Annotated in this window: 109 protein-coding genes, 2 tRNA genes, 2 pseudogenes and 1 riboswitch (2 of these 114 cut by a window edge); of the genes and pseudogenes, 64 read left to right on the top strand and 49 right to left on the bottom strand. The window is 63.1% G+C overall.

Annotated features, from left to right (window positions below; all coding sequences use genetic code 11):
* On the bottom strand, positions 1-852 hold the 5' portion of the coding sequence (locus LJX93_RS03405) for a bifunctional diguanylate cyclase/phosphodiesterase (RefSeq protein ID WP_033701397.1). The gene continues 2,979 nt to the left of window position 1, outside the view; the window shows 852 of its 3,831 coding nt (coding positions 1-852); the start codon lies at positions 850-852; the stop codon falls past the left edge of the window.
* Between the two features lie 271 nt (positions 853-1,123).
* On the opposite strand from LJX93_RS03405, the gene LJX93_RS03410 reads away from it, so the two are divergent.
* From LJX93_RS03410 to gdhA, 3 genes are all read left to right on the top strand, one after another.
* Complete coding sequence (locus tag LJX93_RS03410; RefSeq protein WP_047582799.1) at positions 1,124-1,522, top strand: hypothetical protein; 399 nt, start codon at positions 1,124-1,126, stop codon at positions 1,520-1,522.
* A gap of 261 nt (positions 1,523-1,783) precedes the next feature.
* On the top strand, positions 1,784-3,451 hold the full coding sequence (gene ettA, locus LJX93_RS03415; protein ID WP_033701394.1) for an energy-dependent translational throttle protein EttA: 1,668 nt from the start codon (positions 1,784-1,786) through the stop codon (positions 3,449-3,451).
* 324 nt (positions 3,452-3,775) lie between these two features.
* A complete protein-coding gene (gdhA, locus tag LJX93_RS03420; RefSeq protein ID WP_033701391.1) occupies positions 3,776-5,116 on the top strand; it encodes an NADP-specific glutamate dehydrogenase in 1,341 nt (446 codons plus the stop codon).
* Between the two features lie 66 nt (positions 5,117-5,182).
* Here gdhA and LJX93_RS03425 read toward each other — a convergent pair whose 3' ends face one another.
* The 5 genes from LJX93_RS03425 to LJX93_RS03445 form a co-directional block, all read right to left on the bottom strand.
* Entirely contained in the window at positions 5,183-5,680 is a 498-nt protein-coding gene (locus LJX93_RS03425) for a GreA/GreB family elongation factor (protein WP_033701390.1), read from the bottom strand.
* 597 nt (positions 5,681-6,277) lie between these two features.
* Positions 6,278-6,865, bottom strand: coding sequence for a hypothetical protein (locus LJX93_RS03430; protein ID WP_143500719.1), 588 nt, complete (start codon positions 6,863-6,865; stop codon positions 6,278-6,280).
* Between the two features lie 431 nt (positions 6,866-7,296).
* Positions 7,297-7,653, bottom strand: coding sequence for a lipoprotein (locus LJX93_RS03435; protein ID WP_033701385.1), 357 nt, complete (start codon positions 7,651-7,653; stop codon positions 7,297-7,299).
* Between the two features lie 78 nt (positions 7,654-7,731).
* Positions 7,732-9,585, bottom strand: coding sequence for a DUF4105 domain-containing protein (locus LJX93_RS03440; protein WP_033701384.1), 1,854 nt, complete (start codon positions 9,583-9,585; stop codon positions 7,732-7,734).
* A 75-nt stretch (positions 9,586-9,660) separates the two neighbouring features.
* Positions 9,661-10,149: a DUF3015 domain-containing protein gene (locus tag LJX93_RS03445; RefSeq protein WP_033701382.1), complete on the bottom strand. Its 489-nt coding sequence runs from the start codon at positions 10,147-10,149 to the stop codon at positions 9,661-9,663.
* A 254-nt stretch (positions 10,150-10,403) separates the two neighbouring features.
* Here LJX93_RS03445 and LJX93_RS03450 point away from each other — a divergent pair, with 254 nt between their 5' ends.
* From LJX93_RS03450 to LJX93_RS03470, 5 genes are all read left to right on the top strand, one after another.
* A complete protein-coding gene (locus LJX93_RS03450) occupies positions 10,404-12,842 on the top strand; it encodes a Lon protease family protein (RefSeq protein WP_033701381.1) in 2,439 nt (812 codons plus the stop codon).
* 162 nt (positions 12,843-13,004) lie between these two features.
* On the top strand, positions 13,005-13,343 hold the full coding sequence (locus LJX93_RS03455; protein ID WP_016713353.1) for a hypothetical protein: 339 nt from the start codon (positions 13,005-13,007) through the stop codon (positions 13,341-13,343).
* Positions 13,344-13,520: 177 nt separating this feature from the next.
* Positions 13,521-14,009, top strand: coding sequence for a TIGR00645 family protein (locus tag LJX93_RS03460; RefSeq protein WP_016501546.1), 489 nt, complete (start codon positions 13,521-13,523; stop codon positions 14,007-14,009).
* Positions 14,010-14,118: 109 nt separating this feature from the next.
* Positions 14,119-14,424 carry a DUF6482 family protein gene (locus tag LJX93_RS03465; protein ID WP_033701379.1) on the top strand — a complete coding sequence of 102 codons (306 nt, stop codon included), beginning with the start codon at positions 14,119-14,121 and terminating at the stop codon, positions 14,422-14,424.
* Between the two features lie 85 nt (positions 14,425-14,509).
* The gene (locus tag LJX93_RS03470; protein ID WP_033701378.1) at positions 14,510-15,127 is read left to right on the top strand and encodes an FKBP-type peptidyl-prolyl cis-trans isomerase; all 618 of its coding nucleotides are present in this window, start codon (positions 14,510-14,512) and stop codon (positions 15,125-15,127) included.
* A gap of 26 nt (positions 15,128-15,153) precedes the next feature.
* On the opposite strand, the gene LJX93_RS03475 is transcribed toward LJX93_RS03470, so the two are convergent.
* The 3 genes from LJX93_RS03475 to LJX93_RS03485 form a co-directional block, all read right to left on the bottom strand.
* Positions 15,154-15,399: a hypothetical protein gene (locus LJX93_RS03475; RefSeq protein ID WP_003256316.1), complete on the bottom strand. Its 246-nt coding sequence runs from the start codon at positions 15,397-15,399 to the stop codon at positions 15,154-15,156.
* A gap of 151 nt (positions 15,400-15,550) precedes the next feature.
* Positions 15,551-15,892, bottom strand: a complete 342-nt coding sequence (locus LJX93_RS03480; protein WP_033701376.1) for a zinc ribbon domain-containing protein YjdM — start codon at positions 15,890-15,892, stop codon at positions 15,551-15,553.
* Positions 15,893-16,045: 153 nt separating this feature from the next.
* Positions 16,046-17,014 (bottom strand): polyprenyl synthetase family protein, encoded by a 969-nt coding sequence (locus LJX93_RS03485; protein WP_227696756.1) that lies wholly within the window; start codon positions 17,012-17,014, stop codon positions 16,046-16,048.
* Positions 17,015-17,259: 245 nt separating this feature from the next.
* On the opposite strand from LJX93_RS03485, the gene rplU reads away from it, so the two are divergent.
* The 5 genes from rplU (at position 17,260) to LJX93_RS03510 (ending at position 20,947) form a co-directional block, all read left to right on the top strand.
* The gene (gene rplU / locus LJX93_RS03490; RefSeq protein ID WP_003247466.1) at positions 17,260-17,574 is read left to right on the top strand and encodes a 50S ribosomal protein L21; all 315 of its coding nucleotides are present in this window, start codon (positions 17,260-17,262) and stop codon (positions 17,572-17,574) included.
* Between the two features lie 38 nt (positions 17,575-17,612).
* A complete protein-coding gene (rpmA, locus tag LJX93_RS03495; RefSeq protein WP_008092023.1) occupies positions 17,613-17,870 on the top strand; it encodes a 50S ribosomal protein L27 in 258 nt (85 codons plus the stop codon).
* Between the two features lie 188 nt (positions 17,871-18,058).
* Positions 18,059-19,285 carry an Obg family GTPase CgtA gene (cgtA, locus tag LJX93_RS03500; protein ID WP_033701372.1) on the top strand — a complete coding sequence of 409 codons (1,227 nt, stop codon included), beginning with the start codon at positions 18,059-18,061 and terminating at the stop codon, positions 19,283-19,285.
* Between the two features lie 85 nt (positions 19,286-19,370).
* A complete protein-coding gene (gene proB / locus LJX93_RS03505; RefSeq protein ID WP_033701371.1) occupies positions 19,371-20,489 on the top strand; it encodes a glutamate 5-kinase in 1,119 nt (372 codons plus the stop codon).
* Positions 20,486-20,947: a CreA family protein gene (locus LJX93_RS03510; RefSeq protein ID WP_047582786.1), complete on the top strand. Its 462-nt coding sequence runs from the start codon at positions 20,486-20,488 to the stop codon at positions 20,945-20,947. Before proB ends, LJX93_RS03510 begins: the two co-directional genes overlap by 4 nt.
* A gap of 91 nt (positions 20,948-21,038) precedes the next feature.
* Here LJX93_RS03510 and LJX93_RS03515 read toward each other — a convergent pair.
* From LJX93_RS03515 to mksB, 4 genes are all read right to left on the bottom strand, one after another.
* Positions 21,039-22,393 (bottom strand): IS3 family transposase gene (locus LJX93_RS03515; RefSeq protein ID WP_186666575.1). Its coding sequence is split into 2 segments (ribosomal slippage): positions 21,039-21,920 and positions 21,923-22,393, totalling 1,353 coding nucleotides; the frame shifts between segments, so codons are not numbered across the junction.
* A gap of 141 nt (positions 22,394-22,534) precedes the next feature.
* Positions 22,535-25,366, bottom strand: coding sequence for an Mks condensin complex protein MksF (gene mksF / locus LJX93_RS03520; protein WP_033701369.1), 2,832 nt, complete (start codon positions 25,364-25,366; stop codon positions 22,535-22,537).
* The gene (mksE, locus tag LJX93_RS03525; RefSeq protein ID WP_033701368.1) at positions 25,363-26,070 is read right to left on the bottom strand and encodes an Mks condensin complex protein MksE; all 708 of its coding nucleotides are present in this window, start codon (positions 26,068-26,070) and stop codon (positions 25,363-25,365) included. The genes mksF and mksE overlap by 4 nt, the downstream gene beginning before the upstream one ends.
* The gene (gene mksB, locus LJX93_RS03530; protein ID WP_033701367.1) at positions 26,060-27,349 is read right to left on the bottom strand and encodes an Mks condensin complex protein MksB; all 1,290 of its coding nucleotides are present in this window, start codon (positions 27,347-27,349) and stop codon (positions 26,060-26,062) included. The genes mksE and mksB overlap by 11 nt, the downstream gene beginning before the upstream one ends.
* A 236-nt stretch (positions 27,350-27,585) precedes the next feature.
* Here mksB and LJX93_RS03535 point away from each other — a divergent pair, with 236 nt between their 5' ends.
* The 4 genes from LJX93_RS03535 to LJX93_RS03550 all read left to right on the top strand — a co-directional run bounded on the left by LJX93_RS03535 (position 27,586) and on the right by LJX93_RS03550 (position 30,173).
* The gene (locus tag LJX93_RS03535) at positions 27,586-28,371 is read left to right on the top strand and encodes a hypothetical protein (protein WP_033701365.1); all 786 of its coding nucleotides are present in this window, start codon (positions 27,586-27,588) and stop codon (positions 28,369-28,371) included.
* A complete protein-coding gene (gene rimI, locus LJX93_RS03540) occupies positions 28,368-28,823 on the top strand; it encodes a ribosomal protein S18-alanine N-acetyltransferase (RefSeq protein ID WP_047582784.1) in 456 nt (151 codons plus the stop codon). Before LJX93_RS03535 ends, rimI begins: the two co-directional genes overlap by 4 nt.
* Positions 28,824-28,874: 51 nt before the next feature.
* Positions 28,875-29,513, top strand: a complete 639-nt coding sequence (can, locus tag LJX93_RS03545; RefSeq protein WP_033701363.1) for a carbonate dehydratase — start codon at positions 28,875-28,877, stop codon at positions 29,511-29,513.
* 75 nt (positions 29,514-29,588) lie between these two features.
* Entirely contained in the window at positions 29,589-30,173 is a 585-nt protein-coding gene (locus tag LJX93_RS03550) for a D-Ala-D-Ala carboxypeptidase family metallohydrolase (protein WP_077068631.1), read from the top strand.
* Here the strand turns inward: LJX93_RS03550 and LJX93_RS03555 are convergent.
* Positions 30,113-31,030 (bottom strand): LysR substrate-binding domain-containing protein, encoded by a 918-nt coding sequence (locus tag LJX93_RS03555; RefSeq protein WP_033701362.1) that lies wholly within the window; start codon positions 31,028-31,030, stop codon positions 30,113-30,115. The genes LJX93_RS03550 and LJX93_RS03555 overlap by 61 nt on opposite strands.
* Positions 31,031-31,150: 120 nt before the next feature.
* Here LJX93_RS03555 and LJX93_RS03560 point away from each other — a divergent pair, with 120 nt between their 5' ends.
* Positions 31,151-31,768, top strand: coding sequence for a LysE family translocator (locus LJX93_RS03560; RefSeq protein ID WP_033701361.1), 618 nt, complete (start codon positions 31,151-31,153; stop codon positions 31,766-31,768).
* 116 nt (positions 31,769-31,884) lie between these two features.
* Here LJX93_RS03560 and LJX93_RS03565 read toward each other — a convergent pair.
* Both LJX93_RS03565 and LJX93_RS03570 read right to left on the bottom strand, forming a co-directional pair.
* Positions 31,885-31,961, bottom strand: a tRNA-Met gene (locus tag LJX93_RS03565).
* A gap of 95 nt (positions 31,962-32,056) precedes the next feature.
* Entirely contained in the window at positions 32,057-32,980 is a 924-nt protein-coding gene (locus LJX93_RS03570; RefSeq protein ID WP_033701359.1) for a FecR family protein, read from the bottom strand.
* Between the two features lie 192 nt (positions 32,981-33,172).
* Here LJX93_RS03570 and LJX93_RS03575 point away from each other — a divergent pair, with 192 nt between their 5' ends.
* The 3 genes from LJX93_RS03575 to LJX93_RS03585 all read left to right on the top strand — a co-directional run bounded on the left by LJX93_RS03575 (position 33,173) and on the right by LJX93_RS03585 (position 35,905).
* A complete protein-coding gene (locus LJX93_RS03575; protein WP_033701358.1) occupies positions 33,173-34,387 on the top strand; it encodes an MFS transporter in 1,215 nt (404 codons plus the stop codon).
* 138 nt (positions 34,388-34,525) lie between these two features.
* Positions 34,526-34,669: a hypothetical protein gene (locus LJX93_RS03580; RefSeq protein ID WP_167334465.1), complete on the top strand. Its 144-nt coding sequence runs from the start codon at positions 34,526-34,528 to the stop codon at positions 34,667-34,669.
* A 78-nt stretch (positions 34,670-34,747) separates the two neighbouring features.
* Entirely contained in the window at positions 34,748-35,905 is a 1,158-nt protein-coding gene (locus LJX93_RS03585) for an MFS transporter (protein ID WP_033701357.1), read from the top strand.
* Between the two features lie 12 nt (positions 35,906-35,917).
* Here LJX93_RS03585 and LJX93_RS03590 read toward each other — a convergent pair whose 3' ends face one another.
* On the bottom strand, positions 35,918-36,874 hold the full coding sequence (locus LJX93_RS03590) for a FecR domain-containing protein (RefSeq protein WP_033701355.1): 957 nt from the start codon (positions 36,872-36,874) through the stop codon (positions 35,918-35,920).
* Positions 36,861-37,376: a sigma-70 family RNA polymerase sigma factor gene (locus LJX93_RS03595; RefSeq protein ID WP_227696757.1), complete on the bottom strand. Its 516-nt coding sequence runs from the start codon at positions 37,374-37,376 to the stop codon at positions 36,861-36,863. Before LJX93_RS03595 ends, LJX93_RS03590 begins: the two co-directional genes overlap by 14 nt.
* A 172-nt stretch (positions 37,377-37,548) precedes the next feature.
* Between LJX93_RS03595 and LJX93_RS03600 the strand changes: the two genes are divergently transcribed.
* The 3 genes from LJX93_RS03600 to LJX93_RS03610 are packed head-to-tail and all read left to right on the top strand — an operon-like array spanning position 37,549 to position 41,741.
* On the top strand, positions 37,549-38,175 hold the full coding sequence (locus LJX93_RS03600; RefSeq protein ID WP_156310551.1) for a DNA-3-methyladenine glycosylase family protein: 627 nt from the start codon (positions 37,549-37,551) through the stop codon (positions 38,173-38,175).
* A 48-nt stretch (positions 38,176-38,223) separates the two neighbouring features.
* Positions 38,224-39,282 carry a bifunctional DNA-binding transcriptional regulator/O6-methylguanine-DNA methyltransferase Ada gene (gene ada, locus LJX93_RS03605; protein ID WP_095064011.1) on the top strand — a complete coding sequence of 353 codons (1,059 nt, stop codon included), beginning with the start codon at positions 38,224-38,226 and terminating at the stop codon, positions 39,280-39,282.
* Positions 39,283-39,338: 56 nt separating this feature from the next.
* Entirely contained in the window at positions 39,339-41,741 is a 2,403-nt protein-coding gene (locus LJX93_RS03610) for a DUF3772 domain-containing protein (RefSeq protein WP_033701350.1), read from the top strand.
* 29 nt (positions 41,742-41,770) lie between these two features.
* Here LJX93_RS03610 and LJX93_RS03615 read toward each other — a convergent pair whose 3' ends face one another.
* The 4 genes from LJX93_RS03615 to LJX93_RS03630 form a co-directional block, all read right to left on the bottom strand.
* The gene (locus LJX93_RS03615) at positions 41,771-42,988 is read right to left on the bottom strand and encodes a DUF3422 domain-containing protein (protein ID WP_033701349.1); all 1,218 of its coding nucleotides are present in this window, start codon (positions 42,986-42,988) and stop codon (positions 41,771-41,773) included.
* A gap of 213 nt (positions 42,989-43,201) precedes the next feature.
* Complete coding sequence (locus tag LJX93_RS03620) at positions 43,202-44,632, bottom strand: aldehyde dehydrogenase family protein (protein WP_095064012.1); 1,431 nt, start codon at positions 44,630-44,632, stop codon at positions 43,202-43,204.
* A gap of 13 nt (positions 44,633-44,645) precedes the next feature.
* On the bottom strand, positions 44,646-46,145 hold the full coding sequence (locus LJX93_RS03625) for a purine-cytosine permease family protein (RefSeq protein ID WP_227696759.1): 1,500 nt from the start codon (positions 46,143-46,145) through the stop codon (positions 44,646-44,648).
* A gap of 92 nt (positions 46,146-46,237) precedes the next feature.
* The gene (locus tag LJX93_RS03630; RefSeq protein ID WP_033701345.1) at positions 46,238-46,627 is read right to left on the bottom strand and encodes a YybH family protein; all 390 of its coding nucleotides are present in this window, start codon (positions 46,625-46,627) and stop codon (positions 46,238-46,240) included.
* A 263-nt stretch (positions 46,628-46,890) separates the two neighbouring features.
* Here LJX93_RS03630 and ycaC point away from each other — a divergent pair, with 263 nt between their 5' ends.
* The 7 genes from ycaC (at position 46,891) to LJX93_RS03665 (ending at position 54,446) form a co-directional block, all read left to right on the top strand.
* The gene (gene ycaC, locus LJX93_RS03635) at positions 46,891-47,511 is read left to right on the top strand and encodes an isochorismate family cysteine hydrolase YcaC (RefSeq protein WP_033701343.1); all 621 of its coding nucleotides are present in this window, start codon (positions 46,891-46,893) and stop codon (positions 47,509-47,511) included.
* 112 nt (positions 47,512-47,623) lie between these two features.
* Positions 47,624-48,442 carry a polyphosphate kinase 2 gene (gene ppk2 / locus LJX93_RS03640; protein WP_033701341.1) on the top strand — a complete coding sequence of 273 codons (819 nt, stop codon included), beginning with the start codon at positions 47,624-47,626 and terminating at the stop codon, positions 48,440-48,442.
* A gap of 36 nt (positions 48,443-48,478) precedes the next feature.
* Entirely contained in the window at positions 48,479-49,675 is a 1,197-nt protein-coding gene (locus LJX93_RS03645) for a monovalent cation:proton antiporter-2 (CPA2) family protein (protein ID WP_033701340.1), read from the top strand.
* A 39-nt stretch (positions 49,676-49,714) separates the two neighbouring features.
* Positions 49,715-50,812, top strand: a complete 1,098-nt coding sequence (locus tag LJX93_RS03650) for an AI-2E family transporter (protein ID WP_033701339.1) — start codon at positions 49,715-49,717, stop codon at positions 50,810-50,812.
* Positions 50,813-50,825: 13 nt separating this feature from the next.
* Positions 50,826-52,346: an efflux transporter outer membrane subunit gene (locus tag LJX93_RS03655; protein ID WP_227696760.1), complete on the top strand. Its 1,521-nt coding sequence runs from the start codon at positions 50,826-50,828 to the stop codon at positions 52,344-52,346.
* The gene (locus LJX93_RS03660; RefSeq protein WP_033701336.1) at positions 52,343-53,440 is read left to right on the top strand and encodes an HlyD family secretion protein; all 1,098 of its coding nucleotides are present in this window, start codon (positions 52,343-52,345) and stop codon (positions 53,438-53,440) included. Before LJX93_RS03655 ends, LJX93_RS03660 begins: the two co-directional genes overlap by 4 nt.
* On the top strand, positions 53,430-54,446 hold the full coding sequence (locus LJX93_RS03665; RefSeq protein ID WP_047582777.1) for a DUF2955 domain-containing protein: 1,017 nt from the start codon (positions 53,430-53,432) through the stop codon (positions 54,444-54,446). Before LJX93_RS03660 ends, LJX93_RS03665 begins: the two co-directional genes overlap by 11 nt.
* Positions 54,447-54,525: 79 nt before the next feature.
* On the opposite strand, the gene ychF is transcribed toward LJX93_RS03665, so the two are convergent.
* From ychF to LJX93_RS03705, 8 genes are all read right to left on the bottom strand, one after another.
* Positions 54,526-55,626, bottom strand: a complete 1,101-nt coding sequence (ychF, locus tag LJX93_RS03670; RefSeq protein WP_033701333.1) for a redox-regulated ATPase YchF — start codon at positions 55,624-55,626, stop codon at positions 54,526-54,528.
* A 21-nt stretch (positions 55,627-55,647) separates the two neighbouring features.
* Positions 55,648-56,232 (bottom strand): aminoacyl-tRNA hydrolase, encoded by a 585-nt coding sequence (gene pth / locus LJX93_RS03675; protein ID WP_008099045.1) that lies wholly within the window; start codon positions 56,230-56,232, stop codon positions 55,648-55,650.
* A 79-nt stretch (positions 56,233-56,311) separates the two neighbouring features.
* Positions 56,312-56,905 carry a 50S ribosomal protein L25/general stress protein Ctc gene (locus LJX93_RS03680; protein ID WP_033701332.1) on the bottom strand — a complete coding sequence of 198 codons (594 nt, stop codon included), beginning with the start codon at positions 56,903-56,905 and terminating at the stop codon, positions 56,312-56,314.
* A 118-nt stretch (positions 56,906-57,023) separates the two neighbouring features.
* Positions 57,024-57,965, bottom strand: coding sequence for a ribose-phosphate pyrophosphokinase (locus tag LJX93_RS03685; protein WP_003247410.1), 942 nt, complete (start codon positions 57,963-57,965; stop codon positions 57,024-57,026).
* Between the two features lie 47 nt (positions 57,966-58,012).
* Positions 58,013-58,087, bottom strand: a tRNA-Gln gene (locus tag LJX93_RS03690).
* Positions 58,088-58,106: 19 nt separating this feature from the next.
* Positions 58,107-58,967 carry a 4-(cytidine 5'-diphospho)-2-C-methyl-D-erythritol kinase gene (gene ispE / locus LJX93_RS03695; protein ID WP_033701331.1) on the bottom strand — a complete coding sequence of 287 codons (861 nt, stop codon included), beginning with the start codon at positions 58,965-58,967 and terminating at the stop codon, positions 58,107-58,109.
* 3 nt (positions 58,968-58,970) lie between these two features.
* Entirely contained in the window at positions 58,971-59,588 is a 618-nt protein-coding gene (gene lolB, locus LJX93_RS03700; RefSeq protein ID WP_033701330.1) for a lipoprotein insertase outer membrane protein LolB, read from the bottom strand.
* Positions 59,589-59,592: 4 nt separating this feature from the next.
* Complete coding sequence (locus LJX93_RS03705) at positions 59,593-61,314, bottom strand: tetratricopeptide repeat protein (protein ID WP_156310538.1); 1,722 nt, start codon at positions 61,312-61,314, stop codon at positions 59,593-59,595.
* A 332-nt stretch (positions 61,315-61,646) separates the two neighbouring features.
* On the opposite strand from LJX93_RS03705, the gene hemA reads away from it, so the two are divergent.
* The 6 genes from hemA to LJX93_RS03735 all read left to right on the top strand — a co-directional run bounded on the left by hemA (position 61,647) and on the right by LJX93_RS03735 (position 66,997).
* Positions 61,647-62,924 carry a glutamyl-tRNA reductase gene (gene hemA, locus LJX93_RS03710; RefSeq protein WP_033701328.1) on the top strand — a complete coding sequence of 426 codons (1,278 nt, stop codon included), beginning with the start codon at positions 61,647-61,649 and terminating at the stop codon, positions 62,922-62,924.
* Complete coding sequence (gene prfA / locus LJX93_RS03715; protein WP_047582766.1) at positions 62,921-64,003, top strand: peptide chain release factor 1; 1,083 nt, start codon at positions 62,921-62,923, stop codon at positions 64,001-64,003. Before hemA ends, prfA begins: the two co-directional genes overlap by 4 nt.
* The gene (gene prmC, locus LJX93_RS03720; protein WP_227696761.1) at positions 64,003-64,833 is read left to right on the top strand and encodes a peptide chain release factor N(5)-glutamine methyltransferase; all 831 of its coding nucleotides are present in this window, start codon (positions 64,003-64,005) and stop codon (positions 64,831-64,833) included. The genes prfA and prmC overlap by 1 nt, the downstream gene beginning before the upstream one ends.
* On the top strand, positions 64,827-65,582 hold the full coding sequence (locus tag LJX93_RS03725) for a molybdopterin-synthase adenylyltransferase MoeB (RefSeq protein ID WP_033701323.1): 756 nt from the start codon (positions 64,827-64,829) through the stop codon (positions 65,580-65,582). Before prmC ends, LJX93_RS03725 begins: the two co-directional genes overlap by 7 nt.
* Positions 65,575-66,372, top strand: coding sequence for a glutamate racemase (gene murI, locus LJX93_RS03730; RefSeq protein WP_033701322.1), 798 nt, complete (start codon positions 65,575-65,577; stop codon positions 66,370-66,372). Before LJX93_RS03725 ends, murI begins: the two co-directional genes overlap by 8 nt.
* Before the next feature lie 106 nt (positions 66,373-66,478).
* Positions 66,479-66,997 carry an acyloxyacyl hydrolase gene (locus LJX93_RS03735; RefSeq protein ID WP_033701321.1) on the top strand — a complete coding sequence of 173 codons (519 nt, stop codon included), beginning with the start codon at positions 66,479-66,481 and terminating at the stop codon, positions 66,995-66,997.
* Positions 66,998-67,065: 68 nt separating this feature from the next.
* Here LJX93_RS03735 and LJX93_RS03740 read toward each other — a convergent pair whose 3' ends face one another.
* The 5 genes from LJX93_RS03740 to LJX93_RS03760 form a co-directional block, all read right to left on the bottom strand.
* Entirely contained in the window at positions 67,066-67,764 is a 699-nt protein-coding gene (locus tag LJX93_RS03740; RefSeq protein WP_227696762.1) for an SDR family oxidoreductase, read from the bottom strand.
* Positions 67,765-67,775: 11 nt separating this feature from the next.
* On the bottom strand, positions 67,776-69,203 hold the full coding sequence (gene phrB, locus LJX93_RS03745) for a deoxyribodipyrimidine photo-lyase (RefSeq protein WP_047582764.1): 1,428 nt from the start codon (positions 69,201-69,203) through the stop codon (positions 67,776-67,778).
* Positions 69,194-70,093: a MerR family transcriptional regulator gene (locus tag LJX93_RS03750; protein WP_047582761.1), complete on the bottom strand. Its 900-nt coding sequence runs from the start codon at positions 70,091-70,093 to the stop codon at positions 69,194-69,196. Before LJX93_RS03750 ends, phrB begins: the two co-directional genes overlap by 10 nt.
* On the bottom strand, positions 70,083-71,051 hold the full coding sequence (locus LJX93_RS03755; RefSeq protein ID WP_033701316.1) for a YbgA family protein: 969 nt from the start codon (positions 71,049-71,051) through the stop codon (positions 70,083-70,085). The genes LJX93_RS03750 and LJX93_RS03755 overlap by 11 nt, the downstream gene beginning before the upstream one ends.
* A 106-nt stretch (positions 71,052-71,157) precedes the next feature.
* Complete coding sequence (locus tag LJX93_RS03760; protein ID WP_033701314.1) at positions 71,158-72,144, bottom strand: NAD(P)/FAD-dependent oxidoreductase; 987 nt, start codon at positions 72,142-72,144, stop codon at positions 71,158-71,160.
* A gap of 186 nt (positions 72,145-72,330) precedes the next feature.
* Between LJX93_RS03760 and LJX93_RS03765 the strand changes: the two genes are divergently transcribed.
* Entirely contained in the window at positions 72,331-73,236 is a 906-nt protein-coding gene (locus LJX93_RS03765) for a TIGR01777 family oxidoreductase (protein ID WP_033701313.1), read from the top strand.
* A gap of 13 nt (positions 73,237-73,249) precedes the next feature.
* Positions 73,250-74,263 carry a ferrochelatase gene (hemH, locus tag LJX93_RS03770; RefSeq protein WP_047582759.1) on the top strand — a complete coding sequence of 338 codons (1,014 nt, stop codon included), beginning with the start codon at positions 73,250-73,252 and terminating at the stop codon, positions 74,261-74,263.
* Positions 74,264-74,314: 51 nt separating this feature from the next.
* On the opposite strand, the gene LJX93_RS03775 is transcribed toward hemH, so the two are convergent.
* A complete protein-coding gene (locus LJX93_RS03775) occupies positions 74,315-75,580 on the bottom strand; it encodes a uracil-xanthine permease family protein (protein WP_033701311.1) in 1,266 nt (421 codons plus the stop codon).
* A 2-nt stretch (positions 75,581-75,582) separates the two neighbouring features.
* Positions 75,583-76,221, bottom strand: coding sequence for a uracil phosphoribosyltransferase (gene upp, locus LJX93_RS03780; protein ID WP_033701309.1), 639 nt, complete (start codon positions 76,219-76,221; stop codon positions 75,583-75,585).
* A 159-nt stretch (positions 76,222-76,380) separates the two neighbouring features.
* On the opposite strand from upp, the gene LJX93_RS03785 reads away from it, so the two are divergent.
* From LJX93_RS03785 to LJX93_RS03800, 4 genes are all read left to right on the top strand, one after another.
* Complete coding sequence (locus LJX93_RS03785) at positions 76,381-76,938, top strand: hypoxanthine-guanine phosphoribosyltransferase (RefSeq protein ID WP_033701308.1); 558 nt, start codon at positions 76,381-76,383, stop codon at positions 76,936-76,938.
* Positions 76,939-76,940: 2 nt separating this feature from the next.
* Positions 76,941-77,414 carry a WbuC family cupin fold metalloprotein gene (locus LJX93_RS03790; protein ID WP_033701307.1) on the top strand — a complete coding sequence of 158 codons (474 nt, stop codon included), beginning with the start codon at positions 76,941-76,943 and terminating at the stop codon, positions 77,412-77,414.
* A gap of 65 nt (positions 77,415-77,479) precedes the next feature.
* Positions 77,480-77,950: a hypothetical protein gene (locus LJX93_RS03795; protein ID WP_156310532.1), complete on the top strand. Its 471-nt coding sequence runs from the start codon at positions 77,480-77,482 to the stop codon at positions 77,948-77,950.
* Between the two features lie 68 nt (positions 77,951-78,018).
* Positions 78,019-78,309: a PA4642 family protein gene (locus tag LJX93_RS03800; RefSeq protein ID WP_033701304.1), complete on the top strand. Its 291-nt coding sequence runs from the start codon at positions 78,019-78,021 to the stop codon at positions 78,307-78,309.
* Between the two features lie 63 nt (positions 78,310-78,372).
* Here LJX93_RS03800 and mqo read toward each other — a convergent pair whose 3' ends face one another.
* Both mqo and LJX93_RS03810 read right to left on the bottom strand, forming a co-directional pair.
* Positions 78,373-79,878 carry a malate dehydrogenase (quinone) gene (gene mqo, locus LJX93_RS03805; protein WP_033701303.1) on the bottom strand — a complete coding sequence of 502 codons (1,506 nt, stop codon included), beginning with the start codon at positions 79,876-79,878 and terminating at the stop codon, positions 78,373-78,375.
* A 602-nt stretch (positions 79,879-80,480) separates the two neighbouring features.
* Positions 80,481-80,714 carry a hypothetical protein gene (locus LJX93_RS03810; protein ID WP_047582752.1) on the bottom strand — a complete coding sequence of 78 codons (234 nt, stop codon included), beginning with the start codon at positions 80,712-80,714 and terminating at the stop codon, positions 80,481-80,483.
* A gap of 144 nt (positions 80,715-80,858) precedes the next feature.
* Between LJX93_RS03810 and LJX93_RS03815 the strand changes: the two genes are divergently transcribed.
* The gene (locus tag LJX93_RS03815) at positions 80,859-81,443 is read left to right on the top strand and encodes a YajG family lipoprotein (RefSeq protein WP_033701300.1); all 585 of its coding nucleotides are present in this window, start codon (positions 80,859-80,861) and stop codon (positions 81,441-81,443) included.
* Between the two features lie 67 nt (positions 81,444-81,510).
* Here the strand turns inward: LJX93_RS03815 and LJX93_RS03820 are convergent, their stop codons facing one another.
* Positions 81,511-81,717 (bottom strand): hypothetical protein, encoded by a 207-nt coding sequence (locus LJX93_RS03820; RefSeq protein WP_033701299.1) that lies wholly within the window; start codon positions 81,715-81,717, stop codon positions 81,511-81,513.
* A 160-nt stretch (positions 81,718-81,877) separates the two neighbouring features.
* On the opposite strand from LJX93_RS03820, the gene LJX93_RS03825 reads away from it, so the two are divergent.
* Positions 81,878-82,138: a hypothetical protein gene (locus LJX93_RS03825; RefSeq protein WP_033701298.1), complete on the top strand. Its 261-nt coding sequence runs from the start codon at positions 81,878-81,880 to the stop codon at positions 82,136-82,138.
* A gap of 33 nt (positions 82,139-82,171) precedes the next feature.
* On the opposite strand, the gene LJX93_RS03830 is transcribed toward LJX93_RS03825, so the two are convergent.
* A complete protein-coding gene (locus LJX93_RS03830) occupies positions 82,172-83,341 on the bottom strand; it encodes a 1-acyl-sn-glycerol-3-phosphate acyltransferase (protein ID WP_227696763.1) in 1,170 nt (389 codons plus the stop codon).
* Between the two features lie 122 nt (positions 83,342-83,463).
* Here LJX93_RS03830 and LJX93_RS03835 point away from each other — a divergent pair, with 122 nt between their 5' ends.
* The 4 genes from LJX93_RS03835 (at position 83,464) to LJX93_RS03850 (ending at position 85,458) form a co-directional block, all read left to right on the top strand.
* The gene (locus LJX93_RS03835) at positions 83,464-83,649 is read left to right on the top strand and encodes a CPXCG motif-containing cysteine-rich protein (RefSeq protein WP_033701296.1); all 186 of its coding nucleotides are present in this window, start codon (positions 83,464-83,466) and stop codon (positions 83,647-83,649) included.
* The gene (locus LJX93_RS03840; RefSeq protein WP_033701294.1) at positions 83,649-83,909 is read left to right on the top strand and encodes a putative signal transducing protein; all 261 of its coding nucleotides are present in this window, start codon (positions 83,649-83,651) and stop codon (positions 83,907-83,909) included. Before LJX93_RS03835 ends, LJX93_RS03840 begins: the two co-directional genes overlap by 1 nt.
* Before the next feature lie 15 nt (positions 83,910-83,924).
* Entirely contained in the window at positions 83,925-84,545 is a 621-nt protein-coding gene (locus tag LJX93_RS03845) for an SOS response-associated peptidase (RefSeq protein ID WP_033701293.1), read from the top strand.
* A 97-nt stretch (positions 84,546-84,642) separates the two neighbouring features.
* The gene (locus LJX93_RS03850) at positions 84,643-85,458 is read left to right on the top strand and encodes a M48 family metallopeptidase (protein WP_033701292.1); all 816 of its coding nucleotides are present in this window, start codon (positions 84,643-84,645) and stop codon (positions 85,456-85,458) included.
* Between the two features lie 60 nt (positions 85,459-85,518).
* On the opposite strand, the gene LJX93_RS03855 is transcribed toward LJX93_RS03850, so the two are convergent.
* From LJX93_RS03855 to LJX93_RS03865, 3 genes are all read right to left on the bottom strand, one after another.
* Complete coding sequence (locus tag LJX93_RS03855) at positions 85,519-86,100, bottom strand: TMEM165/GDT1 family protein (RefSeq protein ID WP_177326489.1); 582 nt, start codon at positions 86,098-86,100, stop codon at positions 85,519-85,521.
* 90 nt (positions 86,101-86,190) lie between these two features.
* Positions 86,191-86,332: riboswitch (yybP-ykoY riboswitch) on the bottom strand.
* A 39-nt stretch (positions 86,333-86,371) separates the two neighbouring features.
* Positions 86,372-87,370 (bottom strand): class I SAM-dependent methyltransferase, encoded by a 999-nt coding sequence (locus LJX93_RS03860; protein ID WP_186662876.1) that lies wholly within the window; start codon positions 87,368-87,370, stop codon positions 86,372-86,374.
* Positions 87,371-87,424: 54 nt separating this feature from the next.
* Entirely contained in the window at positions 87,425-88,390 is a 966-nt protein-coding gene (locus tag LJX93_RS03865; RefSeq protein WP_095064020.1) for a 2-hydroxyacid dehydrogenase, read from the bottom strand.
* 216 nt (positions 88,391-88,606) lie between these two features.
* Between LJX93_RS03865 and LJX93_RS03870 the strand changes: the two genes are divergently transcribed.
* From LJX93_RS03870 to LJX93_RS03915, 10 genes are all read left to right on the top strand, one after another.
* Entirely contained in the window at positions 88,607-90,289 is a 1,683-nt protein-coding gene (locus LJX93_RS03870; RefSeq protein WP_047582748.1) for a fatty acid--CoA ligase, read from the top strand.
* A 333-nt stretch (positions 90,290-90,622) separates the two neighbouring features.
* Positions 90,623-92,509 (top strand): DUF1302 domain-containing protein, encoded by a 1,887-nt coding sequence (locus LJX93_RS03875; RefSeq protein ID WP_033701285.1) that lies wholly within the window; start codon positions 90,623-90,625, stop codon positions 92,507-92,509.
* 25 nt (positions 92,510-92,534) lie between these two features.
* Positions 92,535-93,899, top strand: a complete 1,365-nt coding sequence (locus tag LJX93_RS03880) for a DUF1329 domain-containing protein (protein WP_227696764.1) — start codon at positions 92,535-92,537, stop codon at positions 93,897-93,899.
* A gap of 278 nt (positions 93,900-94,177) precedes the next feature.
* Positions 94,178-96,895, top strand: a complete 2,718-nt coding sequence (locus LJX93_RS03885; RefSeq protein ID WP_227696765.1) for a LuxR C-terminal-related transcriptional regulator — start codon at positions 94,178-94,180, stop codon at positions 96,893-96,895.
* A 172-nt stretch (positions 96,896-97,067) separates the two neighbouring features.
* Complete coding sequence (locus LJX93_RS03890; protein WP_033701281.1) at positions 97,068-98,675, top strand: tetratricopeptide repeat-containing response regulator; 1,608 nt, start codon at positions 97,068-97,070, stop codon at positions 98,673-98,675.
* The gene (locus LJX93_RS03895; RefSeq protein WP_033701279.1) at positions 98,672-99,364 is read left to right on the top strand and encodes a sensor histidine kinase; all 693 of its coding nucleotides are present in this window, start codon (positions 98,672-98,674) and stop codon (positions 99,362-99,364) included. The genes LJX93_RS03890 and LJX93_RS03895 overlap by 4 nt, the downstream gene beginning before the upstream one ends.
* Positions 99,365-99,547: 183 nt before the next feature.
* Positions 99,548-99,826 (top strand): AbrB/MazE/SpoVT family DNA-binding domain-containing protein, encoded by a 279-nt coding sequence (locus LJX93_RS03900; protein WP_081874754.1) that lies wholly within the window; start codon positions 99,548-99,550, stop codon positions 99,824-99,826.
* Positions 99,823-100,170 carry a type II toxin-antitoxin system ChpB family toxin gene (locus tag LJX93_RS03905; protein ID WP_033701277.1) on the top strand — a complete coding sequence of 116 codons (348 nt, stop codon included), beginning with the start codon at positions 99,823-99,825 and terminating at the stop codon, positions 100,168-100,170. Before LJX93_RS03900 ends, LJX93_RS03905 begins: the two co-directional genes overlap by 4 nt.
* An 8-nt stretch (positions 100,171-100,178) precedes the next feature.
* Positions 100,179-100,823: an MBL fold metallo-hydrolase gene (locus LJX93_RS03910; RefSeq protein WP_033701276.1), complete on the top strand. Its 645-nt coding sequence runs from the start codon at positions 100,179-100,181 to the stop codon at positions 100,821-100,823.
* A 109-nt stretch (positions 100,824-100,932) separates the two neighbouring features.
* Positions 100,933-101,652, top strand: coding sequence for an OmpA family protein (locus tag LJX93_RS03915; protein ID WP_047582740.1), 720 nt, complete (start codon positions 100,933-100,935; stop codon positions 101,650-101,652).
* 42 nt (positions 101,653-101,694) lie between these two features.
* Here LJX93_RS03915 and pta read toward each other — a convergent pair whose 3' ends face one another.
* Together pta and LJX93_RS03925 are read right to left on the bottom strand one after the other, a co-directional pair.
* Positions 101,695-103,782 carry a phosphate acetyltransferase gene (gene pta, locus LJX93_RS03920; protein ID WP_033701274.1) on the bottom strand — a complete coding sequence of 696 codons (2,088 nt, stop codon included), beginning with the start codon at positions 103,780-103,782 and terminating at the stop codon, positions 101,695-101,697.
* 32 nt (positions 103,783-103,814) lie between these two features.
* Positions 103,815-104,117: a DUF3565 domain-containing protein gene (locus tag LJX93_RS03925; RefSeq protein ID WP_095064021.1), complete on the bottom strand. Its 303-nt coding sequence runs from the start codon at positions 104,115-104,117 to the stop codon at positions 103,815-103,817.
* On the opposite strand from LJX93_RS03925, the gene LJX93_RS03930 reads away from it, so the two are divergent.
* On the top strand, positions 104,116-104,601 hold the full coding sequence (locus LJX93_RS03930) for an FKBP-type peptidyl-prolyl cis-trans isomerase (RefSeq protein ID WP_016501463.1): 486 nt from the start codon (positions 104,116-104,118) through the stop codon (positions 104,599-104,601). The genes LJX93_RS03925 and LJX93_RS03930 overlap by 2 nt on opposite strands.
* Positions 104,602-104,746: 145 nt before the next feature.
* Positions 104,747-105,229 carry a glutathione peroxidase gene (locus tag LJX93_RS03935; protein ID WP_033701272.1) on the top strand — a complete coding sequence of 161 codons (483 nt, stop codon included), beginning with the start codon at positions 104,747-104,749 and terminating at the stop codon, positions 105,227-105,229.
* Between the two features lie 9 nt (positions 105,230-105,238).
* Here the strand turns inward: LJX93_RS03935 and LJX93_RS03940 are convergent, their stop codons facing one another.
* Positions 105,239-106,456 (bottom strand): glycosyltransferase family 4 protein, encoded by a 1,218-nt coding sequence (locus tag LJX93_RS03940; protein ID WP_047582736.1) that lies wholly within the window; start codon positions 106,454-106,456, stop codon positions 105,239-105,241.
* Positions 106,457-106,763: 307 nt separating this feature from the next.
* On the opposite strand from LJX93_RS03940, the pseudogene LJX93_RS27425 reads away from it, so the two are divergent.
* Both LJX93_RS27425 and LJX93_RS27430 read left to right on the top strand, forming a co-directional pair.
* A pseudogene (locus tag LJX93_RS27425) lies at positions 106,764-107,363 on the top strand (PAS domain-containing protein); the annotation flags it as partial.
* A 168-nt stretch (positions 107,364-107,531) separates the two neighbouring features.
* Positions 107,532-107,951 (top strand): annotated as a pseudogene (locus LJX93_RS27430) (methyl-accepting chemotaxis protein); the annotation flags it as partial.
* 140 nt (positions 107,952-108,091) lie between these two features.
* Here the strand turns inward: LJX93_RS27430 and cysZ are convergent.
* Positions 108,092-108,820, bottom strand: a complete 729-nt coding sequence (cysZ, locus tag LJX93_RS03955; protein ID WP_033701268.1) for a sulfate transporter CysZ — start codon at positions 108,818-108,820, stop codon at positions 108,092-108,094.
* A gap of 329 nt (positions 108,821-109,149) precedes the next feature.
* On the opposite strand from cysZ, the gene trxB reads away from it, so the two are divergent.
* On the top strand, positions 109,150-110,112 hold the full coding sequence (trxB, locus tag LJX93_RS03960; RefSeq protein ID WP_033701267.1) for a thioredoxin-disulfide reductase: 963 nt from the start codon (positions 109,150-109,152) through the stop codon (positions 110,110-110,112).
* A gap of 63 nt (positions 110,113-110,175) precedes the next feature.
* On the opposite strand, the gene nadC is transcribed toward trxB, so the two are convergent.
* Positions 110,176-110,278, bottom strand: partial view of a carboxylating nicotinate-nucleotide diphosphorylase gene (gene nadC, locus LJX93_RS03965; RefSeq protein ID WP_033701266.1) — the final stretch only. 746 nt of this gene lie beyond the right edge of the window; only the last 103 of its 849 coding nucleotides appear in the window; its start codon lies beyond the right edge, outside the window — the gene reads right to left on this strand; its stop codon occupies positions 110,176-110,178.

The following is a 110,278-nucleotide window of genomic DNA, read 5'->3' on the forward strand; positions in this document are numbered from 1 at the left end:
CTGCAGCGCGCGTTGGCGGCGGCGCATGTTGATCAACGCCAGCACCGGTAGCAGGGCACAAAACAGCACCAGCATGCACTTGCCGATCAGTGCCGGTAGCAACTTCTGCTGGGCCAGCTCGGCGTCGAACAGGCCGCGCAGCTGCCAGGTGCTGTTGTCGATGAACGCCAGCATCACGCTCTGCAGCGGCGCGGTGCTGGTCCGCGCGGTGGCATGGCGCTCCAGCACCGCGCCGCTGCGGCTGTTTTCCAGCAGCCACAGCGGGTGGCCCGGGTTGTCCAGGTGCACGGTGAGGGTACGGTAATACGCCCCGGACAGGCGCAGCAGCCAATAGCCGCGGTCCTGTTCGGTGGACTGGCGCAGCAACAGGTAAAGGGTGCGGTTGTCTGCCGAGTTGGTGAAGAAGTAGGGGCGCCCCTGGTTCAACCTCAGCAGCTCGCCAATCAATGGGCGGTCTGGGCTGCCGGCCAGGCTGTCGGCGCGGATCTGCCCGCTGGTGTCCAGCCAGGCCAGGTCACGCAGGGCGGGCAGGCGTGCGCGCAGGGTGTCGAGCAGGCTGGGCAGGGCGGCGGGCGTCGGTGCATTGACGTAGGGCTGCACCACATTCACCGCCTGCTGGGCTTTGAGCGCCATGTTCAGGCTGAGGTGGTCGGCAAGCTCCGCAGTGGCCTCCAGGCTTTGCTTGCGCAGGTCGGCCTGGGTATGGCGGAACTGGGCGAACAGCTGCCACAGCAGCAGGGCCAGCAGAATCAGGGCCAACAGCGCCAGCGCACCCTTGATCGACCCGCGCAGGGAAGCAGCAGGGGCCAGTGAAGCGGGACGCAGCGACGACGGATGAGTGAGATTGGTCAAGCGTTGGTCCTGCGATTGGGCTGGCGATGGCAGGGATTGATCATGCACGGTCGGTGCCGGTGTCTGGTTGCCAGACCGCGGTGGCGCACTATAAGGCCGGACACCCTAAATCGGCTAGCATGCCTAGGATTATGGCAAAGTGCCAGCCCGGTTGTCCGCTGGCGCTCGGCCTGCCGACGGTCGTGGTCGCGCCCCCGTGGTTCGGCAAGCCCCTGCAACCTGTGCGAGAATGCCGCCCGCTTCAATGACAACGCTTCGGAGATGTTCGGTTTTGGTTACTCACTTTTCCTCCAATGGCCTCGATTCCGCCTGTGGGCGCAGCAGTCAGACCCTTGTCAGCACTGCCGTGACCGAGGACGTATCCTGCAAGTCGTGCCAGCGTTCGCTGGTCAAACCCGAGGCGGCAGCCGCCTCGAAAAGCAAGGCCCCGTCGCTGGCCGAACTGCGCAAGACCGCCAAGGCGGCAGCAGCACCGGTTGCGGCCGCGCCCGTGGTGAAACAGCCGGCTACCCAGGCCGTCAGCAAGCCTGCCGCCAAGCCGGCCAAGGCCGCCGAGCAGCCTGCCCGCAAGGGTGGCTTCAGCGTCAAGTCTGCCTGGGCCGCGCGCCTGGCCGAGCAGGGTGGCGGTTGCCGGTTGCCGCGGGGCAAGGCCAAACAGCGTCACGTCTGAGCCTCTTCGGGCAATTGTGTTTGCTGGCCCATTCGCGGGGCAAGCCCGCTCCCACAGCCGCAATCGACCTGTAGGAGCGGGCTTGTCCCGCGAATGGGCCGTATAGCGGCCCCCTGTTGATCCCCCCACCCGGCCCTCCTATGCAACGCCGCGCGTTGGCGTAGAATGGTCGACTTTGTTCAATGACACCCCGTAAACACATCCCCCTGGCCCATTGCCGGGGCGTTCGTCGATGTCTTTACCTATTTAGAGGGCTTGGTTTTGGCTCAATACGTCTACACCATGCATCGGCTGAGCAAGGTCGTGCCGCCGAAGCGCGAAATTCTCAAGAACATCTCCCTGTCGTTCTTCCCAGGCGCCAAGATCGGCGTGCTCGGCCTGAACGGCGCGGGCAAATCGACACTGCTGCGGATCATGGCGGGCGTCGACAAGGAATTCGACGGCGAAGCCCGTCCGATGCCCGACATCAACGTCGGCTACCTGCCGCAGGAACCGCAACTCGACCCGGCCAAGACCGTACGTGAAGTAGTCGAAGAAGCGGTCAGCGTAATCAAGGACGCCCAGGCTCGCCTGGACGAGGTCTACGCGGCTTACGCAGAACCCGACGCCGACTTCGACAAGCTGGCCGCCGAGCAGGCCAAGCTCGAGTCGATCCTGCAGGCTGCCGACGGCCACAACCTCGAGCGCCAGCTGGACGTTGCCGCCGACGCCCTGCGCCTGCCGGCCTGGGACGCGAAAATCGAACACCTGTCCGGTGGTGAAAAGCGCCGTGTGGCCCTGTGCCGTCTGCTGCTGTCGGCACCCGACATGCTGCTGCTCGACGAACCGACCAACCACCTGGACGCCGACTCGGTGGCCTGGCTGGAGCGCTTCCTGCACGACTTCCCCGGCACCGTGGTAGCGATTACCCACGACCGTTACTTCCTCGACAACGTCGCCGGCTGGATCCTCGAACTGGACCGCGGCGCCGGTATCCCGTACGAAGGCAACTACTCGGGCTGGCTGGAAGCCAAGTCGGACCGTCTGGCGCAGGAATCCAAGCAGCAGAGCGCCCACGAGAAGGCCATGAAAGAGGAACTGGAGTGGGTGCGCAAAGGCGCCAAGGCCCGCCAGTCCAAATCCAAGGCACGTCTGCAGCGCTTTGAAGAAATGCAGTCGCAGGAATTCCAGAAGCGCAGCGAAACCAACGAGATCTACATCCCGGCCGGCCCGCGCCTGGGTGACAAGGTCATCGAGTTCAAGAACGTTTCCAAAGGCTATGGCGATCGCGTGCTGATCGACAACCTGTCGTTCGCCATGCCCAAAGGCGCCATCGTCGGCGTGATCGGTGGTAACGGCGCCGGTAAGTCGACCCTGTTCCGCATGCTGATGGGCAAGGAGCAGCCGGACTCGGGCAGCATCGAGATCGGCGAAACCGTGCAACTGGCCTGTGTCGACCAGAGCCGCGAAGACCTGGACGGCAGCAAGACCGTGTTCCAGCAGATCTCCGACGGTTCCGACCAGATCCGCATCGGTAACTACGAGATCCCGTCGCGCACCTACGTTGGCCGCTTCAACTTCAAGGGCGGCGACCAGCAGAAGTTCGTCAAGGACCTGTCCGGTGGTGAGCGTGGCCGTCTGCACCTGGCCCTGACCCTGAAGGAGGGCGGTAACGTCCTGCTGCTCGACGAACCGTCCAACGACCTCGACGTCGAAACCCTGCGTTCGCTGGAAGAAGCCCTGCTGGACTTCCCGGGCGCCGCGATCGTGATTTCCCACGACCGTTGGTTCCTGGACCGTGTGGCCACGCACATCCTGGCGTACGAAGACGACTCGAACGTGATCTTCTTCGAAGGCAACTACACCGAGTACGAAGCTGACCGCAAGAAGCGCCTGGGCGATGCTGCTGCCCAGCCGCACCGTGTACGGCACAAGAAGCTGGCCCAGTAAGCCCGTTTTGGATGCACAAGAATGGGGCCCTCAGGGGCCCCATTTTTGTGCCTGGCATAAAGGGGTGCTACCCCCTTCGCGGGGCAAGCCCGCTCCCACAAAATTTCCAGAGATCTGGGGCCTTTCATAGATCCTGTGGGAGCGGGCTTGCCCCGCGAAGAAGCCCGACCTGCTAACAACAATCCATCAATTTTGTATACATTTATATAAAACGCACCAAATAATTTCAAAAAAACGACATCACGCCCTGTTCTCGTGCGATTGCTTCTTGGTACATTCGAAAAAAAACCAATAAGTCCAATCCCTCTTGGTGAGATGTCTACCATGGTCGAATCTGTCGATAATTTCCTCGCGCGCCTCAAGCAACGCGATCCTGCCCAGCCCGAGTTCCACCAGGCAGTGGAAGAAGTCTTGCGCACTCTGTGGCCGTTCCTCGAAGCCAACCCCCATTACCTGCAGGCCGGTATCCTCGAGCGCATGGTCGAACCCGAGCGCGCGGTGCTGTTCCGCGTTTCGTGGGTCGATGACCAGGGCAAGGTCCAGGTCAACCGCGGCTACCGCATCCAGATGAGCAGCGCCATCGGCCCGTACAAGGGCGGCCTGCGCTTCCACCCGTCGGTCAACCTGAGCGTGCTCAAGTTCCTGGCCTTCGAGCAGGTGTTCAAGAACTCCCTGACCTCGCTGCCCATGGGTGGCGGCAAAGGTGGCTCGGACTTCGACCCGAAGGGCAAGAGCGATGCAGAAGTGATGCGCTTCTGCCAGGCCTTCATGAGCGAGCTGTACCGCCACATCGGTGCCGACGTCGACGTGCCTGCCGGTGACATCGGCGTGGGCGCCCGCGAGATTGGCTTCATGTTCGGCCAGTACAAGCGCCTGGCCAACCAGTTCACCTCGGTACTGACCGGCAAAGGCATGACCTATGGCGGCAGCCTGATTCGCCCGGAAGCCACCGGCTACGGCTGCGTCTACTTCGCTGAAGAGATGCTCAAGCGCCGCGACCTGCGCATCGATGGCCGTCGCGTGGCGATTTCCGGCTCGGGCAACGTGGCCCAGTATGCCGCACGCAAGGTCATGGACCTGGGCGGCAAGGTCATCTCGCTGTCCGATTCCGAGGGCACCCTGTACGCCGAAGCGGGCCTGAGCGACGCCCAGTGGGACGCCGTGATGGAGCTGAAAAACGTCAAGCGTGGTCGCCTCAGCACCCTGGCGGGCGAGTTCGGCCTGGAGTTCCGCAAGGGCCAGACCCCGTGGAGCCTGCCGTGCGACATCGCCCTGCCGTGCGCCACGCAGAACGAGCTGGACACCGAAGACGCCCGCACCCTGCTGCGCAATGGCTGCTTCTGCGTGGCCGAAGGCGCCAACATGCCGACCACCCTCGAGGCTGTGGATATCTTCCTGGAGGCGGGCATCTTGTACGCTCCGGGCAAGGCGTCCAACGCTGGCGGTGTGGCCGTGTCGGGCCTGGAGATGTCGCAGAACGCCATGCGCCTGCTGTGGACGGCCGGTGAAGTGGACAGCAAGCTGCACAACATCATGCAGTCGATTCACCATGCCTGTGTTCACTACGGTGAAGAGGCTGACGGCAAGATCAACTACGTCAAGGGCGCGAACATCGCCGGCTTTGTGAAAGTAGCTGATGCCATGCTGGCGCAGGGCGTGGTCTGATCCAAAACCGATGGGGCCGCTTTGCGGCCCCATCAGCCCGCCGCTCCTACAGGTGTGGGGGCGGCCTCACGCCTCACCCTCGATGGCGACTACCTCGATCGTCTGATCCCCTACCGGCCGCCGCCAAACCACTTCATCCCCAGGCCCCGCGCCTAGCAAAGCCCGCCCCAGCGGCGACCCCCAATTGATCAACCCGCGCCCCGCATCGGCCTGATCTTCCCCAACCAGCTGCACCTCGTGCGCCTGGTCGTGTTCATCGACAAACCTCACCCGGCTACCAATCTGCACCTTGCTCCGCGAAGTGGCGGCTGGCACCACCTGGGCACTCTGCACCCGGGCGCTGAAGTAGCGCAGGTCACGCTCGGCATCGGCCAGGCGCTGCTTGTCGGCACGCTCGCCCTGCGCCTGCAGCTGGCTGCGCAATGTGTTGAGTTCGGCCACCCGTTGCTGCAGTTGCGCCAGGCCCAGGGCCGTGACGTAGTTGGGCTGCTCGCTGACCCGCCGCTCTACCGGCTGGTCGGCCTGGGCGGCGGCCTGGTCTTCGTTGACGAATGCTCGGCTCATGGTGGCCTCCTTGTGCTGAAGACCATGATGGCAGGCCGCCGGTTTCAAAGGATGTCCGATTGCGACCTAGGGGCTTGCCTGACAGTATCGAGTCGATCGTCGATCGCGGTCACCCTGCTCTGGAGTGTATCGATTGAGACTTTCTCTGCTGCCCGACTCACGGTGCGGGACTGCCTGAGCGTGACGTGCTGCTGGTCTGGATCATTCAAACTATCGGTATCCGGGTTGCTGAGCAGGCCCAGTTGGAGGTCGTCTACCTGCTCTATCCTCGCACTCTGTTGTACTTGTGGCCTGCGATCACGAAAAGGTGTCGTCCGCGTAATAAGTAGCTTAGGTTCTGTACGAAAAGTATGGTCATTCATCATTGTGGGAGCGGGCTTGCCCCGCGATCTGCCGCAACGCGGCAGCAAAGCCTGAATTCGCGGCGTCTTTGACACTATTTAATATCGGGTACAGGAGCGCTTCGCACTCCATCGCGGGACAGCCCGCTCCCACAAAACTTTTCGTACAGAGCCTAAGCATCCTCTGTGCCAGCCGGAAGGAAAAACCCAACCGATAGCACTTCGACTTGAAGTGCCATCGTTAATTCTAATTACTTTATTTTTTAAATTCGAGGACCCAACTCAATGTACATATCTTGTCTGAGCAGCTGTCTGGGTCACTCAGGAAGAAGTTATCCCAGTAAGGACTGGACTGGCCATCTTCCTCCCAATCACTCCCGCATTCGTTTTCTTTGGAGAAATAATTCGACCACCCGATACGAAATTGTATATCCCCTTTCATCTCCTCATTATGGCTGACAATCTGGAACTGGAGGAGTCCGTGGAAATCGGGTATGCCGTCGGGTTTGAGGTATTCATTGTCGAACACATATTTTCTTGTGTGGTTCGGAGCTATAACCGTATCGCGTCCTGTGGCTTCAATGAAAGTCCCTTCTGTGAAATCATAACCAAGAGGCTTCAAGCCAAATGGAGTTCGATTTTCCACTAGAATACGAAACTCCCGGCGTTGAAAGTGGTGAAGCGGCGCACCATGCGCCTGCGGCACGTCATCACCTCTTTTCGCTCGCTCCTCTTGGGATCTTTCAGCTGCGTTTGCAGCTATGAGGTCCTGAATCACACCTACAATTCCCGGATTTAACATTTCTATACCTAAAGAATGACTATTGGGAGATAAAATATGCATAAAGCGTTACGGGTACTTGGCACGCCACGAACGCACTATGCGTGCGCGTAGTGCTATTCCCGTAAAGCGCACTGTGGCTGTGCCAAGCGCAGGCTTTCATTTCAAGGTAGATTACCTGTTTCCTGTGTCAAATCACGCGGCGTCGATGTGTGGAGCAGAGCACATCCCTGCGTCAAGTGATAGGCCTAATGCATTAAACCCAAAGGAATAAGTCATAAAAATTAATGTGGCGATGAGCAAGAGGAAAAATTATAAGGGTTATGACGGGAAGGGGCTGCAAGCGTTGGATAAAGTGGGAGTAAAAGCTGATCCGGCACAGGTGTATCAATGCATATACTCATTATTTGACTGTCCATAGTTGATCAATCCGGGGCGTATTGGATCGATTCATCATTTGCCGCCTCATTCCCCAGGCAGGTACTGATGGCACACTAGGGGTGGCGGTAGGCCCGCGCAGCGCCGCGGTCTTTCTCCTGCTCCCAGTCACGGTCGCGTTGGTCCCAGTAGCGGTCGCGGTACTGACGCTGCTCTTCGCTGTTCTGCAGGGCGTGACACTGGCGAAAACCATCGTCCCAGCCGCTTTCGTACTGGCGGTTGTGCAGGTAGCGCGGCACGTCCTTGCGAAAGTCGCCGACCATCAGCCCGGCAGCCTGGCGGCCGCTGCTGCAGCCATCCTGGAAGCCATCGGCGTAGGCGGGCGGGTAACCGTGGTTGAGCATCTGTTCGTGGGTCGTTGCGCACCCAGACAGCAAAAAGGCAAAGCACAGGCCTAACCAGTACCGCGACATAGCCACCAGACCCTCCAGTTGATGCGGGAGAGTCTAGGTGGCGGTTTGTCGGTGGGCCGTCAAAACAGTGTCAAAGAGTCAGTAGTGGTACCACTTCAGCTCCAGCATCACCTCGTTCTGCGCCGTCGCCAGGTGGCTGAACTCACGCGATGCACTTAGCCGCAGGCCCAGGTTGCGGCTGATTTCCCATTGCTGGTTCAGGCTTACACTGCGCCGCACCTCGCCATTGGTGAAGAAATCGCCCTTGGCCTCCAGCGTCATGTTGCCCAGCCCGTTGCGCCACAGCAGCCCGCCGTTGAAACCCGCCGCCGGGGAAATGAACTCGGCGAAGTCGTTGTGGTGCTCCACGCGTACCGTGCCCAGGGCGAAGCCCAGCAGGCCATCGGCCAGTTGCCAGGTACCGCCGGCACCGCCGTTCACATGGCTTACCAGCACCTCGTCGTCATGCTTGCCCGGCACCCGCTCCAGGCCGCCGGTCACTTGCCATGACCACGGCTTGAGCAGCGCGTTGCGCGGCGTCAGGGAGCGAATGGTGGCGAGGTCCAGGCGCTGTACCTGCCAGTCGTTGCCTTCGTACTGGCGCACTTTGAGCTGCAAGATCTCGATCTGCGCGCCCAGCGGGAAGCCGTAGGCGTTGTCGTTGAGGTCGTGATAGGCCATGCGCAGGCCGTACTCGGCGTAGGCGCGGTCTTCCCGCGTGCCGACACCGAGCTGCCAGGTGCGTGAGTCATGGCCATCTTCGGGCAGCCCGGGGCGCTCGATATCCAGCGCTGGCGGCGGGTTGCGGTTGATCGCCCGCAGCAGCTCGAAGCTGCGCGTGGCCTGGCCCGGGTCGCGCTCCTGGCCGTTGGCGCGGTAACGCTCCAGGCGGTAGGCGGCGTCCTGCACCAGCGCCTGGCGCTCGCGCGGCAGGGCGGTGAAGGCCGGGCTTTGCAACTGCGCGGTATCGGCGCTGACCGCCAGTACCTGCTGCTTTTCGTGGGGGGCCAAAGGCTCGGCGCGGGCCAGCAGTTCGCGCTCGCGTGAAGGCCGGTAGTTGACGCTGGCCACCAGGCCAGACTGGCGCACCGCCTTGACCGTGTCGGTGGGGATGGCGGTCAGCGGAAACTGCGAGGTCAGGTCCAGGCTCGGCCGGGCTACTTGCAGCAGTTCCAGCAGGCGGTAGGAGCAGTTCTCGTCGAAGAAGAAGTAATCGAACTGGATCTGCTTGAGCTCCCACACATGCTCGACCATGCGCCCGGTCTCTTGCGGGGTGAGGTCCAGCTTGTACTCCCACAGGTCGCGGTTTTCCAGGCTGCGGTACTCGGACAGCTTCTCTTGGTACGGCATCAGCGCAAACAGGCCTGGATAGCCGCCCATCAGGCCCTTCCAGGCGTACAGGATGCTGTTGTCGCTGCCTTCGATGTAGGCGCCGAAGTTGATCGCGTAGCTCAGCAGCGTGGTGTCGTCGCTGTGGGTGGTGGACTGGTCGATGCGCAGCAGTGTATGGCCGAACATCGACGATGGGCTGTTCAGGTAGGCCGCCGGGAAGATCAGCGCGGCGCTGTGCGGGTCGATCGAGGTGTACCAGGTCTTGAATTCCTGGCAGTCGGGCTGCGGCAGGTCAGTCAGCCCCAGTTGTTCCTTGAGCCAACGGGTGCGTGCCGGAAAGACGCATTGGGCATGCTTGTCGCCCAGGCTGGCCGGCGCATACAGCGCCTGCACCGTGGCCCGCAGCTCCTGGTCGGGGTGGTGCGCGCCATCCTCGGCGAGAAAGAACCGGGTGTCGTCCACATAGCTTCGCCAGCCACCGAGCTTGGCAGTCTCGTAATGGCCCAGGGCGATCCAGTAGGGGGTACTGGCCAGTTGCTGAATACGGCCTTCATCCAGCGCAGGCGCAGCATGAACAGGGGCGCAGGCACACAGCGCCAGGTAAGCGAGGCGTTTGAGCATATCGGGCAACTACTTCTTCACGATGCCGAAAAAAAGGCGAAACCCGCCCCGGAGGTGGGGCGGGGCAAGCTGCACTTAAGCCTCGGTTGCGTACTTGGCCAGGCGTGGGTCGCTCTTCAACACCGCCAGGGTGTTGCTGTGCACGGTTTCGGCCGTGACGTCGGCGCTGCTGAAGATCTGGTTGAAGTGCTGGTGGGTGACCGACTCGAAGTAGGTGCGGTCTTCAGGCGCTACACCCAGTACCACGGCATAGGTGGTCAGAGCCTCGCCCTTGCCCATGGCCATGTCTTCGGACAGTTCGTTCATCATGCCGTTCATGGCAAACCAGGACTTGCCGCCATAGGTCAGCGAAGCCTTGGTGGAGCAGCCGTTGGTGCCAGAGGTCATGCCGAAGGTGGCATTACCGGAGGTACCGTTGGTGGTGGAAGCCAGGAAGTGGGCCGGCGTACCGCGCTGGCCTTCGAACAGCATGTTGCCCCAGCCGCAGTTCGGGCCGCCAGGCGCTTCGGCCATGGCATTGAGGGAGACCACGGTGAACAGAGTACCCAGAAGAATCCGTTTCATAGCATTTGTTCTCTATTTGTCTTAACCAAGGGTCAGGGTTTCTGGCAACTCGGTTGCCAGGCGGGAAAGCTTTTCACCCACCCGCGCAGCTTGGAGTTTAGGCACGATCTAAAGGTTGCGTTGTTGATTGCGAAAAATTTGCCTGAAGCGCTGTGTTATCGCGACTGCGACATAAAGTCCCGCCGAGCCTTGCAAGGCGCGCGCGGGCAGCGCCAGAATGCTGCGTATCCGCCCCGCCGAAGTAAGGAAACCCAATGCCCGATCCTGTCGCTGCGCGCCTGCGTCTTGCGCCTGAAGCCCTGACCCGGCGTTTTTCCCCCGAGCAGTTTGCTTTTACCCACACTGACGATCTGGAGCCGTTTCGAGGTGTCCTGGGCCAGGAGCGAGCAGTCGAGGCCCTGCAATTCGGCGTGGCCATGCCCCGCCCTGGCTACAACGTGTATGTGATGGGCGAGCCCGGCACCGGCCGCTTCTCGTTCGTCAAGCGCTACCTCAAGGCCGAGGGCAAGCGCCAACACACCCCTGCCGACTGGGTATACGTCAACCACTACGAAGACACCCGCGAGCCGCGTGCCCTGGAGCTGCCTTCGGGCACAGCCGGTGAATTCATCACCGACATGAACGGGCTGATCGACAACCTGTTGTCGACCTTCCCGGCGGTGTTCGAGCACCCGTCGTACCAGCAGAAGAAGGGCGCTATCGACCGTGCCTTCAACCAGCGTTATGACCGCGCCCTGGATGTGATCGAGCGCGCTTCGCTGGAAAAAGACGTGGCCCTGTACCGCGACGCCAGTAACGTCGCCTTCACCCCGATGGCCGAAGGCAAGGCGCTGGACGAGGCCGAGTTTGCGCAACTGCCGGAGGCGGTGCGTGAGCAGTTCCACGAAGACATCGCCCTGCTCGAGGAGCGCCTCAACGAAGAGCTGGCCAGCCTGCCGCAGTGGAAGCGTGAGTCGAACAACCAGCTGCGCCAGCTCAACGAAGAAACCATTACCCTGGCCCTGCAGCCGCTGCTGGCGCCGCTGTCGGAAAAGTACGCCGAGAACGCGGCGGTCTGCGCCTACCTGCAGTCGGTGCAGTTGAACCTGCTGCGCACCGTGGTCGAGCAACTGGTCGATGACAGCAAGACCGACGCCGTGGCGCGCAAGATGCTCGAAGAGCAATACGCGCCGAGCCTGGTGGTGGGGCATCACCACGACGGTGGCGCGCCGGTGGTGTTCGAGCCGCACCCGACCTACGACAACCTGTTTGGCCGGATCGAATACAGCACCGACCAGGGCGCGCTGTACACCTCCTACCGCCAGTTGCGCCCGGGGGCGTTGCACCGGGCCAATGGCGGCTTCCTGATTCTTGAAGCCGAGAAGATGCTCGGCGAGCCCTTCGTCTGGGATGCCCTCAAGCGGGCGCTGCAGTCGCGCAAGCTGAAGATGGAGTCGCCGCTGGGCGAGCTGGGCCGGGTGGCGAGCGTCAGCCTGACGCCGCAGATGATCCCGCTCAACGTCAAGCTGGTGATCATCGGCTCGCGTCAGCTCTACTACGCGCTGCAGGACCATGATCCGGACTTCCAGGAAATGTTCCGGGTGCTGGTGGACTTCGACGAAGACATGCCCATGGTCGACGAGAACCTGGAGCAATTTGCCCAGCTCTTGCGTACCCGCACCAACGAAGAAGGCATGGCGCCGCTGACCAGTGACGCCGTGGCGCGCCTGGCCACCTACAGCGCCCGGCTGGCGGAAAACCAGTCGCGGCTGTCGGCACGCATCGGTGACCTGTTCCAGCTAGTCAGTGAGGCCGATTTCATTCGCCAGCTGGCCAGCGACGAGATGACCGACGCCGGGCACATCGAGCGTGCGCTCAAGGCCAAGGCCACCCGCACCGGGCGTGTGTCGCAGCGGGTGCTGGACGACATGCTCGCCGGCATCATCCTGATCGACACCGAAGGCGCGGCCATCGGCAAGTGCAACGGCCTGACGGTGCTGGAGGTGGGTGATTCGGCATTCGGCATGCCGGCGCGTATCTCGGCCACGGTCTACCCCGGCGGCAGCGGCATCGTCGACATCGAGCGTGAGGTCAACCTGGGCCAGCCGATCCACTCCAAGGGCGTGATGATCCTCACCGGCTACCTGGGTAGCCGCTACGCCCAGGAGTTCCCGCTGGCCATTTCGGCGAGCATTGCCCTGGAGCAGTCCTACGGTTACGTCGACGGTGACAGTGCCTCGCTGGGTGAGGTGTGCACGCTGATCTCGGCGTTGTCGCGCACGCCGCTCAAGCAGTGCTTTGCCATCACCGGTTCGATCAACCAGTTCGGTGAAGTGCAGGCGGTGGGTGGGGTCAACGAGAAGATCGAGGGCTTCTTCCGGCTCTGCGAGGCGCGCGGCTTGACCGGCGATCAAGGCGTGATCATCCCGCGTGCCAACGTGGCCACGCTGATGCTCGACGAGCGGGTACTGCAGGCGGTCGAAGGCGGGCAGTTCCACGTGTATGCGGTCAGCCAGGCCGACGAGGCGTTGAGCCTGCTGGTGGGCGAGGAGGCCGGCACGGCGGATGAAAATGGCGAGTTCACCGAGGGCAGCGTCAACGCCCGCGTGGTGGAGCGCCTGCGCGAAATCGCCGAGATGATCAGTGAAGAGGACATCAAAGAGGCAGAAAAGGAACGCCTGGAAGAGGTGATTGCGCAGGCTAAGCCGGCTTAAGTCAATAAACCGGCGCTGGCGGCGATGTGCTACCGTTCAGCGCCGGTTTTCCAACTTTCTGTGCTGTTCCTCTATGCTGGAACTTAGGACGGTATCAGCGTTCAGGATGGAAACAGCCTGAGGGTTTCAGGCTGAACAGGGCTCATTGGAGGGGACGCGGCCATGCGCAACCTCAGCCTTACTCGCCAGTGCCTGGGCCTGGTGACCCGCATCGAATGCAGCATCCGCCCACTGGCCGGCGACAACGGCATGTGGACGCTGCTGTTCGCCGCCGGCATGGCCGGCGAGCAACCTTCGGCCATCAAGGCCCAGGGGCCGTTTCACGGGCCGCTGGTGGCCGAGTCGGTGCTCAATGCCATTGTCGACAGCCTGACGCTACACGGGTATCAGGTTGCCGAAGACCCGCAGATCTGGTGCCTGCACCTGCAGGCCCAGTTGCGTCGCATCAATGGCGAGCGCTGTCGTAACCTGGGGGATTATCAGTTCCATCCGGAAAGCTAGCCGATTGCTGGGGCCGCTGCGCGCCCCTTTCGCGACACAAGGCCGCTCCCACAGCGGTGGCCGGGTGCGGCCTTGTGTCGCGATTGCGCTGCGCAGCGGAGCCGGGCTTTTGCTGCAGCAGGTGGCTGGCTATACTCGCCGTCGCTTTTTTAGTCACCTGACGAGTCCCTACCCTCCATGGAACGTATTCTCGAAAATGCGATGTATGCCTCGCGCTGGCTGCTCGCCCCTATCTACTTCGGCTTGTCCCTCGGGCTGTTGGCCCTGGCCCTGAAGTTCTTCCAGGAAGTCGTTCACGTCCTGCCCAACGTATTTGCCCTGAGCGAAGCCGACCTGATCCTGGTGATCCTGTCGCTGATCGACATGTCGCTGGTGGGTGGCCTGCTGGTGATGGTGATGATTTCCGGCTACGAGAACTTCGTCTCGCAACTGGACATCGACGACAGCAAAGAGAAGCTCAACTGGCTCGGCAAGATGGACTCATCTTCGCTGAAGATGAAAGTTGCTGCCTCGATCGTCGCCATTTCGTCGATTCACCTGCTGCGCGTGTTCATGGACGCACAGAACATCTCCACCGACTATCTGATGTGGTACGTGATCATCCACATGACCTTCGTGGTGTCGGCCTTCTGCATGGGTTACCTGGACAAGCTCACCAAGCACTGAGCCCGCCTGATAGGGTAAAACTGACGAGTGGCGTCAGTTTTACCTTGTGTATTCCCTGGCCCTGTACAAAAAATGAGCACTCATGCGGTTCCCGCTGCGAGGTGCTCTCATGAACCTGCATCAGCTCAATACCGAGGCCAGGGTTGGCCATGTCGACGAACTCAACCTGATCGCCATCGAAGGTGGTGATTACCTGCTTGAGGCCCGGGTCAAGGGCCGTGCGCATCCGCTTTCCGACAGCCGCGGGCAACGCTTGCGCGTGCACTCCGTGGAAGAAGCGCGTGACCTGCTCAAAGCCCTTCCATTGCTGTCACTGAACCTGTTGCACTGGTCAGTGCAGGACGAAATGTGCGGCATGGGCACGCACCCCGAAGAAGACCTGAAAGTACCGATTTCCCAGCGTTCGGCCTGGTAGCTGCTCCAGGCGCCCCATTGTGCTAGGCTGCTCGCCCTTTTCATCAAGGGCGCGGCTTCACTGCGCCCTGCAGTGGAGCACGACAATGTCCGAACTCAACCTGTCTACCGACGAAACCCGCGTCAGCTACGGCATCGGCCGTCAGCTGGGTGGCCAACTGCGTGACAACCCGCCACCAGGCGTCAGCCTGGACGCCATCCTGGCCGGCCTGACCGACGCCTTCAACGGCGCCGACAGCCGCGTCAGCGAAGCCGACCTGTCGGCCAGCTTCAAGGTCATCCGCGACATCATGCAAGCCGAGGCAGCTGCCAAGGCTGAAGCAGCGGCTGGTGCCGGCAAGGAATTCCTGGCCGAAAACGCCAAGCGCGAAGGCATCACCACCCTGGCTTCGGGCCTGCAGTTCGAAGTGCTGACCGCAGGTGAAGGCGCCAAGCCGACCCGCGAAAGCAACGTGCGCACCCACTACCACGGCACCCTGATCGATGGCACCGTGTTCGACAGCTCCTACGAGCGTGGCCAGCCGGCTGAATTCCCGGTAGGCGGCGTGATCGCTGGCTGGACCGAAGCCCTGCAGCTGATGAACGCTGGCAGCAAATGGCGCCTGTACGTGCCGAGCGAGCTGGCCTACGGCGCCCAAGGCGTTGGCAGCATCCCGCCGCACAGCGTACTGGTGTTCGACGTCGAGCTGCTCGACGTTCTGTAATGCCTATGGGGCCGGCTTAGCCGGCCTCAGTTCCAATCCGTCCCCCCAGGGCGCAACGCCCGCGCATAGCAGAACAGAAACAAATTCCGCACCAGCTCCTTGAGCACCCCAGGCTCACTCGAATTCAGCCCGCTCATGTCCAGGTCGCCCTGGTCGCGCAGTTCATCAAGGGCTTCTTCTTCAAGCACCGCGCACACTTCGCCGGTCTCGCGATGCAAGATGCGCAGGTAAGGGTGAGGGCGGTCCAGCCAGGCGTCGATCAGATAGGTCATGGCTATTCTCCTTGGATAGCAGTTCCAATGAGAATAATTCTTATTATCAAAATAGCAAGGGTCTATTGGCGTATTTTTGCCGAATGGTGCAGTGACCCTGTTGCAGGATCTGTCAGGGCCACCAGAAAGGTAGCCCCGTCGCACCCGAGGGTCAGACCTTGCGCACGAACTCGGACTTCAGCTTCATGGCGCCGATGCCGTCGATCTTGCAATCGATGTCGTGGTCGCCGTCGCACAGGCGGATGTTCTTGACCTTGGTGCCGACCTTGACCACCAGGGACGAGCCCTTGACCTTGAGGTCCTTGATGACGGTGACCGTGTCGCCGTCCTGCAGCACATTGCCGACCGAATCCTTTTTCACCACGTCATCGCTGGCGGCATCGGCTTCGCCGTTGGCCGACCACTCGTGCGCGCACTCGGGGCAGATCAGCTGGGTGCCATCCTCGTAGGTGTATTCGGAATTGCATTTGGGGCAGGGCGGCAAAGTGCTCACTTCGGTTCCTTAAACAGACAGGCAGTTGAAAAGGCCTATATTGTATAAGGTTTTCTCTGTGAAGTGTTTTGTCCTTGCAAAAGCATCGCGGGCAAGCCCGCTCCTACATGGACCTGTAGGAGCGGGCTTGCCCGCGATGAAGGTGGCGCGATGTTAGTGCGTACGCGCTACCGCAAACTCGCTCAGCTCGATCAACGCATTGCGATATTCACTGGCCGGCAGCACTTCCAGGCACTCGATGGCCCGCTTCACGTAGTCACGGGCCATCTGCGCGGTGTAGTCAAGCGCGCCCGAGGCTTCGACCGCTGCACGGATCTGCTCGAGGTCTTCAAGGCCACCCTTCTGGATCGCCTGGCGCACCAGCGCAGCCTGTTCAGGCGTGCCTTCGCGCATGGTGTAGATCAGCGGCAGGGTCGGCTTGCCCTCGGCCAGGTCGTCACCGACGTTCTTGCCCAGGGTCTGCGAGTCACCCTTGTAGTCCAGCAGGTCGTCGACCAGCTGGAAGGCCACACCCAGGTGGTCGCCGAAGGTGCGCAGGGCTTCGCGCTGCGCGTCGCTGGCGCCGGCCAGCGCGGCGGCGCTGTGGGTCGAGGCCTCGAACAGCATGGCGGTCTTGCCGCGGATGACCTCCATGTACACTTCTTCCGTGGTGCTGGCATCGCGCACGCGCGACAGCTGCAGCACTTCACCCTCGGCGATGACGCGGGTGGCCTTGGAGAGGATCTGCATGACCGGCATCGAACCCAGTTCGACCATCATTTCGAACGAGCGCGAATAAAGGAAGTCGCCCACCAGCACGCTCGGTGCGTTGCCCCACAGTGCATTGGCGGTGGAACGGCCGCGGCGCATGCCGGACATGTCGACCACGTCGTCGTGCAGCAAGGTGGCGGTGTGCAGGAACTCGATGGTCGCTGCCAGCAGGCGCAGGTCGTCGCCTTCGCGGCCCAGGGCCTTGCCACACAGCAGGACCAGCAGGGGACGCAGGCGCTTGCCACCGGCCGACGTGATATAGTCGCCGATCTTCGATACCAGCGGCACGCGCGAGGTCAGCTGCTTCTTGATGATCTCGTCGACGGCGCTGAAATCATCAGCCACCGCGCGGTAGAAGGTTTGGGGTTGCATCGGCTGCTCCATTAACGTTGCGCGGCATGCTAGGTCGCGGGTCCCGGTGTGTCAAGGCGCGGTGCCAGCGCCACGGGGGCGGTACTTGCAAGCAAAACCGGGGTTGCGTACAATCGCGCACCCTAACTTCCTGGGCAGCACCTGCCTTACGCAATTGCACCGGGCCGTTCCAGCCCCATGCAGCCATGCCAGCCAATACTCATCATATAAAGCGCTGGGTGAGCAGGATTATCGGAGAAATACCCATGTCTTACGCAGTAATCGTTACCGGCGGCAAGCAGTACAAAGTCGCTGAAGGTGAATTCCTCAAGATCGAAAAACTGGAAGTCGCCACTGGCGAATCCGTGACTTTCGATCGCGTTCTGCTGGTTGCCAACGGTGAAGAAGTCACCATCGGCGCTCCAGTCGTCGCCGGCGCTAAAGTTGTTGCTGAAGTCGTTTCGCAAGGCCGTCACGATAAAGTCCGCATCATCAAGTTCCGTCGTCGTAAGCACCACATGAAGCGTATGGGCCACCGCCAGTGGTTCACCGAGATCAAAATCACCGGCATCCAGGCTTAATCCCCTAGATCCCCTGAATTTATTTGGAGAATTGAACCATGGCTCACAAGAAGGCTGGTGGTAGTACCCGTAACGGTCGCGACTCAGAATCGAAACGCCTTGGCGTGAAGATGTATGGCAGCCAGGTCGTCAAGGCCGGCAACATCATCGTCCGTCAGCGCGGCACCCAGTTCCACGCCGGCTACGGCGTTGGCATGGGCAAGGATCACACCCTGTTCGCCAAGATCGAAGGCGTGATCAAGTTCGAGAAGAAAGGCGAGTTCAACCGCCGTTACGTGAGCATCGTCGCAGCCTAATCGCGACGTCGCTCCAGAAGCCCCGTCATGCGACGGGGCTTTTTCGTTTGTGGTGAGCCTCTTGCAAAGCTGTTTGTATGGGCTGCCGGCGTGGGTTTCTACGGTCGTACGGGGCCGCCGCGCTCATTTTTGCAAGAGCCTCAGGTTTTTTAAGTATTCAGCTCGTCGGAAGACGAGGGGCGGTTTTAATGAAGTTTGTTGACGAAGTATCGATTCGAGTCAAAGCCGGTGACGGCGGTAACGGTTGCATGAGCTTCCGTCGCGAAAAATTCATCGAAAACGGTGGGCCTAACGGCGGCGACGGTGGTGACGGCGGTTCGGTGTACATGGTTGCCGACGAAAACCTCAACACCCTGGTCGACTACCGCTACACCCGTCACCATGAGGCCCAGCGGGGCGCCAATGGTGGCAGCACCGACTGCACCGGCAAGAAGGGTGAAGACCTGTTCCTGCGGGTGCCGGTCGGCACCACGGTGATCGACGCCACCACCCAGGAAGTGATCGGTGACCTGATCACCCCTGGCCAGAAGCTGATGGTCGCCCAAGGCGGCTGGCACGGCCTGGGCAACACCCGCTTCAAGTCGAGCACCAACCGTGCGCCGCGTCAGACCACCCCGGGCAAGCCAGGTGATCAGCGCGACCTGAAAATGGAAATGAAGGTCCTGGCCGACGTCGGCCTGCTCGGCCTGCCAAACGCTGGCAAGAGCACCTTCATCCGTTCGGTGTCGGCTGCCAAGCCGAAAGTCGCCGACTACCCGTTCACCACTCTGGTGCCGAACCTGGGCGTGGTCAGCGTCGACCGCTGGAAGAGCTTCGTCATTGCCGACATCCCCGGCCTGATCGAAGGCGCATCCGACGGTGCCGGCCTGGGTATCCGCTTCCTCAAGCACCTGGCGCGTACCCGCGTGCTGCTGCACCTGGTCGACATGGCGCCGCTGGACGAAAGCAGCCCGGCCGATGCCGCAGAAGTGATCGTCAACGAGCTGACCCGCTTCAGCCCGTCGCTGGCCGAGCGTGAGCGCTGGCTGGTGCTGAACAAGTCTGACATGGTCATGGACGACGAGCGCGACGAGCGGGTCAAGGAAGTGGTCGAGCGCTTGCAGTGGGAAGGCCCGGTCTACGTGATCTCGGCCATCTCCAAGCAGGGCACCGACAAGCTCAGCCACGACCTGATGCGCTACCTCGAAGACCGCGCCGACCGCCTGGCCAACGACCCGGTCTTCGCCGCCGAGCTGGCCGACCTCGACCAGCGCATCGAAGACGAAGCCCGCGCCCAGCTGCAGGCTCTGGACGACGCCCGTACCCTGCGTCGCACAGGCGTCAAGAGCGTCCACGACATCGGCGACGATGACGGTTGGGACGATGATTTCGAGGACGACGAAGACGGCCCGGAAATCATTTACGTGCGCGACTGACCGGTTGCAGTACACTAAACGCCGCTCTCTGGAGCGGCGTTTTTGTATCCACTGTATCTACAGATTCGACATAGGTTGGAAGAAGATGCGAAGCAAGGTGACGGGCGCCAAGCGCTGGGTCGTGAAGATTGGCAGTGCGCTGCTGACCGCCGATGGCAAAGGCCTGGATCGCGGCGCAATGGCCGTTTGGGTCGAGCAGATGGTCGCGCTGCGTGAGGCAGGCGTGGAGTTGGTGCTGGTCTCTTCGGGGGCAGTGGCAGCGGGCATGAGCCAGCTGGGCTGGACCTCGCGACCGAGCGCGATGAACGAGCTGCAGGCCGCCGCTTCGATCGGCCAGATGCGCCTGGTGCAGGCCTGGGAGTCGAGCTTCGGCGAGCACGGCAAGCACACCGCGCAGATCCTCCTGACCCATGACGACCTGTCCGACCGCAAACGTTACCTGAACGCGCGCAGCACCCTGCGCACGTTGGTCGACCTCGGCGTGGTGCCGGTGATCAACGAAAACGACACCGTGGTCACCGACGAGATCCGCTTCGGCGACAACGACACTTTGGCCGCGCTGGTGGCCAACCTGGTGGAAGCCGACCTGCTGGTGATTCTCACCGACCGCGACGGCATGTTCGACGCCGACCCGCGCAACAACCCCGAAGCCCAACTGATCTATGAAGCCCGTGCCGACGACCCGGCGCTCGACGCCGTGGCCGGTGGCACCGGTGGCGCGCTGGGCCGTGGCGGTATGCAGACCAAGCTGCGCGCCGCACGCCTGGCGGCACGTTCCGGTGCGCATACCATCATCATCGGTGGCCGCATCGAGCGCGTGCTTGATCGCCTCAAGGGTGGTGAGCGCCTGGGCACCTTGCTGTCGCCTGAACGCGGCATGCTCGCTGCGCGCAAGCAGTGGCTGGCCGGGCACCTGCAAACCCGTGGCACGCTGGTGCTCGACGCCGGCGCCGTGCAGGCACTGCGCCAGGCCAACAAGAGCCTGTTGCCGGTTGGCGTGAAGACCGTGCAGGGCAGTTTCCGCCGTGGCGAGATGGTGGTTTGCGTCGGCCCGGACGGCCTTGAAGTGGCCCGCGGCCTGGCCAACTACAGCGCCCTCGAAGCGCAGAAAATCATCGGCCAGTCGTCCGATGCCATCGAGGCCCTGCTCGGTTACAGCGCCGAGCCGGAGCTGGTGCACCGCGACAACCTGGTGCTGGTATGAATAGGTTCAAGCGGGTGATTGCCGTGGCGGCATTGGCACTGCCGATGCTGGCCGCAGCGGAAGAGGTTGGCCAGGTGTCGACCGTGTTCAAGTTCCTCGGGCCGAACGACCGCATTGTGGTCGAGGCTTTTGATGACCCCAAGGTCGAGGGTGTGACGTGCTACCTGTCGCGCGCCAAGACGGGCGGTATGAAGGGCGGCCTGGGCCTGGCTGAGGACCGTGCCGAGGCGTCGATTGCCTGCCGTCAGGTGGGGCCGATCAACTTCAAGGGTGAGCTCAAAGACGGCGAAGAAGTGTTCAAGGAACGCACCTCGCTGGTGTTCAAGACCATGCAGGTGGTGCGCTTCCTCGACAAGAAGCGCAATACCTTGGTGTACCTGGTGTATAGCGACCGCATGATCGAAGGCAGCCCGCAGAATGCGGTGACGGCGATTCCGATCTTGCCTTGGGCTCATTGATAGGCCGGTGAAAGTTGGGAGGCCTTTGGCCTCCTTTCGCGGGGCAAGCCCGCTCCCACAAAATGGACTGCCCCCAAAAAGTTGGACAGTTCTATGCTGCCGCCTGGGTCCTGTACTCGACAGGGCTCAGGCCATTGAGCCTCAGCTTGATGCGGTCATGGTTGTAGTAGTGGATGTACTCATCCAAGCCCGCTTTCAATTCATCAACATTCTCAAACCGCTTGAGGTAGAAAAATTCTGACTTGAGCGTGCCGAAGAAGCTTTCCATAGCTGCATTATCTAGGCAATTGCCTTTACGAGACATGCTCTGCTTCACTCCACAACTGCGCAGTTTCTGGCGATACTGAGCCTGCTGGTACTGCCACCCCTGATCGGTGTGGAGCACGAGTTTCGGCTTCTCCCCCAGGGTCTTGAGTGCCTTGTCGAGCATGTTCCCAACCAGGCTGTACTGTGGGCGACTGGCCGTCTCGTAGGCGATGATTTCCCCGTTATACAAATCCATCACAGGCGAAAGATAGAGCTTCTGTTGCGCCACCTTGAACTCGGTTACGTCACTCACCCATTTCTGGTTGGGGCGCTGGGCGACGAAATTACGCTCCAGCAGATTCATCGCTATCTTGCCGACAGTACCTCGGTACGACCGATATTTCTTGGGTCGCACCAGTGACTTCAGACCCAGCCCAGTCATCAGTTTCTCAACGACCTTCTTGTTGACTAGCGGCCCCTCTTTTCTGATTGCTAGTGCAACGCGCCGATACCCGTAACGCCCCTTCTCTTTGTGATAGACCTGCCGAATTCTCTCTTTAAGCTCCGCGTATTTATCCGGCTTCTGTTGGCTCTGTACCTGGTAGTAAAAAGTGCTGCGAGCCAGTCCGATCAGCCGCAGCAGGTCAGGCAAAGGGAATCTACGTTTGAGTTTGGAAACGATCAGGACTTTTTCGCCGGTATTCGTTCCTTTTCCTCGCGCAGAGCCTTGAGCTCCTTTAGGACAGCGTTCTCCATGCGCAGATACTCAAGCTCAGCCATCAGCTGGTCTCTGGGCTTTTGCGAATCGTCGGTATCTGTGGGCTTTGCTGGTTTAATCTTCTTCGGCACTTTAATCGGCTTTTTCTGGCGGATGACAGGGGCTACAGGGCTACCACTGTAGTACTGCCGCTGCCAGTTGCCTATCTGCGAGGACTGGCCGAGGCCAAAATGCGCAGCGGTTTGGCGAAGAGAGAGACGATGCTCGTGCATGTGGCTCAGCACTTGGCGCTTGAAGTCGTCGTCATAGCGCTGCCCGTGCGAGCGCGGACTAAGGCTGGACTTGCTCTGATAGCTGGAGACCCACCGGCGCAGCAGACTGACGTCGATACCGAAACGCTGGGCTACTTTTCGGAAGCCATCGCTACCATCTAGGTAGGCTGAGATGGCTGTGAGTTTGAACTGCTCTGTGTATTTGCCCATCGGTCCCCCCAAGGGTTGGATTTTTTGTCCAACTTCTTGGGGGCAGTCCAAATTCAGCACAGTCATCACAGGCGGCGGGGTAGTTGTGGGAGCGGGCTTGCCCCGCGATTGGGCCGCAAAGCGGCCCCTATCGAAGAGTAATCAGGCCAGTTCTTCGGCCTGATCCTCACGCACGTCGGCCTTCACCTCATCCAGCCGGCTGATGAACTTCCAGTCCGCCTCATCGATGTAGATACCATTCGGCCCGCTACCGCCTTCCAGGTCGATCGCCACCTTGGCCGACACCTGTGGCTTCACACTCGCCAGAATCGGCACAAAGCCCAGTTGCAGGCTGGTTTCCAGCAAGGCCGCCTGGTTGCGTTCGTCGATGTCTGCCGCCTCGTCGAGGTAGTACGGCAGGCGAATGCGCCCGGCCAGGTCACGGTCCATCAGGTGCAGCAACAAGTACATGTTGGTCAGCGCCTTGATGGTCATGGTGGTGCCGTTGGACGCGGCGCCGTCGATGTCGGCGTGGATCACCGGCTGGCCATTGACCTTGGTGATCTCGAAGGCCAGTTCGAACAGGTCCTTGAGGCCCAGCTGGTTGTGGTTGGCCGCCACCAGCCGTGCCAGGTACTCCTTGGCCTCTTCGTTCTTGTGGTCCTGGTCGGAGTTCTGCGTCAGGTCGAACACCGACAGGGTTTCGCCTTCCTCGTACTGGCCGGCGCTGTGGATGATCTGGTCGATGTGCTTGAGCGCTTCCTTGTTCGGTGCCAGCACCACGCGGAAGCTCTGCAGGTTGGACACCTGGCGTTTGTTGATCTCGCGGTTGAACAGCGCCAGTTGGTGCTCGAGGCTGTCGTAGTCGCTACGGATGTTGCGCAGGGTCCGGGCGATGTCGGTGACTGCGGCGCGGCGCGCCTTGGCCAGGGTCAGGGCCTCATCGGTGCGGTGCGCGTAGGCGTTGACCAGCAGTTGCAGGCGGCGCTCCATGTCGTCTTCGCTGTCGAACTTGGCCACGCCCTTTAGGCGCACCTGGGCGTACAGCGCCTCGATCTGGTTGTCCACCCGCTGCAAGCCCTGCCAGCTGTCCTGGTAGTCGTTGAGCATCGGCAGCAGGTTGTCCATCGAGTCGTCGACCGCTTCCATGAACGGCGTGCCGTAAGGCAGGTCGGCCGGCAGCAGCTGGCGGCGGCGCAGGGCGTCTTCAAGGGTGCGCTGCTTGGACTCCAGGTCGCCGAGCTGGCGGCCGACCAGTTGCAGCTTGGCCGACAGTTGCTGGACGCGCTCGGTGAAGGCATCGCTGGAGCGTTTGAGCTCGTCCTGGGCCGCTTCCAGTTGTGACAAGTGCTCCAGTTTCTCGGGTTCTTCGGCCGCCAGCGTTTCGCTGCGACGGAAGTCTTCCAGCGCCTTCTGCGCATCCAGTACGGCCTGGTACAGGGTTTCCGTCTGCGCCTTGGAGGCGGAGCGGTCGGCGGCCACGGCCTGCTGGGTCTTGAGCTGCTTGAGCTCGCGCTCCAGGCGGTCCTTCTGGTCGCGCAGGGCGGCGCGGTCGGCCAGCGCCTGCAGGGCTGGTGGGTCGATGTGCGAGATATCGATGGAAAGGCCCGGAGCCTCGAAGCGCTCGCCTTTGAAGCCATCGAGCACCGCTTCCAGCGACTTCACCCACAGGTCGCTGTCGTCCAGTTCGATGCCGCGCTCGCCCAGCGGCAGGCTGAACAGCGCGCCGTTGAACAGGCGCATCAGGCGGTCGACGTCCTGCTGCGAGAACTCTTCGCGCAGGCGGGCATAGCTGTTGTTGTCGGCGTGGTCGAGCTGCTGCTTGACCTGCTTGACGCGTTTTTCCAGGTCGCGTACGCGCTCGTCCAGGTCTTCGGCAGAGAACTGCCGCGACTGGGCCAGGGCGCCGGCCAGTTCGTCGTGGGCATCCTTGGCGGCCAGCAACTGCTGCTCCAGGACCTTGACGTCATCGACCAGGGCGAAGCGGCGCTTGAGCACCGACAGCTCGCCGAGCCAGCGCTGGATGCCGGTGATCTCACGCTCCAGCCGCATCAGTTCTTGGGTGCCTCCGCGTTGGTCGTTCTGCAGCCGGTCCTGTTCGCCACGGTAGTGCTCGGACTGGATGACCAGCTCTTCCTTGCGCGCCATGGCGTATTCCTGCCAGGTGCCCAGCAGGTTGTCGAGCAGGGGCGAGAGGCGGTGCAGCTTGCCGCGCAGAATGTCGCGCTGGGCAACGCCACCGGCGAGGGCCTCGACCAGCGGGCCGGCGGCGACCAGGGCGTTGTAGTCCTGCTCCATGCGGCGCACGTCGCGGAAGGCTTCTTCACAGGCCGCGATGTAGTCGACGCTGCCCGAGCGCAGGCTGTGCTCGAAGGCGTCGAGGAACAGCTGCTTGAGCTTGGCTGCGGTGATCTCGCGCATGTGCAGCAGGTTGATGAACAACGCGCGGAAGGTTTTCAGGCTTTGCTCGCTGGTCGAGCGCAGCGGGATCATGGTCAGGTCCAGCGGCACCGAGGTGTGGCCGCCGACCAGCAGCCGACGCAGCTCGTCGGGCTTGAGCTCGTAGGCCTTCAGGCCCAGGCGCTCGAGGTTGGTGAACAGCTCTTTCTGACGCAGGCAGGTGTCGTTCTTCTGGTAGTGGGCCAGGTCCAGTTCGCCTTTGTAGGCGAAGAACTGGTGGCCGAAACCGCCGCCCGGGCCGCGGCCGACCACGCCGATCACGTGCGGGCCGTGGGGCAGGTTCAGTTCGCAGAGGATGTACGAGGTGTCGCTGGCGAAGTAGAAGCGACGCGACTGCTCCAGGCTGTACTTGCCGAAGCTCATGTCGGACATGCGCGCCAGGATCGGGAACTGCAGGGCGTTGATCGAGGCCGATTTACCCAGGTTGTTGGCGCCGTACACCGACAGCGGGTGCTCCAGCGGGAACAGGCCAAGGCTGTAGCCGGCGGTGTTGAGCAAAGCAAAGCGGCGGATGCCGTAGCGTTCCTGGCTCATGCGTCAATCTCCTGTTGCTCTTCGCGGATGGCCCGGGCCAGGGCGTCCTCTTCGCTCTCGTCGCCTTCGAATGGCGACAGGTCGAGCGGGTCGTCGGTGCGGTTGAGTTGCTCCGGGCTTTCTTCCTCGGCCAGTACCGGGGTCGGCAAAGGCAGGTCGCTGTGCAGGGTGGCGGCCAGGTCGCGGTCCTGCTGCACCGACAGGCAGACGTCGAGGAAGCGATGCATCGGCGGCAGGAAGCGGTAGATACCGCCTTCCTCGAAGGCGAAGCCGAGCTGGGTCATGCGCCGCAGGATTTTTTCTTCCAGTTCTTCGACGGTTTGCACTTCGGCCTGCAGGAACAGGTCGCGGTACTTTTCCAGCAGCGATGGCAGTTCGTCGCGGCCAATGCTGCCGCCGTCGAGCACGGCCATTGGGTCGCGGCCCTGGTCGGCCAGGTGCTCGACCAGGATGAAGGTGAACAGCGACAGGCGCTGGGCGGTCTTGTTGACCTGCGCGGCGGCAAGCTCGGGCACGAAGTAATAGAAACCACGGGTGTCGCACACCAATTCGAAGCCCAGGGCCTTGAACAGGGTGCGGTACTGGTCCTGGAAGTTCGACAGCTGAGCGTACAGCTCGGGGTCACGGCGGCTGACGTGGAAACCTTTGAACAGCTCGCGGAAGATCGGTGCGAGCTGGGACAGTTCGGAAAGATCAAGATGCATTGGCTGGGCTCGCGTTGGATTCGGCAGTCGTTCTGGCGACGTCTTCACGGCTGGACGTCAGGGCGAACGAGCGCAGGCTGACCAGGTGTTCGTGGGTGGTGTAGTCGCGGCGTTCGAGGCGCTCGCGCTGGAAGCGCTTCTCGCGCGACAGGCGCGAGAACCAGTACAGCAGTTCGTCGGTGGCGCCGTCGGGCTCCTGCTCCAGTAGCCAGACCATCAGGTCGGGCAGCGGCAGGGCCTGCTCGCAGCGTTCGAGCATTTCCTTGACCGTGCGTGGCGCGCGCGGCAACGGGTCTTTGTCGGTCTTGTGCGCCTTGGGGAAGCGCGCAGGCTTGGGCTCGAAGCGGGCCAAAGCGTAGACATAGGCCTCGACCTGGCTGGCGCTGCCGAGGAAGGTGCTCTGCGGCCGGGTGAACATCGGCATGGCCGCTTGCGGCACGGCATCGATGCCCTTGCGGCGGATCACCGACAGCGCCAGGGCGGCGCCACGGGTCACGGCGTTGTGCCGGCGCGCTTCTTCGCGCAGTGGCAGCAGCAGTTCACGGGCGTGGCGCAGGGTCAGCTGGGCGCTGGTCTGCATTTCCAGGATGCGCGCGTGGGTACGCAGCAGCATGTCGTCGTCGACCAGGTGGCCCAGGCGCGCCTGCTCGCCCAGCAGGCGCAGCAGCACGGTTTCGACCTTGCGCACGCCCTGTTCGAAGGCGCCGTCGGCGTTGACCAGCTGGATCATCGGCTCGACGTACTCGTCCCAGGTTGCGAGGACTTCAGCGTAGCGCTGGCGCAGCGGGATCTGGCGGTTGCTGGTCTTGGCCCGCTCGGCCACGGCCACCAGCGCCTGCTCGTCGTTGTCGAGCTTCTTCAGCACATCGCGCACGCGCATGTCGAGCAGGCGCAACTGGCGCGCCAGGTCGTCGCTGTCGCGGTTGTCGAAGGCATCCTGGATGTGCCCGGCAAGGCGTTCCAGGTGGCGCAGGTAGGCTTCGATCTCCAGGCACAGGCCCAAGCGGTGTTCGCGGCGTAGGTAGGCGAGGAAGTCGTGGATCTGGGCGTTGAGCTCGAAGCGGTTCGGGCTCTTGGCCACCGGCACCAGGATATCCAGGCGGATCCACACGTCGAGCAGCTGGGTGATGTCCTGCGGGGTACTCTCGACCTGCTGGCGGGCCACATGCTGACGCAGTTCGACCAGGCTCAGGGTGCCCTGGTCGAAACGTTCGCACAGCGGCTCGATCAGGGCCCAGTGTTCGGCTAGGGCGCGCAGGACGCGCTTGGGTTCGATCATGGCTTCGACTCGTTGCCAAGAAAAAGGGGGCGATTGTACTGCATACGGGGGGGAGGATTTCACCCCTTGGTCTGTAATGAGAAATGGCCTTTGTTTATTTGTGTGTATGGCGGGAGGGCTTTGGCGCCTGGAAGACCGAGCGCCGCCCGGGCGGCGCTCGGTCTTCCAGGCGCTGCAAAAACCCCGCCGTACGCGTTACAATGCCCGATTGATATAACCCCCCGGATACCCGCCTCGTGCTGACCGAACCCCGTCGCCGCGCCTACCTTTCCGCCATGCAAGTGGTGCACTGGCTGCCGCGCGCCGAACTGCCGTTCGCTGCACCGTCGCGCCCCGAACTGTTGTTGCCGGTGGCCCCGGTCGAAGACCTCGACTTCGACGTCAAACCAGCGCCCGCCGCCAACGAAGCCCCTGCCGCCCCCCAGGCGCGCAGCGGCGAACGCCCGAAAATCGAGATTCCGCGCCCAGGCAGCACCCCCAAGCCTGCCGCCAAGCCCATCGAAGCCGAAGAACCAGCCCCCGCACCGCGCCCGGTGCCGGTGCCGCCACCGCGCTTCTCGTTGCAACTGCTGCGCGCCGGCAACTGCCTGCTGCTGGTGGAGCTGGCCACCGGCCAGCCGTTCCAGAGCCGCGACCCGTCCTACTTGTTGCTCAAGGACATGCTGCGCGCCGCCGGCCTGCCCGACGCCCCACAGATCATCGGTGAGCCGGTGCGCTGGCCGCTGCTGGTGCGCGGCAACATGGACCAAGGCCCGGACGCTGCACGCGATTTCGTCCAGGGGTTCATCCAGGCCCGCCTGGAAGAGGCACCCTGCACCTGCTTGTGGTTGATCGGCCTGCCCGCGCTGCGCTTTGCCGGCAATACCGACGCGCACACCTACTACCAAACACTGAAGCTTGAGGGCCTGGGCGATGCCTGGGCCTTGCCGGGCCTTGAACTGTTGATGGACGAGCCGCAACGCAAGGCGGACGTCTGGCAAGCCATGCGCCAGCTGATGGCGCGCTGGAAGAGCGTTGAATGAGTGACTCGATCAGTTTCCGCCCGATGACCGAGGCGGATCTGGATGCCGTGCTTAAGATCGAATATGCCGCGTTCAGCCATCCCTGGACCCGCGGAATCTTTCTGGATGCGCTCAAGTCCTACGAAGTGTGGCTGATGTTCGACGGCCAGCAGCAGGTCGGCCATGGCGTGATCAATGTGATCATCGACGAGGCGCACCTGCTCAACATTACCGTCAAACCCGAGAACCAAGGTTTCGGCCTGGGCCTGCGTCTGCTTGAGCACCTGATGGCGCGGGCCTACCAGCTCAATGGCCGCGAGTGCTTCCTGGAAGTGCGCGCCAGCAACCAGTCGGCCTATCGGTTGTACGAGCGCTACGGGTTCAACGAAATCGGCCGCCGCCGTGACTACTACCCGATGGCCGGCGGCCGTGAAGATGCCCTGGTGATGGCCTGCACCCTGTTCGAGGAGTGACCCCTCGAGTGCAGGCCTTGTCACACAGGTACAACCTGATGAGGCAAGACCATGCACGACCTGCAGGAACTGATCGACAACAATGCACGCTGGGCCGATGCCATCACCCAGCGTGACCCCGATTTCTTCGCCAAACTGGCCCGTCAGCAAACCCCCGAGTTCCTCTGGATCGGTTGCTCCGACGCCCGCGTGCCGGCCAATGAAATCGTCGGCATGCTGCCTGGCGACCTGTTCGTCCACCGCAATGTCGCCAACGTGGTGCTGCACACCGACCTGAACTGCCTGTCGGTGATCCAGTACGCCGTCGAAGTGCTCAAGGTCAAACACATCCTGGTCACCGGCCACTACGGTTGCGGCGGCGTGCGCGCTGCCATGCAGGACCGCCAGCTCGGCCTGATCGACGGCTGGCTGCGTTCGATCCGCGACCTGTACTACGAAAAGCGCGGCGAACTGGCCAAGCTGGAAACCGAAGAGGCGCAGGTCGATCGCCTGTGCGAGCTGAACGTCATCCAGCAGGTCGCCAATGTGGCCCACACCAGCATCGTGCAGAACGCCTGGCATCGCGGGCAGGAGCTGTCGGTGCATGGTTGCATCTATGGCATCAAGGACGGGCGTTGGAAGAGCCTGGACACCACCATCAGCGGCTTTGCCCAACTGCCACCGCAGTATCGGTTGCGGGCGTTGGAGTAGGCGGTGTGTTGCCCTGCGTTTCTGCTTACATAACTTGAAACAGGGTGTTCGATCTCGTTGAGCAGGGGAGTGGGGATGACAGGCGCGAAGTGGCTGCTGATGGCGATGGGCATGTGGGTGGTTAGTGTCGCGCACGCCGATGACCGTGACCTGTGGATGTTCGCCCAATGGGCCGGCGATCATCAAACACGCCCCTTCCGCGAAATGCTGGTGGATGCCCGGCTGTATGGGGTGGTGCCGATCCATCAACTGCTTCGCTCGGCCTCTGACTGGAAGCTGTGCCGGGCATCCCCCTTCGCCGTGCCACCTGCCAGCCAATGGCCTGCGGTGCGCTCGACGCTGGCATTGCTCAACACCCTCGACGACCAGGGCATCCTGCGCCAGTTCGAAGTGGTCTCGGCCTACCGCGACCCCAGCCTCAACCGATGTGCGGGCGGTGCCGTGGGTAGCGCCCATACCCGCGCATTCGCCGTTGATATCCTGTTGCCGGCCTGGGCCGACCCCAACCCACTGTGCAGTTTCTGGCAACAACACGGCCAGGCCTGGAACATGGGCCTGGGCCGTTATCCGTCAGGTCGCATCCATATCGACACCGCCGGCTATCGCACCTGGGGTGGCGATGGCAGTGCGGGCTCGTCGTTCTGCGCCAGGCCCAGGTGAGCCAGGCAGGCTTGGCATTCGCTGATCACCCACTCGGCAAAACGCTGGCGCTTGCCGCCATCGTCCAGCGGCTGCGGGCTGAGCAGGTGATACGCAGAGCCGTCGCGCAAGAAGCCGAAGGGGGCCTGCAGTTGGTCGCTGTCGAGCTCGTCGCGCACCATCAGCGCTGAGCCCATGGCCAGGCCCAGGCCCGCACTGGCGGCCTGGATCGACAGGTAGAAGTGCTCATAGTCGCTGCGCTCGGTGTGCCTGGCCCGTTGCGTGCTCAGGCGCAGCCAGGTGGGCCAGGCGCTGGGCCGCGTGCGGCTGTGCAGCAGGCGTTGACCATACAGGCTGGTGACGGCGCCGGGGCGGCACACCGGGCCGATCCATTCGTCGCAGATCTTGCGGTGATGGAGTTGGCGGTCCCAATGGAAGTCATCGCGGCGCAGCGCCAGGTCGACGCCGCTGCGTGTAAAGTCCACTGGCCCACCGGCGGCTACCAGATGCAGCTGCAGGTCGGGGTGGGCGGCGTTGAAGCGGGGCAGGCGCGGGATCAGCCAGCGCATGGCGATGGTGGGCTCGCAGGAGAGTACCAGCACATTGTCGCTGGCCTGCTGTTGCAGGCGCTGCACGGCGCCTTCGAGCTGTTCGAACATGGCCTGGGTGGTGCCCTGCAGGGCGCGGCCGGCGGCAGTGAGGAAAATGGCCCGGTTGCGGCGCTCGAACAATTCGACGCCAAGGCTTTCTTCGAGCAGGCGTACCTGACGGCTGACCGCGCCATGGGTGACGTGCAGGCGCTCGGCGGCGCGCACGAAGCTTTCGGTTTCGGCGGCGATGTCGAAGTAGCGGAAAGCGTTGAGGGGCGGCAGTTTCATGCTGTGCTGTCTGTGAGAAGAACTAGCGGATAACCGCCACTATAAATCGATTTTTCCCAGTTAATAAGCCCGGGATAATCGGCGCGTCTGTGCATTTTCATCGCCTATCGAGACCCGCCAATGACTGAACTCATCGCTGTAGCCCTGTTCACCGTCCTCGCCGTCATCAGCCCTGGCGCCGACTTCGCCATGGTCACCCGCAGCAGTTATGCACAGGGCCGCAAGGCCGGGCTGGCGGCTGCGGTGGGGATTGCATTGGGCGTACAGGTGCATGTGCTGTACACCGTACTGGGCATTGCGGTGATCATCAGCCAGAGCCCGACGCTGTTCCTGTGCATGAAGGTGGTGGGCGCGGGTTACCTGGTCTACCTGGGCTACAAATCGCTGACCAACACCGCGCGCATCAGCCTGGACGGTATCGACCGGCACACTGGCGCCAGCCTTGCGGCCGCGCTGCGCACCGGCTTTCTCACCAATGCCTTGAACCCCAAGACCATGCTCTTCGTCATCAGCGCCTACACACAAGTGGTGCAGCCGGGCAGCCCGTTGGCACTGGACTTCGCCTACGGCGCGTTCATGTCTTTTGCCCACTGGCTGTGGTTCAGTCTGGTGGCCGTGTTTTTCTCCAGCACGGCGTTGCGCAAGGCGATGATCGAGCGACAGCGGCTGGTGGACCGGGTGATCGGGCTGGCATTGATCGGCCTGGGCCTGGCGGTGGCAGTCACAGGTGTGCGTTGATGTGACGATTGCAAGTTGGGGTGCTGGCCATATAGGCCGCACCCAAACAGCTCAGGCTGTGCTTTTTCGCAGGCAAAGAAAAAGGGCTTACCTTTCGGTAAGCCCTTTATCATGTTTGGTGGCTACACAGGGACTTGAACCCCGGACCCCAGCATTATGAATGCTATGCTCTAACCAACTGAGCTATGTAGCCAATGGCGCGCATTATTCCCTTGTGATGCCCCTCTGTCAACACTCATTTCAAAAAAAATTTGCACGCTTTCAAAAACTTAGCCGCCAGGGCCGGCCTCAGCGCACGATCAGCCAGTGGTCGAGCACGCCCTGCAGCTGCAATTGCTGGGTGCTGGCCAGTGCGGCAAGGCTTTCGGCAGGGCGGTCGAGGCTGAAGTCGCCGCTCACGCGTCGATGGGCGGCCTGCTCGTCGAGCATCCACAGGCGTTGCCCCTGGTACCCCGCCAGGCGCTCCAACACCTGCCCCAGCGGCATGTCGGTGGCTCGCAGGCGGCCGTTGCGCCAACTGTCGGCGGTCTTCATGTCGGCTTTTTGTACAGGGTCGATCCGTGTGGCATCGAATGTCACCCGTTCGCCGGCAGAGACCAGGCGCTGTTCGCCACCCTGGACCACCATCGCCTTGCCACTGAGCACCACCAGTTCGTTGTGGTCGGCAAAGCGGGCAATTTGCAGGCGGGTACCGAATACCTGGATGCGCGCATCGCCCACGTCCACTTCCATGGCGCGGCCATCGAGCAGTACCTCGAGGTACACCTGGCCTTGTACCAGGTGCAACTGGCGGGTACGCCCGCGCAGGTCGACGTTCATCGCGCTGGCGCTGTCCAGGTGCACGGTCGAGCCGTCGGCCAGGCGCAGGCTGCGGCGTTCGCCAACATCGGTGTGCATTTCGCTGCCCAGGCGTTGCATCAGCGGCCAGTACAGGTAGGCCAAGGTGCCCATCACCAGTAGAAACACCAGCGCCAGCCATTTGCCCAGGTGGCTGCGGCGCGCCGTTAGCTGCCGGGGTTGCGGGCGAGCCGGTGCGGGTTGCAGCTGTTGCCAGAAGGTTTCCAGCTCAGCGTAAGCCTGGGCGTTTTGCGGCACTTGGCACCAGGCGGCAAACACCTGGCGTTCGCCTTCGTCACACCCGGGCTGACGCAAACGGGAGAACCACTCCAGGGCTTCCTGCTGCGGGTCGGGCTGGAATTGCTTGGCGGGCATCGGGCTCATGGGATCGGTCTGCTCACGATAGGGGCCGTTTCGCCCAACGATGACAGGGGAATGAGTCGAGGATGCTAAATATATTGAGAACCATTTACAAGTACGTCTCGACGGAGGGGTAAAAAAGGTAGCTATGTATCTATTTGTTTCCTGATAATCGGATCCCAAATCTGCGGACGGAGATTCAGGCACATGGCCACCAGTAGCACCTCCACGGCTTCCACCAGCGCAGCGGCGAACCCTGCCAACCCGTTGGTGATGCGCATCATCGGTTTCTGCGCCCTGGCGCACCTGATCAATGACCTGATCCAGTCGGTGCTGCCAGCCATCTATCCGATGCTCAAAGCCAACTACGACCTGAGCTTCGCCCAGATCGGCATGATCACCCTGACCTTCCAGATCACTGCCTCGCTGCTGCAGCCTTGGGTGGGCTTCTTTACCGACCGTCGGCCTGCGCCGAACCTGCTGCCGCTGGGCACCTTGTGCACACTGGTGGGCATCGTCATGCTGGCCTTTGTCGGCAGTTTCCCGATGATCCTGCTGGCCTCGGCGCTGGTCGGCATCGGCTCGTCCACCTTCCACCCAGAGACCTCGCGCATTGCACGGTTGGCCTCGGGTGGGCGCTTTGGCCTGGCCCAGTCGACCTTCCAGGTGGGCGGTAACACCGGCTCGGCGCTTGGGCCGCTGTTGGCGGCGGCCATCGTCATCCCGTTCGGGCAGACGCACGTCGCCTGGTTCGGCCTGGCGGGGCTGTTCTTCTTCGCCGTGACCCTGATGCTGCGGGGCTGGTACAAGGAGCACCTGAACCAGGCCAAGGCGCGCAAGGCCGTGCAGGCTACCCATGGCATCTCGCGCAAGCGGGTGATCGCGGCGCTGATCGTGCTGGGCCTGCTGGTGTTCTCGAAGTACTTCTACATGGCCAGCTTCACCAGCTACTTCACTTTCTACCTGATCGAGAAGTTCGACGTTTCGGTGGCCAGCTCGCAATTGCACCTGTTCCTGTTCCTGGGCGCGGTGGCGGCGGGTACGTTCTTTGGCGGGCCGATCGGTGACCGTATCGGGCGCAAGGCGGTGATCTGGTTCTCCATCCTGGGGGTCACCCCCTTCACCCTCGCGCTGCCGTATGCCGACCTGTTCTGGACCACGGTGCTGAGCGTGGTGATCGGCTTCATCCTGGCATCGGCGTTTTCCGCCATTGTGGTGTATGCACAGGAACTGGTGCCGGGCAGCGTGGGCATGATTGCCGGGATCTTCTTCGGTTTGATGTTCGGCTTCGGTGGGATTGGCGCCGCGCTGCTTGGCTATGTCGCGGACCTGCGCGGTATCGAGTATGTGTATGGGGTGTGCTCGTTCCTGCCGTTGTTCGGGTTGTTGGCGGTGTTTTTGCCTAGTACTCGTAAGCGCTGAGGCGTTTGGGGGCTGCTGCGCAGCCCATCGCGACGCAAGGCCGCTCCTACAGGGATTGCGAGCGGCCCTTGGATTGACGATTCCACCTGGCTTGGCCTAGAGTGCCGCCTCTTTTCTCCAACCTGCGTAGTCAAAGCAATGCGCCGTAACCCGTCCCTGCCAAATGCTCGCCAGCCTGCACTGCAGGCACTGCGTCGTGCGTGGCCGAGTGACACGGTGCTCAAGCGTCGGCGCAGCGTGCTGTTTGCCTTCACCTTCTCGCCACACCTTGCCCTGAACTGATCTGCGCTTTTGCGTCGTCCGCCGCCCTGGCGTGCGCGCTCGTGTTTGCTCGTCTTTTCGGTTTGCAAGGAGTGGTAAATGAACATGCGTTTGCTGGCGGGCCTGTTGTTCGCCGTGTCGGTGGTGGGCTTCAGCCTGGGGGCCAGCCTGCCGTTGGTGTCGTTGCGCCTGCATGAGGCCGGCGCAGGCACCCTGGAAATCGGCATCATCTCAGCCATCCCCGCAGCGGGGATGATGCTCTCGGCGTTCATGGTCGACGCCTGCTGCCGCTTGCTGACCCGGCGGACGATCTACCTGCTGTGCTTCAGCCTGTGCACCGTCAGCATCGCCTTGCTGGAGTCGGCCTTCGACTCGATCTGGCTGCTGGCGCTGCTGCGTCTGGGCCTGGGCATCGGCATGGGGGTTGCCATCATTCTGGGCGAGTCCTGGGTCAACGAGCTGTGCCCCGAGCACAATCGCGGCAAGATCATGGCCCTGTACGCCACCAGCTTTACCGGTTTCCAGGTACTCGGCCCGGCGATGCTGGCTGTGCTGGGGGCCAACAGCCCATGGATCACCGGCGTGGTCACCGCCTGCTATGGCCTGGCCCTGCTGTGCATCGTGCTGACGGTGCCCAACGACTATGTGGAACATGAAGAAGGCGAAAAGAGCTTTGGCCTGGCCGGCTTCTTCCGCGTGGCGCCAGCCTTGTGCGTGGCGGTGCTGTTCTTCTCCTTCTTCGATGCCGTGGTGCTGTCGCTGCTGCCGGTATATGCCACCAGCCATGGCTTTGCCGTAGGCGTGGCGGCGCTGATGGTGACGGTGGTGTTTGCCGGCGACATGCTGTTCCAGCTGCCATTGGGCTGGTTGGCCGACCGGGTCGAGCGTACCGGCCTGCACCTGGTGTGCGGCCTGGTGGCGATGCTGATCGGCATCGGCCTGCCGTGGTTGCTGCAGATGACCTGGTTGCTGTGGCCACTGCTGGTGGTGCTGGGCGCTGTGGCGGGAGGCATCTACACCTTGGCACTGGTGCTGATCGGGCAGCGCTTCAAAGGGCAGGACCTGGTCACGGCCAATGCCAGTGTCGGCCTGCTATGGGGAGTGGGTAGCCTGGTCGGGCCGCTGGTCAGCGGCGCGGCGATGGATGTGGCGCCGCACGGGTTGCCGATGGCGCTGGCGCTGATGGCGGGGCTGTTTGTCTGCTTTGCCCGGCAGTCGTACCGGCGGGCAGGGCGGTTGCGCGCAGTGGCGGACTGATCACAGGCTTTTTCAGGCGGCGCCGATGCTCACCCAGTAACGCGTGCGGTAGTCGACCCGCACCGGCAGGCTGCGGGCTAGCAGTTGCAGAATCTGCTCGGTGTCGGCCAGTTGGTAAGTGCCGGAGACCTTGAGGTTTGCCACGTCGTCAGCACAGCGCAGCAGGCCCGGGCGGTAGCGCGAGAGTTCGGCGGTAAATTCCCCCAGCGGCATCTGCTGCACGCTGAGCACGCCGTCGGTCCAGCCCCAAGGGTCGCTGTGCAGGCTGACGGCCTGCAAGTTGCCGTTGGCCTGCACTTGCAGCGTTTCGCCGGCATGCAGCAACCGTGCGTGGGCAGAGGCGGGGAACAACGTCACCTCGCCACCGCGTACTGCCAGCAGCAAGCCCTTGTCGTTTTCGCGTAGCAGCAGTTGCCCGTCGCGGGTGCTCAGGGTGCCAACACGGGTATCGATGCGGAAAGGGCGGTTGTCGTTGGCGTTGCTGTCCAGGCTCACCTCGCCCCGTAGCAGCTCAAGCTGACGTTGTTCGGCGCTGTAGCGCAGGTCGATGGCGCTGTCGGTGTTGAGCTGGATGCGGCTGCCATCGCTGCCGTGCAATTGCCGGCGCTCGCCCGTGGCGGTGCTGCTGTCTGCCAGTAGCTGCGGCAGGCCCAACGGTTCGCGTGCGGCCCAGCCCAGGCTGCCGCCGGCGGCCAGCAGCGCCAGCAGTTTGAGGTGGTCACGGCGGCTGCTGCGCTGGCGTTGGCTGGCGTCGAGGGTGCTGCGGCTCAGGGCCTTGGGGAGCCCGGCCAATTCGTCGCTGAGGTTGCTGACGCGCTGCCAGGCCTTGGGGTTGTGCGGATGGCTGGCCAGCCATTGCTGGAATTGCCGCTCGGTGCGCGGGCTGGGGCTGTCGAAGCGCAGCTTCACCAGCCAGTCGATGGCCTGGTCGACCTGGGCCTGTGCGGGCGCGCCGTCAGAGGTCGACATAACGCAACCGGTAGCAGACACCCAGGGCCTTGGCCAGGTCGCGCTCGATCGTCGCGCGGGCCACATCCAGCTGCACAGCGATCTGCGTGATGCTCAGCCCGTCAATCTGGGCCAGCAGAAAGGCCTGGCGTGTACGCGGCTTCAGCGTGTGCAGGGCGCGGTCGAGGCGCTCCAGGGTATCGAGAATGACCAGCCGGTGTTCTTCGCTGGGCACCTCGGCTTTGGGCAGCAGGGTCAGGCTTTCGTGGTAAGCCCGCTCCAGGGCGCGGCGGCGGAACTGATCGATCATCAGGCCGCGGGCGATGGCGCTCAGGTAGGCGCGGGGCTCCTTTAGCGGCGAAGCCTGGCGGGCGCGCAACAGCCGCACGAAGGTATCCTGGGCCAGGTCGGCGGCATGCTCGTGGCAGCCGACCCGGCTGCGCAGCCAGCCGCTGAGCCAGGCGTGGTGGGACTGATAGAGCAGAGCAACCTCGGTCGGCTTGAGCGTGTCGGTGGTCTGCATCGTAGCGAAGGCCTGATCCGGTGAGCGTGTGTGATTGTGAATAGTTCTCAATTCTATGCGCGGAGCGCGGCGCGGATCAATGGTATGCCAGGAATTAGCCGCGCAAGATCCGGCGTTTCACCGATGAACGGTTGGGCTAAGCTGGGCCTGTCATCGACCTGTTGGAGGCGCAATGATTCTGGCTGACCTTTCGCCCGAAGCTTACCGCGAGGCCAGCCGGCACCTGGCCGCATCGGACCCGGACTGGGCACGGCACATTGCCGCGATCGGGCCGTGCCTGCACCAGGCAACGCCCGGGCGCGAGCCTTATGAGGCGCTGGTACGGGCAATTGCCTACCAGCAGTTGCATGCCCGCGCCGCCGAGTCGATTCTGGGAAGGCTGTTGGCGCTGTTCCCCGAGGGCAGTTTTCCCGCCCCGGAGCAATTGCTGGCCGTGACACCTGAGGCGATGCGCGCATGCGGTTTTTCGGCGAGCAAGACGGCCACCGTGCAGGGTATTGCCCAGGCTCGGCTCGAGGGTTTGGTGCCCAGCCGCCAGGAGGCGCTGGCCATGGCTGACGAGGTGTTGATCGAACGCCTTGTGGCCCTGCGTGGGGTAGGGCGCTGGACGGTGGAGATGTTGCTGATTTACAGCCTTGAGCGCTCGGACATTCTGCCGGTCGACGACTTCGCGGTACGCGAGGGGTATCGTCGACTGAAGGGGCTGGAGAAAGCACCGACGCCGGCGCAGATGCGCTCGCTGGGCGGTGGCTGGTGCCCGTACCGGACCGTGGCAGCCTGGTACCTGTGGCGGGCCTGATGTTTTTGCATTGGCGGTACAGGCGAGACAGACAAGAGGTAACCCGCGATGAAACCCTACACCACCCCCGAGCAGCGCTGGCAAGCCGTGCAGGCCCGTGACAGCGCCGCCGCCGGCCACTTCGTCTATGCCGTACGCACCACGGGTATCTACTGCCGACCAGGGTGCAAGTCGCGCATGGCCAAGCGCGAGAACATCGCGTTCTTCAACGATACCGCCGCCGCCGAAACCGCCGGCTACCGCGCCTGCAAGCGTTGCGCGGGTGACAGCGGTGCCAGTGCAACCCGGCGCAGCGAGCTGGTGACGCGTGCCTGCCGCCTGATCGAGGGCGCTGCCAGCGGGCCAAACCTGGACCAGCTCAGCGCGCAGCTCGCGGTCAGCCCCTTTCACCTGCACCGTCTGTTCAAGGCCGAAACCGGCCTCACCCCCAAGGCCTATGCCTCGGCGTTTCGCGCCCGACGCCTGCGTGAGCACCTGGAACAGGATCAGCGTTCGGTGACCGATGCCATCTACGACGCTGGCTACAACTCCAACAGCCGGTTCTACGAAAGTGCCGGGCAGCGCCTGGGCATGCGGCCCAAGGCCTACCGTGCCGGCGGGGCAGGGGCGACCATTCGTTTTGCGCTGGGCCAGTGTTCGCTGGGGTCGATCCTCGTGGCCCAGAGCGAGAAGGGTATCTGCGCGATTCTGCTGGGCGATGACCCCGAGCCACTGTTGCAGGCCTTGCAGGACCAGTTCCCCAACGCTCGGCTGATCGGCGGTGATAGCCATTACGAGCGGGTGGTCGCCGAGGTGGTGGGCTTTGTGGAAGCCCCCGCGCTGGGCCTTGCGCTGCCGTTGGATATCCAAGGCACGGCATTTCAGGAGCGGGTCTGGCAGGCCTTGCGTGAGGTACCTGCCGGCTGTCGGGTCAGCTACACCGACATCGCCGAGCGTATCGGCGCACCCAGGGCGGTCCGCGCCGTGGCCATGGCCTGCGCGGCCAACCGCATTGCCGTGGCCATTCCTTGCCATCGGGTGGTACGTCGCGACGGCGACATCAGCGGCTATCGCTGGGGTGTGGAGCGCAAGCAGCAACTGCTCAAGCGAGAAACGGCACTCTCCTGATCGCGTGAAGCCGCGTAGAATCCCCCGCCAAATCGAAATGCATAGAGGATTGTTCGATGAGGCGTGTCAGCCTTGCCCGTTATTGCCTAGGCGTATTGGCCCTGATGCTGGCGTTGGCCACTCCGGCCTGGTCCGCTCCGGCCCCGCCAGCCTCCAGCCTGGCGGCTGCCGAGTTGCCGGTGCTCGATGAGAACGCGAGCCTTGAACAGTTGAGTGATCGACTCGACCTGATCCGCCAGGGCGTGACCAGCAGCGCCAATGACGATGTGCTTTCGCAACTGCGTCAGGCTGCCATACAGGTTCAGCGGCAGGCCGATGCCCTTGGTGCGCTGCGTACTGCCGACGTGCAAGGCCTGGACGACAAGCTCAAGGTGCTGGGCCCGCAGCAGCCGGATGAACCTGCCAGCATCACCCTTCAGCGCAAGGACCTCGAAGCCCAGAAAAAGACCGTGCTGGCCGAGCAGGAGCAGGCCACCAAGCTGACCCAGTCGGCCCGGGACCTGTCCACGCAGATCGTCAACCTGCGCCGCAGCCAGTTCAACTCGCAGGTCACCAGCCGCGCCACCAGCCCGCTGACCCCCGCGTTCTGGCAGTCGCTGATCCGCCCCACCGATGAAGACGTGGCACGCCTGCGCGACCTGCGTGGCGAGGCGGCCGATGCCGTGGCCAGCGCGTTCAGTGCAGAACATCGCTGGTTTTTCCTCAGCAGCCTGGTGGCGGCCATCCTGGTGTGGACGCTGGTTCGTCGGCTGCTTGAACGCCTGCTGGCAGATGCGATGATCCGCTGGCTGCCCGAAGGCCGCCTGCGCCGCAGCGCCTTGGCCCTGAGCGTCAGCCTGGCGACGCTGGGCACCATCGCCGGTTCCGTGTCGCTGCTGCGCTGGGGCCTGGAAAGCAGCGCCGAGCTGGGCACGGATATCGCCAGCCTGGCTAACCACATCCTTACTCTGGTGGTGTTCAGCGCCTTCATTTCAGGCCTGGGCCGCGCCATGTTGATGCTGCAGCGCCCGTCCTGGCGCCTGCCACCGATCCACGATGAGGTGGCCAGCGCCCTGGGCTGGTTCCCTAAATTGCTGGCCCTGGCGTTGATGGTGCTGCTGACCCAGGAGCGCATTAACAGCGTGATCGGTACCAGCCTGGCGCTGACCGTGGCGACCAACGGCCTGACTGCGCTGGTGGTGGCGGTGATTTTCTCGGTGGCCTTGCTGCGCTACCGCCGCACCTTGCGCAAGCATGAGCTGGAACGCCCGACTGGCCTGGCGGGGCTGATCCCCTTCGTCATCGTGGTATGGGTGGGGCTGATCGTACTGGCCCTGTTGGCCGGTTTCCTGACCCTGGCGTACTTCCTTACGGCCAAGTTGCTGTGGATCAGCGTGGTGGCGACCTGTGCCTACCTGCTGACCACCTTCCTCGGTGACCTGTGCGAAACCCTGCTGTCGCCCCGCCAACCGGGCGGCCTGGCCCTGGCATCGACATTGGGCCTGGCTCCGCGCCATCAGGCCCAGGCCAGCACCATTTTGGCTGGCATCGGCCGTACCGTGCTGCTGTTCCTGGCGGTACTGCTGGCCTTCACGCCTTCGGGCACCAGCCCCGGTGAGTTGCTGCTCAGCCTGGGGGATTGGGATGGCACCGGTGGCAAGATGCTCGGCAACTTGAACATCGTGCCGCAAGATATCCTGCTGGCCGTGGCGATGTTCTTCGGCGGCATGTTCGGCATCCGTGTGCTCAAGCGCTGGTTGAGCGAGCGCCTGCTGCCGGAAACCGACATGGACGCCGGCATGCGTGCCTCGCTGGTGACCCTGGTGGGGTACCTGGGCTTCCTGTTCCTGGCCATGCTGGTGATGTCGACCCTGCGTATCAACCTGACCAGCCTGACCTGGGTGGTGAGTGCGTTGTCGGTGGGTATCGGTTTTGGTCTGCAGCAGATCGTGCAGAACTTCATCTCGGGTCTGATTCTGCTTACCGAGCGCCCGGTAAAGGTGGGCGACTGGGTCAGCCTGGCCGGTGTCGAGGGTGACATCCGCCGCATCAACGTGCGCGCCACCGAGATACAGATGTCTGACCGCTCGACAGTGATCGTGCCCAACTCGCAGTTCATTTCACAGAACGTGCGCAACGTGACCATGGGCAATGCCCTTGGGGTGGTCAGCGTGACCCTGACCTTGCCACTGGAAACCGATGCCAACCGCGTGCGCGACCTGCTGCTGGCGGCGTATCACGAGCACGAAGCGATACTGGATGCACCCGCGAGTTCGGTGTCGTTCAAGGACCTGACGAGCAGTGGCATGGTGATTGCGGTCAGTGGTTACGTGGCCGGGCCGCGGCAGGTGTCCGGCACCCGCAGTGACCTGCTGTTCACCATTCTTGGGCGGTTGCGTGATGAGGGGATCCCCTTGTCTTCGCCGCAGAGCATGGTGTTGCTGCAGGAAGGTTCGCGCCCGGCCGACGAGCCGGCGTGAGTTTTGGGGGGCGCCCAGCGCCCCCCGCTTCAATGCTGCTTGGCCTGCCTGATCCGCAGCAATATCACCAGCAGCACCAGCAACACCGGCGGCGCCATCGCCATCAGCGCATCCTTCGCCGTCAGCTCCAGCCCCAGCACATTCAACCCGCCATACAGCAGCTTGAACAGGTTCAGCAGGTAATAGGTGATGGCGATGATCGACAGCCCCTCCACCGCCCGCTGGATCTTCACCTGGGCATCGGCCCGGGCATTGAGGCTGTGCAGAATCCCGGCATTCTGTTCTTCCATCTCCACCTGTACCCGCGCCTGCAGCAGGTCACCCAGGTTGGCGACGTTCTTCGCCAGCTGTTCCAGCCGTTGCTCGGTCGCCGCGCAGTAGCGCACCGTTGGTTTGAAACGGCGCTCGATGAACACCCCAAGGCGTTGGCAATCGCCCACATGGCTCTCGCGCAATTCGCCCAGGCGCTCGAACACCAGCTGCGCATAAGCTTGCGTGGCGCCGAACCGATGGCGGGTTTTCACGGTGCGGCTGACCACCTGCCGCGACAGGTGGGCGATGGCGTCGAGCAGGCCTTTGGAGTCGCGTCCATCGCCCCCGGCACTGCGTTCGGAAAGGCTCACCAGGGTTTTGTCGAAGGCGTCCAGTTCCTGGCTCAGCGCCTTGGCCGTGGTCAGGGTCAGCGAGGCCATCATGCGGTAGGTCTCGATCTCCAGCAGGCGCCGGATCATGCGGCCCTGGCGGTAGGCATTGAGGCGGCGGTTGATGAACACGAAGCGGTTGGTGCCGTCGGCGGTCAGGCGAAAGTCGCTCCACACCACCGCATCGCCACCGCCGACGCAGGAGCCGCACGGGTCCTTGAAGCCGTAATCGGGCAGGTTCAGGTCCTGCTCGTCGCGCACCAGCACTTGCACCGCGTTGATCAGTTGCGCCGCCTGGGGCGCGATGGCGTCGGCCAGCACCGCTGGCAGCGGTTGCCATTGGGTGTCGGCGGCCGAGCAAGGCACTACCAGGGTCAGGGTGAAGAACTCGGTATGGCGCTCCCACTTGAACGGGTGGCCATCGAGCTGGGTAATGCCTTGCGCAGCGCCGGCATCTGCAGCCTGTGGGCAGCAGCGCTGCAATAGCGCGGTACAGGCGGCATCGCCGCCCAGCAGGGCGAGGTGGAAGACATGCGCAGGGCCATCGAAATACAGCGACGGGCGGGCGTGCAACTCGTTGTGCAAGGCGGTGCGTTGAGGGTGCATGGTGGTCCGGCCTGGTGTTGTGATTGTGGGGGTACCAGGGAGTGGGACTTGGCGGGGGGAGGGGAAAGTCACGCGCGGGAGATTTCTATTGGTTGTGCTGGCCTCTTCGCCGGCAAGCCAGCTCGCACAGGTTGGCGCACCATTCGAGTGCTGGCGCTATCCCTGTAGGCGTTGGCTTGCCGACGAAAGGGCCGCAATGCGGCCCCAGCGATATCAGCCCAGGCAGCGCGTCACATGCTTCACCGACAGATACCCCGACAACCCCCAAGGCCCGAGCTCTCGCCCAATGCCGCTGCCCTTGGTGCCGCCCCACGACGTTTCGACGAACACCGCCTGCACCGAGTTGATCCACACATGGCCAACTTCCAGGGCATCGGCCACCCGCTCTGCGCGTTCCAGGTCCGCTGAACAAACGGTGGCGACCAGGCCGAAGCGGCTGTCGTTGGCTTCGGCAATTGCCTGCGCTTCGGTGGCGAAGCGGCGTGCGCACAGCACCGGGCCAAAAATTTCTTCGGTCCACAGGCGGCTGTCTGCCGGCACGTCCACATACAACGTCGGGCTGACAAACCAGCCGTCACGGTCCAGCGCCTTGCCACCGGCCAGGCACTGCAGGCCCTCTTCGCGTGCAGTGGCAAAGTAGCTGGCAACCTTCAGCCACTGCGCCTGGCTGGTCAGTGGCCCCATGTCCACTTCTTCGCTCAACGGGTTGCCCACCCGCAGGTTGTCCAGTGCAGCCTGCAAACGCGGCAGCAGTGCATCGGCAATGCCGTCCTGCACCAGCAAGCGCGAGGTGGCCGAGCACATTTGCCCGGCGTTCCAGCTGATGCCGGCGACAATCCATTCCACCGCCTGCTCGACATCGCAATCATCGAACACCACGATCGCCGACTTGCCGCCCAGCTCCAGGGTCACCGGCCGGCACTGCGCCGAAGCGCTGCGCATCACCTGGCTACCGACGCTGTTGCTGCCGGTGAACGACAACTTGTCCAGGCCATTGTGGCCACTCAGCGCGGCGCCGGTTTCGGCCTTGCCGTTGACGATGTTCAGCACACCTGCGGGCAGGCCCAGGGTATCGGCGATCTGGCCGTACGTCTGCTCGATCAGCGGGGTAACCTCCGAGGGCTTGAGCACCACGGTGCAGCCTGCGGCCAAGGCCGGGGCAAGCTTCCAGGCGCTGGTCACCAGCGGGAAGTTCCACGGTACGATCAGGCCGACCACGCCAACCGGCTCCAGACGGGTGCGGGCGGTGAAGCCAGGCGCGGCCAGGGGTACGTCGCAGTTTTTCTGCGGCAACTGCTCAGCCAGGTCGGCGTAGTAATTGAACGTGGCAATCGCGTCGTCCAGGTCGATTTCGGCCTCATGGCGCGGCTTGCCGTTGTTGCGCATCTGCAGGGTGATCAACGCTTCGCGGCGTTGCCCGAGCTGCTCGGCAAAGCCGCGCAGGTACGCAGCACGCTGGCTGGCGTTGGTCTGCTTCCAGGCGGGCAGAGCTTCGCGGGCGGCAGCCACGGCTTGGTCGACCTGGGCGACGCTGGCGGCCATCAATTCGGCAAAGGGCAGGCCCAGGGCAGGGTCATTGACGCTGATGCAGTCGCTGCCTTGGCCTTCGACCCAGCGGCCGGCGATGTAGTGAGAAGTGGTCATGGGCAGACTCCAGTCAGGCTATTTCGGCAGTGATTAGCGGCGCATGCGGGGTGCTTTTGCAGCGCACCCAGCGCGGGCCATCAGGCCCATACACGCCAGCAGGTTCAGGGAACAGGTTGAGCAGCACGAGGTAAAGCACCCCGGCCAGCCCCAGGGTTACCGGCAGGCTCAGGTCGATGCCGCCGGCCAGGTCGCCCAGCGGGCCGACGAACTGCCCCGGCAGGTTGACGAAGCACAGGCCGACCGCCGCGCTGGGGATCCACGCCCCCATGCCGCGCCAGTTCCAGCCGTGCGTGAACCAGTAATGGCCGCCGCGCTGGCCACGGGTGAACACCTGCAGGTCATCGGCATGGTAGAAGCCGCGGCGGGTGATCAGGCCGAGGATCATGATCACCATCCAGGGGCTGGTGCAGGTGATGATCAGCACGGCGAAGGTCGACACGCTCTGCACCAGGTTGAAGGTGAAGCGGCCAATGAAGATGAAACCGATCGCCAGCACGCCGATCAGCAAGGTGGCGCCGGCACGGCTGAGCAGGCGTGGGAACACGCTGGACATGTCCAGGCCGGTGCCATACAGCGCAGTGGTGCCGGTGGACATGCCGCCGATCACCGCGATCAGGCACACCGGCAGGAAGAACCAGTTAGGCGAGACCGCCAGCAGGCCGCCGACGTAGTTGTTGGCCGCGATGTAGTCCGGTGCCTGGCTGGCGACCAGGGTGGCGGTGCACAGGCCGAACAGGAAGGGGATCAGCGTCGCGGCCTGGGCGGCGATCACGGCCAGCATGATGCGCGGCTTGGGGGTTGCCCGCGGGATGTAGCGCGACCAGTCGCCGAGGAAGGCACCGAACGAGACCGGGTTGCTCATGGCCAGGATCGCCGCGCCGACGAAGGCGGCCCAGAAACCCGCCTGGCCGAGGTTGACGCTGCCGGCGTAGCCCGCATCGAACGGACCGGCGAAGGCGACGATGCCTAGCAGAAACAGCAGGCTCGACGCCCACACGGCAATCTTGTTGACCCACAGCATGAAGCGGAAGCCGAAGATGCACACCACCAGTACCAGCACCGCGAACAGGCCATAGGCCAGGCCCAGGGTCAAGTCGGTTTCCGGCAAGCCGGCCAAGCGCTTGGCACCGCCGACCAGGGCATCGCCCGAGCTCCACACCGACAGCGAGAAGAACGCCACGGCGGTGAGCAACGACAGGAACGAGCCGACGATACGCCCGTGCACGCCGAAGTGCGCGCCCGAAGACACCGCGTTGTTGGTGCCGTTGAGCGCACCGAACAGGCCCATGGGGGCGAGGATGATGGCGCCGATGCCGACCCCGAGCAAAATTGCCCAGACCCCGGCCTGGAACGACAGCCCGAACAGCACCGGGAAGCTGCCCAGCACGGCAGTGGCAAAGGTATTGGCACCGCCGAAGATCAGGCGGAACAGGTCTAGCGGCGCGGCGTGGCGTTGATCGTCGGGGATCTGTTCGACACCGTTGGTCTCGATACCGGTCGATTGGCTCATGGTGATGCTCCAGCGCGGTTGTTGTCGGCCGGCGCGGTGCGCGGGCCTTATTGTGGGTGCGATGGCAGAGCGGCAAGGCCGCAAAAGAAGGTTCAGGCGGTGGTGACGACCGACAGGTGCTCATGGCAGGCCAGCCAGCGTTCGCCGTGGCGGCGGAACACGATGGTCTCGCGTTCAGCCAGCTGGTGTTCGTCACCGGCGATACGGATATGCGTGGCCACATCGTGCATGAAGATCGCCACGTCGCCTTGCAGGCTCACCTGGGCATTGCCCGATTCACACGCCAGCACGGCGAAGCCTTCGGCCTGCCACTGGGCCCAGAGGTCTTCATAGTCGCGGCGCGACAACAGCGGCTGGGCCAAGGTGTGGAAGAGGAAGGTGGCGTCTTCGCTGAAGCAGGCGAAGTAGCGAGCGGTGTCGTTGCTGGCAAAGGCATCGACGAGGTCGGCGGCGGCCTGCCGTACCTGGAGTGTCTGGTCCACGGGAGTGGCCTCACGGTTTTTGTGATTGTGGTGAGCGATTCTGGTGGCGGTGGGCGAGGGGAAAAATCGCTGGGGGCAAATAATCAGTTCAGGAAATTGTGAAGTGAGCGGTGGGGGCTCGCCTTGGCTGTTTTGGCGCCTATGAGATCGAGCGCCGCGTGGGCGGCGCTCGATCTCAAGAACGGACCCGACTGACGGTTACCGCAGTCGCTCATCCTTGCCTACGCTGATACTCCCTATCCGCTGATGCAAGGAGCTCCACCATGGCCTTCCAATACACGCGTCTGGACAAGAACAACGTCGCAGTCCTGCTGGTCGATCACCAGACCGGCCTGCTTTCGCTGGTACGGGATATCGACCCGGACCGTTTCAAGAACAACGTTCTGGCCCTGTCGGACCTGGCCAAGTACTTCAAGCTGCCGACCATCCTCACCACCAGCTTCGAAACCGGCCCCAATGGCCCGCTGGTCCCCGAGCTCAAAGAGCAGTTCCCCGACGCCCCCTACATTGCCCGCCCCGGTAACATCAACGCCTGGGACAACGAAGACTTCGTCAAGGCCGTCAAGGCCACGGGCAAGAAGCAACTGCTGATCGCTGGTGTGGTGACCGAAGTGTGCGTGGCGTTCCCGGCACTGTCGGCCCTTGAGGAGGGCTTCGAGGTCTTCGTCGTCACCGACGCCTCTGGCACCTTCAACGAGTTGACCCGCGATTCGGCATGGCGCCGCATGGAGGCCGCCGGGGCGCAACTGATGACCTGGTTCGGTGTGGCCTGCGAGCTGCACCGCGACTGGCGCAACGACGTTGAAGGGCTGGGGACGTTGTTCGCCAACCACATTCCCGACTACCGCAACCTGATGACCAGTTACAACAAGCTGGCCAAATAACCCGGCCATTGTCCGCCCTCTCCAAAGGGGGGCGGTGCTGTGGTAGCAAGCGAAGCGGCAAACCCCCGTGGATCGACCATACTGAACCTTCATTCGCCGCCGGGAGCGACCCATGTCGAAGTCAGCCAGGAAGAAGACCCCACAGGCACAGCCGGAAAAGTTGGGCGGCAAGGCCTACGAGAAGGCGCTCAAGCAGCTTCACGTCGAGTTGGTGAAGCTGCAGGAATGGGTCGTGGCCAAGGGCCTGAAGGTGTGCATCGTCTTTGAAGGCCGGGACGGCGCGGGCAAGGGTGGGACCATCAAGGCCCTCACCGAGCGTGTCAGCCCGCGAGTATTCCGTGTGGTGGCGCTGCCGGCACCGACCGAGCGGGAAAAGTCGCAGATGTACGTGCAACGCTACCTGGGCCATCTGCCCGCTGCGGGCGAAGTGGTGATCTTTGACCGCAGTTGGTACAACCGCGCCGGCGTCGAGCGGGTGATGGGCTTTTGCAGCGATGAACAAGCCGACAAGTTCCTCATGGTGGTGCCGCTGTTCGAGAAGATGATGGTCGAGTCGGGGATCATCCTGATCAAGTACTGGCTGGAAGTGAGCGCCGAAGAGCAGACCCGCCGCCTGCAGGACCGCATCAGCGATGGGCGCAAGCTGTGGAAGCTGTCACCCATGGACCTGAAGTCGTATAGCCGCTGGGATGATTACACCAAGGCGCGCGACGCGATGTTCGCCGCCTCGGATTCCTCCTGGGCACCCTGGTTCATGGCCCATTCCAACGACAAGCGGCGGGCGCGGCTGAACATCATCAGCCACCTGCTCACTCGCATTCCCTACAAGGACATCACCCGCGACCAGGTCGTGAAGTTGCCCAAGCGCGGCAAGGTCGGCAAGTACAAGGCGGTGGCCTACCCGTTCAAGGTGGTTGAAGAGCGCTTCTGACCCCCTCCTTGCGGGGAGCCTAAAGGATGAAATCCTATGCCACATGACGGCAGCCTGCTGCAGGCGACGGTGGTGTTCCTGCTGGCCGTGGTGCTTCTGGTGCCACTGGCGCAACGTTTGAAACTGGGGGCAGTGCCTGGCTATCTGCTGGCCGGCATCCTGATCGGCCCCTCGGTGCTCGGCTTGCTGGGCAACCCGGACAACGTCGCCCGCCTGTCGGAGATGGGCGTGGTGATGCTGCTGTTCGTGATCGGCCTTGAGCTCTCGCCCCGCCGCCTGTGGACCATGCGCCGCGCCCTTTTCGGCATCGGCTCGCTGCAGGTCGGGCTGACCGCCGCCGCACTTGGCCTGCTCGCCTATGGGGTATTTGGCCAGTCGAAGCCGGCGGCCATCGTGCTGGGGCTGGGGCTTGCGCTGTCATCAACGGCGTTCGGCTTGCAGGTGCTCGCCGAGCGCAAGGACCTGGGCAAGCCCCACGGCCGACTGGCTGTGGCGATTCTGCTATTCCAGGACATCGCCGCCATCCCCCTGATTGCCGTAGTGCCCTTGCTTGGCGGTGATGTCAGCCATGCAGATGAAGGCAACTGGCCGCTGCTGGCCGTGGCGCTCGGCATCGGCGTGATCATTATCGGCGGCCGCTACTTGATGACCCCGATTTTCAAATGGACAGTCGGCTCCGGGTTGCCGGAGCTGTCCACGGCTACTGCGTTGCTGGTGGTGTTGGGCACCGCCTGGGTGATGGAGCATGTAGGCATATCGATGGCCCTTGGCGCATTCCTGGCCGGCGTATTGATGGCCGAGTCGCCGTTTCGCCACGAACTGGAAACCCAGATCGAGCCGCTCAAAGGGTTGCTGCTCGGGCTGTTCTTTGTCGGCGTGGGCATGAGTGCAGACTTGCGCCTGTTGTTCGGCATGCCCTTGGCCGTGCTTGGGCTCACGCTGCTGCTGGTGGGCATCAAGCTGCCACTGTTGGTTGCCCTGGGCCGCAGGGCCGGCGGGTTGAACCGCGCCCAGGCGCTGTGCCTGGGCGTGGTGCTGGCGTCGGGCGGCGAGTTTGCTTTCGTGGTGTTCAAACTGGCGCGTGAGCACCAGGTATTGGAGCAGCAGGTTCACGACCTGCTGGTGCTGGCCATCACCTTGTCGATGGCCGTGGTACCGCTGGTGATGATGGGCCTGACACGGCAGTTGAGCGACGCTGAGGCGTCCCCGCCTGAGCGTCAAACCGACCACTGAACTGCACCCGTTGGCAAAATGAATGTGCGGAGGTGAAGCATGCAGCCGAGTTTCAAGCTGGACAGTGCCCTGTCGCGGGGCCTGCTCGATGTATTGATCAAGGCAGGCCTGGTGGCTGCCCTGGTGATCTTCGCCTTCCAGGTGTTTCAGCCCTTTCTGGAATTGATGCTGTGGGCGGTGATCCTGGCGGTGACCCTGTACCCGCTGCACCAGCGCATCAAACGCGGCACGGGGCTCAAGGACGGCTATGCGGCAACGCTGGTGGTGCTTTTGGTGCTGGTGGTGTTGCTGGTGCCGATCTACCTGGTGGTGGTGTCGATCAGCGAGTCGGTGGACGGCTTGGTGACACTGCTCAAAAGCGGTGCCTGGAGCGTGCCGACGCCTTCGGAGTCGGTGGCCACCTGGCCGCTGATCGGGCCGCGCGTGTATACCTTGTGGCTGGCGGCTTCCGAGAGCTTGAGCGGGGTGCTCAACAGTGTGATGCCGCAGCTCAAGGATGCCGGGCGTGTATTGTTGGGCGCCGCTGCCAGTGCCGGGGGTGCATTCTTGATGTTCATCGCGGCGATCATCATCTCGGGGGTGATCATGGCCTTCGGCGAGCGCGGCGAAGTGGCGGCGCAGCGCATTGCCATTCGGGTTTCAGGTGAGTCGCGCGGCAAGCCCATTGCAAGGCTGTGCACCGCCACCATTCGCGCCGTCGCCCAGGGTGTGATCGGCATCGCCTTCATCCAGATGCTGCTGATAGGCGTAGGTTTTGTGGTCAAGGGTGTGCCGGGCGCGGGGATCCTGGCAATCGCCATCCTTATGCTGGGCATCGCCCAGGCGCCGGCCACGCTGATCACGCTACCGGTCATCGCCTATGTATTCCATGCCGAAGGCTTCACCGTCGCGACCATCGTGTTTGCCATCTACACCTTCGTCGCCGGCCTTGCCGACAACGTGCTCAAGCCGCTGTTGCTGGGGCGCGGCGTGGATGTGCCGATGCCAGTGGTGCTGATCGGTGCGCTGGGCGGCATGGTGGTCAAAGGCATCATTGGCCTGTTCATCGGCCCGGTGATTCTGGGCGTGACCTATGTGCTGTTCTGGCAGTGGGTGGCGTTGCAGGTGCCGGAAGACCCTGCCGAACCGTCGGCTTGAGCCGGGGCCTGGCATGCCCGGACCTCGCTGGCGCCGCGCACTGGGCCTGGTGGCTTTGCTGGCAGGCTGTACGCAGGTCGGACCGGACTACCAGCCGGCGCAATCGCCCTGGCTGGACACCTGGAGCACCCCGCTGCTGGAGCAGGCCAGCCGTAGCGCCGCGGCGCCGGATTTTCGCCAGTGGTGGGCGGTGTTCGCCGACCCGTCACTGGATGCCCTGATCGCCCAAGCCGATGCGCACAACACCAACCTGCGCGTGGCTGGGCTGCGCGTCGCCGAGGCACGTGCGCAACTGGCCATCGTGCAGACCGGGCGTTATCCACAACTGCAGCAGTTGCGCGCGCAAAGCCTCTACCTCAAGCAGGACCAGTCCGGTACCGCCAACGCTCGTGATTCGGTGTTCTGGCAGTCCAGCGTGGGCTTCGACATTGGTTGGGAGATCGACTTCTGGGGGCGCTTCAGCCGTGCCATCGAGGCGGCCGATGCCCTGTACTTTGCCTCCGAGGCCAACTACGCCGATGCCATGCTGTTGTTGCGTGCACAGGTGGCCGACACCTATTTTGCCTTGCGTACCGCCGAGGCGCGGCTGGCCATTGCCGAGGAAAACGCCAAGCGCCAGGCGCGCAGCCTGGAGATCACCGAGCGGTTGTTCCGCCATGGCGAGCATGATGAGCTCGACTGGCAGCAGGCACGCACCCAGTACCTGGCGACGCAGGCGACCATCCCCGAGTTCGAAAACCAACTCAATGCCCTGCGCAACGTGTTGTGTTCGCTGCTTGGGCGGCCACCGGGGCCGCTGCCGGAGTTGCAACCTCGTTACGGGCAGTTACCACTGCCAGACCGGGCACTGTTGCAAGACGTTCCCGCCCGTTTGTTGCTGCGACGCCCGGACATCCGTGCCGCCGAGCAGGCCGTCGCGGCGCAGTCGGCGCTGGTGGGCGTGGCCGAAGCGGACCTTTATCCACAGCTGAGCCTGCTGGGCAGCATCGGCTGGAGCTTCGTGACGGCCAGCCACCTGCCCGACAGTTTCGACCTCGCCGCTGGCCCAGGCCTGATCTGGAACCCGTTCGACTATGGCCGGCGCAAGAACGCCGTGCGCGTGGAGGATGCCCGCTTGCAGCAACTGATCGAGCTGTATCAGCAGGGCGTGCGCGAAGCCGCCCGCGAGGCCGACGATGCAGCCAGCGGCCTGGTGCGCTCGTTGCAGAGCGCGGGTATTCGCGACCAGGCCTCGCAAGCCGCGCAGCGCTCGCTGAGCCTGGCCACCTCACAATACCGCGAAGGCTTTGCCGACTTCCAGCGGGTGCTCGATGCCCAGCAACTGCTGCTGCAGCAACAAGACGGTTACCTGGTCAGCCGCGGCAATGCCGTCAGCAGCGTGGTGACCTTGTACAAGGCCCTGGGCGGCGGTTGGCAGCCAGGCCGTGCATCTGTCGACCCGGCCACGCGTCGACAGATGCAGCAACGCACCGATTGGGGAGACCTGCTGGACGCGCCACCCCCTACCGCACAGCAACCCGGTGAACCGAAATGAGCGACGCCCCGCAAACACCGCCCCCGCAAGCGCCTGATCGTGGCATGCGCTGGGTATTGCTGCTGATTGCCATAAGCCTGCTCTGGTACTTGCTGGCAGACCGTTTCACGCCTTACACCCAGCAGGCCCGCCTGCAAGCCTATGTGGTGCCGGTGAGCGCCGAGGTGGCTGGCCCGGTGAAGCGTGTGGCCGTGGGCAACAATCAGGAGGTACGCCAAGGCGCGGTGCTGTTCGAGCTGGACCCGGCGCAATACCGCATTGCGCTGGCTCGCGCCGAGGCCGACCTTGATACCGTGCGCAGGCAGATCGGCGCCAACACCGCCGGCATCGATTCGGCCAAGGCGGCGTTGCTGGCGGCCCAGGCCAACGAGCGCAAGGCGCGCCAGGATGCCGAGCGGCTCAAGCGGCTGATCGAGGAAGACCCAGGCACGGTGTCGGTGCGCCGCCTGGAAGGGGCCCAGGCCACGCGCGACCAAGCCATCAGCCAGGTGGCGGCGGCCCGTGCCGAAGTCGAGCGGGCACGTGAACAGCAGGGCGGTTCACAGGCAGACAACGCCCAGTTGCGCAGCGCTGCGGCGAATGTTGAAAAGGCCCGCCTGGATCTGGCCCGCACCGTGGTGCGCGCCGATGCCAACGGTTTGATCACTGACCTGCGCACAGACGTTGGCCATTATGTGGCGGCCGGCAGCCCGATGATGACCCTGATCGCGATCCATGACGTGTGGATCAGCGCCGACATGACCGAAAACAACCTCGGCCGCCTGCGCTCCGGTACAGCGGTGCTGGTGGTGCTCGATGCACTGCCGGGGGTCGTGCTGAAGGGGCGCATACGCAGCATTGGGTATGGCGTCAGCGTGGGGCAGGGCAGCCCGCCGGGTACCCTGCCGAGCGTGCAGAACAGCCGCGAGTGGCTGCGCTCGGCGCAGCGTTTTCCGGTGATCGTCGAGCTGGACCGTGACCAGCTGGAGGACAAGACCGGGTTGCGGGTCGGCGGCCAGGCCGAAGTCATGGCGCTGCCCAGCGAGGGCAACCCGCTGAACGTGCTGGGCCGCGTGTTCATGTGGCTGATGAGCTGGCTGTCGTATGCCTATTGAGTGGCGGCGCCTGCGGGCGCTACGCCTGGCCTGGGGCGTGGCGCTGTGCCTGGCGGTCAGCTTCGGCATCGGCCTGCCCGTGCCGATCCTGGCCCCGGTGTTTGCGGTGCTGCTGTTAGCCACCCGCAGCCAGCCGCTGCCGTTGCGCGCGGCACCGGCGTTGGCGGTGCTGGTGCTGCTCAGTTGTGGCAGCGGCTTGTTGCTGATTCCACTGCTGCGCCATGCCCCGGTGAGTGGGGTGCTGTTGGTCGGCGTTGGGGTGTTTCTGGTGCTGCGTTACGCGCTCAAGGGCGGCAATGGCCTGGTGGCGAACTTGCTGGTGATCGGCCTGACCATGATCGCCGCAGCCGGCACCCATGATTTCACCTTGGCGCTGTCGGTGGTCGAGGCGTTAGCCAAAGGCATGCTGTTGGCGGCGCTGGGCACGGCGCTGGCGCATGTACTGTTTCCCGAACCTGTCGATGCCCCCGCGCAACCGTCCCCGCCACCGCTCCCCAGCGCGCGTGCCAGTTGGGTTGCGCTGCGTGCCACGCTGATCGTCATGCCGGCGTTCTTGCTGGCGCTGATTGCCCCGGATGCATTCATGCCGCTGATCATGAAGTCGGTGAGCCTGGGCCAGCAGGCCGGCGAAACCCATGCCCGCAATGCCAGCCGAGAGCTGATTGGTTCGACCCTGCTAGCCGGGCTGCTGGCGATCCTGCTGTGGAGTGCCTTGAGCCTGTTCGTGCACCTGTGGATGTTTTTTCTGTGGGTGTTGCTGTTCACCCTCTGGCAGGCCCGGCGGCTCTACCGGGCGGTGGCGACGCGGCACGGCCCTGCTTACTGGGTCAGTTGCCTGACCACGATGCTGATTCTGCTGGGGCAGTCGGTGCAAGACAGCGCGGCAGGGCAGGACGTGTACCGGGCCTTTGCGGTGCGCATGGCGCTGTTCTTGGCTGTCTCGGTGTATGCCAGCGTCTTGCTGATCTGGATCGACAGGCGCAGGGCGCGGCAGTGGGCGCACTGAGGGGGATAGGGGCGAACGGGACAACAGAAACACAAAAGCCCCCATACGGAGGCTTTTGTTGACAGGCAAACGCTGAGCGTCAGACGTTGAAGCGGAAGTGCATCACATCGCCGTCTTTGACGATGTAGTCCTTACCTTCCAAACGCCACTTGCCGGCTTCCTTGGCGCCACTTTCACCCTTGAACTGGATGAAGTCGTCATACGCCACTACTTCAGCGCGGATGAAGCCTTTTTCGAAGTCGGTGTGGATCACGCCAGCAGCCTGTGGCGCGGTGGCGCCAATGCGCACGGTCCAGGCGCGTACTTCCTGCACGCCGGCAGTGAAGTAGGTCTGCAGGTTCAGCAGCTCGTAACCGGCGCGGATCACGCGGTTCAGGCCAGGCTCTTCCAGGCCCAGGGCCTCGAGGAACATGTCCTTCTCTTCACCGTCGTCCAGCTCGGCGATTTCGGCTTCGATCTTGTTGCACACCGGTACCACGACCGCGCCTTCTTCCTCGGCGATGGCCTTGACCACGTCCAGGTGCGGGTTGTTGTCGAAGCCGTCTTCAGCGACGTTGGCGATGTACATCACCGGCTTGCTGGTCAGCAGGTGGAAGCCACGGATGACGGCCTTCTCGTCGTCAGCCATGTGCTTCATCAGGCTGCGTGCAGGCTTGCCTTCGGTGAAGTGCGGGATCAGCTTTTCCAGGATGGCCTTTTGCGCCAGGGCTTCCTTGTCGCCACCCTTGGCGTTGCGGGCAACCTTCTGCAGTTGCTTCTCGCAGCTGTCGAGGTCGGCGAAGATCAGTTCGAGGTCGATGATCTCGATGTCACGCTTGGGGTCGACGCTGTTGGAAACGTGGATCACGTTCTCGTCTTCGAAGCAGCGCACCACGTGGGCGATGGCGTCGGTCTCGCGGATGTTGGCGAGGAACTTGTTGCCCAGGCCTTCACCTTTCGATGCGCCTGCCACCAGGCCGGCGATGTCGACGAATTCCATGGTGGTCGGCAGGATGCGGTTAGGCTTGACGATCTCTGCCAGGGCAGCCAGACGCGCGTCGGGCATCGGCACGATGCCGCTGTTCGGCTCGATGGTGCAGAAAGGGAAGTTCTCCGCCGCGATGCCGGACTTGGTCAAGGCGTTGAACAGGGTGGACTTGCCGACGTTGGGCAGGCCGACGATGCCGCAATTGAAACCCATGGGTATTCCCTCTCTAGGAAATCAGGCCTTCTGGCTGTGCAGCTCGCGCATCGCCTTGGCGAAATCGCCAGCGAGGACATCTGGCAGCACGCCGAGGGCAAAATCGATGCTGGCGTCGAGCTTCTCCTGCTCGGCGCGCGGCGCGCGGCCCAGGACGAAGTTGGAGACCAGTTTGGCGTCACCCGGGTGGCCGATGCCAAGCCGCAGGCGGTGGAAGTCGTTCTGGTTGCCGAGCTGCGCGATGATGTCGCGCAGGCCGTTGTGCCCGCCATGGCCGCCGCCGCGTTTAAGCTTGGCGACACCCGGAGGCAGGTCGAGTTCGTCATGCGCCACCAGAATTGCTTCCGGCTTGATGCGGAAGAAATTGGCCAAGGCCGCCACGGACTGGCCGCTACGGTTCATGTAGGTGGTGGGGATGAGCAGACGAACGTCGTTGCCCTGATGGCTGAATTTAGCCGTCAGGCCGAAATACTTGCGGTCAGCGGTCAGCGAGACGCGCTGGGCGCTGGCAATGCGTTCAACGAAAAGAGCCCCTGCGTTATGCCGGGTCTGTTCGTATTCGGGGCCGGGGTTACCCAGGCCAACGATCAACTGGATGGCGGTCACGTCAGGGGCTCTTCCTTGGAGTTGGTGGGTTACAGCGCGCGCGGCACTGTAACCCGATCAACACCGGCGTGCGAGTGGATTACTCGGCAGCGCCTTCTGCTTCTGGAGCAACGCGTGGCGCGTGAACGTTGGCAACAGCCTTGTCATCACCGTGGGCCAGAGCGACGAACTCTACGCCTTTCGGAGCTTTCAGGTCCGACAGGTGGATGATGGTGCCGACTTCAGCGTTAGCCAGGTCAACTTCGATGAACTCAGGCAGGTCTTTGGCTTCGCAGGAAACTTCGATCTCGGAAACAACGTGGGAGATCTCGCCGCCTTTCTTGATCGGCGCTTCTTCGCCGATGAAGTGAACCGGAACCTTGGCAGTCAGCTTCTGGCCAGCAACGACGCGAACGAAGTCAGCGTGCATGATGAATTGCTTGGCTGGGTGACGCTGCATGGCCTTGACGATGACGTTTTGCTTGGCGCCGTCAACGTTCAGCTCGATCACGTGGCTGTAGGCAGCTTCGTTTTCGAACAGCTTGGCGATTTCCTTCGACACGATGGTCAGGGATTGCGCTTCTTTATCGCCACCGTAGACAACGGCAGGGATGCTCAGCGAGTGACGCAGGCGGCGGCTCGCACCTTTCCCCAGGTCAGTACGCACTTTGGCGTTCAGCGTGAAATCAGTCATTTTGTTTCTCCAAAATAGCCTCCCGAGGGCGTTTGCGACCAGCGCCAACGGGAATGGCAAAAAAGCCCCGCCCCAACAAATGCTGGGGCGGGGCGCTTCACATCAACACGTGTTCCGCTTAGCGGAACATCGCGCTGATCGATTCTTCGTTGCTGATGCGGCGTACCGCTTCAGCGACAACCGGTGCGATATCCAGCTGGCGGATACGGTCACAGGCTTGAGCAGCGGCGGACAGCGGAACGGTGTTGGTCACCACCAGCTCGTCCAGTACCGACTTCTCGATGTTCTCGATCGCGCGGCCCGACAGGACAGGGTGCGTGCAATAGGCGTAAACCTTGGCAGCGCCGTGTTCTTTCAGGGCTTTGGCCGCGTGGCACAGGGTGCCGGCGGTGTCGACCATGTCGTCTACCAGGATGCAAGTGCGCCCTTCGACGTCGCCGATGATGTGCATCACCTCGGAGTGGTTAGCCTTCTCGCGGCGTTTGTCGATGATACCCAGATCGACACCCAGGGACTTGGCGACGGCACGTGCGCGCACGACACCACCGATGTCCGGGGAGACGATCATCAGGTTCTCGAAACGCTGGTCTTCGATATCGTCGACCAATACGGGCGAGCCGTAGATGTTGTCGACTGGGATATCGAAGAAACCCTGGATCTGGTCAGCGTGCAGGTCGACGGTGAGTACACGGTCGATACCCACGACAGTGAGCATGTCAGCGACAACTTTGGCGCTGATGGCTACACGTGCCGAACGCGGACGGCGGTCCTGGCGGGCGTATCCGAAGTAAGGAATCACGGCGGTGATTCGGGATGCTGAGGAGCGGCGGAAGGCGTCGGCCATCACTACCAGTTCCATCAGGTTATCGTTGGTCGGGGCACAGGTCGGCTGAATAATGAAGACGTCTTTACCGCGGACATTTTCATTGATCTCAGTGCTGATCTCGCCGTCGGAGAATTTACCGACAGAGACGTCACCGAGAGGGATATGCAGCTGACGTACGACACGCCGAGCCAGATCGGGGTTAGCGTTCCCCGTAAAGACCATCATCTTGGACACGCGCAGTACCTGAAGGCTGAGGGTATACCTGGATGAGTATAGGAAAATGGCAGGGGCGGCTGGATTCGAACCAACGCATGGCAGGATCAAAACCTGCTGCCTTACCGCTTGGCGACGCCCCTGTATCTGTTGCTGCGAGCGCTAGGCACTCGACTTCTTGACCAGACTTTGCAGCTTGCGATGCAACATCGAAACATTGCTTCCTTTCGCCACAAACCCTGTTTGGGTCGCTGAAAGAAGGGCCAGAACTTTATCAGCTTCGGCTTTGCTTGGGAAGGCCCCAAACACACAACTTCCAGTGCCGGTTAATCGAGCTTCAGTGAATTTTCCCAGTGAATTCAACGCATTGCGAACTTCTGGGTAACTCTGCTCTACCACCGGTTGGCAGTCATTTCGACTGTTTCCCTCGGGAACGGGGCGCATCTTAAGGGGGAGGGAATCACGTGTCAACTGCGGATGTGAAAAAATTTCTACAGTACTGACAGACACTTGCGGCACCAGCACGACATACCAGGGCTCGATCGGGTCGACCGGGGTCAGTTGCTCGCCCACACCCTGGGCGAACGCCGCGTGGCCGCGCACGAACACCGGCACGTCGGCACCGAGGGTCAGGCCCAGGCCGGCCAGGCGATCTTCATCCCAGTCCAGCTGCCACAAGTGCGCCAGCGCCAGCAGCGTGGTCGCGGCGTCCGAGCTGCCGCCGCCGATGCCACCGCCCATGGGCAAGACCTTGGTCAGCCAGATGTCGGCGCCAAGGCGGGTGCCGGATTGTTCCTGCAATTTGCGCGCGGCACGCACGATCAGGTTGCTGTCGTGGGGCACCGCCTCGATTTCGGTGTGCAGGCGGATCACGCCGTCTTCACGCAGGGCGAAGCTCAGCTCGTCGCCATGGTCGAGAAACTGGAAGACGGTTTCCAGCTCGTGGTAACCGTCCGGGCGGCGGCCGATGATGTGCAGCCACAGGTTGAGCTTGGCCGGGGCGGGCAGGGTAAGGGTGGTCATCGATCAGTGCCCCAGCTGGCGCGGCTGCCAGTCCTTGACCACCAACGTCACGTCGAGGTCCTTGCCGTGCAGTTTCAGGCGCTCGGGCAACCAGTAGCCGTTCTGCTCGGTATAGCTCAGGTACTGCACCTGCCAGCCATCCTGTTGCAGGCTGGCCAGGCGGCTGTCGCCGTCCAGGGTCAGCTGGCTCTTGCTGTCGGGCGCGGGCAGGCCGCGTACCCACCAGACCAGGTGCGAAACCGGCAGTTGCCAGCCCAGTTGTTCTTCCAGCAGTGCTTCCGGGCTGGTGGCTTCGTAGCGGCCCTGGTTGGCCACTTCCAGCACCACGCCGCCGGGGCGGCCGGTCAGGCGGGCAGCGCCACGGCCCAATGGCCCGGCCAGGCGGATGTCGTAGTAGTCCTGGCGCTGCAACCAGAACAGCGTGCCGCTGCCGGAATCGCGCGGGGCGCGGATGCCGACCTTGCCGCTGATCTGCCAGCCGTCGAGGGTACTGAGTTGCGCTTTGTGCTGGCGCCACTGCTGCGGGTCGCCATGGCCCTGCAGGGCTTCACGGCTACCGAAGCCGGCACAGCCCGCGAGCAGGGCAATCAGGGTGAAGGTGATGCAATGGCGCAGGAACATGGCGTTAAAGGGTCTCTGATCCGGTCAGGCGCAGTACGGTCTTGCGCAGGATGGGGCTATCGGGCTGGGCTTCGAAGGCCTTGGCCCAGACCTGGCGGGCTTCGCGGCGCTTGCCGTTGGCCCACAGGACTTCGCCCAGGTGCGCAGCCACTTCGTGGTCGGGGAAGCGTTCCAGGGCCTGGCGCAGGTAGCCTTCGGCTTCGTCCAGGTTGCCCTGGCGATAGGCGACCCAGCCCAGGCTGTCGAGCACCGCCGGGTCATCCGGGGTGAGCTGGTGGGCCTTGTCGATCAGCGCCTTGGCCTCGGCGTAGCGGGTGGTGCGGTCGGCCAGGGTGTAGCCCAGGGCGTTCAGGGCCATGGCGTTTTCCGGCTCGCGGTCGATGATGGCGCGCAGGTCTTTCTCCATCTGCGGCAGGTCATCACGCTTTTCGGCCAGCATGGCGCGGGTATACAGCAGGTTGAGGTCGTCCGGGTAACGCTGGATGCCTTGTTGCAGCACCTGGTTGGCCTGGGCGTCCTTGTTGTTGTTGCTGTAGCTTTCCGATTCGATCAGGTACAGCTGGATGGCGTAGTCCGGCTGGGCCTCGCGGGCTTCGGCGAGCAGGCGCGAAGCCTCGGTGCCGCGGCCGTTGGCAATCAGGATGTCGGCCTGGCGCAGCTGCGCCGGCAGGTAGTCGGGGCCGGTGCCGACCAGGGCGTATTCGCGCAAGGCGCCTTCGGGGTCGTGGCGCTCCTCGCGGATGCGGCCCAGGTTCAGGTGGGCGGCGTCGACGTTGCTGTCGCGTTCGACCAGCTCCTGCAGGTAGCCCTCGGCTTCATCCCAGTCTTTGTTTTCCAGGCATACCAGTGCCAGCGAGTAGCGCAGCTCGTCATCCTCGGGGTACTGCTGGACCAGGCTGATGAACTCCCCCTTGGCATCGGCGATGCGGTCCTGCTCGACCAGGGTACGGGCGTAGGTCAGGCGCAGGCGTTTGTCATCCGGGTTGTCGCGGATCGCGCCACGCAGCAGGGGCAGCGCCTCTTTGCCGCGGTCGAGCGCTTGCAGCAGGCGGGCACGCAGCAGAATCGGGGCGATCTCGCCATTTTGCGGCGGGTGCTCCTCGAGCAGTTCGAGCGCTTCTTCGGCCTTGCCGTCCTGGTTCAGCAGGAGCGCTTTGCCGAACACCAGCTGGCTGTTTTCCGGGTACTTGACCAGCAGGCGTTCGAAGCTCTGCAGCAAGCCGTCGCGAGTGCTCTGGTCGGTCTCGGCGGCCGACAGGGCGAGGAAGTCGAAATGGGTATCGCCCTGGCCTTGCAGGACTTTTTCCATGTAGACCATAGCATCGTCGTAGCGACCGGCGCGGGCCAGCTGGATGGCGGCGGCGCGCTGGGCGTCGAGGTTGTCCGGGTCGTTGCGGGCCCAGATCAAGGCGTTTTCCAAGGCCGGCTCGTCGGCGCCGAGGTACTCGGCGATGCGGTAGGCGCGTTCGGAAACGCCAGGGTCCTGGGTTTTTTCGGCCTGGTCGGCGTAGTTGGCCAGGGCGATGTCGAAGCGGTTGCGCTGGCCGGCCAGCTCCGCCACCAACAGGCTATATAGGGTGTCTTGCTTGAACGAACCGTACACCACGGGTTTTTCGGCCTCGCCCTTGCCGGCCTCGGCAACGGGTGGCTCGGCTTTTTGCGGGGCCAGGCTCTGGCAACCCTGGAGCAGGGCGAAGGCAAGCAGCAGTGCGTAGTGTCTGTTCATAGAAAGGCTTAAAAGGACTCACCGGCGGTCGGAGCATGATGACACAAGCGCGGGGGCAAACCCACCTGCGAAGCATTTGCTTAACTGCGACCATGGCAGGGGCGCCCAGGTTCCGCCACCTGTGTGGGGGCGGCCTGTGGGGGCGGCCTTGGGTCGCGAAAGGGGTGCGTAGCGGCCCCAGGTTTTCAGGTTTGTCAGAGATATTGCCGGGGCCGCTGCGCAGCCCTTTCGCGACGCAAGGCCGCTCCTGCACGACAATAGCGAACGGTGGTTGTTCTAAAACCTGCGAAAGAGGACAATTATCGGCTTCTCGTCACAACCAGCGACCTTGCATGGCCTTTCTTGCACTTGGTATCAACCATAAGACTGCCTCGGTAGACGTACGCGAGCGCGTGGCGTTTACCCCAGAGCAGCTGGTGGACGCCCTGCAACAGCTCTGCCGACTGACCGCCAGCCGTGAAGCGGCGATCCTGTCGACCTGCAACCGTAGCGAGCTTTATATAGAGCAGGACCACCTGTCTGCCGAGGCCGTACTGCTGTGGCTGGCCGATTACCACCGGCTGAGCCTGGATGAACTGCGCGCCAGCGCCTACATCCATGAAGAGCACGATGCGGTGCGGCACATGATGCGCGTGGCCTCTGGCCTCGATTCGCTGGTGCTCGGCGAGCCGCAGATCCTCGGCCAGATGAAGTCTGCCTACGCCGTGGCGCGTGAGGCCGGTACCGTTGGCCCACTGCTCGGGCGCCTGTTCCAGGCCACCTTCAGTGCCGCCAAACAGGTGCGCACCGACACCGCGATCGGCGAAAACCCGGTTTCGGTGGCGTTCGCCGCGGTGAGCCTGGCGCGGCAGATCTTCAGTGACCTGGGCCGCAGCCAGGCCCTGCTGATCGGGGCCGGCGAGACCATCACCCTGGTCGCCCGCCACCTGCATGAGCAAGGTGTGCGCCGGATCGTGGTGGCCAACCGTACCCTGGAGCGTGCCAGCACGCTGGCCGAGCAGTTCGGCGCACATGCCGTGCTGCTGGCCGACATCCCCCAGGAACTGGCCAACAGCGACATCGTCATCAGCTCCACCGCAAGCCAGTTGCCGATCCTTGGCAAGGGCGCGGTCGAGAGCGCGCTGAAACAACGCCGGCACAAGCCGATTTTCATGGTCGACATCGCCGTGCCGCGTGATATCGAACCCGAAGTGGGCGAGCTCGACGACGTCTACCTGTATACCGTCGATGACCTGCACGACGTAGTCGCAGAAAACCTCAAGAGCCGCCAGGGTGCGGCCCAGGCTGCCGAAGAGCTGGTGTCGGTGGGCGCCGAAGACTTCATGGTGCGCCTGCGCGAACTGGCTGCGGTGGACGTGCTCAAGGCCTACCGCCAGCAAAGCGAGCGCCTGCGCGATGAAGAGCTGCAAAAAGCCCAGCGCCTGCTGGCCAACGGCGGCAACCCCGAGGACGTGCTGGCCCAGCTGGCCCGGGGCCTGACCAACAAACTTCTGCATGCGCCCAGCGTGCAGTTGAAAAAGCTCTCGGCCGAGGGCCGCCTCGATGCGCTGGCCATGGCCCAGGAACTCTTTGCCCTCAACGAGGGCTCGACGGACAAATCCCTGCAATGAAAGCGTCGCTGCTGAACAAACTGGATATTCTCCAGGACCGCTTCGAAGAACTGACCGCACTGCTCGGTGACGCTGAGGTCATCAGCGACCAGACGCGTTTCCGTGCTTATTCCCGCGAATACGCCGAAGTCGAGCCGGTTCACACGGCCTATCAGGCATGGCGCAAAGTCCAGGACGACCTTGAGGGTGCCCAGGCGCTGCTCAAGGACAGCGATCCGGATATGCGCGAAATGGCCGTGGAGGAAGTGCGCGAAGCCAAGGAGCAACTGCTGGCGATGGAGGCGCAGCTGCAACGCATGCTGCTGCCCAAGGACCCCAACGACGGGCGTAACGTGTTCCTCGAAATCCGCGCTGGCACCGGTGGTGACGAGGCGGCGATATTCTCGGGTGACCTGTTCCGCATGTATTCGCGCTACGCCGAAAAGCGTGGCTGGCGTCTGGAGATTCTGTCCGAGAACGAAGGCGAACACGGCGGCTACAAGGAAATCATCGCCCGCGTCGAAGGCGATAACGTTTACGGCAAGCTCAAGTTCGAGTCTGGTGCGCACCGTGTGCAACGGGTGCCCGAGACCGAGTCGCAGGGGCGCATCCATACCTCCGCTTGTACCGTGGCCGTGCTGCCCGAGCCCGATGAGCAGGCGGTGATCGAGATCAACCCGGCCGACTTGCGCGTGGACACCTACCGCGCTTCCGGGGCCGGTGGCCAGCACATCAACAAGACCGACTCGGCGGTTCGCATTACTCACTTGCCCACCGGTATCGTGGTCGAGTGCCAGGAAGAACGCTCGCAGCACAAGAACCGTGCCCGTGCCATGTCCTGGCTGTCGGCCAAGCTCAACGACATGCAGACCAGCGCCGCGCAGAATGCCATCGCCAGTGAGCGCAAGCTGCTGGTGGGCTCCGGTGACCGCTCCGAGCGTATCCGCACCTACAATTATCCACAGGGCCGGGTAACCGATCACCGCATCAACCTGACCTTGTATTCGCTGGACGACATCCTTGCCGGTGGCGTCGATGCCGTGATCGAACCGCTGTTGGCCGAGTACCAGGCCGATCAACTGGCCGCCCTGGGGGACTGATGACCATCATCGCCAGCTTGCTGCGCAATGCGCAGTTGCCCGAATCGCCCACCGAGCGGCTGGACGCCGAACTGTTGTTGGCTGCGGCCATCGGCAAGTCGCGCAGCTACCTGCATACCTGGCCCGAGCGCATCGTCAGCAGCGAAGCGGCCGACACTTATACCGGTTACCTGCAGCGCCGCCGCAGCGGTGAGCCGGTGGCGTATATCCTTGGGCAGCAGGGGTTCTGGAAGATCGACCTGGAAGTGGCACCGCATACGCTGATCCCGCGCCCGGACACCGAGCTGCTGGTCGAGACCGCCCTGGAGCTTCAGCCTGCGACACCTGCCAAGGTGCTCGACCTGGGCACCGGCACCGGGGCCATTGCCTTGGCCCTGGCCGGCGACCGCCCGGCCTGGCAGGTGATGGCGGTGGACCGTGTCGAGGAGGCCGCCGCGCTGGCCGAGCGCAACCGCCAGCGCCTGGGGCTGGGCAATGTGCAGGTGCGCGTCAGCCACTGGTTTGACCAGCTCGGCGATGAGCGTTTCGACCTGATTGTCAGCAACCCCCCCTACATTGCCAGCGAAGACCCCCACCTGGACGCTGGCGATGTGCGTTTCGAACCCAGCAGCGCACTGGTGGCAGGTGCCGATGGCCTGGACGACCTGCGCGTGATCATTGCCCAGGCGCCGCAGCACTTGCTGCCAGGCGGCTGGTTGCTGTTGGAGCATGGTTATGATCAGGCAGCGGCGGTGCGCGCCTTGCTGACTGAACAAGGCTTTGCCGAGGTTGCCAGCCGCATCGACCTGGGCAGCCATGAACGCATTACCCTGGGGCGCCTGCCATGCTGAGTGATCAGGAACTGTTGCGCTACAGCCGGCAAGTGCTGCTGGCGCAGATCGATATCGACGGCCAGTTGCGCCTCAAGCAGAGCAAGGCGCTGATCGTCGGCCTCGGTGGGCTGGGCTCACCTGTGGCGCTGTACCTGGCTGCGGCGGGGGTGGGCGAGTTGCACCTGGCAGATTTCGACACCGTCGACCTGACCAATCTGCAACGCCAGGTGATGCACGACAGCGACAGCGTCGGCATGAGCAAGGTGGACTCGGCGCTGCAGCGCCTGGGGGCGATCAACCCGGAGATCAGCCTGGTCGCTCACCGCCAGGCGCTGGACGAAGATTCGCTGGCCGCAGCGGTGGCTGCGGTCGACCTGGTGCTGGACTGCTCCGACAACTTTTCCACGCGCGAGGCGGTCAATGCCGCCTGCGTCGCTGCTGGCAAGCCGTTGGTCAGTGGGGCGGCGATCCGCCTCGAGGGCCAGCTTTCGGTGTTCGACCCGCGGCGTGACTACAGCCCGTGCTACCACTGCCTGTATGGCCATGGCAGCGAGGATGAACTGACCTGCAGCGAAGCCGGCGTGATCGGCCCGCTGGTGGGGCTGGTAGGTAGCCTGCAGGCGCTGGAAGCCATGAAGCTGCTGGCTGGGTTCGGCGAGCCACTGGTGGGCCGCCTGCTGCTGATCGATGCCCTCGGCACGCGCATACGTGAACTGCGGGTCAAGCGCGACCCGGCCTGCGCTGTCTGCGGCAAGCGCGATGGCTGAGCGTTCGGCGCCGATTGGCGTGATGGATTCGGGGGTCGGCGGTTTGTCGGTGCTTGCCGAGATCCAGCGCCTGCTGCCCAACGAAACCCTGCTGTATGTGGCCGATTGCGGTCATGTGCCCTACGGTGAGAAGTCGGCGGACTACATCCGCCAGCGCTGCCGACGCATTGCCGAGTTCTTCCATCAGCAAGGCGCCAAGGCCATGGTCCTGGCCTGCAATACCGCAACGGTGGCGGCGGTTGCCGACCTGCGTGAGCTGTACCCGGTCTGGCCGCTGGTGGGTATGGAGCCTGCGGTAAAGCCTGCAGCCGCCGCCACCCGCTCCGGTGTGGTCGGGGTGCTGGCCACTACCGGGACCTTGCAGAGCGCCAAGTTCGCGGCATTGCTCGACCGCTTCGCCAGCGATGTACGGGTGGTCACCCAGCCTTGCCCAGGGCTGGTAGAGCTGATTGAAACCGGCGACCTTGGCAGCCCCGCGTTGCGCCAGTTGCTGCTCGGGTTTGTGCAGCCACTGCTGGATGCCGGCTGCGATACGCTGATTCTTGGCTGCACCCATTACCCATTCCTGCGCCCCTTGCTGGCCGACATGGTGCCGGCAGACGTGGCCATCATCGATACCGGCGCCGCCGTGGCGCGCCAGCTGCAACGGCTGTTGCACGCCAACGACCTGCTGGCCGAGGGCCCGGCGCTGGATACCCGCTTCTGGACCAGTGCCGACCCGCAAACTCTGAGAAAAATCCTACCGTTGCTGTGGCATAAGTCCGACAGTGTGCAAAGCTTTGCGTTGTGAAAAAAACGTCAAAAGCAGCTGAACTATCGTACCACTGCCGATTTCTACCGATTTGCCTGGCAAGAGGCGAACACTAACAACAGCATCAGGAAGAAGGATGTTTCTTATGAGGAAACTGCTCGGCTTGGCGGCGGTTGCCGCCTTAACTTTGGGGCAAGTGGTGTCGGCGCAGGCTGCCGATGTTTCATTTTCGGTGGGGCAGACCGGTGACTCGACCATGGTCTATCGGCTGGGGTTGCAGTCGAACTGGGAGGCGAGCTGGTGGCAGACCAGCGTTGGTCGTCTCACCGGTTATTGGGATGGGGCTTACACCTATTGGCAGGGTGACGAGACGGCGAGCAACCACAGCTTGTCGTTTGCGCCAGTGTTCGTCTATGAGTTTGCCGGGGAATCGGTGAAGCCTTACATCGAGGCGGGCATCGGTGTCGCGGCCTTCTCCAGCACCGAGCTTGAAAGCAACGAGCTAGGCTCGGCGTTCCAGTTCGAGGACCGGATCGGTTTCGGCTTGCGCTTTGCCGGTGGGCATGAAATTGGCGTGCGCGCCATCCACTATTCCAACGCCGGTATCAAGCAGCCCAACGATGGTGTGGAAAGCTACAGCCTGCATTACCGTATGGCGTTGTAACCCACCTGCTTGGGCAGTGGGAGCGGGTGAGCCGCTCCCACTGCGGTAGCACCTTGCCAACCCTTGGGTCAGCGCGGCAGCGGCCACAAACTGCTAGGGTCCAGCGTCTCCAGCACCAGTTCAGGTTCTCGAAGCGGCAGTCGCCGCAGCAGTTCTTCGGCAGCGCTCTGCGCTGTCCACATCTCCGGCATAGCCTGCGCCGGTGTCACGGGGGTCTTCAATGATTGCGGCGCCACCACCGTCAGGCTGATCTGCAGTTGGTCCAGTACCTGGCGTTGCTCGCGAAACCACTGCGCGGTGCTGTTGAAACCGCTGGAAACCTGTGTGGGCGCAAACAGCTGCGAGGCTGAATAGCGATTGAGGATCGCCATTACCTGAGGCGCTTCACCCTTGGTCAGCAGCGGCAAGGCACTGGCCAGGCATTGTTCGCTGGCCAGCAGGTTGCTGGCGGCGATGGCCTCGAACAGCTCGGCATCAGGTATGGCGTCGGCCACATACTCACCGGTGCCGGCATTGATGACCAGGCAGTCCAGCGACCCCCAGTTGCCCAATAGCAGCTTGCTGGCTGCCTCGACCTGATCCAGCGCCTGCAACTGGCCCGGCAGGCGCAGCAATTGCGTGCCGTAGCGTTCGCCCAGCGTGTCCAGTGCTTCACACTCCCTGCCGCTTGCGGCTACCCGGTGCCCCTGTTCGAGCAACTGTTGTACCAATGCCAGCCCTAATCCATTAGTGGCCCCTGTCACCCAGACACTGCGAGCTCTATTCACGATACTGCCCCTTAATGCTGCCGACGCGGAAGGCCTTTGAAGGCTTCTAATGCGCGCTGGCGACTGCTGCCGAGATCGACTATTGGATTGTGATACGAATGGGTAGCAAAAAGATCCGCAGCCTTAACTGGCTGATGAATGGCTTTATCATCCAGCGCCTGCAGTTCCGGTACCCAGTGACGAATGAAGCGCCCCTGCGGATCGAAGCGCTGAGACTGCGAAACCGGGTTGAAGATGCGGAAATAGGGCACGGCGTCGGTGCCGGTAGATGCGCTCCACTGCCAGCCGCCGTTGTTGGCTGCCAGGTCGCCGTCTATCAGGTGACGCATGAAATGCCGCTCGCCTTTGCGCCAGTCGATCAGCAGGTTCTTGCTGAGGAACATGGCGACGATCATGCGCAGGCGGTTGTGCATCCAGCCGGTATGCAGCAACTGGCGCATGGCGGCATCGATGATCGGAAAACCGGTGCGCCCCTGTTCCCAGGCCGCAAGGTCTTCAGGTGCATCACGCCAGGGCAGGGCTTCGGTCTGGGCACGGAAAGCACGGTGACGGGATACCTGTGGATAACCCACCAGGATGTGCTTGTAGAACTCCCGCCAAAGCAACTCGTTGACCCAGGTCTGGATGCCGGTGCTGCCGCTGTCGAACTCGCCACGGTTGCTGGCCAAGGCCCCGTGCAGGCATTGCCGGGGCGAAATCACCCCGGCGGCCAGGTAGGCGGAGAGCTCGCTGGTGCCAGGCTTGGCCGGGAGGTCGCGCTGGTGTTGGTAGTCTTCCACCCGCTCATCGAGAAAACGCGACAGCCGTGCTTGCGCTTCGGCTTCGCCCGCTGGCCAGCCATCGCGCAAGGTACGCGGTACTGGGTCGAAGCCCAGCACATGCTCAGGTAGCGGGTCGCTGGCGATCGCCAGAGGCGCCTGGGGCTTTAGCCGTGGGGCCAGCGCGGGGAGGCTGCGGTGCAGATGCTCCAGGCAGCTTTTCTTGAATTGGCTGAAGACCTGGAAGTAGTCACCACTGCGGGTAAGGAGGGTGCCAGGGCGGAAGAACAGCTGGTCGAGGTAGCTGTGCGCCTGCACGCCTGATTGCTCCAGCCGCGCCCGCACAGCCTGGTCGCGGCGCTGTTCGTTGATGCCGTACTCGTCGTTCCAGTGCACGCTATCTATCCGATGCTGATGGCATACTGACATTATTGCATCTGATGCCTGATCCCACCTGTCAATTGAGCGGATCAGCAGCGGGATGTTGAGTGTGCCCAGTGCCTGGCGCAGCTCGCGCAGGTTGCGCAGCCAGAAGTCTACTTTGCAGGCGGCGTCGTCGTGAGCCTGCCATTGGCCGGGGCTGAGCAGCCACAGGGCGACGGTCGGGCCGCGCTCACAGGCGGCGCTCAAGGCGGTGTTGTCGTCGATGCGCAGGTCGCTGCGCAGCCAGATCAATTGCATGGTGCATTCATCTCTACAGGCCGGCGGTCATTGCCTTGAAGCAAACGCAATGCCGCCTGCGGGGTATCGAACAGGAGCAGGTCGGGGAGGTCGAGGGCGTTCAGTTGGGCTTCATGCAGGGCGAGCGTGGCGCCGCCCAGCAGTTTTGCCCCCGGCGTACCCTGCAGCGTGCGCTGCAAGGCCTTGATGTCGATGCGTGGCCCCAGGTGCAGCAACAGGGCGCGCGGTTGCAGCGCGGCGATGGCCCGTTGCAGTTGCGGGCCACCCACCGGCTGTTCAAGCACCTCGACAGGGATGCCGTTGCTGCTGAGCAGCCAGGCGCACAGCCACAGCTCAGGGTCGAAGGCGCGTTCGCTGTCTTCGGCCAGCAGCACTGGCGCACCCTGTAGCAGCTGGTTGTCGTGATACACCCGGGCGCCGAGTTTGCTGCGCAGCCAGCTGTGGAAGAACACTTGCTCAAGCCGTGCATTGAAATAGTTGCGCCAGCGCAGGTCCAGGCTGTCGAGCAGGGGTAGCAGCAATTGCTCGCACAGGGTAATGGCGGGGTACAGCGCCATGGCCTGGTTGAGTTGCTGGTCAAGTGCCCGCTGCGAGAGGTTGGCGATAGCCTCGATCAACTGCGTCTGTCGCGCCTGCCAGTTGCTTTGTGGGGCGGTGCTGGCCGGTTTATCGAGCAGTTCGCGCACCTGCCCCACCGATGCGCCGCGCTGCAGCCAGGCCAGGATCGCTTCGACCCGTTCGACCTGCTCGTTGGAATACAAGCGATGCCCTTTTGCGGTGCGCTGTGGCTTGAGCAGGCCGTAACGGCGTTCCCAGGCCCGCAGGGTGACTGGGTTGACGCCGGTGCGGCGGGCGAGTTCGCCGATCGCTAGCAGGGCCTCAGACGGCATTGCGCAACCCTAGGCTTTCGGGGTGTGGCTGCAGGTAGGCCTGCTGCATCAGGTAAGGGTCGGGGTGCTTGCGCAGGTGGTGCTTGAGCAGCGTCAGCGGTACCACCAGCGGCACCACGCCCTGTTGGTACTGGCTGATGATGGCTTGCAGTTCGGCCTTGTCCTGCTGGGTCAGGGCGTCTTTGAAGTAACCGCTCAGGTGCTGCAGTACGTTGCAGTGCGTGCCACGGCTGGCGCAGCGGCGCAGGGCCTGCATCAGCTGGCTGAAATAGTGTGGGCCGACCTGCTGCGGGTCGTCATCACGGCTCATGCTGCCCAGTAGTCGCCCCAAGGTGCGGTAGGCATGGGGGTTGTTGGCCATCAGCAGGTACTTGTAGCGCGAGTGAAACCGCACCAGGGCACCGCGGCTCAAGCCTTCGGCCAGCAGGCGCTGCCAATCGGCATAGGCGTATACGCGGCTGATGAAGTTTTCGCGTAGCACTGCGTCATGCAGGCGGCCTTCCTCCTCCACCGGCAGATCCGGGCGAAGGTTGCAGAAGGCCTGGGCATACACACCACGTCCGCTATGCAACGCAGGGTGGCCGTTATCCTGGTAGACCTTGACCCGCTCCAATCCGCACGAAGGCGACTTCTGCATGAAGATATAGCCGCAGATATCGTCGAGCTCGCCGGCCATCTGCTCGCCATAGGTGCGCAGCGGGCCGGTGAGGTCCATGCCGGGGTTGCGGGTACCGACCACTTCCGGCTGCTCCGGGTCGCCTACCAGGCGAATAGGGTCGCGCGGTACACCGAGGCCGATAGCGACCTCGGGGCAAACCGGCAGCCATTCGAAGTGCGCTTCAAGTTGCGCGCGGCACAGGTCGGATGCCTTGTGCCCACCGTTGTAGCGCACACTGTGCCCGGTCAGGCAGGCGCTGATGGCGATGCGAGGCTTGCAGTGAGCGGAAGGGGATTGCATGGCTGTCTCCGGTAAACTTGTACGCGATATCTATTTTGTACAAGTTTATTCCAGCACAGCCTTGGCGTTATGCAAACTGATTTTTTTGTACAGGCTCAGCGCCCGTTCAGTCGAGATGCTCCAGCAGCCGGCGAGCGGCTTCCTGGCCACTCAGCCAAGCCCCCTCGACGCGGCCGGACAAACACCAGTCGCCGCAGGCGTACAGGCCTTGATCGGCATCGGCCAACGCGCCCCACTCATGGTGGCTGGTGGGGCGTGCATACAGCCAGCGGTGGGCGAGGGCGAAGGTGGGTGCCGGCACCACACAGCCGACCAGTTCGGCGAATTCGCCCCATAACTGCTCGATCACCTCTTCCTTGGGCAGGTCGATATGCTGCCGGCTCCAGCTCGACGTGGCATGCAGCACCCAGGTGTCGAGATGCTCGTCACGCCCGGGCTTGCTGCGGTTGCGGGCCAGCCAGTCGAGCGGGTTGTCCTGCACGAAGCAACCTTGCATGGGGGTGTCCAGTGGCGTCTGGAAGCCCAGGGCGACGGCCCAGGTAGGCTCCATCTGCACGCCGGCGGCCACGGCAGCCAGTTTGGGCGTCGAGGCCAGTAACGGCGTTGCCTGCGGCGCAGGCACCGCGATCACCACGCGGCTGAATGGGCCGTGGCTGCAGCCTTCGGTGTCTTGCAGGTGCCAGTACTGCTTGCCGCGGAATACTTCAGCGATGCGGCAGCCAAAGTTGACCGTCACATCCTTGAGCATGCCGCGGGTGATGGCACTCATGCGCGGCACGCCTACCCAGCGAGTCTGCTCATCCGGGGAGGGTGTGAGTTCGCCGTCGCGGTAGTTGTACAGTTGCGGCTTCCATTGCTCGGCCCAACCCGCAGCCACCCATTGCTGGACCTGATCGACGAAACGCCGGTCACGGGCAGTGAAATACTGGGCGCCGAGGTCCAGCGCGCCAGCGTCGCTGCGCTTGCTGGCCATGCGCCCGCCACTGCCGTGGCCTTTGTCGAACAAATGCACGGATTGCCCGGCCTTTTGCAGCGCCTGGGCGGCGGACAGACCGGCGATACCGGCACCGATGATGGCAATAGGTACTGTCATGATGGCCTCTTCAAACCTTGCTGTGAGCAGACTACGCTGTCAGGCAAACCTGTACAATGCACAAATTTTGTATAAGGTTATTCCGCTTTATAGAGCAGGTTGGCCTATGTTTATCCGAGAGCGTCGGGTCAAAAAAGTGCCTTGTTCTAAAAATAGACCACTGCCGCATTCTGCGAGGACACAGCCATGCATATATTGCTGACAGGCGGCACCGGTTTGATAGGCCGGCACCTGTGCCAGCTCTGGCTCGGCCAGGGCCATCGCCTTACGGTTTGGAGCCGCCGGCCTGATCAGGTACCCAAACTGTGCGGTAGCCAGGTGCGCGGCATCGCCCGGCTTGAAGAACTGCAGGCGGATGATCAGTTGGATGCGGTCATCAACTTGGCCGGCGCGCCGATTGCCGATCGGCCTTGGACCGGCGCCCGGCGTAACCTGCTGTGGGCCAGCCGGGTCACCCTGACCGAGCAGTTGCTGGCTTGGCTGGGCAGCCGTGAGCAGCGCCCGGAGGTGCTGATCTCCGGGTCTGCGGTGGGCTGGTACGGGGATGGCGGTGAGCGCGAACTGACCGAGGTATCGCAGCCGGTACGCGAAGATTTTGCCAGCCAGTTGTGCATCGCCTGGGAAGAAACCGCCCAGCGTTCGCAGGCACAAGGCATCCGGGTGGTGCTGGTGCGAACGGGGCTGGTGCTGGCCAGCGATGGCGGCTTTTTGTCGCGCCTGCGCCTGCCCTTCAAACTGGGGCTGGGCGGGCCGTTGGGCGATGGCCGGCAGTGGATGCCGTGGGTCCATATAGACGACCAGGTCGCCCTGATTGATTTTCTCTTGCAGCACAAGGACGCCAGCGGTCCTTATAATGCCTGCGCCCCAGAGCCTGTGCGCAACCGCGAGTTCGCCAAGCGCCTGGGCCGGGCCATGCACCGGCCGGCCGTGCTGCCCGTGCCTGCGCTGTTGCTCAAGGCCGGCCTTGGCGAGCTGTCGACGCTGTTGCTCGGTGGCCAGCGGGCGCGCCCGGTGCGCTTGCTGGCGGCAGGGTTCACCTTCCGTTTCAATGATCTGCAATCGGCCCTGGACGACTTGTCCAGCCGCCTCTGACATAGGACGCTGCATGACTGATCACGCCCTGCTGCTGGTCAACCTGGGTTCCCCGGCCTCCACTTCGGTGGCCGATGTGCGCCGTTACCTCAACCAGTTCCTGATGGACCCGTACGTGATCGACCTGCCCTGGCCGGTGCGGCGCTTACTGGTGTCACTGATATTGATCAAGCGCCCGGAACAGTCGGCGCACGCCTACGCCTCCATTTGGTGGGAGGACGGTTCGCCACTGGTGGTGCTGACCCGCCGTCTGCAAGCCGCGATGGTCGAGCACTGGCCCCATGGCCCGGTGGAGATGGCCATGCGCTATGGCCAGCCGGCATTGCCCGAGGTGCTCGAGCGCCTGGCCGCCCAAGGCGTGCGCACGGTCACCCTGGCACCGCTTTATCCACAGTTTGCCGACAGTACGGTTACCACGGTGGTCGAGCAGGCGAAGCAGACCATCAGCGAACGCCAGCTGCCGCTGCAGATGCGTGTGCTGCAGCCGTTCTACGATCATCCCGACTACATCGACGCGCTGGTGGCCAGTGCCAGGCCCTATCTGGAGCAGGATTACGATCACCTTCTGCTGAGTTTCCATGGGCTGCCGGAACGGCACCTGAAGAAGCTGGACCCCACCGGCAAGCATGATTTCCGAGCGGCCGATTGTTGCAAGGACGCCAGTGCCGAGGAGCGCGCAGTGTGCTATCGAGGGCAATGTCAGGCCACGGCCAAGGCGTTTGCGCAGAAAATGGGTATCCCGCACGGCAAGTGGTCGGTGTCGTTCCAGTCGCGGCTGGGGCGGGACAAGTGGATCGAACCCTACACCGAGAATCGCTTGGATGAGCTGGCTGCTGCGGGGGTGAAGAAGCTGCTGGTGATGTGCCCCGCGTTCGTTGCCGATTGCATCGAGACGCTGGAAGAGATTGGCGACCGCGGCAAGGAGCAGTTCATCGAGGCGGGGGGCGAGGAGTTGGTGCTGGTGCCGTGCCTGAATGATCACCCGGAGTGGGTGCGGGTGTTGGCGGGGATGTGCGAAAAGGCTTGAATGCAAAGGGCCGCATTGCGGCCCTTTGCGAGCGGTCTGGCAAGGCCGCTCTTACACATCCAGCTTCTTGTTCTTCCAGCCGTCATTGCCCGGCAGAATGAGGTTCAGGGCAATGGCCACTACGGCGCACAGGGAAATACCCTTGAGGCCCCAGTCGTCCGGGCCGTCACCGCTGCCGATCAAGACCCCGCCAATGCCGAACACCAGGGTCACCGAAACGATCACCAGGTTGCGCGCTTCGGCCAGGTCGATCTTGTGGCGAATCATGGTGTTCATGCCCACCGCCGCGATCGAACCGAACAGCAGGCACAGAATGCCGCCCATGACCGGTACCGGAATGCTCTGCAGCAGCGCGCCGAACTTGCCGATGAAGGCCAGGGTGATGGCAAAAATAGCCGCCCAGGTCATGATCTTCGGGTTGTAGTTCTTGGTCAGCATCACCGCGCCGGTCACTTCGGCGTAGGTGGTGTTGGGCGGGCCACCGAACAGGCCGGCAGCCGTGGTCGCCAGGCCATCACCCAGCAAGGTGCGATGCAGGCCGGGCTTTTTCAGGTAGTCGCGGCCGGTCACGCTGCCCACAGCGATCACCCCGCCGATGTGTTCGATCGCCGGCGCCAACGCCACCGGCACGATGAACAGGATGGCCTGCCAGTTGAACGCCGGCGCGGTGAAGTTGGGGATCTCCAGCCAAGGCGCGGCGGCAATCTTGGCGGTGTCGACCACACCGAAGGCGAACGCCAGGGCAAAGCCCACCAGCACGCCGGAGATGATCGGTACCAGGCGGAAGATGCCCTTGCCGAACACCGCGACGATCAAGGTGGTCAGCAGCGCCGGCATCGAGATCAGCATGGCGGTCTGGTAAGGCATCAGCGCAGCACCATCACCGCCCTTGCCCATGGCCATGTTGGCGGCGATCGGCGCCATGGCCAGGCCGATCGAGATGATCACCGGGCCAATCACCACGGGCGGCAGCATGCGGTCGATGAAACCGGTGCCTTTGATTTTGACCATCAGCCCCATGAAGGTGTAGACGAAGCCTGCGGCCATCACGCCGCCCATGGTCTCGGCCAGGCCGAACTGGCCCTTGGCAAGGATGATCGGGGTGATGAAGGCAAAGCTCGACGCCAGGAACACCGGTACCTGACGGCCGGTGACCAGTTGGAACAGCAGCGTGCCGATGCCAGCAGTGAACAGCGCGACGTTCGGGTCGAGGCCGGTGATCAGTGGCATCAGCACCAGCGCGCCAAATGCCACGAAGAGCATCTGCGCGCCCGAAACGACCTGGCGCCAGAGCGGGTCGTTGAAGCCGTCCTGCATGGTCAGGCGTCCTTTTGCTTGGTGCCGAAGATCTTGTCGCCGGCATCACCCAGGCCCGGCACGATGTAGCCGTGCTCGTTGAGGCGCTGGTCGATCGAGGCGGTGTAGATCTGTACGTCGGGGTGGGCTTTTTCCACCACGTCGATACCTTCCGGTGCTGCAACCAGGACCATGGCGCGGATTTCCTTGCAGCCAGCCTTTTTCAGCAGGTCGATGGTGGCGACCATCGAGGCGCCGGTGGCCAGCATCGGGTCGATGATCAAGGCCAGGCGCTGGTTGATATCCGGTGCGAGCTTTTCCAGGTAGGTGTGGGCTTCGAGGGTTTCCTCGTTGCGCGCGACGCCAACGGCACTGACCTTGGCACCCGGAATCAGGCTGAGCACGCCGTCGAGCATGCCGATACCGGCGCGCAGGATCGGCACCACGGTAATCTTCTTGCCGGCGATTTTTTCGACCTGCACCTTGCCGCACCAGCCGTCGATCTCGTAGGTTTCCAACGGCAGGTCTTGAGTAGCTTCATAGGTCAGGAGCGCGCCGACTTCCTGGGCGAGTTCGCGAAAATTCTTGGTGCTGATGTCGGCACGGCGCATGAGGCCGAGCTTGTGGCGGATCAGCGGATGGCGGATCTCACGAGTGGGCATAGGGGGGCTCCGAAAGGCGGGCAAAAAAACCGCGCTAGATTAATCTATTCAACCTGTGCTGTCGTGTAGTCCTTTTGGACGTTAGTCCATAAATGCTTGATCTGTGACGAGCGGATGCGTACCTTTGCCCGCTTTTCCAAAATACCCCCGGAGAGCGCAATGTCCGCCGATCTCGAGCACATCCGTCAAGTCATGCGCGAAGCTGACTGTCTGTACAACGAAGCCGAAGTCGAAGCGGCCATCGCCAAGGTCGGCGAGCAGATCTGCAAAGACCTGCACGACAAGAACCCGGTGGTCTTCTGCGTGATGAATGGCGGCCTGATTTTCACCGGCAAGCTGCTGACTCACCTGCAGTTCCCGCTGGAAGCGTCGTACCTGCACGCCACCCGCTACCGCAACCAGACCAGCGGCGGTGAGCTGTTCTGGAAGGCCAAGCCTGAAGTCTCGTTCATCGACCGTGACGTGCTGATCGTCGACGACATCCTCGACGAAGGCCACACCCTCAGCGCCATCATCGAGTTCTGCAAGCATGCCGGCGCTCGCTCGGTGCACACCGCGGTGCTGATCGACAAGGACCATGACCGCAAGGCCAGCCCGGACCTCAAGGCCAACTACGTCGGCCTGCCGTGCGTCGATCGCTACATCTTCGGCTATGGCATGGATTACAAAGGCTACTGGCGCAACGCCAACGGCATCTTCGCCGTCAAGGGGCTGTGACCATGCGCCAGCCCGCGTTCATCGACCAATCGCTGTTCGCTGGGCTGGCGCAAAAGGCTGCCGCCAACCCTCGCGGGCGGCAGCACCACAATTTCCACGAGATGGAAGAGCCCTGCCACCGCATGGCGGTCGGGTTGCAGCCGAGCACGTACATCCCGCCGCATCGGCATCTGAATGACGACAAGGCCGAAGCACTGATCGTGCTCAAGGGGCGCCTGGGCCTGCTGATTTTCGATGAGCAGGGCGCGCTCATCGACAAGCGTGTGCTGCAGGCTGGCGGTGACTGCCTGGGCGTGGACCTGGCACCGGGTACCTACCATGGGTTGGTGGTGCTGGAGCCAGACAGCATCTTGTTCGAGTGCAAGGCCGGGCCGTACCGGCCGGTGGGCGAGGGCGAGCATGCGCACTGGGCGCCACGCGAAGGCCAAGCGGGCGTGGCCGAGTACCAGGCCTGGATGCGCGCGCAGTTCGATTGAGCGGCGGCTCCGGTACAGGCTGAACACAGCATGCTAGAGTGCCTGTTCATGCCAAGGAGCCTCACATGCGTGCGATTGTTCCCCTCCTGTTGGCGGTCAGCCTGCCGATCGGTGCAGCACCGCTGCACAGCCAGTTTCTGCCGCCCGATGACCTGTCGTTGCGCCAGGAAGCGCCGACTGGACAGCAACTGCTGCAGGTGACCGATTATTCGGTCGTAGTAGGTGCCCAGCGCCAGTCCGACCAGCAGCCGATCCCGATCACCGCCTCGTTGCAGATGCGCCTCAAGGGCAAGCCGCTGAGCAAGGGCGCCACCCTTGCCCAGGTGCTGCTGACCTTCGATGGCGAGCCCGGCAAAAGCTTGAAAAAACCGGTCTATGACGAAAAAAACCGCACCTTGAGCCTCAATTACCCGGTCAGCGATTACCGCGTGATCATGGACCTTTTGCGCAACGAGACGCTCTACGTGCAGTTTCTGACCTATGGCAACGGCCATATCTGGGCCGACCTGCACACCGGGACCGTACGTACGCGTTGAGGCGCGCGCCCTGCGGGGGGTAAACTGCCGGCCTTCGAAATTCCGTGATGGTCCAGTTGGAGTCGGCAATGCGTAAAGACAAGAAACAGGTAATCGGTGACGAAATCAGCGACGACTACATCAAGTCGTACCTTCAGTTCGAGCCGGCCGATGGCGTGACTTCGCCTTCTCAGCACAAGCTGATCAAGGCCTACCGCGGTCTGCGTATTGACGACTTCGAGCGTTTCGTCCGCTTCTTCGTCGAAGCTGGCCTGGACCTGGATGGCAAGGACGAGCACGGCAAGACCTTTGTCGAGGTAATCGCCGACCAGCGCGGTGCGCCGGAGTACATCGAGGTCATCGAGAAAGCTCGGGGCTGATGTGTAGCCTGTATCGCAGCCACAAAAAAACGCCCCGAGGGGCGTTTTTTCGTTTCAGCCAGCTCAGGCGTAATGCTGGGCCGGGCTGTCTTCTACCAGTTCCAGCGCCGCATCGTTGTCGGCACTGATCTTGCGGTACAGCGCAGCATCGGTTGCCAAGGTCTTCTCGCGAGCCGGGAAGATCTCCTTGAGCTTGGCAGCCCAGGCACCTTTGGCCTGCTCGGGGAAGCAGCGCTCGATCAGTTCGAGCATGATCGAAACGGTGACCGAAGCGCCCGGCGATGCGCCGAGCAGCGCCGCCAGGCTGCCGTCCTGAGCCGAGACCAGCTCGGTACCGAACTGCAGAATGCCGCCTTTTTTCGGGTCTTTCTTGATGATCTGCACGCGTTGGCCGGCCACTTCCAGGCGCCAGTCTTCGGCTTTAGCCTGCGGATAGAAGCGACGCAGGGATTCCAGGCGTTGCTCCATCGACTGCATCACTTCACTGACCAGGTACTTGGTCAGGTCCATGTTGTCGCGGGCTACGGCCAGCATTGGGCCGATGTTGCCCATGCGTACCGACAGCGGCAGGTCCATCAACGAGCCATGCTTGAGGAACTTGGTGGTAAAGCCGGCGTAAGGGCCGAACAGCAACGAGGTCTTGCCGTCCACCACGCGGGTATCCAGGTGCGGCACCGACATCGGTGGCGCGCCGACTGCGGCCTGGCTGTAGACCTTGGCCTGGTGCAGTTTGACGATTTCCGGGTTGTCGCACCGCAACCACTGGCCGCTGACCGGGAAGCCGCCGAAGCCTTTGCTCTCGGGGATGCCGGAAAGCTGCAGCAGCGGCAGGGCCGCGCCGCCGGCGCCGAGGAACACGAAGCGGGCATCGACTTCACGGCTGCCGCCGCTGTTGACGTCCTTGATGCTCACGGTCCAGCCGCTGCCGTTACGGCGCAGGCCGACGACTTTCTTGCTGTACTTGACCTGCGTGTCCGGGGTGTCGGCCAGCAGCTTGAGCATTTTGTTGGTCAGCGCGCCGAAGTTGACGTCGGTGCCTTTCGCCACGCGGGTGGCGGCGATGTGCTGGTCGGCCGGGCGGCCGGGCATCATCAGCGGCATCCAGTCCTTCATCACGGCCTTGTCTTCGGTGTATTCCATCTCGGTGAAGGCGTGATGCTGCTTGAGCAGCTCGAAGCGCTTCTTGAGGAAGGACACACCCTTTTCACCTTCGACGTAGCTCAGGTGCGGGACAGGGTTGATAAAAGCACGCGCCGAGCCGAAGTTGCTCTTCTTGCTCAGGTAGGCCCAGAACTGGCGCGAGACCTCGAACTGGGTGTTGATGTGCACGGCCTTCTTGATGTCGATGCTGCCATCGGCGGCCTGGGGCGTGTAGTTAAGCTCGCACAGGCCAGCGTGGCCGGTACCTGCGTTGTTCCAGGGGTTGGAGCTTTCCGCGGCCCCGGAGTCCATCGCCTCGACGACCTCAAGCTTCAGGGTCGGGTCGAGCTCCTTGAGCAGTACGGCCAGGGTGGCACTCATGATGCCCGCGCCTACCAGTACTACATCAACCGATTCGTTCTGCGCCATTTAACGCGTCTCCACAATCTACAGCTACCTAATTGACAGCATAGGACCTGGGTTTGCCAGGATCGCCATGTCCGACTTTTCGCAGTTCTTGCAACTTCCGCGGACACCGCCAATCAGTCTTCGGGTTCAGGTATTGAACCCCGTTTGCCACAGGTGCGGCAATTCGACTTATGGTCAAGGTGTCGTGCGTGCGTTATGGAGCGGCCTCAGATACTCATCCGGGATGAGCGCAGTTGCCGCCTGTTCAGGGCTGTTCGGGACACATCTGCTGCTTTTGCACATGCCAGACTGTTCATTTGCTCGCCACACTCTCGTGAAGTTGTGAAAAACCGTTTTTTCACGCTCTTTTGGAGACGTGAACCTCAAAAGGGGACTGCGCGATGGCAACCCACAGGTTCATGCAGTGCGAAGGGCCGGAAAAGCAGGCACGACAGCCGATGCAAGACCTGAGTGGAAGGCTCTCTGTGGGCGAAGCGGTGAAGGTGCCGGGGTCAAGCGGCAAATGCGGGGCCCGATCAGGAGACGTCCTTATAATCGGGGGGAGATTATAGCGATGTCGCGGGCAGAAAGGTCGTTATTCGTGGTTTTTATTGCAGCGTTTGTCAGGCCGGCAGGCTGCGTTGATGCCAACGGTTGTTTGCGCGCGCGCAAACCCGAGCGTTGGCGGGCAATTGGCGGCCCAGCCAGGCGAGCTGCACTTCGCTGACCTGCACCCAGCCACTGCCGCTTGGCGGCTGGCTACAGTGCTTGAACGCCAGGCATTTGCCGTCGGCGTCAAGGTGGGCATAGGGGCGGTGGCGCGGGCGTTGGAAGAGCAGGGTCCAGAGCGAGGCCATGGCGGTGAGTCCTTTGTGTTAGGGCTGGGCCAAGGATAACGGCAGGGGCATGAAACGATTGTGACAGCGCAGCCTTGGCGATGACTGGCCTGTGCGAGGCTGGGTATACTGTGCGCCTTAGCCGCATTTTCTGGAGAAACGCGCATGTTGCAACGTCTGTTGTTCGGTTTGATCGCCGTGGCCAGCCTCAGCCTGGTCGGATGTGCCCACAGCCCGCAACAACTCAGCCCGCAACCCAAGCTCACCGCCCAGCTCGCACCTGTCGGCCAGGGTCAGCCGGTGGTGGTCAAGGTGGTTGATGGTCGGGCTTCGCAGTCCCTGGGCACTCGCGGTGGCATGTACCCCGAGACCAGCACCATCAGCGTCAGTGGCAATGATGTGCTGCCCAAGCTGCAGGCCCAGGCCGAAGCCGCTGTACGCCTGCTCGGTTTCACCCCGACGCCGAACGCTAACAATGCGCCGCAACTGACCGTGACCCTGGCCGAGCTGAAATACCAGTCGCCCAAGGACAACCTGTACGTGACCGAGGCCACCATCGGCGCCACTTTCCGTGCCGACGTGGCCAACGCCAACCGCCGCTACAGCGGCCGTTACGGCGCTTCGCTGGATCAGCGCTTCGGCATGGCGCCGAACCAGGAAACCAACACCAAGCTGGTCAGTGATGTGCTGAGCGACGCCCTGACCCGCCTGTTCAAAGACCCGACCATCGGGCAGGTGCTGGCCGAGTAAGCGTTCAGTTGCCTTACAAAAAACCCGCTGCCTGGCAGCGGGTTTTTTGTGGGTGGCTGCGGGGGCTTCAGGCCGCCTGGATGTGGAAATCCAGCACGCTGAAACCGGTGGCAACATCCACCTCTGGCAAGTCTTCATGAGCATGCCCTCCCAATGCGCAATAGACCAGCCACTGCCGGTCTTGCACATTGATGGCGAAACCGTCGATCAACGCCTGTTGTTCGTCGCTCTGGGCAACGAGATAGAGGCGGTCCTGGTTTTCGGCGTGCAGCATGAACAAGCTCCGGATCGGGGAAAGGCCGACAGGGTGGCCTGTTCTGATGACGAGCATGTGACAGATGAAATTTAGTGACACTTTGTCGCCCAGGCCGGGCGCCTGGGGCGGACTTGGGTAGAATGCCGGCCTTCGTTGTCGTTCAAACCGAGGATGCGTGATGTCGTTGCAAGTGCTCTGGGGGTTTCTGGCCGCCCATCCCACCAAGCTGATCAACCTGCTGGCATTGCTGATGACCTGCCCAGGCGGCCTGCTGCTGCACAGCGCACGGCGCCGCGAGGCGGTCACGCGTGAAAGCCTGGCAATGGATGAAGGGGTGATGGATGCGTTTGACCTGAGGGTGCCGCGTTACTTCTATATTCTCGGTTTTTCGTGCCTGGCCCTGGCGCTGTTGTTGTCCTGGTTCAGTACCTGGGTCTGAAAACCTGGGGCCGCAGAGCAGCCCCAGAGTTGATCAGGCGACCGGTGCCTGCTGCCTGACCTGATACTGGTTGCGCACCGGCGTCGCATACTGCAACACCAGGTACGGCCGCTGCTCCCCGGGGCATGCCTCCAGCCGCTGCTGCCATTCTTCCTTGGCCCGCGCCAACTCTTCGGCCGGGAACACCTTCTCGGCACTCGGCACCTGCAGTGCCTCATCCTTTTCGTCCCACATTGCGTAGGCCAGGTAGTGCACCGGGAACAGCCGGTAGCCGCCGAGGATCTGCCGGTCGATTTCGGCTGCCAACTGCTTGGTGTCTTCGAAGTATTCGGTCACCGGCGCTGCAAAGTTGATGTGCACACGACCTTTGTAGCCAGTGATGCCTTTGGCGATGCTGTTGTCGTCTTCGCCCGGCGCCTTCTTGTAGGTGCCAGTGGTGGCGCGGATGTACAGCTCACGGGCTTTGGCCTGGTCGCAGGGGTCGTACTCGTAGCTGATCGACACCGGCGTCAGGTTAAGGCTCTGGATGACCGCGCCGAACGGTTCGTCCTTGCGGCTCATGTGGAACATCTTGAGGATCGCCGAGTCGGTGCGGTCGTCACCATCCTTGGCACGGCCTTCGGCCTGGGCGATCCAGATCGACGCAGTATCGTTGCGGATCGAGTGGTTGATGTAGGCCGAAAGCAGTTGGTAAGCCGCCAGCTTTTCGCGACGACCGCTGAGCGAGCGGTGCACGATGAAGCTCTTGTTCAGGCGCATCATGTCGCTGACGAAGGGCTTTTGCAGCAGGTTGTCACCGATGGCGATGCGTGGGGTCGGCAGGCCGGCGTGGTACACGGCGTAGTTGACGAAGGCCGGGTCCATGACGATGTCGCGGTGGTTGGCCAGGAACAGGTACGCGGTGCCGGCCTTGAGCTGCTCGACGCCCGAGTAGGTGACGCCATCGGTGGCGCGTTCGATGGTTTGATCGACGTAGTACTCGACTTTGTCCTGCAAGGTCGAGACGCAGGTGACGCCGGCGAACTCCTTGCGCAGGCGACGGGCGATTAGCGGCTTGAGCAGCCATCCGAGGGGGCCAGCCGCACGCGGGAAGCGGAAGTGGGTGAGGATATCGAGGAATGCCGGGTCGCTGAGCAGGCGTGCCAGCACGGCAGGGACCTCAGCGTCGTCGTACGGTCGGATGGCATCGAATTCGCCCATCATGCTCTCTTGTTGGAAACGGCTAGGGTAATAAGGTAGGGACGGGGTCCGAAAAACGGCTCGAACACACGCAGGCCCTGTAATCAGACCGGCAATTATACGCATAAGTCACCGCGGAGGCCGCGATGCTGGAAACCGACTTCTATGATTGCCCTTATTGTGGCGAACGTGTGGAAACCACTGTCGATATTTCCGGTGGCGACCAGCGCTACACCGAGGATTGCCAAGTGTGTTGCCAGCCTGTGGTGTTCATTTTGCAGGTGCACGGTGACGAATGGATGCTTGAGGTCAGACGCGAGGACGATGCCTGATGCAGCGAATCTACGAGCCGGAGAGTTTGCTGGAGGCCGAAATGCTGATGGGCATGCTGGCCAGTGAAGGTGTCTCGGTACATTTGATTGGGCGCGACCTGGTCGGTGCTGCCGGTGAGCTACCGATGCAGGGCTTGCTGGCGCTGGCGGTGCCCGACGAGCAGGCCGAATACGCACGGCAGCTGATCGATGCGTACAATGCTGCCCAGCCACTGGTTGGCGACGAACCGGAGAGCTATCCCGGTACCTTGATCTGCTAGGTTCAGAATTCGCTCATGTGTGGACGTTACGCCCTGTTTCGCTGGCCCCAGGCCCTTGCCAGTCTGCCGGGCTTTCCGGCCGGCCAGCCGGCCCAATGGAATATCTCGCCGGGGGCTTCTGTGCTGATTCAGCGCCAGCTCGACGGCCAGCAGCAACTGGCCAAGGCGCGCTGGGGGCTGACCCCGGCCTGGCTCACCGACCTTTCCCGTACGCCTGCCCATGCCCGCGCCGAAACCCTTGCCGAGCAACCGATGTTCCGCGAGGCGTTTCGCCAGCGCCGTTGCCTGATGCCGGCCAATGGCTTCTATGAGTGGCGCGGTAATGTGCGCAAACGCCCGTACTGGCTGACGCCAGGGGAGGGGGCTTCGCTGTATTTCGCAGCGGTGTGGGAGGCGTATCCGGTACAGGACCAAGTCTGGTTGAGTTGCGCGGTGGTGACCCAGGCGGCCATGAACCAGCGCCGGCCTTTGATTCTGGATGAGGCGGGGCGAGCGGCCTGGCTGGACCCTGATACGCCGATGGCGCGGTTGCATGAATTGCTGGCCAGCCCGCCGGCCACGTTGCGTGAGCGGGCGTTGGCACACTTCGTCAATGACCCGAAGCTCGATGCGCCAGAGTGCCTGACCCCGGCCTGATGCGCTGGCTGCAGTGCCGGTAAAATTCTTCCCTGCGGCTATGGCGGGCCTGGGCGACTAGGCCTAGGATACGCCGCATGTAAAAGGGAGTGTTTTCATGCGTAAGTCATTTGTTGTCAGTCTGTTGAGCGCCGGTATCCTGCTGGCAGGCTGCCAGTCGGTAAATACGACCAGCGGCGGGGCCGTCGGTGTCGAGCGCAAGCAATACATGTTCAGCATGCTCTCGACCGATGAGGTCAACCAGATGTACGCCCAGTCCTACCAGCAGACCCTCGGTGAGGCGTCGAACAAAGGCGTGCTGGACAAGTCCAGCGCCGACGCCAAGCGCGTGCAGGTCATCGCTGACCGGCTGATCGCCCAGGCGCCGATCTTTCGTCCGGATGCTGCCCAGTGGAAGTGGGAAGTCAACGTGATCAAGAGCGATGAGCTCAATGCCAACTGCGGGCCTGGCGGCAAGATCATCGTTTACACCGGCCTGATCGACCAGCTCAAGCTGACCGATGCCGAGATTGCAGCGGTGGTCGGCCACGAGATCGCCCACGCCTTGCGTGAGCACAGCCGCGAAGCGATGTCCAAGGCCTATGGTGTGGAAATGGCCCGTCAGGGCGCGGGCGCCCTCTTCGGACTGGGCCAGAGCAGCATGGCCTTGGCCGATACCGTGGTGAACTACGCCATGACCCTGCCCAACAGCCGTTCCAACGAGAACGAAGCGGACCTGATCGGCCTGGAGCTGTCGGCGCGTGCCGGTTACGACCCGAATGCCGCGATCACCTTGTGGAACAAGATGAGCAAGGCTTCCGAAGGCGCGCCGCCTGAGTTCATGAGCACTCACCCGGCGTCCGAGAGCCGTATCGCCTCGTTGCAGGCAGCCATTCCGAAGGTGATGCCGTTGTATCAGGCGGCCAAGAAGTAAGCATTCCCATGGGGGCCGCTTTGCGGCCCTTTTGCAACGCAAAGCGCCCCCAGCTTTGTGTTACCCCACCCAGCCACTGGCTTTCATCGCCGAATAAACGGCCACGACCGCCAGCACGATGAACGCGGTAGCCGCCAGGCGACGAATCAGCGTCAACGGCAGTTTATCCGCCGCAAAGTTACCCGCCAGTACCACCGGCACGTTGGCAATCAGCATGCCCAGGGTGGTGCCGATGATGACCATGATCAGGTGTGGGTACTGTGCTGCAAGCATCACCGTGGCCACTTGGGTCTTGTCGCCGATCTCGGCCAGGAAGAACGCAATCAGTGTGGTCAGGAAAGGGCCGAAGCGGCGCGCGGGGTTTTCATCGTCATCCATCTTGTCCGGCACCAGCGTCCACAGTGCAGTGGCGGTGAAGCTGGCGGCCAGGATCCAGTGCAGCGCCGAGTCGCTGAAGAACCCGCCGACCCACGCACCCACGGCGCCTGCGGCGGCATGGTTGGCCAAGGTGGCGGCGATTATACCGGCGATGATCGGCCAAGGCTTGCGAAAGCGGGCAGCGAGGATGAGCGCGAGCAGTTGCGTCTTGTCGCCGATTTCGGCGAGGGCAACGATGGCGGTGGGGACCAGCAGGGATTCCAGCATCAGGTTTCCTACGGGGGCGGGTCGACACGGCTATGACACGTACAGCCTTCCCGCCCCGGGTAAGGTGTGCGTGTCATAGGTCTTGTCAAACCGCGGATCCGTCTGTGCGGATCTCTCTATGCAGGCGCTGCATAGCGGGTCGCACGCGCCATGGCCTGTGGGCCAAGTATGTTGACGCGTGCCGGGCGAGCTGGGTGCTCGCGGGAGACTACTCCCCTAGGACGGTGCGGATTCTGCCTAGCCGAATCGGTTTCGGCAAGCGCTGTTTTTAACCGCGTGTTGCCTGGTAGATACGAAAACCGTCGGCCTCGGCGCGTACCTGGCAGTTGCCCAGCGCCCCTTCGATCAGCGGCTGGTAGCGCAGGAAGCTGTTCGCCACCAGGCGCATTTCGCCACCTTTTCGCAGATGAACGCTGGATTTTTTCAGCAAGTTCTCCGACGCCTGGTAGTTGGTGTGGACCCCGGTATGAAACGGCGGGTTGCTCAGGATCAGGCTCAAGTCGGTGGGGGCCGCGTCGATGCCATCGCCGCTGATCACTTCACCTTCCAGGCCGTTGGCGGCCAACGTCAGGCGACTGGCAGCCACGGCGAAGGCGTCGACGTCCAGCAAGGTCAGCCGGCTTTGCGGATAGCGGCGTTTCACCGTGGCACCCAGCACGCCGGCACCGCAACCGAAGTCCAGTACATGCCCGCACGGTAGGCCATCGAGGTGCTTGAGCAGCAGTGCGGTACCGCGATCGAGGCGGCCATGGCTGAACACGCCCGGCAGGCTGACCACCTGCAGTGGGCCGTCTTCGAGGTCGAGCTCGAAGCGCTCGGCCAGGCTTTGCAGCGGCGTGGCCGCTGGCGCCTGGTTGACGGTCACTTGCCACAACTGGCAATGCCGGGCGCTGTCGAGCTTGCGCGGTTTGCCAAAGGCCTGCAACTGCTTCGCCGCGCCTTCGATACCGCCGCGTTTCTCCCCGACCAGGTACAACTCGCGCCCGGCCAGGCGCGACGCCAGGGCGTTGAGCAGGTAGGCGGCCAGCTCACGGGACTTGGGCAGAAACAGCACGGCGCTGTCGAAGGCCACCGGGGGCGGTTCGACACCGTAGTGGCTGCGCCCGGCAAAGCGCCCTTCGAGCATGGCCTGGTCGCCGGCATGCCAGGTCCAGCCATGGGCCATGGGCAGGTGGCCGAGCAGATCGTCGGCGGGCGCACCGGCGATCAGCAGCGGGCCCTGGAACAGGTCCGCCTGGCGGAGCAACACTTCACTGCGCGGGTCCATGGACGACGCCTCCTGGAAAAAAGTCGCGCAGTGTAGCAGAGGCTAACGCTGCGCTCAGCTGACCACGCGGCGTGGCTGACCGGCGAAGTAGGCCTGGGCATTCTCGCTGAGCTGGCCGACGATGCGCTGGCGCGACTCCACTGCACCCCAGGCACTGTGCGGGGTGATGATCAGCCGGGGGATATCGCCTGCCAGCAGCGGGTTGCCATTGACCGGCGGCTCGACGCTGAGCACGTCGGTGGCGGCGCCACCGAGGTGGCCCTGGCGCAGGGCGTCGGCCAGTGCCTGCTCGTCGATCAGTCCGCCCCGGGCGGTGTTGACCACCAGGGCACCGGGCTTGAGCAGGGCCAGCTCGTCGGCCCCGATCATGTGCCGGGTATGCTCGTTCAGTGGGCAGTGCAGGGTCAGCGCGTCGACTTGCGGCAGCAGGTCTTGCAGCGGCATGCGGTCGGCGCGCTCCGGGCGGCCGGGGATCTGCCCGCTCAACACGCGCATGCCAAAGGCTTCCGCCAGGCGTGCCACCGCGCCGCCCAGCTCGCCATGGCCGAGCAGGCCAAGGGTCTTGCCCTCCAGCTCGACGATGGGGAAGTCCAGCAGGCAGAACTGGCTGGCCTTGGCCCATTGGCCGTCAGCCACCGCCTGGTTGTAGTCGCACAGGCGCGTGGCCAGGGCCAGCAGCAGGGCGAGGGTGTGCTGGGCCACCGACGGCGTGCCATAACCCTGGCAGTTGCACACCGTGATGCCTTGGGCGCGGGCCGCTGCCAGGTCGACATTGTTGGTGCCGGTGGCGGCCACCAGGATCAGCTTGAGCTGCGGGTTGGCCGCTAGGGCTGCGGCATCGAGCATGACCTTGTTGCTGATCACCGCGACGGCGCCCTGCAGGCGTTCGGCGACCTGCTCCGGGCGGGTGGCGGCAAACAGCTCGAACGCCTCGAACTGCGATTGCAAGGGCGACAGGTCGAGGTCACCCAGGTCCAGGGACTGGTGATCGAGGAACACGGCGCGACGCGGGCTGGGCATGGGGTTCTCCGGTGGCGGGGCGGGAAATGGGGCATGGGTTTCGGTGCAAAGCCCGAAAGGGTTAGCCGCAGTGTCTAGCCCGCGGTTACCGCGCGTCAACGCCTGCCACTCATACCTCAACGGCCCAAATCATTCCTTCGGCTGATTTGACCGTCACATTGAGCTACTACAGTAGATCCAGACTTGTCCGGCCCGCTTTTCAGAAAAGGGATACCCATGTTGCAGACCCGCATCATCAAACCCGCCGAAGGCGCCTACGCCTACCCGCTGCTGATCAAACGCCTGCTGATGTCCGGCAGCCGTTACGAGAAAACCCGCGAGATCGTTTATCGCGATCAGTTGCGCCTGACTTATCCACAGCTCAACGAGCGTATCGCTCGCCTGGCCAATGTCCTGACCGAAGCCGGGGTCAAGGCCGGTGACACGGTGGCGGTGATGGACTGGGACAGCCATCGCTACCTGGAATGCATGTTCGCGATCCCAATGATCGGCGCGGTGGTGCACACCATCAACGTGCGCCTGTCACCGGAACAGATCCTCTACACCATGAACCACGCCGAAGACCGGGTGGTGCTGGTCAACAGTGACTTCGTCGGGCTCTACCAGGCCATCGCCGGTCAGTTGACGACGGTCGACAAGACCGTGCTGCTGACCGATGGCCCGGACAAGACCGCCGAGCTGCCCAACCTGGTCGGCGAGTACGAACAGTTGCTCGCCGCCGCCAGCCCACGCTACGACTTCCCGGATTTCGACGAGAACTCGGTGGCCACCACCTTCTACACCACAGGTACCACCGGCAACCCCAAGGGGGTGTACTTCACCCATCGGCAACTGGTGCTGCACACCCTGGCCGAAGCCTCGGTGACCGGCAGCATCGACAGCGTGCGCCTGCTGGGCAGCAACGATGTGTACATGCCCATCACCCCGATGTTCCACGTGCATGCCTGGGGCATCCCTTACGCCGCCACCATGCTTGGCATGAAGCAGGTGTACCCGGGGCGCTACGAGCCGGACATGCTGGTCAAGCTGTGGCGTGAAGAGAAAGTCACCTTCTCCCATTGCGTGCCGACCATCCTGCAGATGCTGCTCAATTGCCCCAGCGCCCAGGGCGAGGACTTCGGTGGCTGGAAGATCATCATCGGCGGCAGTTCGCTTAACCGGTCGTTGTACCAGGCTGCACTGGCGCGCGGTATCCAGCTGACGGCGGCGTACGGCATGTCCGAGACCTGCCCGTTGATTTCTGCCGCGCACCTGAACGACGAACTGCAGGCCGGCAGCGAGGATGAGCGCATCACCTACCGGATCAAGGCCGGCGTGCCGGTGCCCCTGGTGGAAGCGGCGATCGTCGACGGCGAGGGCAATTTCCTCCCGGCCGATGGCGAGACCCAGGGCGAACTGGTGCTGCGAGCCCCGTGGCTGACCATGGGCTACTTCAAGGAGCCGGAAAAGAGCCAAGAGCTGTGGCAGGGCGGCTGGCTGCACACCGGTGACGTCGCGACCCTCGATGGCATGGGTTACATCGATATCCGCGATCGCATCAAGGATGTGATCAAGACCGGCGGCGAGTGGGTATCTTCGCTTGACCTCGAAGACCTGATCAGCCGTCACCCGGCGGTGCGCGAAGTGGCGGTGGTGGGTGTCGCCGACCCGCAGTGGGGCGAGCGACCCTTTGCCCTGCTGGTGGTGCGCGACGGGCAGGCCATTGACGCCAAGTCGCTCAAGGACCACCTCAAGCCTTTTGTCGAAGAGGGGCACATCAACAAGTGGGCAATTCCAAGCCAGATCGCCGTTGTTACTGAAATTCCCAAGACCAGTGTCGGCAAACTCGACAAGAAACGCATCCGCCAGGACATCGTCCAGTGGCAGGCCAGTAACAGCGCGTTCCTGTCGACTCTGTGAGCACCGTGTGGGTCGTGTACGTCAGAACACGACCCGCATGCTAGAGAGCCCGGCGCCTTGCCAAACAGCCAAAATGCGCCATGCTTCAGCACTGCCAGCGCGTCACGAAGAAAAACGTCGGTGCGAGTTGGCGGCACGGAGCGCAAATCACACTTTAGAGGGATCAAGCGCCTGTGCCTTGCTGGCTATAGTCGAGGCCAGGGGATTTTCAGGAATGGGGGAGGGCGACACGCGCAAGCCGTGTTGCCGCAGGCGCAAGCCTGCATACCGGTCCCACGGGCCGTTTCTGAAAGGACTCACTGCCATAACAAAAAAGTACATGGAGTAGCGTCGATGAAATCTGCAAACCTGTTCTGGCGCCGGGCCAAGTTGCCCCTGGCCGTCAGCCTTGCTTCCACGCTCGCAAGTCCTGCTTTCGCTGTCAGTTTCAACATTGGTGAAATCGAAGGCCAGTTCGACTCGTCGCTCTCCATCGGCGCCAGTTGGTCGACGGCCAACCCCAACAAGAACCTGATCGGGGTGAACAACGGCGGCAAAGGCCTGTCGCAGACCTCCGACGATGGCCACCTGAACTTCAAGAAGGGCGAAACGTTCTCCAAGATCTTCAAGGGCATCCATGACCTCGAACTCAAGTATGGCGACACCGGCGTGTTCGTGCGCGGCAAGTACTGGTACGACTTCGAGCTGAAGGACGAAGGCCGCGAGTTCAAGGACATCAGCGACTCCAACCGCAAGGAAGGCGCCAAGTCTTCCGGTGCCGAACTGCTCGATGCGTTCGTCTATCACAACTATTCGATTGGCGACATGCCAGGCTCGGTCCGCCTGGGCAAGCAGGTTGTCAGCTGGGGTGAGAGTACCTTCATCGGCGGCGGCATCAACTCGATCAACCCGATCGACGTGTCCGCGTTCCGCCGCCCGGGAGCCGAGATCAAGGAAGGCCTGATCCCGGTCAACATGTTCTACATCTCCCAGAGCTTGACCGATAACCTGTCGGCCGAGGCCTTCTATCAGATCGAATGGGACCAGACCGTCGTCGACAACTGCGGCACGTTCTTCTCCCAGCCAGACATCATCGCCGACGGCTGTACCGACAACCTGCGCGTGCTCAACAGCAGCCGCACGGTGCCGGGCGCGGCCCAGCAGTTCCTCGCCACCCAGGGCGTGAACATCAACGAGGAAGGGGTGATGGTGCGCCGCGGCGCCGACCGTGATGCCCGTGACAGCGGCCAGTTCGGCGTGGCTCTGCGCTACATGTTCGACCCGCTGGACACCGAGTTCGGTGCCTACTTCATGAACTACCACAGCCGCGCGCCGATCTTCAGCGCCACTGGCGCCCCACCGTCGGTGTTCGCCGGCCTGAGCGCGCTGCCTGCACAGTTGCGGGCGCTGGCACCGCTGATCGTGGCCGGTAACTCCGAGTACTTCGTCGAGTACCCTGAGGACATCCGCCTGTACGGCCTGAGCTTCTCCACCACACTGCCCACAGGGACCGCCTGGAGTGGTGAAGTCAGCTACCGCCCCAACGCCCCGGTACAGCTGAACACCACCGACATCCTGTTCTCCGGTGTTCGCCCGATTGGTGGCGCCCTGAGCAACGCGTCGCTGCTCTCCGGTACCCCAGGGCAGGACCTGCACGGCTACCGTCGCAAGGAAATCACCCAGTTCCAGACCACCCTGACGCACTTCTTCGACCAGGTAATGGGCGCCAGCCGCATGACCGTGGTGGGCGAAGTGGGTGTCACCCATGTCGGCGGCCTGGAAAACGCACGCGAGACCCGCTACGGCCGCGACCCGGTATTCGGGCCTGGCCCGCTGCCTGCCACCGGCGGTGCGGACACCTGCCAGGCACTCAATGGCAGCACCATCGCTGGCGCGGGTGCTGGGGCATCCACCACCAACCTGAATCGCAAATGCGAGAACGACGGCTACACCACCAGCACCTCCTGGGGTTACCGCGCCCGGGTCATCTGGGACTACAACGACGTCTTCGCCGGGGTCAACCTCAAGCCCAGCGTGGCCTGGTCGCATGACGTTTCCGGCTACTCGCCTGGCCCGGGTGCCAACTTCGAGGAAGGCCGCAAGGCCGTCAGCCTGGGCCTGGACGCCGAGTACCAGAACACCTATACGGCGAGCCTGTCGTACACCAACTTCTTCGATGGCAAGTACAGCACCGTGGATGACCGCGACTTCGTCGCCCTCAGCTTCGGCGTGAACTTCTAAGAATACTGATTCAGGACGACACGACATGAACAAGACCAGAAGTGTGCTGCAAGCCGGTGTACTGGGCCTGTCCCTGCTGGCGACCAGCGTCATGGCTGCGGTATCCGCCGACGAGGCGGCCAAGTTGGGCAGTACCCTGACGCCGATGGGCGCCGAAAAGGCCGGCAACGCCGATGGCTCGATCGGCCCGTGGGAGCCGCTGTCGAAGACGGCGGGTAGCGTCGACGGCAAGGGCTTCCTGGCCGACCCGTATGGCAGTGACAAGCCGCTGTTCACCATCACTGCGCAGAACGCCGATCAGTACAAGGACAAGCTTTCGCCGGGCCAGCTGGCCATGTTCAAACGCTACCCGGACAGCTTCAGGATCCCGGTATTCAAGACCCATCGTGGCTCCACGGTACCTGCCGACGTGTTCGCCGCCATCAAGAAAAACGCCACCCAGACCACGCTGGTGGAAGGCGGCAACGGCTTGAACAACTTCGACACGGCGGTGCCGTTCCCGATCCCGAAAAGCGGCCTGGAAGTGATCTGGAACCACATTACCCGCTACCGGGGGGGCAGTGTCAGCCGCCTGGTAACCCAGGCAACGCCACAGCAGAACGGCTCTTTCAACCCGGTGTACTTCTCCGACCAGTTCGTCTTCCGCGACAAGATGAAGGATTACGACCCGAGCAACCCGGGCAATATCCTCTTCTACTTCAAGCAGGAAGTGACCGCGCCCGCTCGTCTGGCCGGGACGGTGCTGCTGGTGCACGAAACCCTCGACCAGGTGAAGGAGCCGCGCAAGGCGTGGATCTACAACGCCGGCCAGCGTCGCGTACGCCAGGCACCGCAAGTGTCGTACGACGGCCCGGGTACCGCTGCCGACGGCCTGCGTACCTCGGACAACCTGGATATGTTCAACGGGGCGCCAGACCGCTACGACTGGAAGCTGGAAGGCAAGAAGGAGCTGTACATCGCCTCCAACGCTTTCAAGCTGGATGACCCCAAGCTGAAGTACACCGACATCATCAAGGCCGGGCACATCAACCAGGACCTGTCCCGTTACGAGCTGCGCCGCGTCTGGCACGTGGTCGCAACCCTCAAACCGGGCCAGCGGCACATCTACGCCAAGCGTGACTTCTACATCGATGAAGACACCTGGCAGGCTGCAGTGATCGACCAGTACGACGGTCGTGGCCAGCTGTGGCGCGTTTCCGAAGCCCATTCCCAGCCGTATTACAACAAAGAGGTGCCTTGGTACACCCTGGAAACCATCTACGACCTGCAGTCGGGGCGTTACCTGGCGCTGGGCATGAAGAACGAAGAGAAGCGCGCTTACGACTTTGGCTTCAGTGCCAGCAAAGCCGACTTCCAGCCAGCGGCCCTGCGTCAGTCGGGTATTCGTTGAGCTGATAACCTGCAACTCCGTGTGATCCCCAGAACGCCCCGGCTTGCCGGGGCGTTTCTGTTCAGCCACTGCGCAATTCGCGGCCACCTGCAGGGCCGCGATAAGGCCGGTGAATATTCCGCCAAAGCCCCGGCCTAGTGCTCGTCCATCAGGGTTGTTGCTTTTTGTCGTAGTCTTTTACAGCGCAATTGCGCCCATCATCTTCAAATGCGCTGCGTTACCCGCTAGTCTCGCAAGCATCCGTATCGCCGTTGTCTTCCCATCAGAATGAGCCGGCCATGACAGATCTGTCCCGTACGCATGGATTCGCCAGCCAGGCCCTCGGCCTGCTGGGCGGGCGTTTCTTCCGGCCACCGCTGCCGGACGGCCATGTGCCGCGTGCACGTCTGTGCCAGCGCCTGCAAGCAGGCCTGAATGGGCGGTTGCTGCTGGTCAACGCGCCGGCGGGCTTTGGTAAAAGCTCGTTGGCCATCGAGTTCTGCGAAGCACTGCCCGAGCACTGGCGAAGCCTCTGGCTTGGCCTGAGCCAGCGCGATGCCGACCCCGGGCGTTTTCTCGAGCGGCTGCTCGAAGGCCTGCAGCAGTACTGCCCCGCCTTGGGTGGCCAGGCCATGGGCTTGCTGAAAATGCGCCAGCGTCACCAGCCATTCGCCTTCGAGGAGTGGATCGACGGCCTGCTCGACGAGCTGGCGCAGTACCTGCAGGCCGATACGCCCCTGCTGCTGGTGCTGGATGACTATCACCTGGCGCAAGGGCCGGTACTCGACAGTTGCCTGCAGTTTTTCCTCAATCACTTGCCCAATGGCCTAGTGCTGTTGATCACCAGCCGCCAGCGCCCGGATTGGCACCTGGCGCGCTTGCGTCTGTCCCGGCAACTGGTCGAACTCAACGAGCAGGAGCTGCGCCTGACGCCTGACGAGTCGTTGGCGGTAATCGGCCGCCAACCCACCGGCCTGCGTGGCCAGGCACTGGACAACCTGATCCAGCGCAGTGACGGCTGGGTGGCCGGGCTACGCTTCTGGCAGCTTGCGGCCAGCGAATCAGGCGATGAGCATGCCTTGCCCCACGCCTTGCATGGCGGCGAAGGGCTGATACGCGATTACTTGCTGGAAGAAGTCATCGAGATCCTGCCGGCGGACGTACAGGCCTTTCTCTACGAAACGGCGTGCCAGGAGCGCTTCTGTGCGCCGCTCTGCGATGCCCTGCGTGGCCGCGAGGACAGTACCGCGATCCTGCGCTTCCTGCAGGCTCACCAGGTGTTTCTGGTACCGCTGGACGAGCACGGTCACTGGTTTCGTTACCACCACCTGTTCTCTGACCTGCTGCGTAGCCGCCAGGCCAGCGAACCGCTGGCGGGCCTGCACTTGCGTGCCTGCCGCTGGTTCGAGGGGCAAGGCTTGCTGGACGAGGCGGTTGAACAGGCGCTGCGTGCCGGCCACCTCGATGTGGCTGCCGACCTGGTGCAGAGCCTTTCCGAGGAGCAGCTGCTGGCCGAGCAGAACGTCGGCATGCTGCTGCGCTGGAAGATGGACCTCCCAGAAAGCTTGCTGATCAGCACGCCGCGGCTGATCGTGCTGTATAGCTGGGCGTTGGGGTTGGCTTGCCAGCTGGATGCGGCCGAAGAACTGGCCGGTTACCTCAGCCGTTTTCTGCCTGCGCCGTCGGCGACCGCGCAGAAGTCGATGCTGGCCCAGTGGCTGGCGCTGAGCGGCGTCATCGCGCGCGGTCGGGGTGATCGCGAGCGCACCTTGGCTTATTGCGGTGAAGCGCTGCAAAGCCTGCCGTGCAAGCGTTATGGCCAGCGCCTGGTGTGCCTGTCGACACTGTCCAACCTGGCCATTGCCGATGCCGACTTCTGGCATGCGCGGGGCTGGAACCGCGAAGCTCTGGAGCTGGCCCAGCGTGTCGGCAACCCGCTGTTCGAGGCCCTGGCGCACTATGATCGGGCGCGGGTGCTGCATGCCCGTGGTGAAGTGTTGCGGGCCCTGGACGAAGTGCGCCAAGGCTTGCAGCGCCTGCAGGGGCTGTCGGGGCAGCGCCTGTATGCGGTGCGGGCGCGGCTGACCCTGTACGAGGGCTACCTGCTGGTTTCGCGCCTGCAAGCCGCCCAAGGCCGTGCGCGCCTGCGTGCGGGGCTGGGTGAAGCGCGGGCCTGCCGGGACATCAGCGTGCTGATCGGCCACTGTGTGATTGCGACGCTCGATGGCCGTGAGGGCCACTTCGCCGAAGCGTTCGCCGAGCTGGCCGAGGCGGAGCGGCTGATGCACATCTGGGATGTTCCGCCGATCTACTACCTGGCCATGATTACCCTGGTCAAGTGCGAGCTGTGGCTGGCGCAAGGGCGTACCGACCTTGCCGAGTCGTGGTTGCTGCGGCTGGGGCAGACATACGGCGGCGAGCAGCCCGCAGCGGCCCCGGAGTTTCACCCGTTGCTGCCACTGCATATCGAACTGCAGCAGGCGTTGCTGGCGCGTATCCAGCTGCGCACAGCTGAATCTATTCAGCGCCTGTCTGGGCTGGTCGAACGGGGTTTGGCCAGTGGCGGCATGCTGCTGGCCGTCAGTGCACTGTGCCAGTGGGTTGCCCTGCTGCTAGGGGAGGGCCGTGACGCGCAAGCTGCCGGGCTGCTGCCCAAGGCGCTCGAAGCCGCGCAGGGCGGCGTGCTGCACCCCTTCCAAACGTTGCTCGAAAAACACCCACAGTGGCTGCACGAGCAGCTTGCAGCGCACCCCGGTTGCGCGGTGCAGGCCGAACTGCTCAAGCGCCTGCCGCCATTACCTGTGGTCAGCAGCGGCAGCGGCGAGGCGTTGAGTGGTCGGGAGCGGGCTGTGCTTGAGCTGATCGCGCAGGGGTGTTCCAACCAGCAGATCAGCGAGCGGCTGTTTATCTCGCTGCATACCGTCAAGACCCATGCCAGCCACATCAACAGCAAGCTGGGCGTCGAGCGCCGGACGCAAGCGGTGGCCAAGGCCAAATCGCTGGGCTTGCTGGCCTGAGGTAGCCCTCGCGGGGTTTGCTCGCTAAAGTAATGGCTTGAGGCCACTGCGCGCAATTGTTTAGCGCGCTGCATGCTCAACCCTCATCTTTCCCGACCGGCTGCCGATACAGCATTCGGTGGTATGCATCGCCTTGCGCGATTTTTCAATCATCCCAATACAGGTCGTGTTGATGCTGCAGTACGGGCAAAAGAGCTTTCTGATCGTCGACGACTTCACCGACTTTCGTACGTCGACACGTTCCATGTTGCGCGAGCTGGGTGTGCGCGACGTGGACACTGCCGACAGCGGCGAGCAGGCCCTGCGCATGTGCGCGCAGAAACGTTATGACTTCATCCTGCAGGACTTCCACCTGGGCGACGGCAAGAAGAACGGCCAGCAGGTGCTCGAAGACCTGATCCTCGACAAGCACATCAGCCATGAGTGCGTGTTCATCATGGTGACGGCCGAGAGCAGCCAGGCCATCGTCCTCAGTGCCATCGAGCATGAGCCCGATGCCTACCTGACCAAGCCGTTCAACCGGGTAGGCCTGGCCCAGCGCGTCGAGAAGCTGTTCCAGCGCAAGACCTTGCTCAAGCCGATCCTCCAGGCCCTGGACCGCGGTCGCCCGGCCGAAGTCCTGGCGGCCTGCGCCGAGCTGTGCAAGAAGGACCCGCGCTTCGCCCCTCTGTGCCTGCGCTACCGGGCCGATGCCCTGCGCAACCTCAATCGCTTCGACGAGCTGGAAAAGTTCCTCAAGGCTATTCTCGCCAGCCGCCCGCAGCCGTGGGTGTACTCGGCGCTGGGCAGCCTGATGCACAAGCGTGGCCAGAATGCCCAGGCTCAGGGCGTGTACGAGCAGGCACTGAAGGCCTTCCCGATCATGCCGGGCCTGTACGACGGCATGGCCGAAGTGCTGGTGGCGCAGGGCGAGAACAAGCGCGCGCAGAACATGCTGGAAGAAGCAGTGCGCCTGTCGCCGCTGTCGGTACGCCGGCAGGCCACGCTGGGCAAGCTGGCGCTGGGCAACGAGGACTTTGAAACCTCCTCGAAAGCGTTCCGCCATGCAGTGAACCAGGGGCAGAGTTCGCGCTACAAGGATGCCGAGAACAACCTTGGCCTGGTGCAGGCCTTGATGAGCAAGAACGCAGGCTTTGGCCTGGACGCCCGGACCCGCGTCGAGATCAACACCGTGCTCAGTGAAGTGGCCAAGGAAAACCCCGAGGATCAAGGCTTGCAGGTGCGCGCCCGGATGATGAAAGCCGCGAGCCTGCAGCAGGCCGGTGACGCCGAGACGGCCGCCAAGCTCACCGAGCAGGCCATGCAGCGTCTGGACAAGATGGAACAGTTCTTCTCGGTCGATGCTGCGCTGACAGTGGCTGCCCAACTGCAGGCGTCAGGGCAGGAAGCGGCCGCGATTGGGGTGCTCAAAAGCTGTGTGGAAAGCTATGGCGATGACCCCAAGGTCATGCAGAAGGTAGCCAAGCTGACGGATGATCCGGCCGTACTCAATGCGATCACCGAAGCCGTAACCCTCAACCGCCAGGGAGTGCGTAGTTACCAGGGAGGTCAGCTCGACGAAGCGCTGCAGTTGTTCCGCAAGGCCTTGGCCTTGCAACCGAAGAACATCAGCATCGCCCTCAACACCGCCCAGGCGCTGCTGCGCATCGGGGGGGATGACCCACAGCCTGCGATCATGCAGGAATGCCGCAACGCCTTGACCAGCGTTGCCGGCATCCCGGCCAGCGACAACCGCTATGACCGCTATGGCAAACTGCACATCCGAGTGTTCGGCGCATGAATCAAGACAATCAGGGGCTGGATTTTTCCACGGTGATCGCCTCCACCGTGCACGACCTCAAAAACTCCCTGTCAGCGCTGATCCAGTCCCATGACCAGTGGCTGGCGCGCTTGCCCGAAGAGTTGCGCACTGGCACCGAGCAAGGGGTGATGGAGCACGAGTTCCGCCACCTCAACGGTATGCTGGTGCAGCTGTTGGGGCTGTACAAACTGGGTGTCAACCAGCTGCCGGTCTGCCCGGACTACCACGAGCTGGACGACTTCATCGAAGCCCAGTTGGCTGCCCATCAGGAAGTACTCAAGCACAACGACATCCTCGCCACCTGGCGTATCGACACCGACAACCCGTTGGGCTTCTTCGACCGCGAACTGGTGGCGTCGGTGATCGCCAACGTCATCACCAACGCCACCCGTTTTGCCGGGCATGCCTTGTTGATCAGCATCGAGGAAGAGGCCAACCAACTGGTGATCTGCGTCAACGATGACGGCCCGGGTTATCCACAGCGCATGCTCGAACGCCAGGAAGAGTTCATTCAGGGGATCGATTCACACAGTGGCAGTACTGGCCTGGGCCTGTACTTCGCTGCGCGGATCGCGGCGCTGCATGAGAGCGATGGGGTGAAGGGGCGCATCGAGATTTCCAATGGCGGGGCGCTTGGGGGCGGGTTGTTCAGGTTGTTTTTGCCTTGATCGTTCACGTGGCCATTTCGCGTGATCAGGTGTTGCCTTTTATTGCGGCCCCAGCGTCGATTCCCAAGACGATGTAAGGGATTTCATTCTTGTGGTAGCTGGGCTTTTTTTCCAGCCAGGCGAGTGACAATGTAGATACGACGTTTCTACATTTCACTTGCAATCGCATGGAGGATTTCTAGTATGTATCTACCTTGGGAGATACTTATGCAGATCAAGATTCAGCAGTGGGGCAATAGCGCGGCCATTCGCCTCCCTGCAGCGGTGCTCAAGCAGCTGCACCTTGGTGTCGGCTCAACCCTTAGCTTGGATACGGCGGGTGAAACGCTGGTGCTCAAGCCTGTCAGGTCCAAACCTAAATACACCCTTGAAGAATTGATGGCTCAGTGTGATCTGACGGCACCGGAGCCAGAGGACATGGCCGCCTGGAGCGCGATGCGCCCAGTGGGGCGTGAAGTGTGAAGCGGGTTAAATTCGCCCGAGGCGATATTGTTCGTATCAACCTTGATCCCACTGTCGGACGAGAGCAGCAAGGCGCAGGGCGACCCGCATTGGTGCTTACACCCTCGGCCTTCAATGCTGCGGGGCTCGCAGTGATCGTGCCGATCTCCCAGGGTGGGGATTTCGCAAGGCATGCAGGGTTCGCAGTGACGCTTAGCGGCGCGGGTACGCAGACGCAAGGGGTCATGCTCTGTAACCAGATACGCACAGTGGATCTGGAGGCCAGAAAGGCCCAGCGTGTCGAGGCTGTGCCCGAGGTGGTCATCCTTGATGCACTGGCTCGCGTACAAACCCTCTTTGAATAATGGTCCCTATGGAAAATCTATCCTCAGCCCTCATCCGCGAAACCTTCCCCGTAGGCCCCCTGCAGTGCAATTGCACCCTGATCGGCGACCCGCTGAGCAAAAAGGCCATCGTCGTCGACCCAGGCGGTGACCCGGAGAAGATCCTCGCCCGCCTGCAAGCCCATGGCCTGACCTTGGTAAGCATCATCCACACCCACGCGCATTTCGATCACTTCCTCGCCTCGGGCAAGTTGAAGGAACTGACTGGCGCGACATTGCACCTGCACAAAGACGACCAGTCGCTGTGGGACAACCTGGAGATGCAGTGCCAGGTGTTCGGCGTGCCTTACACCCCGGTGCCTGCCCCAGACCGCTGGCTGAGCGATGACGAGGAACTGGCCTGTGGTTGTGGCGTAGCCTTGCATACCCCGGGGCATACGCCCGGCTCGATGAGCTTCTGGTTCGCCGATGCCAAGCTGTTGATTGCCGGCGATACTCTGTTCCGTCGCGGTATTGGCCGCACCGATTTGTGGGGCGGTGATCAGCGGGCTATCGTTCGTTCGATCAAGGAGCGGTTGTACCGGCTGGATGAAACGGCCATCGTGGTCACAGGCCACGGGCCAGATACCCGCCTGGGTGACGAGATGCGCGAGAACCCGTTCGTTCGGGCATGAACCCGCGTGAAAACGTGTTCATGGAATTTTTCTGCCGCTTGGCAATCCAAGGCTGGCATAGATCCATTCGCGGTCTGCCGCATTTATGAATTTAAGTAGGAGCTTGTCCATGTTCACCATGCGTCGTCTGATTATCGTCGCAACCGCTGCAGCCCTGATGACTGGCTGCGCAAGCCAGAACCCGTACGACAACCAGGGTCAGGCGCAGGGCTCCACGGGGATGAGCAAGACCGCCAAGTACGGCGGCTTGGGCGCGTTGGCCGGCGCTGTCGCCGGTGCCGCCATCGACCACAACAACCGGGGTAAAGGTGCGCTGATCGGCGCCGCCGCAGTGGGTGCCGCAGCAGCCGGTTACGGCTACTACGCCGACAAGCAGGAAGCCGCACTGCGCGCACAAATGGCCAATACCGGCGTCGAGGTGCAGCGCCAGGGCGACCAGATCAAGCTGATCATGCCAGGCAACATCACCTTCGCCACCGACTCGGCCAACATCGCGCCAAGCTTCTACTCGCCGCTGAACAACCTGGCCGGCTCGTTCAAGCAGTTCAACCAGAACACCATCGAGGTGGTCGGCTTCACCGACAGCACCGGCAGCCGTCAGCACAACATGGACCTGTCCCAGCGCCGCGCGCAGGCGGTCAGCACCTACCTGACTTCGCAGGGTGTGGATGCTTCGCGCATTTCGGTACGTGGCATGGGCCCGGACCAGCCGATCGCCAGCAACGCCGACGCCAACGGCCGGGCACAGAACCGTCGCGTGGAGGTCAACCTGAAGCCGATCCCAGGTCAGCAGTATGACCAGCAAGGGCAGGTTCAGCAGTATCCGTAAGTCATAAGGGTCGCCTTGGGGCTGCCAAGCAGCCCTAAGGCTTCAGCGCACGACGCTGGCCTGAATCGCCGTCAGGGCGATGGTATGCACGATATCGTCCACCTGAGCCCCGCGCGGCAAATCGTTCACCGGCTTGCGCAACCCCTGCAGCATCGGCCCCAGGCTGACCCCATCGGCACTGCGCTGCACCGCTTTGTGCGTGGTGTTGCCGGTATTGAGGTCGGGGAAGACGAACACCGTGGCTCGCCCGGCAACCGGGCTGTTTGGTGCCAGTTCCCGGGCGATGGCCGGGTTGGCCGCAGCGTCATACTGCAACGGCCCATCGATCAGCAGATCATGCTCCGCGCTTTGTGCCAGGCGTGTCGCTTCGCGGACCTTCTCGACTTCTTCATCGCTCGCCGAATCACTTGAATAACTGATCATCGCCACCCGCGGCGCGATGCCGAAGGCCTGTGCCGATTCGGCGCTCTGCCGGGCAATTTCTGCAAGTTCTGCGGCACTGGGGTGCGGGTTCATCACGCAGTCGCCGTACACCAGCACCTGCTCGGGGAACAGCATGAAGAACACCGAAGACACCAGGCTGGCACCTGGCGCCGTCTTGATCAGCTGCAGGGCCGGGCGGATGGTGTTGGCGGTGGAGTGCACCAGGCCCGAGACCAGGCCGTCGACCTCATCCAGGGCCAGCATCATGGTGGCGATCACCACCGGGTCTTCCAGCTGCTGCTCGGCCATGGGCGCATTAAGGTTCTTGCTTTTGCGCAGCTCGACCATCGGTTCGACATAGCGCCCGCGAATCAGCTCCGGGTCGAGTATTTCCAGGTCTGGCGGCAGGGTAATGCCCTGGGCGCGGGCAACGGCTTCGACGGCCTCGGGCTTGGCCAGCAGTACGCAACGCGCGATGCCACGGGCCTGGCAGATCGCCGCCGCCTGCACCAACAGCGGCTCGGCGCCCTCGGGCAGGACGATGCGCTTGTTGGCCTGTTGTGCGCGTTGAATCAACTGATAGCGGAACACCGCAGGCGACAGACGCAGCTCACGTGGGGTGCCACAGCGCTGATGCAGCCAGGCAGCGTCGAGGTGGCTGGCGACGAAATCGGTGATGAACTCGGCACGCTCGCGGTCATCCACGGGGATCTCGCGGTTCAGTGAATTGAGCTGGTTGGCCGTGTCGTACGAACCGGTACTCACCGAAAGAATCGGCAGGCCGGCTTGCAGGGCGCCGCGGCACAAGCCAAGGATGCGCGCATCGGGCTTGCTGTCGCTGGTCAGCAGCAGGCCGGCCAGGGGCACGCCATTGATCGCCGCCAGGCTCACGGCCAGAATGATGTCGTCACGGTCACCCGGGGTCACCACCAGGGTGCCAGGGGTGAGCAATGGCACGGTGTTGGCCACGGTGCGTGCGCAGATGATGATCTTGCTCATGCGCCGCTGCTCGTAGTCCCCGGCGTTGAGCACCTGGGCGCCAAGCAGGTCGGCCACATCGCGGGTGCGCGGGGCGTTCAGCTCGGGCTGGTAAGGGATGCAGCCCAGCAGGCGGAAGTCGTTGCCGCGCAGCAATGGCGAGTGCTCGCGCAGGCGCGTGGCGAAGTCCGCCATGCTTTCTTCGGTGCGCACCTTGTTGAGAACCACCCCGAGCACTTTCGGGTCGCGTGGGCCGCCGAACAGCTGGGCCTGCAGCTCGACCCGGCCGGACAGCTCGCTGAGGACCTCGTTTTCCGGCGCCGACACCAGAATCACCTCGGCGTCCAGGCTCTTGGCCAAGTGCAGGTTGACCCGCGCCGCGTAGCTGGCGTGGCGGGTCGGCACCATGCCCTCGACCACTACCACGTCATTGCCCACGCAGGCTTGCTGGTACAGGCGGATGATTTCTTCGAGCAGTTCGTCAAGTTGGCCATCGCCGAGCATGCGCTCGACGTGCGCCAGGCTCAAAGGCTTGGGCGGCTTGATGCCGTGGGTCCGTGCGATCAGTTCGGTGGAGCGCTCGGGGCCGGTATCGCCGGGGTGAGGCTGGGCGATCGGCTTGAAAAAACCGACCTTCAGGCCTGCGCGTTCAAGGGTGCGAACCAGGCCCAGGCTGATTGAAGTCAGGCCGACACCAAAGTCGGTCGGCGCAATGAAAAATGTTTGCATGCGTGCTTCTCGAAATAAAGCGGTGCAAGGAATCAACGGCCAAGGGTAGCGCTATCGGCCGCCTGTGCACACCAGCCACAGGCGAAAGCCTGGCCGATGCGCTGCTGGCGCTGAGCGGCATCGAGCACCCACGGGCGCGCCTGCCAAGGGGGTTGGTGGCGAAGGTGCTGGGTGTGGCCGCACGACAACTCGACCACCCAGTGGCCTTCTTCGTCCTGATGGAAGCCAGTGATCCGACTGATGGGCTGTTCCTCGGCCGAGGCGCGTTCGCAATCGGGCGATGGCTTGGTTACACTTGTCCGCTCTACATACTTTTGCAAAAGGTCTTGCCCCATGCTGATCGCCGCCAACAAGGCTGTCTCCATCGACTATACCCTGACCAACGACGCCGGGGAGACCATCGACAGCTCCGCCGGTGGCGCGCCGCTGGTTTACCTGCACGGTGCCGGCAACATCATCCCGGGCCTGGAAAAAGCCCTGGAAGGCAAACAGGCCGGTGACGAGCTGAATGTTTCCATCGAGCCGGAAGACGCGTACGGTGAATACCTGGCCGAGCTGGTCAGCACCCTGAACCGCAGCCTGTTCGAAGGCGTCGACGAGCTGGAAGTCGGCATGCAGTTCCACGCCTCGGCGCCGGATGGCCAGATGCAGATCGTCACCATTCGCGACCTCGACGGCGACGACGTTACCGTTGACGGCAACCACCCGCTGGCCGGCCAGCGCCTGACCTTCCAGGTCAAGGTTGTCGACGTGCGTGATGCCAGCGAAGAAGAAATCGCTCACCGTCACATCCACGGTGAAGGTGGCCATCACCACTGATTTTCTGCGCTAAGCTCAGAGAGTCGCCAGGCGCTCGGGCAAGCCATTTGCCTTCCCAATGGGAGGTGGACGGCTTGGACGAGCGCTTTTTTATTGGGCGGGTTTCGCCCACGCGGCCATCGGGAACCTGAGAGGGGATTACATCATGAGTGCATTTCACGACCTGAAGTTGGAGGCACTGAACGGCGGGGAACTGCCCCTCGCACCGTTCAAGGGCCAAGTGGTGCTGGTGGTCAACGTTGCCTCCAAGTGTGGCCTGACGCCGCAATACGCTTCGCTGGAAAAGCTGCAACAGCAGTTCAAGGGCAAGGGTTTCAGCGTGCTGGGGCTGCCCTGCAACCAGTTTGCCGGCCAGGAGCCTGGCAGCGAGAAGGATATCCAGGAATTCTGCAGCCTCAACTACGGTGTCAGCTTCCCCTTGGGCGCCAAGCTGGAGGTCAATGGGCCACAACGCCACTCGCTGTATCGCCTGCTGGCAGGGGAGGGGGCTGAATTCCCCGGTGACATCAGCTGGAACTTCGAAAAGTTTCTGGTAGGCAAGGACGGGCGTGTGCTGGCGCGCTTCTCGCCGCGCACTGCGCCGGATGACCCTGCCGTGGTTCAGGCCATCGAGAAGGCACTGGGCTAAGGTTTTTCCTCAGCCGCGCGGGGCTGTCGAACCTGGCTTGATCGCCAGCGCAGTGCCCGGTGCCTGTTGCGTCGCGCCTGCGCGTTGTTTGCAGGCACCATACAGATAGGCCTCGAACTGCTCGACAATCGCCGGCCAGCCTTGGCGGCTGGCGTGTTGACGGGCGTTCAGGCGTACTCGGCGCAGGGTTTCTTCCTCTTCCAGCAACCAGCAGGCGGCATCGATAAAGGCCGCCTGGTCCCCGGGCATGGCCAGCGCGCCGCTGTGCCCATGACGAAGATGTTGCGCGGCCGCCGCCTCATCGTAGGCCACCACCGCCAGCCCCGAAGCCATGCCTTCGAGTACCACGTTGCCAAAGGTTTCGGTCAGGCTTGGGAACAGGAACAGGTCACCGCTGGCATAGTGCTCGGCCAGTGCCTCACCGCGCTGGGCGCCACAGAACACGGCATCAGCCACCTGTTGTTCAAGGGCGGCGCGCTGTGGGCCGTCGCCGACCACGATCAGGCGCAGGCGCTTCTGTGGATAAGTCTGCTTCAGCGCGTCCAGGCACGGGCGCAGCAGCCCCAGGTTCTTTTCTGCCGCCAAGCGCCCGACATGCAGCACGGCGATATCGTCCGGGCCAAGCCCCCAGCTTTCACGCAGCACCTGGCTGCGCCGGGCCGGGTTGAACAGGCAGGCATCGACGCCGCGAGCCAGCAGTTCCAGGCGCTCGAAGCCACGGCGTTCAAGCTCCAGGCGCTGGCTGATGCTGGGCACCAGGGTGATGGCCGTACGGCGATGGAACCAGCGCAGGTAGTGGGTGAGCAGGCGTGCCAGCAAACCCAAGCCATATTGGCCGGAGTACTGCGGGAAGTTGGTATGGAAACCGCTGACTACCGGCACCCCCAGGCGCCGTGCCGCGCGCAGCGCACTCAGCCCCAATGGCCCTTCGGTAGCGATGTACAGCACATCCGGGCGTTGCCTGCGCCAGCGCCGCAGCAGCTTGTGCATGGACACTTCGCCCCATTGCAGGCCGGGGTAGCCGGGCAAGCCCCAGCCGCGGCACAGCATCAGTTGCGGGTCGTTGTGCACCGGCGCTTCGCCGGCTTGGCGTGGGCGCACGATCTCGATGTCATGCCCGCGTTGGCGCAACCCTTCGCTGAGGCGGCCAAGGGTATTGGCGACACCGTTGATCTCCGGTGGGAAGGTTTCGCTGACGAGGGTGATACGCAGGGCGGGTGTATTCATGACAAAAAGTGTCCGCCTGCAGCATTGCGCGCATGTGACGGCCTTGTGACGTGCAGGTGACGCCTGATCGCCGGTTGTTTCAACGGTGTGAATATTTGCCTGCAGGGTGCTCAAGAACCTGCCACCACCAGCCGATGAAGATGCATTCGATTACGTGCTGCGCTCCAGGAGAGCGGGAATGTTCAACAACAAGCTCAAGCAAGAAATCCAGCAACTGCGTGAAGACCTGCTGTCGGTCGAACAGGTCAAGAGCAGCCTCGACAGCGAGATGCTGGTGCTCCAGCTCGACCCCCAAGGACGGATCGAGATGGTCAACGGCAACTTCGAGAGCGAGATGCTCTACCGTGCCGACCAACTGCTTGGACGCAAACTCGAAGACATTGTCCCGGCCCATGTGAAGACGCTGGATTTCTATCAGCGCATGAAAAGTGCCATTAGCCGTGGCGAGCACCTCAACGGGGCGTTCCGCCTGCTGCGTGGCAATGGCCAGGAAGCCTGGCTGCGCTCCATCCTGCAGCCGGTCAAGAACAGCGAAGGGCGCCTCAAGTATTTCACCCTGCACTCGAGCGACCTTACCCGCACCATCGAAACCTCACGCGAGCACGAAAGCCTGATCAAGGCATTGATGCGCTCGACCGCCGTGATCGAATTTGGCCTCGATGGCACCATTCTGACTGCCAACGAACGTTTTCTGACCGCGGTCGGCTACCGTCTCGAGCAGATCTGCGGCAAGCATCACCGCATCTTCTGTGAGCCTGCAGAAGCCAATTCGGCAGGGTATCAGGCGTTCTGGGACAAGCTGCGCCGGGGCGAATACATCGCTGAGCGCTTCAAGCGCGTCGACGCCCATGGCCGGGTAGTGTGGCTGGAGGCGTCCTACAACCCGATCTTTGATGCCCATGACGTGCTGTACAAGGTGGTCAAATTTGCCACCGTGATCACCGACCAGGTCAACCAGGAGCAGGCAGTTGCCGAGGCGGCGGACATCGCCTTCAACACCTCGTTGGGCACGGACACCAGCGCGCGCAAGGCCACCGAGGTGGTCACGCAAACCGTAAGCGTCATGCGTGGGCTGGAGGCGTCGATGCAGGAAGCGGCCGAGGGTATCCAGGCGCTGGACACTCAGTCGCGGGTGATCGGCTCGATCATCAAGACCATCAGCGACATTGCCGGGCAGACCAACCTGCTGGCGCTCAACGCCGCCATCGAGGCAGCCCGTGCGGGGGAGCAGGGGCGGGGGTTTGCCGTGGTCGCCGACGAAGTACGCCAGCTGGCCTCGCGTACCAGCACTGCCACCGAAGAGATTGCCCGGGTCGTGCAGCAGAACGAGCAATTGGCCCAGGCTGCGGTGGCGATCATCGACACCAGCAAGCGCCAGGCCGAGCAGGGGCTGGCGCTTGCCGATGAGACCGGCAACGTGATCGTCGAGATTCAGGACGGAGCGAAGCGGGTGGTGGACGTGGTGGGGCAGTTTTCCAGCCGCCTGGCTCAGTGATTGTTGTTGTAGGAGCGGCCTTGCGTCGCGAAAGGGTCGCGTAGCGGCCCCCGGATTTCAGCGTCGCCGCTAATATCGATGGGGCCGCTACGCGACCCTTTCGCGACGCAAGGCCGCTCCTACAACAGCGCGTGCCAGGCTCAGTTACGCTCGCGTACCCAGAACAGGGTGGCACCGGCCACCGCTGCCGGCATCATCAGCACGTTCACCACCGGCACCATCAGCGCCAGGTAGGTGATGCCGCCAAAGCCCAGCGACTGCCAGCGCTTCTGGCGCAGCCAGGCGAGCATGTCCTGCCAGCTCATCTTGTTGTTGTCCGCCGGGTAGTCGATGTATTGGATAGCCATCATCCATACCCCAAAAATCAGCCACAGCGGCGCCGCGATCACGTTGACCACCGGGATCAACGACAGGATGAACAGGCCGATCGCCCGGGGCAGGAAGTAGCCCAGCTTGCGCATCTCGCGGCCAAAGGTGCGCGGCACCATGGCCACCAGCTCAGCCCAGCTGAACGCGGGGAAATTGTCTTCGCCGCGCACCACCACTTCGACCTTTTCGGCCAGAAAACCATTGAACGGCGCGGCAATGACGTTGGCGACCAGGGTGAAGGTGAAGAACACCATCAGCACCACCAGGGCGACGAACAGTGGCCAGAGAATGTACGTGAGGAAGTTCAACCAGCTTGGCAGGGTCGGCATCAGCGCGTCGACCCACACACTGAACTGGTGGCCGGCAAAGTAGATCAGGCCGCCGAACAGCAGCAGGTTGACCGCCAGGGGCAGCAGCACGAACAACCGCAGGTTCGGGCTCAGCACCAGTTTCAGGCCTTCGCGCAGATACTGGGGGCCAGAGAGGACAGGGGCTTGCATCGAGACACTCCGAACATAAGGAAAACGCGCTGACCTTACCGAGTTTGTTGCGCCGACGAAAGGCGGGCGATGTCGGCGAAACCGGCTGTAACAAAAGCATCAGGGCGTTTTTCGTGAATGAAATTGCTGAATAGACGATGCCTATGAGGTGGATTGTCGAAGGATATTTCCTTAATCTTTGCGACCTCGCTACAGTGCGCTCAACTTTTAGGTTCTGGACCGACGCGTTGTAGCCTTCCCCAAGGTTGCGTGGGTCCTTTTTAAATTCCAGCTGGCACCGCCGGCACACCGATGCTGGCCCCGTGCGGCCGGCTCGACAGGAGTTCGACATGTCTGAAGTACGTCATTCGCGCGTCATCATCCTCGGTTCCGGCCCTGCCGGTTACAGCGCCGCAGTCTATGCCGCCCGTGCCAACCTCAAGCCGCTGCTGATCACCGGCATGCAGGCCGGTGGCCAGCTGACGACCACCACCGAAGTCGACAACTGGCCGGGCGACCCCCATGGCCTGACTGGCCCAGCCCTGATGCAGCGCATGCAAGAGCACGCCGAGCGCTTCGAGACCGAGATCGTCTTCGACCACATCAACGCTGTCGACCTGGCCAACAAACCATTCACCCTGCAAGGTGACAGTGGCACCTATACCTGCGACGCGCTGATCGTTGCCACTGGCGCCAGCGCCCGCTACCTGGGCCTGCCGTCGGAAGAAACCTTCATGGGCAAGGGTGTTTCGGCCTGCGCTACCTGTGACGGCTTCTTCTACCGCAACAAGCCAGTAGCCGTTGTCGGTGGCGGCAACACCGCGGTTGAAGAGGCGCTGTACCTGGCCAACATCGCCAGCAAGGTGACCTTGGTTCACCGTCGCGAAACCTTCCGTGCCGAGAAGATTCTGGTCGACAAGCTCAACGCCCGCGTGGCCGAAGGCAAGATCGAGCTCAAGCTCAACGCCACCCTGGACGAAGTACTGGGTGACAACATGGGCGTGACCGGTGCGCGCCTGAAGAACAACGATGGCAGCAGCGACGAAATCAAGGTCGACGGCGTGTTCATCGCCATCGGCCACACGCCGAACACGTCGCTGTTCGAAGGCCAGCTGACCCTCAAGGACGGCTACCTGGTGGTCAATGGCGGCCGTGAAGGCAACGCCACTGCCACCAACGTCGAAGGTGTGTTCGCAGCGGGCGACGTGGCCGACCACGTCTACCGTCAGGCCATCACCTCGGCCGGTGCAGGCTGCATGGCGGCACTGGACGTCGAGCGTTACCTGGACGGCTTGGCCAACGCCTCGTTCTGATCCAACGCTCGAAAAAAACCGGCCATCTGGCCGGTTTTTTCATGCCTGCAATTTTCTGCGCCTTCAGAGGCTCAAGCGCATCGACAAGTCCACCGCCTTTACATCCTTGGTCATGGCACCAATGGAGATGTAATCGACGCCGGTTTCGGCAATCAACCGCAAGGTG

The organism is Pseudomonas sp. HN2-3, from assembly GCF_020691745.1.
GTDB lineage: Bacteria > Pseudomonadota > Gammaproteobacteria > Pseudomonadales > Pseudomonadaceae > Aquipseudomonas > Aquipseudomonas capeferrum.

What these genes read in the sequence shown, in the direction of transcription:
- gdhA (WP_033701391.1), top strand. Translation starts at nt 3,776, where the DNA reads ATGGTCGAATCTGTCGATAATTTCCTCGCGCGCCTCAAGCAACGCGAT.
- LJX93_RS03425 (WP_033701390.1), bottom strand. Translation starts at nt 5,680, where the DNA reads ATGAGCCGAGCATTCGTCAACGAAGACCAGGCCGCCGCCCAGGCCGAC.
- LJX93_RS03430 (WP_143500719.1), bottom strand. Translation starts at nt 6,865, where the DNA reads ATGCATATTTTATCTCCCAATAGTCATTCTTTAGGTATAGAAATGTTA.
- LJX93_RS03435 (WP_033701385.1), bottom strand. Translation starts at nt 7,653, where the DNA reads ATGTCGCGGTACTGGTTAGGCCTGTGCTTTGCCTTTTTGCTGTCTGGG.
- LJX93_RS03440 (WP_033701384.1), bottom strand. Translation starts at nt 9,585, where the DNA reads ATGCTCAAACGCCTCGCTTACCTGGCGCTGTGTGCCTGCGCCCCTGTT.
- LJX93_RS03445 (WP_033701382.1), bottom strand. Translation starts at nt 10,149, where the DNA reads ATGAAACGGATTCTTCTGGGTACTCTGTTCACCGTGGTCTCCCTCAAT.
- LJX93_RS03450 (WP_033701381.1), top strand. Translation starts at nt 10,404, where the DNA reads ATGCCCGATCCTGTCGCTGCGCGCCTGCGTCTTGCGCCTGAAGCCCTG.
- LJX93_RS03455 (WP_016713353.1), top strand. Translation starts at nt 13,005, where the DNA reads ATGCGCAACCTCAGCCTTACTCGCCAGTGCCTGGGCCTGGTGACCCGC.
- LJX93_RS03460 (WP_016501546.1), top strand. Translation starts at nt 13,521, where the DNA reads ATGGAACGTATTCTCGAAAATGCGATGTATGCCTCGCGCTGGCTGCTC.
- LJX93_RS03465 (WP_033701379.1), top strand. Translation starts at nt 14,119, where the DNA reads ATGAACCTGCATCAGCTCAATACCGAGGCCAGGGTTGGCCATGTCGAC.
- LJX93_RS03470 (WP_033701378.1), top strand. Translation starts at nt 14,510, where the DNA reads ATGTCCGAACTCAACCTGTCTACCGACGAAACCCGCGTCAGCTACGGC.
- LJX93_RS03475 (WP_003256316.1), bottom strand. Translation starts at nt 15,399, where the DNA reads ATGACCTATCTGATCGACGCCTGGCTGGACCGCCCTCACCCTTACCTG.
- LJX93_RS03485 (WP_227696756.1), bottom strand. Translation starts at nt 17,014, where the DNA reads ATGCAACCCCAAACCTTCTACCGCGCGGTGGCTGATGATTTCAGCGCC.
- rplU (WP_003247466.1), top strand. Translation starts at nt 17,260, where the DNA reads ATGTCTTACGCAGTAATCGTTACCGGCGGCAAGCAGTACAAAGTCGCT.
- rpmA (WP_008092023.1), top strand. Translation starts at nt 17,613, where the DNA reads ATGGCTCACAAGAAGGCTGGTGGTAGTACCCGTAACGGTCGCGACTCA.
- cgtA (WP_033701372.1), top strand. Translation starts at nt 18,059, where the DNA reads ATGAAGTTTGTTGACGAAGTATCGATTCGAGTCAAAGCCGGTGACGGC.
- proB (WP_033701371.1), top strand. Translation starts at nt 19,371, where the DNA reads ATGCGAAGCAAGGTGACGGGCGCCAAGCGCTGGGTCGTGAAGATTGGC.
- LJX93_RS03510 (WP_047582786.1), top strand. Translation starts at nt 20,486, where the DNA reads ATGAATAGGTTCAAGCGGGTGATTGCCGTGGCGGCATTGGCACTGCCG.
- mksF (WP_033701369.1), bottom strand. Translation starts at nt 25,366, where the DNA reads ATGAGCCAGGAACGCTACGGCATCCGCCGCTTTGCTTTGCTCAACACC.
- mksE (WP_033701368.1), bottom strand. Translation starts at nt 26,070, where the DNA reads ATGCATCTTGATCTTTCCGAACTGTCCCAGCTCGCACCGATCTTCCGC.
- mksB (WP_033701367.1), bottom strand. Translation starts at nt 27,349, where the DNA reads ATGATCGAACCCAAGCGCGTCCTGCGCGCCCTAGCCGAACACTGGGCC.
- rimI (WP_047582784.1), top strand. Translation starts at nt 28,368, where the DNA reads ATGAGTGACTCGATCAGTTTCCGCCCGATGACCGAGGCGGATCTGGAT.
- can (WP_033701363.1), top strand. Translation starts at nt 28,875, where the DNA reads ATGCACGACCTGCAGGAACTGATCGACAACAATGCACGCTGGGCCGAT.
- LJX93_RS03550 (WP_077068631.1), top strand. Translation starts at nt 29,589, where the DNA reads ATGACAGGCGCGAAGTGGCTGCTGATGGCGATGGGCATGTGGGTGGTT.
- LJX93_RS03555 (WP_033701362.1), bottom strand. Translation starts at nt 31,030, where the DNA reads ATGAAACTGCCGCCCCTCAACGCTTTCCGCTACTTCGACATCGCCGCC.
- LJX93_RS03560 (WP_033701361.1), top strand. Translation starts at nt 31,151, where the DNA reads ATGACTGAACTCATCGCTGTAGCCCTGTTCACCGTCCTCGCCGTCATC.
- LJX93_RS03570 (WP_033701359.1), bottom strand. Translation starts at nt 32,980, where the DNA reads ATGCCCGCCAAGCAATTCCAGCCCGACCCGCAGCAGGAAGCCCTGGAG.
- LJX93_RS03575 (WP_033701358.1), top strand. Translation starts at nt 33,173, where the DNA reads ATGGCCACCAGTAGCACCTCCACGGCTTCCACCAGCGCAGCGGCGAAC.
- LJX93_RS03580 (WP_167334465.1), top strand. Translation starts at nt 34,526, where the DNA reads ATGCGCCGTAACCCGTCCCTGCCAAATGCTCGCCAGCCTGCACTGCAG.
- LJX93_RS03585 (WP_033701357.1), top strand. Translation starts at nt 34,748, where the DNA reads ATGAACATGCGTTTGCTGGCGGGCCTGTTGTTCGCCGTGTCGGTGGTG.
- LJX93_RS03590 (WP_033701355.1), bottom strand. Translation starts at nt 36,874, where the DNA reads ATGTCGACCTCTGACGGCGCGCCCGCACAGGCCCAGGTCGACCAGGCC.
- LJX93_RS03595 (WP_227696757.1), bottom strand. Translation starts at nt 37,376, where the DNA reads ATGCAGACCACCGACACGCTCAAGCCGACCGAGGTTGCTCTGCTCTAT.
- LJX93_RS03600 (WP_156310551.1), top strand. Translation starts at nt 37,549, where the DNA reads ATGATTCTGGCTGACCTTTCGCCCGAAGCTTACCGCGAGGCCAGCCGG.
- ada (WP_095064011.1), top strand. Translation starts at nt 38,224, where the DNA reads ATGAAACCCTACACCACCCCCGAGCAGCGCTGGCAAGCCGTGCAGGCC.
- LJX93_RS03610 (WP_033701350.1), top strand. Translation starts at nt 39,339, where the DNA reads ATGAGGCGTGTCAGCCTTGCCCGTTATTGCCTAGGCGTATTGGCCCTG.
- LJX93_RS03615 (WP_033701349.1), bottom strand. Translation starts at nt 42,988, where the DNA reads ATGCACCCTCAACGCACCGCCTTGCACAACGAGTTGCACGCCCGCCCG.
- LJX93_RS03620 (WP_095064012.1), bottom strand. Translation starts at nt 44,632, where the DNA reads ATGACCACTTCTCACTACATCGCCGGCCGCTGGGTCGAAGGCCAAGGC.
- LJX93_RS03625 (WP_227696759.1), bottom strand. Translation starts at nt 46,145, where the DNA reads ATGAGCCAATCGACCGGTATCGAGACCAACGGTGTCGAACAGATCCCC.
- ycaC (WP_033701343.1), top strand. Translation starts at nt 46,891, where the DNA reads ATGGCCTTCCAATACACGCGTCTGGACAAGAACAACGTCGCAGTCCTG.
- ppk2 (WP_033701341.1), top strand. Translation starts at nt 47,624, where the DNA reads ATGTCGAAGTCAGCCAGGAAGAAGACCCCACAGGCACAGCCGGAAAAG.
- LJX93_RS03645 (WP_033701340.1), top strand. Translation starts at nt 48,479, where the DNA reads ATGCCACATGACGGCAGCCTGCTGCAGGCGACGGTGGTGTTCCTGCTG.
- LJX93_RS03650 (WP_033701339.1), top strand. Translation starts at nt 49,715, where the DNA reads ATGCAGCCGAGTTTCAAGCTGGACAGTGCCCTGTCGCGGGGCCTGCTC.
- LJX93_RS03655 (WP_227696760.1), top strand. Translation starts at nt 50,826, where the DNA reads ATGCCCGGACCTCGCTGGCGCCGCGCACTGGGCCTGGTGGCTTTGCTG.
- LJX93_RS03660 (WP_033701336.1), top strand. Translation starts at nt 52,343, where the DNA reads ATGAGCGACGCCCCGCAAACACCGCCCCCGCAAGCGCCTGATCGTGGC.
- LJX93_RS03665 (WP_047582777.1), top strand. Translation starts at nt 53,430, where the DNA reads ATGCCTATTGAGTGGCGGCGCCTGCGGGCGCTACGCCTGGCCTGGGGC.
- ychF (WP_033701333.1), bottom strand. Translation starts at nt 55,626, where the DNA reads ATGGGTTTCAATTGCGGCATCGTCGGCCTGCCCAACGTCGGCAAGTCC.
- LJX93_RS03680 (WP_033701332.1), bottom strand. Translation starts at nt 56,905, where the DNA reads ATGACTGATTTCACGCTGAACGCCAAAGTGCGTACTGACCTGGGGAAA.
- ispE (WP_033701331.1), bottom strand. Translation starts at nt 58,967, where the DNA reads ATGACCACCCTTACCCTGCCCGCCCCGGCCAAGCTCAACCTGTGGCTG.
- lolB (WP_033701330.1), bottom strand. Translation starts at nt 59,588, where the DNA reads ATGTTCCTGCGCCATTGCATCACCTTCACCCTGATTGCCCTGCTCGCG.
- LJX93_RS03705 (WP_156310538.1), bottom strand. Translation starts at nt 61,314, where the DNA reads ATGAACAGACACTACGCACTGCTGCTTGCCTTCGCCCTGCTCCAGGGT.
- hemA (WP_033701328.1), top strand. Translation starts at nt 61,647, where the DNA reads ATGGCCTTTCTTGCACTTGGTATCAACCATAAGACTGCCTCGGTAGAC.
- prfA (WP_047582766.1), top strand. Translation starts at nt 62,921, where the DNA reads ATGAAAGCGTCGCTGCTGAACAAACTGGATATTCTCCAGGACCGCTTC.
- prmC (WP_227696761.1), top strand. Translation starts at nt 64,003, where the DNA reads ATGACCATCATCGCCAGCTTGCTGCGCAATGCGCAGTTGCCCGAATCG.
- LJX93_RS03725 (WP_033701323.1), top strand. Translation starts at nt 64,827, where the DNA reads ATGCTGAGTGATCAGGAACTGTTGCGCTACAGCCGGCAAGTGCTGCTG.
- murI (WP_033701322.1), top strand. Translation starts at nt 65,575, where the DNA reads ATGGCTGAGCGTTCGGCGCCGATTGGCGTGATGGATTCGGGGGTCGGC.
- LJX93_RS03735 (WP_033701321.1), top strand. Translation starts at nt 66,479, where the DNA reads ATGAGGAAACTGCTCGGCTTGGCGGCGGTTGCCGCCTTAACTTTGGGG.
- phrB (WP_047582764.1), bottom strand. Translation starts at nt 69,203, where the DNA reads ATGCAATTGATCTGGCTGCGCAGCGACCTGCGCATCGACGACAACACC.
- LJX93_RS03750 (WP_047582761.1), bottom strand. Translation starts at nt 70,093, where the DNA reads ATGCCGTCTGAGGCCCTGCTAGCGATCGGCGAACTCGCCCGCCGCACC.
- LJX93_RS03755 (WP_033701316.1), bottom strand. Translation starts at nt 71,051, where the DNA reads ATGCAATCCCCTTCCGCTCACTGCAAGCCTCGCATCGCCATCAGCGCC.
- LJX93_RS03760 (WP_033701314.1), bottom strand. Translation starts at nt 72,144, where the DNA reads ATGACAGTACCTATTGCCATCATCGGTGCCGGTATCGCCGGTCTGTCC.
- LJX93_RS03765 (WP_033701313.1), top strand. Translation starts at nt 72,331, where the DNA reads ATGCATATATTGCTGACAGGCGGCACCGGTTTGATAGGCCGGCACCTG.
- hemH (WP_047582759.1), top strand. Translation starts at nt 73,250, where the DNA reads ATGACTGATCACGCCCTGCTGCTGGTCAACCTGGGTTCCCCGGCCTCC.
- LJX93_RS03775 (WP_033701311.1), bottom strand. Translation starts at nt 75,580, where the DNA reads ATGCAGGACGGCTTCAACGACCCGCTCTGGCGCCAGGTCGTTTCGGGC.
- upp (WP_033701309.1), bottom strand. Translation starts at nt 76,221, where the DNA reads ATGCCCACTCGTGAGATCCGCCATCCGCTGATCCGCCACAAGCTCGGC.
- LJX93_RS03785 (WP_033701308.1), top strand. Translation starts at nt 76,381, where the DNA reads ATGTCCGCCGATCTCGAGCACATCCGTCAAGTCATGCGCGAAGCTGAC.
- LJX93_RS03790 (WP_033701307.1), top strand. Translation starts at nt 76,941, where the DNA reads ATGCGCCAGCCCGCGTTCATCGACCAATCGCTGTTCGCTGGGCTGGCG.
- LJX93_RS03795 (WP_156310532.1), top strand. Translation starts at nt 77,480, where the DNA reads ATGCGTGCGATTGTTCCCCTCCTGTTGGCGGTCAGCCTGCCGATCGGT.
- LJX93_RS03800 (WP_033701304.1), top strand. Translation starts at nt 78,019, where the DNA reads ATGCGTAAAGACAAGAAACAGGTAATCGGTGACGAAATCAGCGACGAC.
- mqo (WP_033701303.1), bottom strand. Translation starts at nt 79,878, where the DNA reads ATGGCGCAGAACGAATCGGTTGATGTAGTACTGGTAGGCGCGGGCATC.
- LJX93_RS03810 (WP_047582752.1), bottom strand. Translation starts at nt 80,714, where the DNA reads ATGGCCTCGCTCTGGACCCTGCTCTTCCAACGCCCGCGCCACCGCCCC.
- LJX93_RS03815 (WP_033701300.1), top strand. Translation starts at nt 80,859, where the DNA reads ATGTTGCAACGTCTGTTGTTCGGTTTGATCGCCGTGGCCAGCCTCAGC.
- LJX93_RS03820 (WP_033701299.1), bottom strand. Translation starts at nt 81,717, where the DNA reads ATGCTGCACGCCGAAAACCAGGACCGCCTCTATCTCGTTGCCCAGAGC.
- LJX93_RS03825 (WP_033701298.1), top strand. Translation starts at nt 81,878, where the DNA reads ATGTCGTTGCAAGTGCTCTGGGGGTTTCTGGCCGCCCATCCCACCAAG.
- LJX93_RS03830 (WP_227696763.1), bottom strand. Translation starts at nt 83,341, where the DNA reads ATGATGGGCGAATTCGATGCCATCCGACCGTACGACGACGCTGAGGTC.
- LJX93_RS03835 (WP_033701296.1), top strand. Translation starts at nt 83,464, where the DNA reads ATGCTGGAAACCGACTTCTATGATTGCCCTTATTGTGGCGAACGTGTG.
- LJX93_RS03840 (WP_033701294.1), top strand. Translation starts at nt 83,649, where the DNA reads ATGCAGCGAATCTACGAGCCGGAGAGTTTGCTGGAGGCCGAAATGCTG.
- LJX93_RS03845 (WP_033701293.1), top strand. Translation starts at nt 83,925, where the DNA reads ATGTGTGGACGTTACGCCCTGTTTCGCTGGCCCCAGGCCCTTGCCAGT.
- LJX93_RS03850 (WP_033701292.1), top strand. Translation starts at nt 84,643, where the DNA reads ATGCGTAAGTCATTTGTTGTCAGTCTGTTGAGCGCCGGTATCCTGCTG.
- LJX93_RS03860 (WP_186662876.1), bottom strand. Translation starts at nt 87,370, where the DNA reads ATGGACCCGCGCAGTGAAGTGTTGCTCCGCCAGGCGGACCTGTTCCAG.
- LJX93_RS03865 (WP_095064020.1), bottom strand. Translation starts at nt 88,390, where the DNA reads ATGCCCAGCCCGCGTCGCGCCGTGTTCCTCGATCACCAGTCCCTGGAC.
- LJX93_RS03870 (WP_047582748.1), top strand. Translation starts at nt 88,607, where the DNA reads ATGTTGCAGACCCGCATCATCAAACCCGCCGAAGGCGCCTACGCCTAC.
- LJX93_RS03875 (WP_033701285.1), top strand. Translation starts at nt 90,623, where the DNA reads ATGAAATCTGCAAACCTGTTCTGGCGCCGGGCCAAGTTGCCCCTGGCC.
- LJX93_RS03880 (WP_227696764.1), top strand. Translation starts at nt 92,535, where the DNA reads ATGAACAAGACCAGAAGTGTGCTGCAAGCCGGTGTACTGGGCCTGTCC.
- LJX93_RS03885 (WP_227696765.1), top strand. Translation starts at nt 94,178, where the DNA reads ATGACAGATCTGTCCCGTACGCATGGATTCGCCAGCCAGGCCCTCGGC.
- LJX93_RS03890 (WP_033701281.1), top strand. Translation starts at nt 97,068, where the DNA reads ATGCTGCAGTACGGGCAAAAGAGCTTTCTGATCGTCGACGACTTCACC.
- LJX93_RS03895 (WP_033701279.1), top strand. Translation starts at nt 98,672, where the DNA reads ATGAATCAAGACAATCAGGGGCTGGATTTTTCCACGGTGATCGCCTCC.
- LJX93_RS03900 (WP_081874754.1), top strand. Translation starts at nt 99,548, where the DNA reads ATGTATCTACCTTGGGAGATACTTATGCAGATCAAGATTCAGCAGTGG.
- LJX93_RS03910 (WP_033701276.1), top strand. Translation starts at nt 100,179, where the DNA reads ATGGAAAATCTATCCTCAGCCCTCATCCGCGAAACCTTCCCCGTAGGC.
- LJX93_RS03915 (WP_047582740.1), top strand. Translation starts at nt 100,933, where the DNA reads ATGTTCACCATGCGTCGTCTGATTATCGTCGCAACCGCTGCAGCCCTG.
- pta (WP_033701274.1), bottom strand. Translation starts at nt 103,782, where the DNA reads ATGCAAACATTTTTCATTGCGCCGACCGACTTTGGTGTCGGCCTGACT.
- LJX93_RS03930 (WP_016501463.1), top strand. Translation starts at nt 104,116, where the DNA reads ATGCTGATCGCCGCCAACAAGGCTGTCTCCATCGACTATACCCTGACC.
- LJX93_RS03925 (WP_095064021.1), bottom strand. Translation starts at nt 104,117, where the DNA reads ATGGGGCAAGACCTTTTGCAAAAGTATGTAGAGCGGACAAGTGTAACC.
- LJX93_RS03935 (WP_033701272.1), top strand. Translation starts at nt 104,747, where the DNA reads ATGAGTGCATTTCACGACCTGAAGTTGGAGGCACTGAACGGCGGGGAA.
- LJX93_RS03940 (WP_047582736.1), bottom strand. Translation starts at nt 106,456, where the DNA reads ATGAATACACCCGCCCTGCGTATCACCCTCGTCAGCGAAACCTTCCCA.
- cysZ (WP_033701268.1), bottom strand. Translation starts at nt 108,820, where the DNA reads ATGCAAGCCCCTGTCCTCTCTGGCCCCCAGTATCTGCGCGAAGGCCTG.
- trxB (WP_033701267.1), top strand. Translation starts at nt 109,150, where the DNA reads ATGTCTGAAGTACGTCATTCGCGCGTCATCATCCTCGGTTCCGGCCCT.